At 62.2% G+C, this 113565-nt stretch carries 105 protein-coding genes (2 of these 105 running past the window's edge); 58 read left to right on the top strand and 47 right to left on the bottom strand.

What is annotated here, in order from left to right; all coding sequences use genetic code 11:
- Positions 1–924 carry the beginning of a hypothetical protein gene (locus CWE01_RS12915; RefSeq protein ID WP_100940899.1) on the bottom strand. Its footprint begins 1014 nt before the window's first position, so only the first 924 of its 1938 coding nucleotides appear in the window; the start codon lies at positions 922–924; its stop codon lies off the left edge, out of view.
- Positions 925–1212: 288 nt separating this feature from the next.
- On the opposite strand from CWE01_RS12915, the gene CWE01_RS12910 reads away from it, so the two are divergent.
- Together CWE01_RS12910 and CWE01_RS12905 are read left to right on the top strand one after the other, a co-directional pair.
- Complete coding sequence (locus tag CWE01_RS12910) at positions 1213–5988, top strand: hypothetical protein (protein ID WP_100940898.1); 4776 nt, start codon at positions 1213–1215, stop codon at positions 5986–5988.
- Positions 5989–6255: 267 nt separating this feature from the next.
- Entirely contained in the window at positions 6256–7665 is a 1410-nt protein-coding gene (locus tag CWE01_RS12905) for an alginate lyase family protein (RefSeq protein WP_100940897.1), read from the top strand.
- Between the two features lie 109 nt (positions 7666–7774).
- Here the strand turns inward: CWE01_RS12905 and CWE01_RS12900 are convergent, their stop codons facing one another.
- The 6 genes from CWE01_RS12900 to CWE01_RS12870 all read right to left on the bottom strand — a co-directional run bounded on the left by CWE01_RS12900 (position 7775) and on the right by CWE01_RS12870 (position 13164).
- Entirely contained in the window at positions 7775–8428 is a 654-nt protein-coding gene (locus tag CWE01_RS12900; protein WP_100940896.1) for an HAD family phosphatase, read from the bottom strand.
- Positions 8429–8462: 34 nt separating this feature from the next.
- On the bottom strand, positions 8463–9452 hold the full coding sequence (locus tag CWE01_RS12895) for an ABC transporter ATP-binding protein (RefSeq protein ID WP_100940895.1): 990 nt from the start codon (positions 9450–9452) through the stop codon (positions 8463–8465).
- A complete protein-coding gene (locus CWE01_RS12890; RefSeq protein WP_100940894.1) occupies positions 9449–10249 on the bottom strand; it encodes an ABC transporter permease in 801 nt (266 codons plus the stop codon). The genes CWE01_RS12895 and CWE01_RS12890 overlap by 4 nt, the downstream gene beginning before the upstream one ends.
- Entirely contained in the window at positions 10236–11099 is an 864-nt protein-coding gene (locus CWE01_RS12885) for an ABC transporter permease subunit (protein ID WP_177144250.1), read from the bottom strand. Before CWE01_RS12885 ends, CWE01_RS12890 begins: the two co-directional genes overlap by 14 nt.
- Positions 11078–11884 (bottom strand): alkaline phosphatase family protein, encoded by an 807-nt coding sequence (locus CWE01_RS12880; protein ID WP_100940892.1) that lies wholly within the window; start codon positions 11882–11884, stop codon positions 11078–11080. The genes CWE01_RS12885 and CWE01_RS12880 overlap by 22 nt, the downstream gene beginning before the upstream one ends.
- 212 nt (positions 11885–12096) lie before the next feature.
- The gene (locus tag CWE01_RS12870; RefSeq protein WP_100940891.1) at positions 12097–13164 is read right to left on the bottom strand and encodes an ABC transporter substrate-binding protein; all 1068 of its coding nucleotides are present in this window, start codon (positions 13162–13164) and stop codon (positions 12097–12099) included.
- Between the two features lie 372 nt (positions 13165–13536).
- On the opposite strand from CWE01_RS12870, the gene CWE01_RS12865 reads away from it, so the two are divergent.
- Positions 13537–14250: a UTRA domain-containing protein gene (locus CWE01_RS12865; protein WP_100940890.1), complete on the top strand. Its 714-nt coding sequence runs from the start codon at positions 13537–13539 to the stop codon at positions 14248–14250.
- Positions 14251–14255: 5 nt separating this feature from the next.
- Here the strand turns inward: CWE01_RS12865 and CWE01_RS12860 are convergent, their stop codons facing one another.
- From CWE01_RS12860 to minC, 7 genes are all read right to left on the bottom strand, one after another.
- A complete protein-coding gene (locus CWE01_RS12860; RefSeq protein ID WP_100940889.1) occupies positions 14256–16427 on the bottom strand; it encodes a mechanosensitive ion channel family protein in 2172 nt (723 codons plus the stop codon).
- Positions 16428–16490: 63 nt separating this feature from the next.
- Positions 16491–16667 (bottom strand): hypothetical protein, encoded by a 177-nt coding sequence (locus tag CWE01_RS33565; RefSeq protein ID WP_177144249.1) that lies wholly within the window; start codon positions 16665–16667, stop codon positions 16491–16493.
- A 197-nt stretch (positions 16668–16864) separates the two neighbouring features.
- The gene (locus CWE01_RS12855; protein ID WP_100940888.1) at positions 16865–18154 is read right to left on the bottom strand and encodes a M18 family aminopeptidase; all 1290 of its coding nucleotides are present in this window, start codon (positions 18152–18154) and stop codon (positions 16865–16867) included.
- 59 nt (positions 18155–18213) lie between these two features.
- Complete coding sequence (locus CWE01_RS12850) at positions 18214–18849, bottom strand: RluA family pseudouridine synthase (protein WP_100940887.1); 636 nt, start codon at positions 18847–18849, stop codon at positions 18214–18216.
- Positions 18850–18939: 90 nt separating this feature from the next.
- The gene (minE, locus tag CWE01_RS12845) at positions 18940–19194 is read right to left on the bottom strand and encodes a cell division topological specificity factor MinE (RefSeq protein WP_007898843.1); all 255 of its coding nucleotides are present in this window, start codon (positions 19192–19194) and stop codon (positions 18940–18942) included.
- Positions 19195–19197: 3 nt separating this feature from the next.
- Entirely contained in the window at positions 19198–20010 is an 813-nt protein-coding gene (gene minD, locus CWE01_RS12840; RefSeq protein WP_100940886.1) for a septum site-determining protein MinD, read from the bottom strand.
- 203 nt (positions 20011–20213) lie between these two features.
- Entirely contained in the window at positions 20214–20951 is a 738-nt protein-coding gene (gene minC / locus CWE01_RS12835; protein WP_100940885.1) for a septum site-determining protein MinC, read from the bottom strand.
- 121 nt (positions 20952–21072) lie between these two features.
- On the opposite strand from minC, the gene CWE01_RS12830 reads away from it, so the two are divergent.
- A complete protein-coding gene (locus CWE01_RS12830; protein WP_100940884.1) occupies positions 21073–22005 on the top strand; it encodes a lipid A biosynthesis lauroyl acyltransferase in 933 nt (310 codons plus the stop codon).
- A 70-nt stretch (positions 22006–22075) separates the two neighbouring features.
- A complete protein-coding gene (locus tag CWE01_RS12825; RefSeq protein WP_100940883.1) occupies positions 22076–23254 on the top strand; it encodes a patatin-like phospholipase family protein in 1179 nt (392 codons plus the stop codon).
- Between the two features lie 156 nt (positions 23255–23410).
- Here the strand turns inward: CWE01_RS12825 and CWE01_RS12820 are convergent, their stop codons facing one another.
- The 3 genes from CWE01_RS12820 to CWE01_RS12810 form a co-directional block, all read right to left on the bottom strand.
- The gene (locus tag CWE01_RS12820; RefSeq protein WP_100940882.1) at positions 23411–24220 is read right to left on the bottom strand and encodes a Cof-type HAD-IIB family hydrolase; all 810 of its coding nucleotides are present in this window, start codon (positions 24218–24220) and stop codon (positions 23411–23413) included.
- A 63-nt stretch (positions 24221–24283) separates the two neighbouring features.
- The gene (locus CWE01_RS12815; protein WP_100940881.1) at positions 24284–25072 is read right to left on the bottom strand and encodes a VacJ family lipoprotein; all 789 of its coding nucleotides are present in this window, start codon (positions 25070–25072) and stop codon (positions 24284–24286) included.
- Positions 25065–26363 (bottom strand): serine/threonine protein kinase, encoded by a 1299-nt coding sequence (locus CWE01_RS12810; protein WP_100940880.1) that lies wholly within the window; start codon positions 26361–26363, stop codon positions 25065–25067. Before CWE01_RS12810 ends, CWE01_RS12815 begins: the two co-directional genes overlap by 8 nt.
- A gap of 236 nt (positions 26364–26599) precedes the next feature.
- Here CWE01_RS12810 and CWE01_RS12805 point away from each other — a divergent pair, with 236 nt between their 5' ends.
- Entirely contained in the window at positions 26600–26959 is a 360-nt protein-coding gene (locus CWE01_RS12805) for a hypothetical protein (protein WP_100940879.1), read from the top strand.
- 167 nt (positions 26960–27126) lie between these two features.
- Here CWE01_RS12805 and CWE01_RS12800 read toward each other — a convergent pair whose 3' ends face one another.
- Positions 27127–28677: a beta (1-6) glucans synthase gene (locus tag CWE01_RS12800; RefSeq protein ID WP_100940878.1), complete on the bottom strand. Its 1551-nt coding sequence runs from the start codon at positions 28675–28677 to the stop codon at positions 27127–27129.
- 329 nt (positions 28678–29006) lie between these two features.
- Between CWE01_RS12800 and CWE01_RS12795 the strand changes: the two genes are divergently transcribed.
- The 3 genes from CWE01_RS12795 to CWE01_RS12785 all read left to right on the top strand — a co-directional run bounded on the left by CWE01_RS12795 (position 29007) and on the right by CWE01_RS12785 (position 32048).
- Positions 29007–29855 carry a glycine betaine ABC transporter substrate-binding protein gene (locus CWE01_RS12795; protein WP_100940877.1) on the top strand — a complete coding sequence of 283 codons (849 nt, stop codon included), beginning with the start codon at positions 29007–29009 and terminating at the stop codon, positions 29853–29855.
- 226 nt (positions 29856–30081) lie between these two features.
- A complete protein-coding gene (locus CWE01_RS12790) occupies positions 30082–30393 on the top strand; it encodes a DUF485 domain-containing protein (protein WP_100940876.1) in 312 nt (103 codons plus the stop codon).
- The gene (locus CWE01_RS12785) at positions 30390–32048 is read left to right on the top strand and encodes a cation acetate symporter (RefSeq protein WP_100940875.1); all 1659 of its coding nucleotides are present in this window, start codon (positions 30390–30392) and stop codon (positions 32046–32048) included. Before CWE01_RS12790 ends, CWE01_RS12785 begins: the two co-directional genes overlap by 4 nt.
- Before the next feature lie 300 nt (positions 32049–32348).
- Here CWE01_RS12785 and gltA read toward each other — a convergent pair whose 3' ends face one another.
- Positions 32349–33638: a citrate synthase gene (gene gltA, locus CWE01_RS12780; protein ID WP_100940874.1), complete on the bottom strand. Its 1290-nt coding sequence runs from the start codon at positions 33636–33638 to the stop codon at positions 32349–32351.
- A 363-nt stretch (positions 33639–34001) separates the two neighbouring features.
- Here gltA and sdhC point away from each other — a divergent pair, with 363 nt between their 5' ends.
- The 10 genes from sdhC to brnQ all read left to right on the top strand — a co-directional run bounded on the left by sdhC (position 34002) and on the right by brnQ (position 47006).
- Positions 34002–34376, top strand: coding sequence for a succinate dehydrogenase, cytochrome b556 subunit (gene sdhC, locus CWE01_RS12775; protein WP_040065285.1), 375 nt, complete (start codon positions 34002–34004; stop codon positions 34374–34376).
- A complete protein-coding gene (gene sdhD, locus CWE01_RS12770) occupies positions 34370–34738 on the top strand; it encodes a succinate dehydrogenase, hydrophobic membrane anchor protein (protein WP_100940873.1) in 369 nt (122 codons plus the stop codon). The genes sdhC and sdhD overlap by 7 nt, the downstream gene beginning before the upstream one ends.
- A gap of 3 nt (positions 34739–34741) precedes the next feature.
- Complete coding sequence (gene sdhA / locus CWE01_RS12765) at positions 34742–36514, top strand: succinate dehydrogenase flavoprotein subunit (RefSeq protein WP_100940872.1); 1773 nt, start codon at positions 34742–34744, stop codon at positions 36512–36514.
- A 12-nt stretch (positions 36515–36526) separates the two neighbouring features.
- Positions 36527–37231 carry a succinate dehydrogenase iron-sulfur subunit gene (locus CWE01_RS12760; RefSeq protein WP_100940979.1) on the top strand — a complete coding sequence of 235 codons (705 nt, stop codon included), beginning with the start codon at positions 36527–36529 and terminating at the stop codon, positions 37229–37231.
- Positions 37232–37509: 278 nt separating this feature from the next.
- On the top strand, positions 37510–40341 hold the full coding sequence (locus CWE01_RS12755) for a 2-oxoglutarate dehydrogenase E1 component (protein ID WP_100940871.1): 2832 nt from the start codon (positions 37510–37512) through the stop codon (positions 40339–40341).
- Positions 40342–40383: 42 nt separating this feature from the next.
- Positions 40384–41607, top strand: a complete 1224-nt coding sequence (gene odhB / locus CWE01_RS12750; RefSeq protein ID WP_100940870.1) for a 2-oxoglutarate dehydrogenase complex dihydrolipoyllysine-residue succinyltransferase — start codon at positions 40384–40386, stop codon at positions 41605–41607.
- Between the two features lie 110 nt (positions 41608–41717).
- On the top strand, positions 41718–43157 hold the full coding sequence (gene lpdA, locus CWE01_RS12745) for a dihydrolipoyl dehydrogenase (protein WP_100940869.1): 1440 nt from the start codon (positions 41718–41720) through the stop codon (positions 43155–43157).
- 197 nt (positions 43158–43354) lie between these two features.
- On the top strand, positions 43355–44521 hold the full coding sequence (sucC, locus tag CWE01_RS12740; RefSeq protein WP_100940868.1) for an ADP-forming succinate--CoA ligase subunit beta: 1167 nt from the start codon (positions 43355–43357) through the stop codon (positions 44519–44521).
- Positions 44521–45402 carry a succinate--CoA ligase subunit alpha gene (sucD, locus tag CWE01_RS12735; protein ID WP_019692317.1) on the top strand — a complete coding sequence of 294 codons (882 nt, stop codon included), beginning with the start codon at positions 44521–44523 and terminating at the stop codon, positions 45400–45402. Before sucC ends, sucD begins: the two co-directional genes overlap by 1 nt.
- A 290-nt stretch (positions 45403–45692) precedes the next feature.
- Positions 45693–47006, top strand: coding sequence for a branched-chain amino acid transport system II carrier protein (gene brnQ / locus CWE01_RS12730; RefSeq protein WP_100940867.1), 1314 nt, complete (start codon positions 45693–45695; stop codon positions 47004–47006).
- Between the two features lie 103 nt (positions 47007–47109).
- On the opposite strand, the gene CWE01_RS12725 is transcribed toward brnQ, so the two are convergent.
- The gene (locus tag CWE01_RS12725) at positions 47110–47343 is read right to left on the bottom strand and encodes a hypothetical protein (RefSeq protein ID WP_100940866.1); all 234 of its coding nucleotides are present in this window, start codon (positions 47341–47343) and stop codon (positions 47110–47112) included.
- Positions 47344–47510: 167 nt separating this feature from the next.
- Here CWE01_RS12725 and CWE01_RS12720 point away from each other — a divergent pair, with 167 nt between their 5' ends.
- The 4 genes from CWE01_RS12720 (at position 47511) to CWE01_RS12705 (ending at position 51228) form a co-directional block, all read left to right on the top strand.
- Positions 47511–47987, top strand: coding sequence for a PaaI family thioesterase (locus CWE01_RS12720; protein ID WP_100940978.1), 477 nt, complete (start codon positions 47511–47513; stop codon positions 47985–47987).
- Positions 47984–48439 (top strand): PaaI family thioesterase, encoded by a 456-nt coding sequence (locus CWE01_RS12715; protein WP_100940865.1) that lies wholly within the window; start codon positions 47984–47986, stop codon positions 48437–48439. Before CWE01_RS12720 ends, CWE01_RS12715 begins: the two co-directional genes overlap by 4 nt.
- A gap of 89 nt (positions 48440–48528) precedes the next feature.
- Positions 48529–50433, top strand: a complete 1905-nt coding sequence (htpG, locus tag CWE01_RS12710) for a molecular chaperone HtpG (protein WP_100940977.1) — start codon at positions 48529–48531, stop codon at positions 50431–50433.
- A 66-nt stretch (positions 50434–50499) separates the two neighbouring features.
- Complete coding sequence (locus tag CWE01_RS12705; protein ID WP_100940864.1) at positions 50500–51228, top strand: dienelactone hydrolase family protein; 729 nt, start codon at positions 50500–50502, stop codon at positions 51226–51228.
- A gap of 172 nt (positions 51229–51400) precedes the next feature.
- On the opposite strand, the gene CWE01_RS12700 is transcribed toward CWE01_RS12705, so the two are convergent.
- From CWE01_RS12700 to CWE01_RS12665, 8 genes are all read right to left on the bottom strand, one after another.
- Positions 51401–52285, bottom strand: a complete 885-nt coding sequence (locus CWE01_RS12700; RefSeq protein WP_100940863.1) for a pirin family protein — start codon at positions 52283–52285, stop codon at positions 51401–51403.
- A gap of 60 nt (positions 52286–52345) precedes the next feature.
- Positions 52346–52762 (bottom strand): OsmC family protein, encoded by a 417-nt coding sequence (locus CWE01_RS12695; RefSeq protein WP_100940862.1) that lies wholly within the window; start codon positions 52760–52762, stop codon positions 52346–52348.
- Between the two features lie 110 nt (positions 52763–52872).
- Entirely contained in the window at positions 52873–53301 is a 429-nt protein-coding gene (locus tag CWE01_RS34275) for a YXWGXW repeat-containing protein (protein ID WP_100940861.1), read from the bottom strand.
- A 162-nt stretch (positions 53302–53463) separates the two neighbouring features.
- The gene (gene fabB, locus CWE01_RS12685; RefSeq protein ID WP_100940860.1) at positions 53464–54684 is read right to left on the bottom strand and encodes a beta-ketoacyl-ACP synthase I; all 1221 of its coding nucleotides are present in this window, start codon (positions 54682–54684) and stop codon (positions 53464–53466) included.
- Between the two features lie 11 nt (positions 54685–54695).
- Positions 54696–55211 (bottom strand): 3-hydroxyacyl-[acyl-carrier-protein] dehydratase FabA, encoded by a 516-nt coding sequence (gene fabA, locus CWE01_RS12680; RefSeq protein WP_100940859.1) that lies wholly within the window; start codon positions 55209–55211, stop codon positions 54696–54698.
- A 236-nt stretch (positions 55212–55447) separates the two neighbouring features.
- Positions 55448–57343: an ATP-binding protein gene (locus CWE01_RS12675; RefSeq protein ID WP_100940858.1), complete on the bottom strand. Its 1896-nt coding sequence runs from the start codon at positions 57341–57343 to the stop codon at positions 55448–55450.
- Complete coding sequence (locus CWE01_RS12670) at positions 57340–58251, bottom strand: ABC transporter substrate-binding protein (protein WP_157815211.1); 912 nt, start codon at positions 58249–58251, stop codon at positions 57340–57342. The genes CWE01_RS12675 and CWE01_RS12670 overlap by 4 nt, the downstream gene beginning before the upstream one ends.
- A gap of 23 nt (positions 58252–58274) precedes the next feature.
- A complete protein-coding gene (locus CWE01_RS12665) occupies positions 58275–60353 on the bottom strand; it encodes a TonB-dependent siderophore receptor (protein ID WP_177144304.1) in 2079 nt (692 codons plus the stop codon).
- Between the two features lie 317 nt (positions 60354–60670).
- On the opposite strand from CWE01_RS12665, the gene CWE01_RS12660 reads away from it, so the two are divergent.
- The 3 genes from CWE01_RS12660 to sixA are packed head-to-tail and all read left to right on the top strand — an operon-like array spanning position 60671 to position 62502.
- A complete protein-coding gene (locus CWE01_RS12660) occupies positions 60671–61696 on the top strand; it encodes an NAD(P)H-dependent glycerol-3-phosphate dehydrogenase (protein ID WP_100940856.1) in 1026 nt (341 codons plus the stop codon).
- 24 nt (positions 61697–61720) lie between these two features.
- The gene (locus CWE01_RS12655; protein ID WP_100940855.1) at positions 61721–62056 is read left to right on the top strand and encodes a DUF4389 domain-containing protein; all 336 of its coding nucleotides are present in this window, start codon (positions 61721–61723) and stop codon (positions 62054–62056) included.
- Positions 62053–62502 carry a phosphohistidine phosphatase SixA gene (sixA, locus tag CWE01_RS12650; RefSeq protein WP_100940854.1) on the top strand — a complete coding sequence of 150 codons (450 nt, stop codon included), beginning with the start codon at positions 62053–62055 and terminating at the stop codon, positions 62500–62502. Before CWE01_RS12655 ends, sixA begins: the two co-directional genes overlap by 4 nt.
- Positions 62503–62508: 6 nt before the next feature.
- Here the strand turns inward: sixA and CWE01_RS12645 are convergent, their stop codons facing one another.
- On the bottom strand, positions 62509–63321 hold the full coding sequence (locus CWE01_RS12645; RefSeq protein WP_256346829.1) for a pentapeptide repeat-containing protein: 813 nt from the start codon (positions 63319–63321) through the stop codon (positions 62509–62511).
- Between the two features lie 268 nt (positions 63322–63589).
- Here CWE01_RS12645 and CWE01_RS12640 point away from each other — a divergent pair, with 268 nt between their 5' ends.
- The 5 genes from CWE01_RS12640 (at position 63590) to CWE01_RS12620 (ending at position 67951) form a co-directional block, all read left to right on the top strand.
- Complete coding sequence (locus tag CWE01_RS12640) at positions 63590–64033, top strand: hotdog fold thioesterase (protein ID WP_100940853.1); 444 nt, start codon at positions 63590–63592, stop codon at positions 64031–64033.
- A gap of 111 nt (positions 64034–64144) precedes the next feature.
- On the top strand, positions 64145–64954 hold the full coding sequence (locus tag CWE01_RS12635; RefSeq protein ID WP_100940852.1) for an alpha/beta fold hydrolase: 810 nt from the start codon (positions 64145–64147) through the stop codon (positions 64952–64954).
- A complete protein-coding gene (locus CWE01_RS12630; RefSeq protein WP_100940851.1) occupies positions 64951–65805 on the top strand; it encodes an alpha/beta hydrolase in 855 nt (284 codons plus the stop codon). Before CWE01_RS12635 ends, CWE01_RS12630 begins: the two co-directional genes overlap by 4 nt.
- A 147-nt stretch (positions 65806–65952) precedes the next feature.
- A complete protein-coding gene (locus CWE01_RS12625) occupies positions 65953–66771 on the top strand; it encodes a DUF4892 domain-containing protein (RefSeq protein ID WP_100940974.1) in 819 nt (272 codons plus the stop codon).
- Positions 66772–66898: 127 nt separating this feature from the next.
- Entirely contained in the window at positions 66899–67951 is a 1053-nt protein-coding gene (locus tag CWE01_RS12620; protein ID WP_100940850.1) for an AI-2E family transporter, read from the top strand.
- A gap of 135 nt (positions 67952–68086) precedes the next feature.
- On the opposite strand, the gene xopAW is transcribed toward CWE01_RS12620, so the two are convergent.
- The 3 genes from xopAW to CWE01_RS12605 all read right to left on the bottom strand — a co-directional run bounded on the left by xopAW (position 68087) and on the right by CWE01_RS12605 (position 70896).
- Positions 68087–68974: an EF-hand domain-containing protein gene (xopAW, locus tag CWE01_RS12615; protein ID WP_100940849.1), complete on the bottom strand. Its 888-nt coding sequence runs from the start codon at positions 68972–68974 to the stop codon at positions 68087–68089.
- 114 nt (positions 68975–69088) lie between these two features.
- Complete coding sequence (locus CWE01_RS12610) at positions 69089–70132, bottom strand: ATP-binding protein (RefSeq protein ID WP_100940848.1); 1044 nt, start codon at positions 70130–70132, stop codon at positions 69089–69091.
- A complete protein-coding gene (locus CWE01_RS12605; RefSeq protein WP_040065506.1) occupies positions 70132–70896 on the bottom strand; it encodes a response regulator in 765 nt (254 codons plus the stop codon). The genes CWE01_RS12610 and CWE01_RS12605 overlap by 1 nt, the downstream gene beginning before the upstream one ends.
- A gap of 354 nt (positions 70897–71250) precedes the next feature.
- Between CWE01_RS12605 and kdpF the strand changes: the two genes are divergently transcribed.
- From kdpF to CWE01_RS12575, 6 genes are all read left to right on the top strand, one after another.
- Entirely contained in the window at positions 71251–71340 is a 90-nt protein-coding gene (gene kdpF / locus CWE01_RS12600; protein ID WP_017128001.1) for a K(+)-transporting ATPase subunit F, read from the top strand.
- 11 nt (positions 71341–71351) lie between these two features.
- Positions 71352–73046: a potassium-transporting ATPase subunit KdpA gene (gene kdpA / locus CWE01_RS12595; RefSeq protein ID WP_100940847.1), complete on the top strand. Its 1695-nt coding sequence runs from the start codon at positions 71352–71354 to the stop codon at positions 73044–73046.
- Positions 73047–73062: 16 nt separating this feature from the next.
- The gene (kdpB, locus tag CWE01_RS12590) at positions 73063–75111 is read left to right on the top strand and encodes a potassium-transporting ATPase subunit KdpB (protein WP_371315533.1); all 2049 of its coding nucleotides are present in this window, start codon (positions 73063–73065) and stop codon (positions 75109–75111) included.
- Positions 75112–75181: 70 nt separating this feature from the next.
- The gene (gene kdpC / locus CWE01_RS12585; RefSeq protein WP_100940845.1) at positions 75182–75733 is read left to right on the top strand and encodes a potassium-transporting ATPase subunit KdpC; all 552 of its coding nucleotides are present in this window, start codon (positions 75182–75184) and stop codon (positions 75731–75733) included.
- A 141-nt stretch (positions 75734–75874) separates the two neighbouring features.
- Positions 75875–78526 carry a sensor histidine kinase KdpD gene (locus CWE01_RS12580; RefSeq protein ID WP_100940844.1) on the top strand — a complete coding sequence of 884 codons (2652 nt, stop codon included), beginning with the start codon at positions 75875–75877 and terminating at the stop codon, positions 78524–78526.
- A gap of 36 nt (positions 78527–78562) precedes the next feature.
- Complete coding sequence (locus CWE01_RS12575) at positions 78563–79252, top strand: response regulator (RefSeq protein WP_100940843.1); 690 nt, start codon at positions 78563–78565, stop codon at positions 79250–79252.
- Here the strand turns inward: CWE01_RS12575 and CWE01_RS12570 are convergent.
- On the bottom strand, positions 79249–80295 hold the full coding sequence (locus CWE01_RS12570) for a patatin-like phospholipase family protein (protein WP_100940842.1): 1047 nt from the start codon (positions 80293–80295) through the stop codon (positions 79249–79251). The genes CWE01_RS12575 and CWE01_RS12570 overlap by 4 nt on opposite strands.
- A gap of 209 nt (positions 80296–80504) precedes the next feature.
- On the opposite strand from CWE01_RS12570, the gene CWE01_RS12565 reads away from it, so the two are divergent.
- The 6 genes from CWE01_RS12565 (at position 80505) to CWE01_RS12535 (ending at position 86502) form a co-directional block, all read left to right on the top strand.
- Positions 80505–80783 (top strand): hypothetical protein, encoded by a 279-nt coding sequence (locus tag CWE01_RS12565; protein ID WP_100940841.1) that lies wholly within the window; start codon positions 80505–80507, stop codon positions 80781–80783.
- A 212-nt stretch (positions 80784–80995) separates the two neighbouring features.
- A complete protein-coding gene (locus CWE01_RS12555; protein WP_100940839.1) occupies positions 80996–81913 on the top strand; it encodes a MoxR family ATPase in 918 nt (305 codons plus the stop codon).
- Entirely contained in the window at positions 81883–82866 is a 984-nt protein-coding gene (locus CWE01_RS12550) for a DUF58 domain-containing protein (protein WP_177144237.1), read from the top strand. The genes CWE01_RS12555 and CWE01_RS12550 overlap by 31 nt, the downstream gene beginning before the upstream one ends.
- Positions 82863–84833, top strand: a complete 1971-nt coding sequence (locus tag CWE01_RS12545; protein WP_100940837.1) for a DUF3488 and transglutaminase-like domain-containing protein — start codon at positions 82863–82865, stop codon at positions 84831–84833. The genes CWE01_RS12550 and CWE01_RS12545 overlap by 4 nt, the downstream gene beginning before the upstream one ends.
- Positions 84834–84840: 7 nt before the next feature.
- Positions 84841–85605: a CHAD domain-containing protein gene (locus tag CWE01_RS12540; protein ID WP_100940836.1), complete on the top strand. Its 765-nt coding sequence runs from the start codon at positions 84841–84843 to the stop codon at positions 85603–85605.
- Between the two features lie 99 nt (positions 85606–85704).
- Positions 85705–86502, top strand: a complete 798-nt coding sequence (locus CWE01_RS12535) for an acyl-CoA thioesterase II (RefSeq protein WP_100940835.1) — start codon at positions 85705–85707, stop codon at positions 86500–86502.
- A gap of 36 nt (positions 86503–86538) precedes the next feature.
- Here CWE01_RS12535 and CWE01_RS12530 read toward each other — a convergent pair whose 3' ends face one another.
- The 3 genes from CWE01_RS12530 to CWE01_RS12520 form a co-directional block, all read right to left on the bottom strand.
- Complete coding sequence (locus tag CWE01_RS12530) at positions 86539–86778, bottom strand: terminase (protein ID WP_100940834.1); 240 nt, start codon at positions 86776–86778, stop codon at positions 86539–86541.
- Between the two features lie 83 nt (positions 86779–86861).
- Complete coding sequence (locus CWE01_RS12525; RefSeq protein ID WP_100940833.1) at positions 86862–88340, bottom strand: methyl-accepting chemotaxis protein; 1479 nt, start codon at positions 88338–88340, stop codon at positions 86862–86864.
- A gap of 97 nt (positions 88341–88437) precedes the next feature.
- Positions 88438–89244, bottom strand: a complete 807-nt coding sequence (locus CWE01_RS12520; RefSeq protein ID WP_100940832.1) for a TatD family hydrolase — start codon at positions 89242–89244, stop codon at positions 88438–88440.
- Between the two features lie 236 nt (positions 89245–89480).
- On the opposite strand from CWE01_RS12520, the gene CWE01_RS12515 reads away from it, so the two are divergent.
- The 3 genes from CWE01_RS12515 to CWE01_RS12505 all read left to right on the top strand — a co-directional run bounded on the left by CWE01_RS12515 (position 89481) and on the right by CWE01_RS12505 (position 92007).
- Positions 89481–90905, top strand: coding sequence for a transglycosylase SLT domain-containing protein (locus CWE01_RS12515; RefSeq protein WP_100940831.1), 1425 nt, complete (start codon positions 89481–89483; stop codon positions 90903–90905).
- Between the two features lie 100 nt (positions 90906–91005).
- On the top strand, positions 91006–91443 hold the full coding sequence (locus tag CWE01_RS12510) for a DoxX family protein (protein WP_100940830.1): 438 nt from the start codon (positions 91006–91008) through the stop codon (positions 91441–91443).
- Positions 91444–91698: 255 nt separating this feature from the next.
- Positions 91699–92007 carry a class I SAM-dependent methyltransferase gene (locus CWE01_RS12505; protein WP_100940829.1) on the top strand — a complete coding sequence of 103 codons (309 nt, stop codon included), beginning with the start codon at positions 91699–91701 and terminating at the stop codon, positions 92005–92007.
- 30 nt (positions 92008–92037) lie between these two features.
- Here the strand turns inward: CWE01_RS12505 and greB are convergent, their stop codons facing one another.
- Genes greB through CWE01_RS12490 form a run of 3 tightly spaced genes read right to left on the bottom strand, consistent with a single transcriptional unit; the run spans position 92038 to position 95757 of the window.
- Entirely contained in the window at positions 92038–92535 is a 498-nt protein-coding gene (gene greB / locus CWE01_RS12500; RefSeq protein WP_100940973.1) for a transcription elongation factor GreB, read from the bottom strand.
- A 34-nt stretch (positions 92536–92569) separates the two neighbouring features.
- Positions 92570–95074, bottom strand: coding sequence for an ABC transporter permease (locus tag CWE01_RS12495; protein WP_100940828.1), 2505 nt, complete (start codon positions 95072–95074; stop codon positions 92570–92572).
- On the bottom strand, positions 95074–95757 hold the full coding sequence (locus CWE01_RS12490) for an ABC transporter ATP-binding protein (protein ID WP_100940827.1): 684 nt from the start codon (positions 95755–95757) through the stop codon (positions 95074–95076). Before CWE01_RS12490 ends, CWE01_RS12495 begins: the two co-directional genes overlap by 1 nt.
- Positions 95758–95767: 10 nt before the next feature.
- Here CWE01_RS12490 and CWE01_RS12485 point away from each other — a divergent pair, with 10 nt between their 5' ends.
- From CWE01_RS12485 to CWE01_RS12475, 3 genes are all read left to right on the top strand, one after another.
- Positions 95768–96373 carry an arylesterase gene (locus CWE01_RS12485; RefSeq protein WP_100940826.1) on the top strand — a complete coding sequence of 202 codons (606 nt, stop codon included), beginning with the start codon at positions 95768–95770 and terminating at the stop codon, positions 96371–96373.
- A gap of 54 nt (positions 96374–96427) precedes the next feature.
- Positions 96428–96721, top strand: coding sequence for a hypothetical protein (locus CWE01_RS12480; protein ID WP_100940825.1), 294 nt, complete (start codon positions 96428–96430; stop codon positions 96719–96721).
- A gap of 129 nt (positions 96722–96850) precedes the next feature.
- Positions 96851–97816 (top strand): L,D-transpeptidase family protein, encoded by a 966-nt coding sequence (locus CWE01_RS12475; RefSeq protein WP_100940824.1) that lies wholly within the window; start codon positions 96851–96853, stop codon positions 97814–97816.
- 134 nt (positions 97817–97950) lie between these two features.
- Here the strand turns inward: CWE01_RS12475 and oprI are convergent, their stop codons facing one another.
- Positions 97951–98202, bottom strand: coding sequence for an outer membrane lipoprotei OprI (gene oprI / locus CWE01_RS12470; RefSeq protein ID WP_100940823.1), 252 nt, complete (start codon positions 98200–98202; stop codon positions 97951–97953).
- A gap of 684 nt (positions 98203–98886) precedes the next feature.
- On the opposite strand from oprI, the gene CWE01_RS12465 reads away from it, so the two are divergent.
- A complete protein-coding gene (locus CWE01_RS12465) occupies positions 98887–99168 on the top strand; it encodes a GNAT family N-acetyltransferase (RefSeq protein ID WP_100940822.1) in 282 nt (93 codons plus the stop codon).
- Positions 99169–99229: 61 nt separating this feature from the next.
- Here the strand turns inward: CWE01_RS12465 and CWE01_RS12460 are convergent, their stop codons facing one another.
- Positions 99230–100306 (bottom strand): 3-deoxy-7-phosphoheptulonate synthase, encoded by a 1077-nt coding sequence (locus CWE01_RS12460; protein WP_100940821.1) that lies wholly within the window; start codon positions 100304–100306, stop codon positions 99230–99232.
- Positions 100307–100435: 129 nt separating this feature from the next.
- Positions 100436–100882 (bottom strand): PilZ domain-containing protein, encoded by a 447-nt coding sequence (locus tag CWE01_RS12455; RefSeq protein ID WP_100940820.1) that lies wholly within the window; start codon positions 100880–100882, stop codon positions 100436–100438.
- Here CWE01_RS12455 and CWE01_RS12450 point away from each other — a divergent pair.
- The 4 genes from CWE01_RS12450 (at position 100881) to cysB (ending at position 104065) form a co-directional block, all read left to right on the top strand.
- A complete protein-coding gene (locus CWE01_RS12450) occupies positions 100881–101267 on the top strand; it encodes a co-chaperone YbbN (RefSeq protein ID WP_100940819.1) in 387 nt (128 codons plus the stop codon). The two genes, CWE01_RS12455 and CWE01_RS12450, sit on opposite strands and share 2 nt — an antisense overlap.
- Positions 101264–102229 carry a putative 2-dehydropantoate 2-reductase gene (locus CWE01_RS12445; protein WP_100940818.1) on the top strand — a complete coding sequence of 322 codons (966 nt, stop codon included), beginning with the start codon at positions 101264–101266 and terminating at the stop codon, positions 102227–102229. Before CWE01_RS12450 ends, CWE01_RS12445 begins: the two co-directional genes overlap by 4 nt.
- A 249-nt stretch (positions 102230–102478) precedes the next feature.
- Positions 102479–102979: a universal stress protein gene (locus CWE01_RS12440; RefSeq protein ID WP_100940817.1), complete on the top strand. Its 501-nt coding sequence runs from the start codon at positions 102479–102481 to the stop codon at positions 102977–102979.
- 111 nt (positions 102980–103090) lie between these two features.
- On the top strand, positions 103091–104065 hold the full coding sequence (gene cysB, locus CWE01_RS12435) for an HTH-type transcriptional regulator CysB (protein WP_040065465.1): 975 nt from the start codon (positions 103091–103093) through the stop codon (positions 104063–104065).
- A gap of 174 nt (positions 104066–104239) precedes the next feature.
- Here cysB and CWE01_RS12430 read toward each other — a convergent pair whose 3' ends face one another.
- The 5 genes from CWE01_RS12430 to CWE01_RS12410 form a co-directional block, all read right to left on the bottom strand.
- A complete protein-coding gene (locus CWE01_RS12430; protein ID WP_100940816.1) occupies positions 104240–104974 on the bottom strand; it encodes a phosphoadenylyl-sulfate reductase in 735 nt (244 codons plus the stop codon).
- Between the two features lie 109 nt (positions 104975–105083).
- Positions 105084–106427, bottom strand: coding sequence for an aminodeoxychorismate synthase component I (gene pabB, locus CWE01_RS12425; protein WP_100940972.1), 1344 nt, complete (start codon positions 106425–106427; stop codon positions 105084–105086).
- A 117-nt stretch (positions 106428–106544) separates the two neighbouring features.
- Positions 106545–107531: an alpha-L-glutamate ligase-like protein gene (locus CWE01_RS12420; protein WP_100940815.1), complete on the bottom strand. Its 987-nt coding sequence runs from the start codon at positions 107529–107531 to the stop codon at positions 106545–106547.
- Entirely contained in the window at positions 107531–109063 is a 1533-nt protein-coding gene (locus tag CWE01_RS12415) for an inactive transglutaminase family protein (RefSeq protein WP_100940814.1), read from the bottom strand. The genes CWE01_RS12420 and CWE01_RS12415 overlap by 1 nt, the downstream gene beginning before the upstream one ends.
- A gap of 5 nt (positions 109064–109068) precedes the next feature.
- Positions 109069–109608 carry an ATP-dependent zinc protease gene (locus CWE01_RS12410; RefSeq protein WP_100940813.1) on the bottom strand — a complete coding sequence of 180 codons (540 nt, stop codon included), beginning with the start codon at positions 109606–109608 and terminating at the stop codon, positions 109069–109071.
- Between the two features lie 304 nt (positions 109609–109912).
- Between CWE01_RS12410 and CWE01_RS12405 the strand changes: the two genes are divergently transcribed.
- The 4 genes from CWE01_RS12405 to acnD all read left to right on the top strand — a co-directional run.
- Positions 109913–110635, top strand: coding sequence for a GntR family transcriptional regulator (locus tag CWE01_RS12405; RefSeq protein ID WP_100940812.1), 723 nt, complete (start codon positions 109913–109915; stop codon positions 110633–110635).
- The gene (gene prpB / locus CWE01_RS12400) at positions 110632–111531 is read left to right on the top strand and encodes a methylisocitrate lyase (protein WP_100940811.1); all 900 of its coding nucleotides are present in this window, start codon (positions 110632–110634) and stop codon (positions 111529–111531) included. Before CWE01_RS12405 ends, prpB begins: the two co-directional genes overlap by 4 nt.
- 56 nt (positions 111532–111587) lie before the next feature.
- Entirely contained in the window at positions 111588–112715 is a 1128-nt protein-coding gene (gene prpC, locus CWE01_RS12395) for a 2-methylcitrate synthase (RefSeq protein ID WP_100940810.1), read from the top strand.
- A gap of 208 nt (positions 112716–112923) precedes the next feature.
- Positions 112924–113565, top strand: the 5' portion of a protein-coding gene (acnD, locus tag CWE01_RS12390; protein ID WP_100940809.1) for a Fe/S-dependent 2-methylisocitrate dehydratase AcnD. The gene runs 1953 nt beyond the window's last position; 642 of the gene's 2595 nt are visible here — the first part of the coding sequence; it begins with the start codon at positions 112924–112926; its stop codon lies off the right edge, out of view.

The raw sequence follows: 113565 nt of genomic DNA, 5'->3' as shown, positions 1-113565 counted from the left end.
GGTGTCGTTCAAGGCGAAGTCTGGCGCTTGCACGACGACTTGTACCGTGACGTTTTGCTTGCCCAAGGTCACCAGATCGATAATGCCGCCGCTGGCCTCCTTGATGACGGGAGGAGGCAAACGCGCAGCCCCGGCGTCGACCGCCAGGTAGGTTCTCAGGGAATATTTTTCGGCATAGTTCCAGACCTCGTCGAACACCATGTAATGCACCAGCAAGTTCGCAGCGTCGCCACCAGCGAGAATTGTTTGCTGATCGATCCGGATGAAAATCGAGTCGGTGGTGGCCGCTTCAGCCGGGGTGACCGTCCGGTAAACAAAGGCACTGCCCCAGGCCAGTTGTATCGTGTCGTGGGGCGCACGGTTCGGATAATCTTTGATCTCGACGTCGAAGCCTCGCTGGGCCGACCCGGCGTCCACTCCGTCGCGGATGATGTCCGCCGGGGGCAGCGGGGCCTTGAGTTCCGAGTGCCCAGGGTTGTTGGGCTCCCTGTCCTTGTTACCCGGGCGGTCGAGCTTGATGCGCAAGCGAACGGGCGACGACTCATCGTCGGGTTGGGACGAGCCCACACGGGTCAGCTTGAAATGAAAGTCCTCACCCCAGTCGGGGCTGATCCTGTCATGGGGTAGCGACAGAAAAAGACGCTGGTTTTCTTCTCCGGCGAGAATATCCGCTTCCGTGATTTTATTGCCGTCCAGGTAAACATCAACATGATCGCCCTCCTTCTGGTTACTCCAGGGATCAATGATGCAGAGTGCGTCCTTGGGTAACTCATTCGGAAGGTGGGTGAACACGATAGCGCGATTGATCCCGTAATCGGCATCGGCGACGGGACTGACCCAACCCGCAATAAAAAGCCCCCGCAGGACAAGCGTTCCGGTGGTGTCGTCGATGGGTGGAAGTAACAGGGGCATGAACCGGGTCATGGGAAACTCCATATCAACGTGAGCATTGGCGTTAATTGGATGCTTAAGTCATGGCTTTGCCTACTGTCAGAAATGACAGGTCGCAGGCAATAAGGGGGGCCATCCGTCGGATAACCAGGGAGGATTACCGTGTGTCATTCGCTTGACCAGACATCAACATCCCCCTCTGCATGATCCGACCAACGGCCCCCCTTTCTCCCCCCGAACTGTCATTTCTGACAGTAGGCAACCCCCGTTTTCAGGCATTGAATAAGGACCAGCCAACTCATTCCTGACTGGAGTCCTGCCATGTCCCCCCAGAAACCCCGTTCCGGCAATAAACCCCTCGTCCTCGATGAGTTGCAGATTCCCGGTGCCGCCCTGGCACACCCGCCGGTCGCGGCCGACACCTGGGGCATCAACATCGCCGCTGCACGGCTCAATTTCCCCCATGACGGGTTAAAGCTGATCATCCCGCCCTGGACGCCCAACATGGGCGTAGGCGATAGCTACCGCATCAAGATCAACAACTTTCCCGTGGTACTGGGCAGTATTGAACAGCCTGAGGAAGTGGATAAGGATGTGATGCGTTACATCGCCCCTGGAGGCCTGGTCGATGGGGCATTTGATCTTTCTTACGATGTCACCCGGGTCGGCGGTACGCCCGAAACTTCGCTGACCACCAAAATCTACGTCAAGATCGACGCCGCCCCGCCCGGCGGCCGGGATCAGGACGGCGATGTACCCGGCCACTCCGAACTGCACCTGAGCATTCCCGCTCAGTTTCTTCCGCCGGGCGCCGTGGACAAGGACGATGCCGCTGCCGGCATCCCGGTCACCATCCTGCCCTATCCGAACCTGTTCGACGGCGACCGGATCAAGCTGTCCTGGGGTGGCGAGATCGTCTGGCATCGCGTGACCGACCTGGAGGCGACAGACCCTGACAACCACCCCATTGTGATCACCGTCGATGAGGACACCATCCGGGATGCCGACGATACGGACAGTAGCGGCCTGGTCGTGGCGTTTGAAGTCTACGACGTGGTCGACAACCAGTCCGACGGTTGGAGTGCCGAAGTCCGGGTGGTGGTCGACACCGGAAGCTCACGCCTTATTGCGCCGTTTATCAAGGAAGTGCGCGACATGAAGCTGGACATGGATGAACTGGGGGACGCCGATCTGACTTTCCAGGTCGTTGCGCTTACGGCTGATTTTGCGCCGGGCGACCAGATCGAAATGCGCTTGTCGGGCACCACCGTGAACGGTGACAAGGTGGATAAACCCTACCCGCCAGAACTGATCACCAACGCCCCGAGCATCGTCGAATTCACCCGCCCCAGTGCCGATGTCCGAGCGCTGATCGGGGGGGTGCACACGGCGTTTTCCTATCGCCTGATCAAGGCCGACGGCAGCCCGGACCTGTTCTCCAAGACCTTTTCACCGCGGGTCATTGGCCTGAGCACGCTGCTGGCCGCCCCGATCGCCCTGGATGAAATCGCCGGCACCCTCGACCCGGACTTGCCACGCACCCAGGTCGACATTCCCTGGAACGACATCATGGTGCCAGGCAATGTCATCATGCTGGTCTGGGAGGGCACGACCGCCAGTGGCGCGTCTTACGAGCCTGATTTACCGCTGTATCCGATCAGCGACGATGAGGCCGGAAACACCCTTGAGATCAGCGTCGAGGGAGAACACTTGAAAGCCATCGAGAACGGCACGCTCGATCTGTGTTACTGGTTATTGAGCGATGCAATCACCCGGGCGGCCGTCGGACACAAGTCTCTTTATGCCGAACAACTGCGCCTGGGCCAGCCCCAGGTCGAATTGCCCGAGCCGGAGGTCGAAGGCGAGAACGGCGGTGTCCTGGATCCGGCCGATGTGCCGGCAACGGGCACACGCCTGATCGTACGCCAATATGCCGGGCAAATCGAAGAGGACGTGGTGCACATCCTCTGGTGGGGCTCGGTCACCGGGCGTTATCGGAATCAGATCAAACTCAATTCGATCACGGATAAAATCGATGTGCCGTTCACCATCCGCAAGGCACTGGTCGATGACAACCGCAACGGCACCGTGCAGGCGATGTACTGGGTCAAGCGAGCCAATGGCCGGACCAGCGCGTCGGCGGTTTTGTGGATGAGCATTGGCGCGGCCATGGACCTGTTGGCGCCCAGCGTCAAGCAGGCCACCGGCAACGCGCCCAGCCAACAACTCAATCCGGTGGCGGCCCAGGATGCCCTGACCGTGGTCATTCCGGAGTACGGTATCCGACCCGGCGATCAGGTCAGCGTGACCTGGACAGGTACTGCGGGAGAGGGTTCCTACGTCACCCCCGCGCAAGAGCTCCCCCCCAACCGCGAGATCGATCTCCCGGTCGAGGTGATCGCCTTTAACCTGGGCCGGCTGGTGACGGTCACTTATACGGTGATCCATAACGACAACGAATCGCCGCCCTCTGCCCCACTCAACCTGACGGTACAGCCCCTCGCCGAAGATGATCTGCAGGTATCCAAACCGAGGATCACGCAAGCCGCCAACAGTGGCGAGGGACCTGATCTGGACGTGAGCAGCTTGACCGGCAACGCCACGGTACGTATCGACGGCTGGCCGCATATCGCGGTGAACCAGTACGTGTGGCTGCGTCTGAAAGGACGCAAGGCCGATAACTCGGTGCATGACAGGACCCTCTGGGAGGCGCCATCACGGGTCACGCAGAACGAATACGATCGCAATTACCTGCAGGCCACTGTGCCGTACGATTACCTGCAAGAGCTGGGCGACGGCAGTACGCTGACGGTGGAATTCAAGGTGGCCCTCGGTCAGAGCCTTGAGGAAGATCAGGCCACTCTCTTCCCATTGCGCACCTATATCATTCGCGCGGCCTTGGACCTGCCCGCCCCCAGCGTCAAACAGGCCACCGGCACTACACCCACCCAACAACTCAATCCGGTGTCGGCCCAGGATGCCCTGACCGTGGAAATTCCGAATTACAACATCCAACCCGGCGATCAGGTTCGCGTCACCTGGGCTGGCGCACCCGGTGACGGTTCGCACACCACCCCGCTGCAAATACTGCTACCTGAGCGCGAAATCCCCCTTCCGATTTCGCTCACCGCCTACAACCTGGGCCGGTCGGTGACGGTCACCTACACCGTGACCCCACGCGGCGGCAGCGAATCCGAGCCGTCCGGTGCATTGACGCTGAACGTGCAGGCGATACCCGACATCAGTCTGCCCATGCCGCTGATTCCCCAGGCCGCGCAAGGCGGCATTGGCAGCGAACTGGATCTGACAACCTTTGTCGGCAATACGCGGGTCACCGTGGCGCCGTGGCCGCTGATCGCCGCCGGGCAGCGTGTCTGGCTGCGCGTCGAGGGTACGGCGCTCGACAACTCGTCCTATACCATCACCCTCTACACGGCTTCCGAAGTCGTTCCCTCGGAGGTGACGCCCGGGTTATCCAAGGCGCTGTTACGTAGCGAACTGGAGAAATTGCGCGATGGTTCGGCACTGAACGTCGTGCTGCAGGTGACCTTCGATCGCAGCTCGACCCAAGCCAACGCGGTCGATTTTCCGCTGCGCACCTATACCCTCAAGGCCGTTGCGCTGGTGGCACCGACCCTCACCGATATCCGCGACTCCAAGAGCTCTGTTGTCGGCGGGACCACTGTCGAGACCAGCGTCACCGTCTCCGGCACGGGCAGCAGCGGTCAACAAATTCAACTCATGAACGTAGACGGCCCCATTGGCAGCCCGGTCAGGATTCCTGACGACAGCACGATCTGGAACACCATCCTCACGGGTCTGGCTCAGACCGTCTACAACATCAGGGCCCGAGCACTGTACGGCACTGGCCTACCCGATTCGGCGGCCAAATACTTCACGGTCACCGCCGTCGTCAACCCGACCATCACCGATATCCGTGACACCAAGGGCTCTGTTGTCGGCAAGACTACTGTCGAGACCAGCGTGACCGTCACCGGCACCGGCAGTAGCGGTCAACAGATTCAACTCATGAACGGATCGGCCAATATTGGCAACCCGTTTACTATTCCCGAGACCGGCACAACCTGGAGCATTCCCCTCACGGGCCTGGCACCCAATACCTACAGCATCAAGGTCAAAGCGCTGTATGGCACAGGCGTACCTGATTCGGCGGCAAAAGGCTTCACCGTGACGGAGCTGCTGAAACCGGCGATCACAAATGTAAGAACCTCCTCGGGCGCGGAAGTACCTGAGGGCAGCGTAACCGACCAGGTCAACGTCACCCTGTTCGGCACTGCCTCGAAAGCCCAGAGCGTCGAGATCTTCGATGTCAACACCTCCAAGGGCACCACCGACGTCAACGGCAGCGGCAACTGGAGCATGCACCAGAACGGAATGGAGCAAGGCTTCCACAGCTTCACCGCCAAAGGGCTCTATGGCAACAATCCAGTGTCGGACGCCCGCACCTTTACCGTGCAGATCGAACAGCCGTTCTCTGTCGGACCGAGGAGCATAAGCATAAGCGGTAATGGGGACTATCACGTATTTCTGCATCCTGGATGGGAGCACGTCGGACAACTTCTAGCCCACCACATCTACCAAGTTCCTGTCACAGGGGGGAGGCCGCCCTATTACTACCAGGTCGTTGCATCCAACCCGGAGAGGGTGGCTAACGTGAATGAATACGGGCAAATCTATCCGGGGCGCAGCGCAGGCACTGCGACCGTCAGAGCATCGGACTCAGTAGGCAACTATGCAGATATCACCGTTTCGATCACATGGGTCAGGCAGTGGGAGCAGGCCGCCTGGAGTGTGACAAAAACGCAGGCAGACAGTTATGTGCGTCAAAAAGGTCTCACGATGCCCAGCCGAGCCGACCTGCAGGGCTTCTATAACGCGTTCTCAATATATGGAGCGAATGTGTGTGATGTGGTCGGAATCACCAATTACGGTCCTTCGAACCCAACGTGCTGGTTCTGGGAAGAGGCAATTCATAGCAATGGCAAGTGGTGGTACCGAAACCTCGGAAATGGTAGCGAAGATGGGATCGGGCTCGCGTCTATGATCAACAGCATCGGTTGGAGGCGATCGGGATAATGAAGCTCAGCCAATGAGACCGGCATAGGGGACGGTCTTCGTGAAGAAAAGGGGGCTGATTTATGTAGACCACAAAGGGGGAGCGCTGCTCCCCGTTCATTTCAGCATGCGCCACTGGTCGGATAGCCTACCCGACCTGTCATTTCTGACAGTAGTCAACCTCCCGTTTGCAGCGCCCAATAAACTCCAGCCTTAACCCTGGCTGAAGTAGTGGGCATTTTCCAGGGTGGAGCGTTATCGAGATAGACACTGCGGGAGTTCACGACCATGTCTATTGATATTCGAAGGGGCATTCGCCTTTCTTTGGCGCTTGCCTGGTTACTCTTCAGCGGTCTGGCCCAGGCGATTACGCACGTGGAAACGGCACAGTTGCTCAACCACCGTCATCAGGATGCCGGCGCTGCTTGCTTGGATAACAGCCCGAGGGAATTGGGTTGTGCCTCCCCTGATAACAGAGGCCTATCGAGAGATCTCTCTACGTCCCGGCCGCGCCTGCTGCAAGTCGCGAGTAACGGCACTGGCGCCATGTTGGTCCCTGTGCAAAGCGATACGGTTAAGCAAAAGGACTTTGTTCATCCCGGCATTTTAGTCACCGTTGCGCAGATTGAATATGTTCGCAATCATCTTGAGCTCGCTCCCTGGAAGGAAGCGTTTTATGACGCGGTAGTCAGCCAGTATGCCGATCTTTCTTATCAGCCCCATCCTTGGGAGGAGGTGGAATGTGGCTCTTATTCCAATCCAGACAAGGGTTGCAGCGACGAAGTGGGTGACGCACAGGCCGCTTATACCCAGGCATTGTTATGGCTGTACACCAAAGACAAACGTTACGCCGCCAACACAGTGGCGATTATCAACGCGTGGGCCACAACGCTGAAAAGAGGGCATGTCAACTCGAATGCGGCGCTGCAAGCTTCATGGGCGGCGGAGCTCTTTACGCGCGCCGCGGAGTTGGTCAAATATACTTACAGCGAATGGCCTCAGCCAGAGAAGGATAAGGTCACCAGGATGTTCAGGGAACAATATCAGCCTGATATCGAAAGGGTGTTCACTCAAAGTGGTTATAATTGCTATACCCAGAACTGGCAGGCCAGTGCCACAGAGGCGTTGCTTAATATTTCTGTTTTCAATAAAGATACTCTGCTGTTCGATGAAGCCGTTTCCCGGTGGCGTGGACTGATACCGGCTTATATTTATATTGCCTCCGATGGCCCGTTACCCAAGCGTGCTCCCTGGTGTTCGGTGAGTGATCAGCAGATTGTCGATCATTGGAATCATCCTAAAGCGTTTGTCGAGGGATTGACGCGAGAAACTTGTCGTGACCTTGAACATACGGCTTATGGCTTGGCAGCATTGATCAATGCTGCGGAAACAGCAAGAGTTCAAGGGGTCGATTTATATGATGATCCTGCCAGCAAAAGTAAGGAAAGGCTGACCAAAGCCATGGAACTCCATTCACTGTACCAAAATGGTGGCTCTGATCTGGCAAGTTTATGTGAGCAGCCCCTCACGCTGTCGACCAGTGGTACGTTTGAGATTGGCTACAATCACTATGCTATTAGGCTCGCTGCTGTTCTTCCACACACTGAAGTTTTTTTGAATAAAACCAGACCCACCCGTGTCCGCTTTCACTACATGTGGGAAACGCTAACCCATGGTTTGATTGGCGATCCGCATTAGCGTTCCGTATCGCTTCATGCGCGGCCAGAAACAGGTGGCCAGGGGGTTGATCTGACTCAGGACGGGACCCGATGCCGTGCATCGGGCTTGCGTTTGAGCAGGCTCTTGTTTATTTCCAGTGAAGAACCGGCCAGCCGGCCTTTTCCGCCTGCGTCCGCAGCACCGGGTCGGGGTTGACCACATGGGGGTGATCCACCTTGAGCAACAACGGTAGATCATTACGTGAATCCGAATAGAAACTCGCGCCTTCCAGGTTCTCGCCTTCGGCATCCAGCCATTCCATCAAGCGCACGATCTTGCCTTCGCGGTAGGTGAGGGTGCCGACGGTGTGGCCGGTGTAGACGCCGTGCAGGATGTCGAGGTCAATGCCCAGCACTTCGTCGATGCCGACGCGTTCGGCAATCGCCTTGACCAGGTGAATGCCCGACGCCGAGATCACCAGGATCCGGTCACCCGCCGCGCGGTGGGCGGCAATCGCCTTGCAGGCGTCGCTGTAGATCAGCGGCTCGATCACGTCTTCGACCCAGGGCTCGACCAGGTGGGCGATTTCTTCCGGGGTGCGCCCGGCCATCGGCTCCAGGCTGAACAGCATGTAGTCTTCCATGGCCAGTTCACCGCGGCCGTAGGCGTCCATCAGCTCGTTGTTGCGCTGCATGAAGGTCTCCGGGTCGACCCAACCCAGGCGAACCATCTGCTCACTCCAGAGCGTGGCGCAGTCGCCGTGGATCAGGGTGTCGTCCAGATCAAAAATTGCCAGGGCCATCAGTACTGCTCTCTCTTCAAACGCGCTAAGGACATCAGGCTACCTCACATAGGGCACTCGGATCGATAGACAGCGACAAACGCCGGCCTTCGGGGTGCAGGTCGGCGGCCGAGCGGTTGAGCACGTCCACCACCAGTTCCACGCCCCGGGCCTCGACCCGATAACGAATGACGTTGCCGAGCAAGCTGTGACCGCGGATCAGCGCGTCCAGTTCACCCTCGGCACGCAGTTCGATGGCTTCCGGGCGAATGGCGATGCGACTGTTGATCGGCCGCTGCAACAGGCGGCTGGCGGCGTCGGCGTCGAGCAGGTTGTAGTTGCCGATAAACCCGGCGGCAAACACGTCCACCGGCGCGGTGTAGAGGGATTCGGCGTCGCCGCTCTGGACGATCTTGCCCTGGTTCATCAGGAAGATCCGGTCACTCATGGTCAGGGCTTCTTCCTGGTCGTGGGTGACGAAAATCGTGGTCAGGCCCAGTTCGCGCTGGATCGCCCGGATCTGCTCGCGCAGGTGCTTGCGAATCCGCGCATCCAGGGCCGACAGCGGCTCATCGAGCAACAGCAGGCGTGGACGGGTGACCAGGGAGCGGGCCAGGGCCACGCGCTGGCATTGGCCACCGGACAACTGATGCGGGTAGCGCGCGGCGAAGTCGTGCAGTTCCACCAGCTTGAGGGCTTCCATGACGCGCTTGTGGCTGTCGTCGGCATTGACCTTCTGCATCTTCAGGCCGAAGGCGACGTTCTGTTCCACGGTCATGTTGGGGAACAGCGCGTAGCTCTGGAACACCATGCCGATCGCGCGTTTCTGCGGGCTCAGCGGAACGATGTCCTGGCCGTCGAGGAGGATCTTGCCGCTGTCCACCGGGGTCAGGCCGGCGATGCAGCGCAGCAGGGTCGACTTGCCACAACCGGACGGGCCGAGCAGGGTGACGAATTCACCCTTGGCGATTTCGCAGTTGATGTCGCTGAACACCGTGGTGCCGGCGTAGGTTTTTTTCAGGTTCTGGACACTGATGAAGCTCATTGGCTTTTGTCCTTGTTCAGGCGGTTGGCGACCCAGGTGAGCACCAGCACGAAGAGGAAATAAGAGATGACCAGGGCGCTGGTGAAGTGGCCGCTGCTGTTGCGCATGTTGTTCAGGTACACCTGCAGGGTTTCATAGCGGGTACCGACCAGGATGTTGGCGAACACGAACTCGCCGAACAGGAAGGAGAACGACAGCAGCAGCGCGACCATCAGGCCCTTGCGCAGGTTCGGCAGCACCACCAGGAACGCCGCCTGCCAGGTGCTGGCACCGAGCAGGTGGGCGGCGTCCATCAGGTCGCGCAGGTTGATCGCCTGCAGGTTGTTGGTGATCGCCCGGTACATGAACGGCAAGGCCACGGTGAAGTAGCAACCGATCAGGATCCAGGGTGTGCCGACCATGGCGAACGGTCCGGAACCGTACAGCTGCAACAGGCCGACCGAGGACACCACCGGCGGCACCGCGAAGGGCAGCAGGATGAGGATGTTCATCAGCGCGTCGAGCCTGGGGAAGTGGTAGTGCACCACGAACAGCAGCGGCAGGATCAGCACCACCGACAACACCAGCGAGCCGACGCAGACGATCAGCGACTGGCCGAAGGCATTGAGGAAACGCGGGTCGCTCCACAGTTGCAGGTACCACTTGAAGGTGAAACCGGCGGGCAGGATGGTCGCCGACCAGCTGCTGGCCAGGGAGTAGACCAGGGTGCCGGCGAGCGGCAGCAGCAGGATCAGGAACAGCAGGTAGACCACCACGCGGTGGTACAGGGCGGCGGAGCCGGGTTCAGCGCGCGACATGGTAGCTCCTTTTCAACAGCCACTGATGGATCACGGTCACGAAGGTCATCAGGCCCACCAGCACCACCGCCAGCGCGCTGGCCATGTTCGGGTCGAGGCTGATGTCGCCGGAAACCATGGCGGCAATACGGATCGGCAAGACGTTGAAGTTGCCGGTGGTCAGGGCGTACACCGTGGCGTAGGCACCGAGGGCGTTGGCCAGCAGGATGACGAAGGTGCCCAGCAGCGCCGGGGTCAGCACCGGCAGGCCGATATGCCGCCAGAATTGCCAGCCGTCGGCGCCGAGCAGCGCGGCGGACTCACGCCAGTCTTCGCGCAGGGCGTCGAAGGCCGGGTAGAGCAGCAGCACGCCGAGGGGAATCTGGAAGTAGGTGTAGAGAATGATCAGGCCGGTTTTCGAGTACAGGTTGAAATCCTGAATGATCCCGGCCTGTTTCAGCATGATGGTGATGGTGCCGTTGAAGCCCAGCAGGATGATGAACGCGAAGGCCAGGGGCACGCCGGCGAAGTTGCTGGTCATGTTGGCGAAGGCGTTGACGAAGTCCCGCAGGCGCGAGTCGACCCGGCGCAGGGAATAGGCCCCGAGCACGGCGATCAGCATGCCGAACACGCTGGACCAGAAGCTGATCTCCAGGCTGTACTGGATCGCCTGCAGGTAGAACTTCGAGCTGAAGATCTTGCTGAAGTTGGCCAGGCCCCAGCCGTCGTCTTCCGATTGCAGGCTGTTGATCAGCACCCACACCAGCGGCGCGATCTCGAACACGATAAAGAACAGGGCAAAAGGCACCAGGCAGAGCACGGCGAGCCATTTGCCACGGGTGAGTGAATTCACTTCAACAACTCCCGGCATACAGGTTTGTCATGGGGGACGCCCAGCAGTTCGCAGATCGTGCCGCAGAGCTGCGTCTGCAGGGGCGTGGCGTCGGGATTGAAACTGAAGGCATCGCCGAGGACGAACAGCGGCACTTCGCGTTCTTCGGCCAGCAGGCCGTTGTGCGAGCGATCGTTGTTCATGCCGTGGTCGGCGGTCACCAGCACCTGGTAGCCGGCGTCGAGCCAGCCTTGCAGGTAGTCGGCCAGGATGATGTCGGCCGACCGCGCGCTGTTGCGGTATTGCGCGGTGTCGAGGCCGTGTTTGTGACCGGCGTCGTCGATGTTCATCGGGTGCACCAGCAGGAAGTTCGGCGCGTGTTGCAGGCGCAGGCTTTCGGCATCGGCGAACAGATGGGAATCGGGGTAGTGATCGACCCAGTAGAAATGGCCGTGCTGGATCGCCAGGTTTTCATCCCGGGTGTGACGGTCACGGGCCGCGACGAAGGGCGTGCGGTTGTACAGCTCACTGACCCAGTGATAGGCCGCCGCCGCGGTGGTCAGGCCAGCGTCGCGGGCGTAATGGAACACGCTGCGCTGGTTGGACAGGCGCGAGACGTGGTTGTGCACGATGCCGCTCCGGATCGGAGCCACACCGGTCAGAATACATTCGTAGAGCGGTCTTGAGAGCGAGGGCAACTCGCATTCCAGTTTGTACAGCGCCGCGCGTCCTGCGCCTGCGTAAGCCTGGAGATGGCCCATGGCATGGCGGGCGACCTCGTAGTTCAGGCCATCGAGCACGACCAGGATAACGTTGTGCTGCATAAGCCGGGTCTCCATGTTGGGGAATGAACAAAACCTGTAAAAACTGCCTCGGCCCGTAATGCGTAACAACGCTCAACGCGGTCGTGTAGGAGCCGGCTTGCTGGCGATGGGGGCCTTGAGGTTTGCATCGCCCTTTCGGTCCTCATCGCCAGCAAGCCGGCTCCTACAGCCGCGTTGACCCGAGTGACGCGCACCGGGTCAAGCCAGTCGGGTTATTGCATGTTGACGATGACTTCTTCGTTCCACTTCTGCGGCAGTGCCTTGGAAGTTTTTTCCCATGCATCGGCATCTTTGATCGGCGTGACTTTCTTGTACTGCTCGTTAGGCAGCAGCTTGGCCTTCACGTCTTCCGGCAGGGTCAGGTGCTCGGCACGGATCGGACGGGCGTTGCCGCGTGCCAGGTTGATCTGGCCGGCGTCGCTGAAGATGTACTCACGCGCCAGCTTGGCCGCGTTCGGGTGCTTGGCGTATTTGTTGATGATGGTGGTGTAGCCGGAGATCACCGAACCGTCCGATGGAATCAGCACCACGTAGTCATCCGGGTTGGCCATCTTGGCCTTGTAGCTCAGGCCGTTGAAGTCCCAGACCACACCGACTTCGACTTCACCCTTTTCCATGGTGGCGATGGTCGGGTTGGCGAGCGACAGGCGACCTTGCTTGGCGATCTCGGCAAACATCAGCAGCGCGGGCTGGATGTTCTTCTCGTCACCACCGTTGGCCAGGGCAGCGGCCAGTACGCCGTTGGCGGCCTGGGCCGCGGTGCTCACGTCACCGATGGAAACCTTGTATTTACCGGTCTTGAGGTCAGCCCAGCTTTTCGGCGCTTCGGAGCCGTGCAGCAGCTTCTTGTTGACGATGAACGCGATGGTGCCGGTGTAGGCCAGTGCCCAGTTGCCGTCCTTGTCCTTCGCCCAGGCCGGAACCTGTTCCCAGGTGCTTGGCTTGTACGGTTGGGTCACACCCTGCTTGACCGCGATCGGGCCGAAGGCGGCACCGACGTCGCCGATGTCGGCGCTGGCGTTGTCTTTCTCGGCAGCGAACTTGGCGACTTCCTGGGCCGAGCTCATGTCGGTGTCGATGTGCTTGAGGCCGTACTTGTCGCTCAGGTCTTTCCAGGTGCCGGCCCAGTTCGCCCAGTCATCGGGCATGCCGACGCTGTTCACGGCGCCTTCTTGCTTGGCGGCGGTTTCCAGTGCTTTCAAATCGGTGCCAGCAGCCATGGCCGAGGTGCACAAGGCAATGGTCGAGCCTAACAGTGATGCCAGGAAAAGCTGTTTCATCCGAAGCTCCTTTGGGCGTTTTCAACGCGGCGATTTTTATAAAAAGTAGTGCGGTGGTTTGGATCGTTTGGTCTAGGTCAGCAATACCTGAGCCAATTTAAGCTTGCTGGATGACACTTTGATGTCGGCATCAGTCCTGCAAGGTTTTTTATCGGTGGTATTCATGACCATCGCGTTAAGCGTAGACCATAGTTAACTAACTGATATTAAAGGGGTTGATCATTATGGAACGACCGTCCATGTGCACCGTTTCGTCGCTTTGTCACATATCAGTCATCTGCATTGCCTAGGCTGAGCGTTACAAGTGGAGACCGCGATCCTGCGCGGTTGTGCCCTCAAACAGTGCTGGTCTAGTCCAGATAGGTAACGTTGATGCGCGAAGAGGCACCCAAGGCGGTGACAGCTATCGGTCAGGCTCTGCATGAGCAGATTGGACACGGCCTGCTGCCACCGGGTAGCAAATTGCCCGCCGAGCGCAAACTCAGTGAGTTGTTCGGTACCACCCGGATCACCGTGCGTGAGGCCTTGTTGCAGCTGGAGGCCCAGGGGTTGATCTATCGCGAGGAGCGTCGGGGCTGGTTTATCTCGCCGCCGCGCCTGGCCTATAACCTGATGCAGCGTAGCCACTTTCACGCGATGGTCAGTGCCCAGGGTCGGGTGCCGTCGACCCAGGTGATCTCGGCGCGCCTGCAGCCGGCGTCGGCGGCGGTGTGTGACTGGTTGCAGTTGCCGGCGTTGTCCAGCGTGATCCAGATCTGCCGGGCGCGGCGGATCGACGAGCGGCTGGTGCTGTATGTCGAGCACTACCTGAATCCGCAGTATTTCCCGGGGATCCTGGCGTTCGACCTGAACCAGTCGATCACCGAGCTGTATGCCCGGCATTACGACCTGCATTACGGGCGGGTCAGGTTCGAGATCGTGCCGACCTCATTGCAGGTCGACGCGGCAGCGGCGTTGCGGGTGTCGGTGGGGAGCCCGGGCTTGCGCATTGCCCGGGTCAACTACGACCAGCACGAACGGCTGATCGACTGCGATCTGGAGTTCTGGCGACATGATGCGATTCATGTCGGGGTGGATGTGGTGTGAGCTGTTCAGGAGGTCGGTGCGGATTCCGTTTCCGCGCCGCCGCCGGCGGTCACCACCTGCACACTCAAGCGCGGCGTCGCCAGATCCAGCCCGGCCTCGTCCATGGTGCGCTTGAGCGCCAGGTTGAAGGCCCGTGAAACCTCCCACTGCTTGATCGGTGCGGTCTTGAATCGCGCGCGCAGGATCGCGCTGCCGGACTCGAAACTCTCCACCCCCTGGATCTCCAGCGGCGACCAGATATTGCGCCGTTGCAGCGGGTCGGTACGCATCTTCTGGCCGACATCGCGCATCAGCTTGATTGCGTTATCGATCGGCATGTTGAACGGAATCGCCACCCGGAAGATCGCGTAGCCGAACTCCCGCGAGTAGTTCTTGATGCTCTTGATCTCGCTGAACGGAATGGTGTGGACGATCCCGTCGATGTCCCGCAAGCGCACCGTGCGGATGGTCAAGCCTTCCACCGTGCCGAGGTGGCCGCCGACGTCTACGTAATCGTCGATGGCCAGGGAGTCTTCGATAATGATGAACAGGCCGGTGATCAGGTCCGCCACCAGCGACTGCGCACCAAAGCCGATCGCCAGGCCGATTACACCGGCACCGGCCAGCAGGGGCGTGACGTTCATGCCCATGTTCGCCAGGGCGACGATCAGCGCAATGATGAAGATCGCCACGAACAGCACGTTGCGGATCAGCGGCATCATGGTCTGCGCCCGGGCATTCGCCAGGCCTTTGCGCGAACGGGTCAGGGCGTGGTGCACGGCGGTGTCGCTGAGAATCCACACCAGCCAGGCGAAGATCAGCGTGCCGCCGAGGCTGAACAGCCTGACACTCACCTCATGCCCCTCGCCTTCGGTGAAGCGGATCAGCGACATGCCCCAGACCCGCAGGCCCAGCTCGATAAACACCAGCCACACCGCCAGGTGCACCAGGGTGTAGCCGAAGTTGGTCAAGCGCTCGGAGTACAGCGCGTGGCGCTTGTGGCCGCGATGGGGCTTGAGGGCGTGACGACGCACCAGCCCGTTGATCACCATGCATAACACCACCAGCACGGTGCAGATCAGCGATTGGCGCAGGGCGGTGCTGGTATCGCCGGCGGAGACGAAGGTGGCGAACAGCGAGATCGCCACCAGGATCAGCGCCGGAACGAACCAGAAGGTGCCGAGGATTGCCAGGGTGTCGTTCAGGGCGCGGCGGTTCAGGCGCCGGGACAGCGGCTGGTTGCGGATCAGGTGGGCAATGGGCCGGCGGAAGCGGATGATGAACAGTCCGGTGGACAGTGCGGCCATGACGTTGGCGAAGGTCGCGGCGGTATGGGCCAGGTGGCCGCCGAGGCTGGCGATCATCCGTGGGTCGCTGAGGGCCTCGCCAAAGGCGGCGAAGCTGCCGATCAGCCATAGCGGTCGGAACGCCCGACGGCGAAGGATGTACAGGGCCTGATGACGATGCTGGCCGTCAAGCACGGAGAAGGCGATCACGCAGATGGCCGAGAAGCAGGTGCCGATCACCAGGGCGTAGGCCAGTACCATCGCCAGGTTCTTGCCCAGGGACGAGGGCAGGGCGTAGCTCATGTACACGGTGATGATCAGGGCGATCAGCCAGGGCCCGAGCTTGCGCAGGGCAAAACGCAGCAGGTCGACGGTGCGTGGGTGTTGCGGCAGTTCTTCGCTGAGGCCGAAGCGCAGGCGCACCTGGCGCCCGAGCCAGATCATGGCACAGGCGAGGAAACTCCAGAGCGCGAGGATCAGGGCGAAGGCGAAGACCATCGGCAGCCATTCGCTGGCCGGCAGCATCAGGTCCATCAGTTCGCCCTTGGCCAGGTCGAATTCCTCCGACCAGCGATTGACCGGGCTGTCGTCACCGGAAAACTGCTTTTCGAAGCCGGCGAGGGTGCTGCCGATCAGCCCCAGCACGCCTTCTTCGGCGGCCGGCTGGGCTTTCCTGGTGCTGTCGCGCAGGCGCTTCAGGTCGGTCAGCAGCTTGGTGCGCTGCTGGTCGTTCTCCAGGCTCTTGATCACTTCATCGAGGGATTGCGCCAGGGGTTCGCTGGGGACCGGCTGGGTTTTTTCCGCGCTGGCCAGCAGGCTCGGCAGGCCCGCCGCGTCGGCGCTGACCAATGGCAGGAGGCTCAGCAGGCAGATGAATAGAACGGCGGGCAAGGCGAGGAGGCGGGCAAACACAGGGCAGTCAACCATGGACGATACGGGTCGACGAAGTGTACGTCAGGCGTGGGGCCAATGCATTCAATCGGTCAACTGGGCGAGGATCTTGTAGACCACGGTGGCGAGGATGAACAGCATGCCGAGCCAGATCAGCAGGACTCCGGCGTTGCGCTCGCGAAAGTTGAAACCGACGGCCAACATCAGCATGCCGCCCAGGATGGGAATGAGCATGGTGTGGAAAGCGAAGGGCGTGATCACGGCGGCAACCTCCTCGAGGGGATACCTTGAGTCTAGGTCGGTTTGGCGGGTGTGTATCAGACCTGGAGGATAACGCTGAACTGTAGGAGCAGGGCTTGCCCGCGAATCGCAAGGACGCCGCGGTGTATCAGGGTAACCGCGTTATCGTTCTTCGCGGGCAAGCCCAGCGCCTACAGGTTTTGTGTCGTTTTCAAGTGCTATGGCAACTCGCGGCTGGCGTAGAACGCGCTCAAGACTTTCACCAGGTGCGCCAGGTCATGGCTGCCGGCCAGCTCACGGATCGAGTGCATGGCGAAGGTCGGCAGGCCGATGTCCACGGTCCGCACCCCCAGGTGACTGGCGGTGATCGGGCCGATGGTCGAGCCGCAACCCATGTCGCTGCGCACCACGAAGCTTTGCACCGGCACTTCCTCGGCCATGCACAGGTGGCGGAAGAACCCGGCGGTTTCGCTGTTGGTGGCGTAGCGCTGGTTGCTGTTGACCTTGATCACCGGCCCGGCATTGAGTTTCGGCCCGTGGTTGGCATCGTGCTTGTCGGCATAGTTGGGGTGCACGCCGTGGGCGTTGTCCGCCGAGACCAGCAGGGATTTCTGGATGGTCCGCACGAACTCGTCACCTTCGGGCAACAGGCGGCGCAGGGTCTGTTCCAGCATCGGGCCGTCGGCACCGCAGGCGGAGCAGGAACCGACTTCCTCATGGTCGTTGCAGACCAGCACGCAGGTTTCCTCGCTGTCGGCGGTGAGCAACGCTTGCAGGCCGGCGTAGCAGGACAGCAGGTTGTCCAGGCGCGCACCGGCGATAAAGTCACCGTTCAGGCCGATGACCGCGGCGGCCTGGGTGTCGTAGAAGCTCAGCTCGTAATCGAGCACCACATCGGCATTGAGGCCGTGCTCGCGGGCCAGTTGCTCGGTGAGCACGGCGCGGAAGTCCACTCGCTCGTCACCGGCGAACTGGGCGAGGATCGGCGGCAGCTCGTTCTGCGCGTTGATCGCCCAGCCCTGGTTGGCCTCGCGGTTGAGGTGGATCGCCAGGTTGGGAATGATGGCGATGGGCAGCTTGAAGTCGATCAGCTGGCTTTCGACCTTGCCGTCGCGGCGGAAGGTCACGCGTCCGGCCAGCGACAGGTCGCGGTCGAACCAGGGGGCGAGCAGGGCACCGCCGTAGACTTCCACTCCCAGTTGCCAGAAACCCTGGCGTTGCAGTTCCGGTTGCGGCTTGACCCGCAGGCACGGGCTGTCGGTGTGGGCGCCGACCAGGCGGATGCCGCCCAGCAGCGGCGAGGCACGGCCGAGCTTGATGGCGACAATCGAAGAGTCATTGCGGGTGACGTAGTAGCGACCGTTGGCTTCGGTGTGCCAGGTCTCGCGCTCGTCGAGACGCTGGTAACCCGCCGCTTCCAGGCGCTGAACCAGGCTGGAAGTGGCATGGAACGGGGTAGGGGAGGCCTTGAGGAAGTCGATCAGGCCTTGGTTCAACTCTTCGCGCATAAGTAGCTCCAGACAGCAGTGTCAGGAGTTTACCGTATTTGCGGAGGGTTCCCACACACTCAGAAGGGGGCCGGGCACTCGAAACGCAGGCGTTCGCCGCTTTGCGGGTGGGTGAAGCTCAGCATGCTGGCGTGCAGGCACAGCCGTGGCCAGGCGGCCAGGGCCTGTGGATGGGCGTACAAACCGTCGCCCAGCAACGGGTGACCGATGGACAGCATATGCACCCGCAACTGGTGCGAGCGCCCGGTGATCGGGGTCAGTTCCACCCGGCACCAGTCGCCGCAACGCTCCAGGACTTTCCAGAAGGTCAGCGCGTGTTTGCCGAACTCGTGGTCGACCACGTGGCGCGGCTTGGTCGGCGGGTCGTAGCGCAAGGGCAGGTCGATGCTGCCGCTGTCCAGTTCCGGCTGGCCCCAGCAGAGTGCGGTGTAGGCTTTTTCGGTTTCCCGGTCGTGGAACTGCCGCGACAGTTCGCGATGGCTGTCCGGGTCGCGGGCCAGCAGGATGATCCCGGAGGTTTCCCAGTCCAGTCGGTGGACGATACGGGCTTCGGGGTAGCCGTTTTCCTGCAGGCGGGTAATCAGGCAGTCCTTGTTGTCATCGGCCCGCCCGGGGACGGAGAGCAGCAGGGTCGGCTTGTTCACCACCAGTACGGCGGCATCCTGATGGAGGATATGGATATTGGACAGCGGCATTAAAACAGTCTCGTAACAAACGCCAACGGCGGCTCAATCGCCTTCACACCGGTGAAGGCAATTGAGCCGCCGTGGCTCCGACCGGATCGATCAACGATCGGGCAGGGTGATATTGAGTTCCAGGATCGAGCAGCTGCCCTGGTTTTCCAGCGCCACGTGCACGTCGTCGGACCCGATATTGACGTACTTGCGGATGACTTCCACCAGTTCCTTCTGCAAGGCCGGCAGGTAATCCGGGGTGCTGCGTTGGCCGCGTTCGTGCGCCACGATGATCTGCAGACGCTCTTTCGCGACCGACGCGGTGCTTACTTTTTTGCTGGCACGAAAGAAGTCAAAAAGGTTCATTGCTTAGTTGCCTCCAAACAGGCGCTCGAAGAGTCCTTTCTTCTTCACATCGAGGAAGCGATGTTCCACGGTCTTGCCCAGCAGGCGGTCGACCGCGTCGCTGTAGGCCTGGCCCGCATCGCTCTGGTCGTCGAGAATCACCGGCACGCCCTGGTTGGAGGCCTTGAGCACCGCCTGGGATTCGGGGATCACGCCCAGCAGGGTCACCGCGAGGATGTCCTTGACGTCTTCGACGCCGAGCATCTCGCCGTTGCTGACGCGCTCGGGGTTGTAGCGGGTCAGCAGCAGGTGTTCCTTGATCGGCTCTTCGTTGTTCTCGGCGCGGCGCGATTTGCTCGCCAGCAGGCCGAGCATACGGTCGGAGTCACGCACCGAGGACACTTCGGGGTTGGTCACGACGATGGCTTCGTCGGCGAAGTACATGGCCAGGTGGGCACCGGTCTCGATACCGGCCGGGGAGTCGCAGACGACGAACTCGAAATCTTCCTTGAGGGCCATCAGGACCTTTTCCACGCCTTCCTTGGTCAGCGCGTCCTTGTCCCGGGTCTGGCTGGCGGCCAGCACGTAGAGGTTTTCCAGGCGCTTGTCCTTGATCAGGGCTTGCTGCAGGTTGGCTTCGCCCTGGACGACGTTGACGAAGTCATACACCACGCGACGCTCGCAGCCCATGATCAGGTCGAGGTTACGCAGGCCGACGTCGAAGTCGACGATCACTGTCTTGTGGCCCCGCAGCGCGAGGCCGGTACCGATGGCGGCGCTGGTGGTGGTCTTACCCACACCACCCTTGCCGGATGTAACCACGAGAATCTTGGCCAAGGTGTATCACCCCTAAAGGAAAAAAGGACTTTCAGCCCCTGAAGAACGTCACTAAAAAATAACTGTAGTCGTGTAGCGTCGGTTGGAAATCGAGGAAAAGTCTGAAGTGCCTCGGGTTATTCTTACCTTTCGCGATTTCCCACGTCATTCGAGCTGTTTTCGCTGCGAGAAGGCGACATTTTGGAAATGGCGGCAAGTATCCGTTAAAGCCGGATGATGTTCAACACGTCGCCGGACAAGCTGACTTGAACACCGGCGCCCCACAAGGGATCGCGGCGCAAATCTTCGGAAACCTTGTACTGGCCGGCGATCGAGACCAGTTCCGCGCTCAGCTGCTGGCAGAAAATCCGTGCCTTGGTATCCCCCTTGATGCCGGCCAGGGCGCGACCGCGCATGGGGCCATAAACATGGATGTTGCCATCGGCGAGAAGTTCCGCGCCGGGGCTGACGGAAGCGATGACCACCAGGTCGCCGCCCTGGGCATAGACCTGTTGGCCGCCGCGTACCGGCGAGGTGATGATCTTCGTCGGTTTGATAGTAGGCTCTGGTGGTTTTTCCGGTTTTTTCTTTTCCAGGCCTTCGGTCGGGTCGACCGGCCGTTCGCGGGCGCCGGACGGTGGCAGCACCGGCAGGTCGATGGCAATCGCGGCGGCAATGTCTTCGATGCGGTTGGCGCGGATCGCCAGGGTACGCAGGCCGTGCTGGCGGCAGACGCGCATCAGTCCGGGCAGGTCGATGGGGCCCTGGCCGTCCGGCAGTTTGTCCAGTGCCAGCACCAGCGGGGTGTTGCTGAAGAAGTTCGGGGCCTGGGCGACTTTGGCCGCCAGTTGCCGATCGAGGGCGTCGAGGTTGTTCTGCGCCAGCTCCAGCACCGTGATGGCGAGCATGCTGCCCTTCAGCTGGAACACGGGATCCTGGTCTAGCAGTTCGGTTTGGCTCATGGTCGGGATAACGCAGCTTGTCACTAAAAGTGCCGAGACTTATAACGAGAACGCCCTCGGGCCGCAAGCCGCCGCGAACCGTTGTAGAATGCGCGGCCTTGTTGTCTGTCCGGAATCACCCATGGATCGCCCGCGTTTTCGAGCTGCTTTTCTTCATCCCCGTTACTGGCTGCTATGGCTGGGGTTGGGCTTGCTGTGGCTGATTGTCCAGTTGCCCTATGGCTTCCTGCTGCTGCTGGGGCGTTTTCTGGGCGCGGTGATGTATCGGGTGTCCGCCGACCGACGGACGATTGCCGCGCGTAATCTGCAATTGTGTTTTCCGGCGTTGTCCGACGCTGACCGCGACCAATTGCTGCGGAAAAACCTGGCGTCCACCGGGATCGCCTTCTTCGAAATGGCCATGAGCTGGTGGTGGTCCAAGCCGCGCCTGGCAAAGCTGGCCCATATCGAAGGCCTCGAACATCTGCAGAACGCCCAGCGCGAAGGCAAGGGCGTGATCCTGATGGCCCTGCATTTCACCACCCTGGAAATCGGCGCGGCCCTGCTCGGTCAGCGCCATACCATCGACGGCATGTACCGCGAGCACAGCAATGCGCTGTTCGATTTTATCCAGCGCCGTGGCCGTGAACGGCACAACCTCGATTCCCTGGCGGTCGAGCGTGACGATGTACGCGGCATGCTCAAGTTGCTGCGCGCCGGTCGGGCGATCTGGTACGCGCCGGACCAGGACTACGGGATCAAGCAGAGTGTGTTCGTGCCCCTGTTCGGTATCCAGGCGGCCACTGTCACCGCCACCAGCAAGTTTGCCCGCCTGGGCAGGGCGCTGGTGGTGCCCTTCACCCAGGAGCGCCTGGCCGACGGCAGTGGCTATCGGCTGGTGATTCATCCGCCGCTGACGGACTTCCCGGGGGAGACCGAAGAGGCCGACTGCCTGCGGATCAATCAATGGGTCGAGGTGGCGCTGCGCGAATGCCCGGAGCAGTACCTCTGGGCCCATCGCCGTTTCAAGAGCCGGCCGCCGGGTGAGCCCAAACTCTATCCAAAGCGCGGATAAAACCATCCGGGTGTTGCGGCGGGGGGCAGGCGTGGTGTATCAGGATGTTACTGATTAATGGAGTGTCGCGATGAGCCCAGCTGAACCGGTCACCGGCCTGATTCTCTCTGGAGGGGGCGCGCGCGCGGCCTATCAGGTGGGTGTGCTGGCGGCGATCGCCGAGCTGTTGCCCGAGGGGGCTCCCAACCCCTTTCCGGTGATCGTCGGTACTTCGGCGGGGGCGATCAATGCGGTCAGCCTGGCCAGCGGGGCAGTGGACTTCACGGCGGCCATCGAGCGCCTGACCGCGTTCTGGCAGGGCTTTCGCAGCCATCTGGTGTTGCGTAGCGACTGGCCGGGGGTGATGCGCCAGGCCGGCCGTTTCTTTGGTCACAGCCTGCTGGGCATGGGTTCACAGGTGCCGGTGGCGCTGCTCGACAGTTCGCCCTTGCGTGACCTGCTCAATGAAAAACTGCACCTGCCGGGTATCGACCACGCCATCGAGCAACAGCAGTTGCACGCCGTGGCGGTGACCGCGTTTGGTTATGAGTCGGGCCAGGCGGTGACCTTTTATCAGGGCAAGGGTGCTATCGATTCCTGGTTGCGCCATCGGCGGGTCGGCGTGCCGACCCGGCTGACGGTGGAGCACTTGCTGGCCAGTTCGGCGATCCCGCTGTTGTTTGCCCCGGTCAAACTGGACCAGGAGTATTTCGGTGACGGTGCGGTGCGTCAGTCGGCGCCCATCAGTCCGGCCTTGCATCTGGGGGCGACCCGGGTGCTGGTGGTGGGGGTCAGTGGCAACCCTCGGGGTGTCGACACTGCCACCGAGCGGACCTATAGCGGGCAGCAGCCGAGCCTGGCGCAGATCGGCGGGCATATGCTCAACAGCACTTTTATTGACAGCCTGGAAAGCGATATCGAGCTGTTGCAGCGCTTGAATCAGTTCAGTCGGATGTTGCCGCCACAACCGCGTAGCCTGGGCCTGGCGCCGGTGGATGTGCTGGTGATTGCGCCGAGTCAGCCGATCGATGAAATCGCCGCGCGTCATCGCCATGAGTTGCCGGCGGCGCTGCGCTTTTTCCTGCGCGGGCCGGGGGCGACCCGGACCAGTGGTGCCGGGGTGTTGAGTTACCTGTTGTTCGAGGCGTCCTATTGCAGCGAATTGATCGAGCTGGGGCGTCGTGATGCGATGGCCAAGCGCGAGGAGCTGTGTCGGTTCCTCGGCTTGCCGCAGGTTTCGCTGGTGGCGCAGACGGCGTCGGCGCTCTAGGCCCCGGACCTGCTTCGAGGCCAGTCAGTCTTATATCGATCTTGAAAGCACCGTGGAATTTGTAGGAGCAGGGCTTGCCCGCGAAGGGGCCCGTAAGACCGCCAAAAGCTTCGCTGGCAAGCCATGCTCCTACAGGGACCGTGTTCAGTCTGTTGATTACGCTGTCAGCAGGTTCGCCGCCAGATAACGCGCGACCGACTCCTCGCTGCAACTGCCCAGGGTTTCGTGCCCGGGCAGAGCCTGGAAGACCTTGGCGTGAGCCGTGCCCATCACCAGTCCCTTGCCGATGCTCGAGAGCATCTCGACATCGTTCATCCCATCGCCGAACGCGATGCACTGGCTCAGTGGCACTTGCAGGAAGTCCGCGAGTTTCTTCAGGGCGCTGCCCTTGGATACGCCGCTGGCCATCATTTCCAGGCAGAAAGGCGAGGAAAAGGTGCTGTGCACCTGATCGCCCACCCGGCGCTTGAGCTGTTCATCCAGAACCGCCAGGGCCTCATGGTCCTTGTCCTTGTGGATAAAGAAAACTTTCTCCACCGCTTCAAGGGGGAACTCATCGCTGGTCACTACCGTGGGCGGGAAGCCTTCGTTCTGCATGAATCTCTTCAGCAGCTGGCTATCGGCATTGGTGAACCAGCGGGACTGGCAATACAGGTTGGTCACCAGGTTCGGGTCGTACCGGGTGGCGTCCAGCAGGGCTTGCACTGCTTGCGGCGGCAGATGCTCGCTGGCCTCCAGGGTCTTGCAGGCACTGCTGACCCGCGCGCCGTTGGCGGTGATCAGATGAACCTGCAGGTTGTAGGGCCGCAGGATCGCCTCGACATCGGGCTGGCTGCGCCCGGTGGCGATGACCACATGCTTGCCGGCCTCCTGCAGGCGCTTGAGCACCCCGTGGGAATACTCGCCGATGCGATCATCCGGTAGCAGCAGGGTGCCGTCGAGGTCGGTAGCAATCAGGTGGTACATGCTTATGTCCTGGTCAGGCCTGTTGGTCTTTAATATCCCGGACAGGCCCTGCAAGGTCCGGGTTTATTCAGCAATCTGCAACTTGCGCGCCTCGGTGTACACGTAGCGGACTTTCTCGTATTCGAATGGTGAGTTCAACTGGCCATAACGGAAGCTGGTGGTGTAGCGCTTGTCGATGGCCTCCAGCAGATAGATCTCCGGATGGTCGGAACTGACCTGCGAAACGTTGAGGAAGTTGATCTGCGCTTCGGCGGCGAAGTCGAACACCAGGCCACCGGTATCGCGCAGGTTCGACGGTCCGAAGAACGGCAGCACCAGGTACGCCCCGCCCGGTACACCGTAGAAGCCCAGGGTCTGGCCGAAGTCTTCGGTCTGCCGTGGCAGGCCCATCTTGGTCGCCGGGTCCCACAGGCCGGCGACGCCGATGGTGGTGTTGAGCAGCAGGCGTCCGGTGGTTTCCAGTGCGCGCTTGCCCTTGAACTGGAACAGGCTGTTGAGCAGGTTGGAGACATCTCCCAGGTTACTGAAGAAGTGGCTCACACCCTCGCGCAGGAAGGTCGGCGTGACGTAGCGGTAGCCATCGACCGCCGGCAGGAACACCCACTCGTCGAAGCGGTAGTTGAAGTGGTAGACCCGGCGGTTCCAGGACTCCAGCGGATCGTAGACGCTCAGGGCGTTGAGGGTCGAACGCTCGAATTCGCGCTGGTCCAGGCCCGGGTTGAACTTGAGCTTGGTCAACGGCTCGGTGAAGCCGTCCGCGTCATGCACCACCGGGGTATGCGCCTTGCTGTTGTCGGCCAGGGCAGGGGTTGCGCAGAGCAGGGCTGCGATCAACAAAAGAGATTTAGCCACGGAAGAACTCCAGCATGGCGTCGGCGTTGACGCGGTAATTGAGGTTGCCGCAGTGGCCGCCATGGGGGTAGACCGTCAGGCGATCGCCAAAGGTGCTGCGCAGGAAACCGAGGTCTCCAGGGCCGAGGATCACGTCGTCGGCGTTGTGCATCACGGCGATTTTCGGGCTGTCGTGCAGGTAGTCCTTGAGGGCGTAGAGGCTGACCTGGTCAATCAGTTGCAGCAGGCTGCCGCCGTCGCTGCGGGCGCGCCACATCGGGATCACCTGTTCGGTCAGGTAGCAGTCGAAGTCGCATTGCAGGGCGCGCTTGAACATCGGCGTGAGGCTGGTGCCTTCGCTGATCGGGTATTTCGGCGGGGTGATCAGGCCGCGGCGGTTGATCAGGTCCGAGGTAAAGGCGATGTCCGCCGCCGAAAAACGGAAGGTCGTGCCGATCAGCATGGCCATCTGTTCATTGGTCAGGTGTTGCTTGGACTGCTGGAAGTCGTAGAGCAGGGCGTCGTTGAGGTCGATATAGCCCTTCTGCTGGAAGTAGCGGGTCAGCTTGCCCAGCACCAGTTCATAGAAGGTGGTGCTGTTGTTGATGCCCTTGACCTCGGTCTGCACCAGCTTGTCGAGGTTGGTGACCGAGGTGTAGAGGTTGACCGGCGGGTTGAGCAGCAGGACTTTCTTGAAGTTGAAGCTGCGTCGGGTTTCATCCAGCTTGCTGACGAAGGCCGCGTCCAGGGCGCCGAGGCTGTAGCCGGTGAGGTAGTACTCGGTCACCGGCAGTTTCGGTTGCTGGGCGCGTACCGCCTGCATGACCCGGTACATGTCCTCGGCGTCTTCCTGGCTGATGCCGGGGGTGGCGAAGCGCGAGGCGGCGCTCATGAAGTCGAAGCTGGTGGGCGATGACAACTGCACGACGTGGTAGCCGGCCTGGTAGTAGAGCTTTTTCAGGTATTCGTTGATGGCGCTGTCATAACGTGCGCCGGTGCCGGAGATCAGGAAGATCAGTGGCGCCGGGTGATCCTGCTGGGCCAGGCGGTAGGTGAGTTTCTTCACTGCCCAGAAATTGTCCGGGAGGATGAAGTCGCGCTCGGGGCGCAGCTTGAGGCTGTAGTCGGCCTGGTGGATCTTGTCGTCGTCGGGCAGCTTCGGCCGCAGCGCCGGGGGCGTGGTGGCGATGGTCGCTTCGAACGGGTTGGTCAGCGGGTAGCCATAACTGGCGGCGTCGACATCGACTGCCAGGGCGGACGCACTCAAGATGAGACCGCCGATAAAGGCAGCGAGGCGCAGAGAAAGGAGCATGACTACATCCCTTTGAAGGAAAGCACTGAATGAGGTTCGCAGGCTATGACCACCGGGGTACTGCCGAAGTGCCATGTCCCGACGCTAAAAAAGCATTTTAGACGGGGTTGCGACGGGTAATTGCCTGGCCACGATACACTTTGCCGCAGTTTGCCGAACAGTTATGTGTGGCGAGCGCTTGCATAGGCGCCTCTGGCGATTATGCTGGGCGCCGTTTTCGCTTATCGGAGTTGTCCATGTCTCGCCGCTTGCCGCTGGTTCTGCTGCTTATTGTCCTGCCGTTGTGGCTGGCTGCCAGTTATGGCGTGCGTTACGGATTGATGGAGGACGGGCAGTGGGTCGGGCTGTGCCTGGATGAGGCGTCGCGCTGGCAGTGCCAGGCACGCTCCAACCTGGGGTGGTTGATCCACTTCAAGACGTTGGGCTGGACGGCGTTGGTTGCGGCGGTATTGGCTTTTGTCGCACCGGGACGTCCGGGCCGGGCTTTGGCGGTACTGGCGCTGCTGGCCGGATTTCCGGCGCTGGCGTTGTACAACACCAGCCTGGCGGTGTTTGCGTTGGTGATTGCGGGGTTGCGGTTGGTGCGTTCGGCCTGACTGAGTCGTTGAACGCACACCGAACCTGTAGGAGCAGGGCTTGTCGGATCGCCGCACCGCCGCGAAGCTTTTAGCGTTCTCAGGGGCCTCTTCGCTGGCAAGCCAGGCTCCTACAGGACGGTGTTTCAGCGCGCAATAGCGTCGAGCCCTGAAGTCGGGTTTGTCTGTTATTTGCCAATCCGCACACTGCGCCACAACGCGACCACCATCAGCACGCTGACCAGCGCCCAACCCCAGGCCTGCTGGTTGGCCAAACCCTCGCGGTACAGTTGCGGAGCAATACCGGCGCCGATGATCAACGCCAGCAAACCTATCTCCCGACGCGGGCCGCGCACCGGACGCACCAGGAACACCAGCGCCGGCAACAGCAAGGCCGCGCTCGGGAAGCTGCGGTAGCGTGGATCGAACACCAACTCCAGCATCATCACCGCCGCGGCAAAGCCCGCACCTGCCAGCAGCCAGCCGGCGCGTTGCTCCAGCGCTTTGAACAGACCGGCGCGCCAACCGGCCTGGCTACCCAGGGCCAGTGCCGCATACGCCAGCACCAGCAGGTTCAACAGCACCAGCAAGCCGGCCCAGACCCACTCGCTGGTAAACCGGCTGGTGACCCACGCCAGCTCGCCCCAGGCGCCGATGGAACAGCCTGCCAGCGCCCCCAGCAGCGGCAACAGCAGTGCCGCCCGCGTGCTGCGCACTCGCCCGGCCAGCAGCAAGGTACCGAGGAAAATCACCCCGCCGAACCCCAGCCACAGAGGCCATTGCGGCAGGTTCGAGACGGGACCCGCCAACACGCCCTTGTCCTGGCGATCGGCATCGAACAGCCCCCAGTAACCGCCGACCGCCCCTTCGCTGCCGCGCTTCCACGGCTGGTCGAAGGCCTCGATCAGGTTGTAGTGCCAGCCGTTCTGCTCGGCCAGGGTGACAAAGCCGCGAATGAACCTGGCTTCGTTGACCCGGCTCGGCAGGGCGGTTTCACGCTGGCGGCCTTCGCTCGGCCAGCCGGTTTCACCGATCAGGATGTCCTTGGGCGCGAACCGCTTGCCGAACACCTCGCGTACCTGGGCGACGTGCTCGAGCGCGCGGTCGATACCGGCAGGTTCATCTTCCCAATACGGCAACAGGTGAATGGTCAGGAAGTCCACGGCGGGGGCGACCTGCGGATGCTGGAGCCAGAACTCCCAGACATCGGCATAGGTGACCGGTTGCTTCACGTTGGCCTTGACCTTGTGGATCAGCTTGACCAGTTGGTCGCCGGTGACTTCCTTGCGCAGCAGGGTTTCGTTGCCGACGATCACCGCGCTGACCACATCGGCGTTGGCGTTGGCCGAGGCGATCAGGGCGTCGACCTCCTTCTCGGTGTCCACCGGATTGCTGTTGACCCAGGCGCCGATCATCATTTTCAGGCCATGTTTGCGCGCCAGGTCCGGCAAGGCTTCTAGGCCGGTCATGGAATAGGTGCGAATGCACTCGAAGCGCGATGCCAGCAGCGCCAGGTCGGCATCCATGCGCTCAAGACGAGGCTTGAACGGCTGGTCGAAGGGCGATTGGTCCTTGGCGAACGGGGTATAGGACGCGCATTGCAGCTTGTGGGTCGGGGTTGCCGCATCGGGCAGGATCACCGGCTGGCCGAGGCCATACCAGAAGCCGCAGAGTGCAAGAAGCCCGAACAGGCAGGCGAACAAAAAGGGGCGGAGCGGGAAGCGGGCAGTGGCGGACATGGTCGGGCCGTATGGGAACAAAGCCGCGCATGTTACCCGGATTTCCCCCGGCCTTGGGCCTGTGCAGTATTTTGTCATGCAAAGTTCGAGCGCAATAGATGAGGGGATTTCTCAAGCCCCCGACTGCTGGCGTTCTGATGTCGTTTCTCGTTGCCTTGAGGTCGCTGTCAGAGCAGGTCGATGGGCGAGGCGGGTTGATGATCAGGGCGTCAGTACTCCGCTGATGATCGAACGGTTTGGCGGTGAGGCGTGATGGGGGCGCCGTGCACCATAACAATACGTTGACGTCGCCCGGCAGTCGTCGGGTGCAGCATTTCGGGGAAGTAACGATGAAGATGCGACGACTCTTAGGCGCCGGTGCTGTTCTGGCGCTGGCGATCAGCTCCACCCTGGTAAGTGCCGCTGGCAAGGAAATCACCATCGGTTATGTCGATGGCTGGTCCGACAGCGTGGCCACCACCAACGTGGCGGCGGAGGTGATCAAGCAGAAGTTGGGTTACGACGTGAAGCTGCAGGCCGTGGCGACCGGGATCATGTGGCAGGGCGTTGCCACCGGCAAGCTCGATGCCATGCTCTCCGCCTGGCTGCCGGTGACCCACGGTGAATACTGGGCCAAGAACAAGGACAAGGTGGTCGACTACGGCCCCAACTTCAAGGACGCCAAGATCGGCCTGATCGTGCCGGAGTACGTCACGGCCAAATCCATCGCCGACCTGAAGGATGACACCACCTACAAGAACAAGATTGTCGGCATCGACGCCGGTTCAGGCGTGATGCTCAAGACTGACCAGGCCATCAAGGACTACGGTCTGGACTACAAGCTGCAAGCCAGCTCGGGCGCGGCGATGATCGCCGAATTGACCCGTGCCGAAGAGAAGCACGAATCCATTGCCGTGACCGGTTGGGTGCCGCACTGGATGTTCGCCAAGTGGAAACTGCGCTTCCTCGACGACCCGAAAGGCGTCTATGGCGCGGCCGAGACCGTCAACAGCATCGGCAGCAAGGGCCTGGAAGCCAAGGCGCCGGAAGTGGCGGCGTTCCTGAAGAAATTCCAGTGGGCCTCCAAGGATGAGATCGGCGAAGTCATGCTGGCCGTCCAGGACGGCGCCAAGCCGGACGTCGCGGCCAAGGATTGGGTCGCCAAGCACCCGGACCGCGTAGCCGAGTGGATCAAGTAACTCTCTCGCTGACGTAATAACCCCGAAAAGGCCGCATGACATTCCGTCATGCGGCCTTTTTGCGTCTGGGACCCCTTATCACCGCCTACACTGAGGTAGAGCGCCTTCGGCCTGAAAACTGGCGAAACCGTAATGTCGTTCTAATACTAAGGTCGTCTGGTTTCGCTTCCCCAGCCGCCTAAAGTGAAAAATGTTTCATCTCATCTGTGCTGCGAGGATAAAAACAATGAACGACAGCATTTACCTCTCGATTCAAAACAGCCCGCGCTTCAAGGAGCTGGTCAGGAAACGGGAACGCTTCGCCTGGATACTTTCGGCGATCATGCTTGGGCTTTACTCGGCTTTCATTCTGTTGATCGCCTATGGGCCGCAGATTCTGGGCGCCAAGCTCAGTCCCGGCTCTTCCATCACCTGGGGCATCCCGTTGGGTGTCGGACTGATCCTTTCGGCATTCGTCCTGACGGCCATCTATGTGCGTCGCGCCAATGGCGAGTTCGACGACCTGAACAACGCGATTCTCAAGGAGGCCCAACAATGATCCGGCGTCTATTGGCAGTATTGGCCGGCTCGGCCTTCGCGCCCCTGGTCCTGGCGGCTGACGCCCTGACCGGCGAAGTGCACAAGCAACCTCTCAATGTGGCGGCTATCGCGATGTTCGTGGTGTTCGTCGGCGCCACCCTGTGCATCACCTACTGGGCGTCCAAGCGCAACAAGTCGGCCGCCGACTACTACGCGGCGGGCGGCAAGATCACCGGTTTGCAGAACGGCCTGGCGATTGCCGGCGACTACATGTCGGCGGCGTCCTTCCTGGGGATTTCCGCGCTGGTCTATGCCTCGGGCTACGACGGCCTGATCTACTCCATCGGCTTCCTGGTGGGCTGGCCGATCATTCTGTTCCTGATCGCCGAGCGCCTGCGCAACCTGGGCAAGTACACCTTTGCCGACGTGGCCTCCTATCGCCTCGGGCAAACCCAGATCCGCTCGCTGTCGGCCTGCGGCTCGCTGGTGGTGGTGGCGTTCTACCTGATCGCCCAGATGGTCGGTGCCGGCAAGCTGATCCAGCTGCTGTTCGGCCTCGACTACTACGTGGCGGTGATCCTGGTGGGCATCCTGATGTGCCTCTATGTGCTGTTCGGCGGCATGCTGGCGACCACCTGGGTGCAGATCATCAAGGCGGTGCTGTTGCTGTCCGGTGCCTCGTTCATGGCGCTGATGGTGATGAAGCACGTCAACTTCGACTTCAACATGCTGTTTGCCGAAGCGATCAAGGTTCACCCCAAGGGTGAAGCGATCATGAGCCCGGGCGGCCTGGTGAAGGATCCGGTCTCGGCCTTCTCGCTGGGTCTGGCGCTGATGTTCGGTACCGCCGGCCTGCCGCATATCCTGATGCGTTTCTTCACCGTGAGCGACGCCAAGGAAGCGCGCAAGAGCGTGCTGTACGCCACTGGCTTCATCGGCTACTTCTATATCCTGACCTTTATCATCGGTTTTGGCGCGATCCTGCTGGTGAGCACCAATCCGGCGTTCAAGGATGCGGCCGGCGCGTTGCTCGGCGGCAACAACATGGCGGCGGTGCACCTGGCCGACGCGGTGGGGGGGAGCGTGTTCCTCGGCTTTATCTCGGCCGTGGCCTTTGCCACCATTCTCGCGGTGGTGGCCGGTCTGACCCTGGCCGGTGCCTCGGCGGTGTCCCATGACCTGTATGCCAGCGTGATCAAGAAGGGCAAGGCCAACGAGAAGGATGAGATCCGCGTCTCGAAGATCACCACCATCGCCCTCGGCGTGCTGGCGATCGGCCTGGGTATCCTGTTCGAAAGCCAGAACATTGCGTTCATGGTCGGCCTGGCGTTCTCGATTGCCGCCAGTTGCAACTTCCCGGTGCTGCTGCTTTCCATGTACTGGCAGAAGCTGACCACCCGTGGCGCGATGATCGGCGGCTGGATGGGCCTGATCAGCGCGGTAGGGCTGATGATCCTCGGCCCGACCATCTGGGTGCAGATCTTGCATCATGAGAAGGCGATCTTCCCGTATGAGTACCCGGCGCTGTTCTCGATGATCATTGCGTTTGTCGGGATCTGGTTCTTCTCCATCACCGACAAGTCGGCGGCGGCGGAGAAGGAGCGGGCGCTGTTCTTCCCGCAGTTCGTACGTTCGCAGACCGGACTTGGGGCGAGTGGGGCGGTTTCTCACTAAGGTTGTACAGGCTTCTATAGATAAGCTGCGCCATAACGAAAATGCCCCGGTCGAGAGACCGGGGCATTTTTATTGGGCGCTCGCAGACAATACGGACCTGTAGGAGTCGGCTTGCTGGCGATGAACGATAACGCGGTGCGTCTGATACACCGCGGCGCTCCTATCGCCAGCAAGCCGGCTCCTACAGGTTTGTGTCGTATGCAAAGCCTGTGATCGGCGCGGGCAGGGCGCCACAAACAGAAACGGCCTCTATCAAGAGGCCGTTTCCGGTGCAGCCAAGGTCTTGCCCTGGGGTAAACCTTACTTGCGGTCTTCCAGCTTGGTGATGTCACGCGACTCGTAGCCGGTGTACAGCTGGCGTGGACGGCCAATCTTGTACGGGCTGGAGAGCATTTCCTTCCAGTGGGAGATCCAGCCCACGGTCCGCGCCAGGGCGAAGATCACGGTGAACATGCTGGTTGGAATGCCGATCGCCTTGAGGATGATCCCCGAGTAGAAGTCGACGTTCGGGTAGAGCGAACGTTCGATGAAGTACGGGTCGGTCAGGGCGATCTCTTCGAGACGCATGGCCAGTTCCAGCTGCGGATCGTTGTTGATGCCCAGCTCTTTCAGTACTTCGTCGCAGGTCTGCTTCATCACGGTGGCGCGTGGGTCGCGGTTCTTGTAGACCCGGTGACCGAAGCCCATCAGCTTGAACGGATCGTTCTTGTCCTTGGCCTTGGCGATGAACTTGTCGATGTTCGAGACATCGCCGATTTCATCGAGCATGGTCAGGACCGCTTCGTTCGCGCCGCCGTGGGCAGGGCCCCAGAGCGCGGCGATACCGGCGGCGATACAGGCGAACGGGTTGGCACCCGAAGAGCCCGCCAGGCGCACGGTGGAGGTCGAAGCGTTCTGCTCGTGGTCGGCGTGGAGGATGAAGATCCGGTCCATGGCCTTGGCGAGCACCGGGCTGATCGGTTTGATCTCGCACGGGGTGTTGAACATCATGTGCAGGAAATTTTCCGCGTACGACAGGTCGTTGCGCGGGTACATCATGGGTTGACCCATGGAGTACTTGTAAACCATCGCTGCCAGGGTCGGCATCTTGGCCACCAGGCGGACCGCGGAGATTTCGCGGTGCTGGGGGTTATTGATGTCCAGGGAGTCGTGGTAGAAGGCCGACAGGGCGCCAACCACGCCGCACATCACGGCCATCGGGTGGGCGTCGCGGCGGAAGCCGTTGAAGAAGGTCTTCAACTGCTCGTGCACCATGGTGTGGTTCTTCACGGTGCTGACGAACTGGGCTTTCTGCTCGACCGTCGGCAATTCGCCGTTGAGCAGCAGGTAGCAGGTTTCCAGGTAGTCGGATTTCTCGGCGAGTTGCTCGATCGGGTAGCCGCGGTGCAGCAGGATGCCGTTATCGCCGTCGATATAGGTGATCTTCGACTCGCAGGAAGCGGTCGACATGAAGCCAGGGTCGAATGTGAACCGGCCCGTGGCCGTCAGGCCCCGCACGTCGATTACATCGGGACCAACGGTGCCGGTTAAAATGGGCAGCTCGACGGGGGCTGCGCCCTCGATGATCAACTGCGCTTTTTTGTCAGCCATGTGGCCTCCTATTTATGCTTGAAATCATCAGACAGGCCCCCCACGCAGGGCCCGCACCACTATAGTGAGATAAATTCGAATGTCAATTTGCCAAAAGTCTTGTCGTAGGCGGCTTTGGGCAGGGCTTTTCCTCGAAATTGACGGCTATTTACGCCTTTTATCCGGCTAACGCAATGCGCTATTAGGGGTAGTCCTTTGCGTTGTCATTAGTAGCCTAACTGTCTATACTCGGCAGCCGACCGCCAGAGGCTTTTGGGCCTGTTTTATTGGGGGTCGTCACTCCCTGGGTGGTGGGTACCTGACCAGTGCACTTGCCCAACAACTTTGCCCTGATCGTTAGGGCTCATCAGTGAAAAAAAAGCCGTGAAAAGCCAACGACCTGTAAACCTCGACCTAAGGACCATCAAACTCCCAGTCACTGCTTACACGTCCATTCTTCACCGTATTTCCGGTGTCATCCTCTTTGTCAGCCTGGCCATCATGCTTTACGCATTGGACAAGTCGCTGAGCTCCGAGGAAGGCTTCGGTCAGGTGAAAGCGTGTTTGACCAGTCCGCTAGCCAAGCTAGTGATTTGGGGCATCCTGTCCGCCTTGCTGTATCACCTGGTTGCCGGTGTGCGCCATCTGATCATGGACATGGGCATCGGTGAAACGCTGGAAGGCGGCAAGCTGGGCTCGAAAATCGTTATCGCCGTTTCCGTGGTGATCATCGTGCTGGCAGGAGTCTGGATATGGTAACCAACGTCACAAACCTCTCGCGCTCGGGCCTCTATGACTGGATGGCACAGCGCGTGTCGGCGGTCGTTCTCGCGGCTTACTTCATTTTCCTGATCGGATACGTCATTGCGAACCCGGGCCTGGGCTACGCCCAATGGCACGGCCTGTTCTCTCACAGCGGGATGCGCATCTTCAGTCTGTTGGCCCTGGTGGCCCTGGGCGCTCACGCCTGGGTCGGCATGTGGACCATCGCGACCGACTACCTGACGCCGATGGCGTTCGGCAAGTCCGCGACTGTCGTGCGTTTCCTTTTCCAGGTGGTATGCGGCGTTGCGATGTTCGCGTACTTCGTCTGGGGTGTGCAGATTCTCTGGGGTATCTGATTCATGGCTAACATTCCAACGATTTCTTTCGACGCCATCATCATTGGCGGCGGCGGCGCGGGCATGCGTGCCGCACTGCAACTGGCCCAGGGCGGTCACAAGACGGCCGTGATCACCAAGGTGTTCCCGACCCGTTCGCACACCGTATCCGCCCAGGGTGGCATCACCTGCGCCATCGCGTCCGCCGATCCGAACGATGACTGGCGCTGGCACATGTACGATACCGTCAAGGGTTCCGACTATATCGGTGACCAGGACGCTATCGAATACATGTGTCAGGAAGGCCCGGCTGCCGTTTACGAGCTGGACCACATGGGTATGCCGTTCTCGCGTACCGAGCAGGGTCGTATCTACCAGCGTCCATTCGGCGGTCAGTCGAAGGATTACGGTAAGGGCGGTCAGGCTGCACGTACCTGTGCCGCTTCCGACCGTACCGGTCACGCGCTGCTGCACACCCTTTATCAGGGCAACCTGAAAGCCGGGACCGTGTTCCTGAACGAGTACTACGCGGTCGATCTGGTGAAGAACCAGGACGGCGCGTTCGTCGGTGTGATCGCCATCTGCATCGAAACCGGCGAAACCAGCTACATCCGCGCCAAGGCCACTGTCCTGGCCACCGGCGGTGCCGGTCGTATCTACTCGTCCACCACCAATGCCCTGATCAACACCGGTGACGGCGTCGGCATGGCCCTGCGTGCTGGCGTGCCGGTACAAGACATCGAAATGTGGCAGTTCCACCCGACCGGCATCGCCGGCGCCGGTGTACTGGTCACCGAAGGTTGCCGCGGTGAAGGCGGTTACCTGATCAACAAGCACGGCGAGCGTTTCATGGAGCGTTATGCTCCGAACGCGAAAGACCTGGCCGGTCGTGACGTGGTAGCACGTTCGATGGTCAAGGAAATCATCGCCGGCAACGGCTGTGGTCCGAACGGCGACCACGTGCTGCTCAAGCTCGACCACCTCGGCGAGGAAGTGCTGCACAGCCGCCTGCCAGGTATCTGTGAGCTGTCCAAGACCTTTGCCCACGTCGACCCGGTCGTCGCGCCGGTTCCGGTCGTTCCAACCTGCCACTACATGATGGGCGGCGTTGCCACCAACATCCATGGCCAGGCGATCACCCAGGACGCCGAAGGCGTCGACACCATCATCCCTGGCCTGTTCGCGGTCGGTGAAGTGGCGTGTGTATCGGTTCACGGCGCCAACCGCCTGGGCGGCAACTCGTTGCTCGACCTGGTGGTCTTCGGCCGTGCAGCTGGCCTGCACCTGGAAAAAGCCCTGACCGACGGTATCGACTACGACGACGCCACCGACGCCAACATCACGGCGGCACTGGCTCGTCTGTCCGCTCTGAACGAGCGTACCGACGGCGAAGACGTGGCTACCCTGCGTCGCGAGCTGCAAAGCTGCATGCAGAACTACTTCGGTGTATTCCGTACCGGCGAATACATGCAGAAGGGTATTGCCCAGTTGGCTGACCTGCGCACTCGTATTGCCAACGTCAAGATCAACGACAAGTCCCAGGCCTTCAACACCGCGCGTATTGAGGCCCTCGAGCTGCAAAACCTGCTGGAAGTGGCCGAAGCCACGGCGATTGCCGCTGAGCATCGCAAAGAGTCCCGCGGCGCCCACGCCCGTGAAGACTTTGAAGAGCGCGACGACGAAAACTGGCTGTGCCATACCCTGTTCTTCCCGGGTGAGAAGCGTGTGACCAAGCGTGCCGTTAACTTCTCGCCGAAGACCGTTCCGACTTTCGAACCAAAAGTCCGGACTTACTAAAGGGTGATCGATATGTTGCAAGTCGAAGTTTATCGTTACAACCCGGACACCGACGCCGCGCCGAAAACCCAGGTTTTCCAGGTCGACACCGGTGGCAAGGACTTGATGGTGCTGGACGTGCTGGCCCTGATCAAGGAACAGGACGAAGGTTTCTCCTATCGTCGCTCGTGCCGTGAAGGCGTGTGCGGTTCCGACGGCATGAATATCAACGGCAAGAACGGCCTGGCGTGCATCACGCCGCTGTCCGCCGTGGTCAAGGGCAACAAGCTGGTGGTGCGTCCACTGCCTGGTTTGCCAGTGATCCGTGACTTGGTCGTCGATATGAGCATCTTCTACAAGCAGTACGAGAAGGTGAAGCCATTCCTGCAGAACGACACGCCGGCTCCGGCCATCGAACGTCTGCAGACACCGGAAGAGCGCGAGAAGCTGGACGGTCTGTACGAGTGCATCCTGTGCGCTTGCTGCTCGACTTCCTGCCCGTCCTTCTGGTGGAACCCCGACAAGTTCCTGGGCCCGGCCGCCCTGCTGCAAGCGTATCGCTTCCTGGCAGACAGCCGCGACACCAAGACCACCGAGCGTCTGGCCTCGCTGGATGACCCGTTCAGCGTATTCCGCTGCCGCGGGATCATGAACTGCGTCAACGTATGTCCGAAGGGCCTGAATCCGACCAAGGCCATCGGTCACATCCGTAACATGCTGCTGCAAAGCGGCGTGTGATTCAGCGGCTGTAACCTGGCTGTTGTAAAAGTAGCACCGCTGTAACCGTAGAAAGGCCAGGGCACGGGCTTCAACCCGCGCCCCGGCTATAACCAGAGCAACGGCTCATAAAGCTGTGGCTCTTATTTTTGAAGAAATGAGACCAGCAGGGGCATCCGGGCTGGTACCCGGACTATCAGCGTGATCCCAAGTGGCTTGTTTTGGTCGCTGCATTCGGACTTTTGCAAGCGTGCGTGGTGTTTTCGCCGGTGGTGTCCCCTAACCGAGGGTGACCAAGCATGCAAGAAAGCGTGATGCAGCGCATGTGGAACAGCGGCTATCTTTCAGGTGGTAACGCTGCCTATGTGGAAGAGCTCTACGAGCTCTACCTGCACGACCCTAACGCTGTGCCAGAAGAGTGGCGCACCAAATTTCAGACGTTGCCCGCTGACGGCAACGCTGCCACCGATGTTTCGCACTCGACAATCCGCGACCATTTCGTCTTGCTGGCAAAGAACCAGCGCCGCGCCCAACCGGTTTCCGCCGGCAGCGTGAGCAGTGAGCACGAGAAGAAGCAGGTTGAAGTGCTGCGATTGATCCAGGCCTACAGGATGCGTGGCCACCAAGCAGCCCAGCTCGACCCGCTGGGACTGTGGCAGCGTCCTGCACCCGCAGACCTGTCGATCAATCATTACGGCTTGACCAATGCCGATCTTGATACGACCTTCCGTGCCGGCGACCTGTTCATCGGCAAAGAGGAAGCGAGCCTACGCGAAATTCACGAAGCGTTGCAGCAGACATATTGCCGCACCATTGGCGCTGAATTCACGCACATCGTCGATACCGAGCAACGCCACTGGTTCCAGCAGCGTCTGGAAAGCGTGCGCGGCCGTCCGACCTTCTCCGCGGAAATCAAGAGCCACCTGCTCGAGCGCGTCACCGCCGCCGAAGGCCTGGAAAAGTACCTGGGCACCAAGTACCCGGGCACCAAGCGTTTCGGTCTGGAAGGCGGCGAGAGCCTGATTCCGATGCTCGACGAGCTGATCCAGCGTTCCGGTTCCTACGGCACCAAGGAAATCGTCATCGGCATGGCCCACCGTGGCCGTCTGAACGTACTGGTCAACACCTTCGGCAAGAACCCGCGCGATCTGTTCGACGAGTTCGAAGGCAAGAAGAAGGTCGAGCTGGGTTCCGGTGACGTGAAATACCACCAGGGCTTCTCGTCCAACGTGATGACCACCGGCGGTGAAGTTCACCTGGCCATGGCGTTCAACCCGTCCCACCTGGAAATCGTTTCCCCGGTGGTCGAAGGTTCGGTTCGCGCCCGTCAGGACCGTCGTAACGATGCGGCCGGTGACAAGGTTCTGCCGATTTCCCTCCACGGTGACGCGGCGTTCGCCGGTCAAGGCGTGGTCATGGAAACCTTCCAGATGTCGCAGACCCGCGGTTTCAAGACCGGCGGCACCGTGCACATCGTCATCAACAACCAGGTCGGTTTCACCATCAGCAACCCGCTGGACTCGCGTTCCACCGAGTACGCCACCGACGTTGCGAAGATGATCCAGGCGCCGATTCTCCATGTGAATGGCGATGATCCGGAAGCCGTCCTGTTCGTGACCCAGCTGGCCATCGACTACCGCATGCAGTACAAGCGTGACGTGGTGATCGACCTGGTCTGCTACCGTCGTCGTGGTCACAACGAAGCGGATGAGCCTAGCGGCACCCAGCCGTTGATGTATCAGCAGATCACCAAGCAGCGCACTACCCGTGAGCTGTACGCCGAGCGCCTGGTTCAGGCCAAGGTGCTGGATGAAGAGCGCGTCCAGGCGAAGATCGACGAATACCGCAACGCCCTGGACAACGGTCTGCACGTGGTAAAAAGCCTGGTCAAGGAACCGAACAAGGAGTTGTTCGTCGACTGGCGCCCGTACCTGGGTCACGCGTGGACGGCACGTCACGACACCCGCTTCGATCTGAAGACCCTGCAGGAACTGTCCGCCAAGCTGCTGGAAATCCCGGAAGGCTTCGTGGTCCAGCGCCAGGTCGCGAAGATCTACGAAGACCGTCAGAAGATGCAAGCCGGCGGCCTGCCGATCAACTGGGGTTACGCCGAAACCATGGCGTACGCGACCCTGGCGTTCGAAGGTCACCCGATCCGCATGACCGGCCAGGACATCGGCCGCGGTACGTTCTCGCACCGTCATGCCGTGCTGCACAACCAGAAAGACGCGGGCACCTACATTCCGCTGCAGAACCTGTACGAAGGTCAGCCACGCTTCGACCTGTACGACTCGTTCCTGTCGGAAGAAGCCGTGCTGGCGTTCGAATACGGTTACTCGACCACCACGCCCGAGGCGCTGGTGATCTGGGAAGCCCAGTTCGGCGACTTCGCCAACGGTGCCCAGGTGGTTGTCGACCAGTTCATCACCAGTGGCGAGCACAAGTGGGGCCGTCTGTGCGGTCTGACCATGCTGCTGCCGCACGGTTATGAAGGTCAGGGTCCGGAGCACTCCTCGGCCCGTCTGGAACGCTACCTGCAGCTGTGCGCCGAGCACAACGTCCAGGTTTGCGTGCCGACCACCCCGGCGCAGATCTACCACCTGCTGCGTCGTCAGGTCATCCGTCCGCTGCGCAAGCCGCTGATCGTGCTGACGCCCAAGTCGCTGCTGCGTCACAAGCTGGCAATCTCCACGCTGGAAGATCTGGCCGAAGGTTCGTTCCAGACCGTTATCCCGGAAATCGACGCCCTGGACCCGAAAAAGGTCAGCCGTCTGATTCTGTGCAGCGGCAAGGTCTACTACGACCTGCTGGAAAAACGTCGTGCCGAAGGCCGTGACGACATCGCTGTCGTGCGTATCGAGCAACTGTATCCGTTCCCGGAAGACGATCTGATCGAAATCCTGGGCCCGTACAAGAACCTCAAGCACATCGTCTGGTGTCAGGAAGAGCCGATGAACCAGGGCGCCTGGTACAGCAGTCAGCATCACATGCGTCGCATCGTTGGCGGGCACAACAAGTCGCTGGTACTTGAGTACGCCGGCCGTGACGCCTCTGCTGCACCGGCTTGTGGTTATGCATCGATGCACGCTGAGCAGCAGGAAAAACTGCTGCAAGATGCCTTTACTGTTTAACGCCTTCGCGCACCTGAAACCGAATTTAAGGAACCACAGATAATGGCTATCGAGATCAAAGCCCCCACTTTCCCGGAATCGGTTGCCGATGGCACCGTTGCCACCTGGCACAAAAAACCGGGCGAAGCTGTCAAGCGTGACGACCTGATCGTCGACATCGAAACCGACAAAGTGGTCCTGGAAGTACTGGCTACCGCTGACGGCGTGCTGGGCGCTATCGTCAAGAACGAAGGCGACACCGTTCTGTCCGACGAAGTCCTGGGCTCCATCGTTGAAGGCGGCGCTGCCGCTGCCGCTCCTGCCGCCGCCGCTGCTCCTGCTGCTGCCCAGGCTGCTGCTCCGGCCGCTGCTGGCGAAGACGATCCTGTGGCGGCACCGGCTGCTCGCAAGCTGGCTGAAGAAAATGGCATCAACATCGCTTCCGTTGCCGGCACCGGCAAAGGCGGTCGTGTGACCAAGGAAGACGTGGTGGCTGCTGTTGCCGCCAAGAAAGCCGCACCTGCCGCCGCTCCAGCCAAGGCTGCTGCTCCAGCTGCCGCCGCTCCGGTGTTCGCTGCCGGCGACCGCGTCGAGAAGCGTGTGCCGATGACCCGCGTTCGTGCCACCGTGGCCAAGCGCCTGGTTGAAGCACAGTCGAACATGGCGATGCTGACCACTTTCAACGAAGTGAACATGAAGCCAATCATGGACCTGCGTTCGAAGTACAAGGACCTGTTCGAGAAGACCCACAACGGCGTGCGCCTGGGCTTCATGTCGTTCTTCGTGAAAGCGGCCACCGAAGCGCTGAAACGCTTCCCGGCAGTCAACGCTTCCATCGACGGCGCCGACATCGTCTACCACGGCTACTCCGACGTGGGTGTCGCGGTGTCCAGCGATCGTGGCCTGGTGGTCCCGGTCCTGCGCAACGCCGAACTGATGAGCCTGGCTGAAATCGAAAACGGCATCGCCACCTACGGCAAGAAAGCCCGTGACGGCAAGCTGTCCATCGACGAAATGACCGGTGGTACGTTCACCATCACCAACGGTGGTACATTCGGTTCCCTGCTGTCGACGCCGATCGTCAACCCGCCACAAGCCGCCATCCTGGGCATGCACAACATCAATGAGCGCCCGATGGCGGTCAAAGGTGAAGTGGTGATCCTGCCGATGATGTACCTGGCGCTGTCCTACGATCACCGCCTGATCGACGGTAAGGAAGCGGTGTCTTTCCTGGTGACCATCAAGAACCTGCTGGAAGACCCGGCTCGTCTGCTGCTGGATATCTGATTGCGCCCAGGCGGGCAGGGCACGGGTGCCTTGCCCGCTTGAACGATCAGCTTCGTCCCACGACGGTCCCCACGCGGGGCCGTCCGGTTTGATTCGATAAGGAATGACACATGACCCAGAAATTCGACGTGGTAGTGATTGGCGCGGGCCCTGGCGGCTATGTAGCCGCCATCAAGGCAGCGCAACTTGGTCTCAAGACTGCCTGCATCGAGAAGTACCAGGATAAAGAGGGCAAGCTGGCCCTCGGCGGTACTTGCCTGAACGTTGGCTGCATTCCGTCCAAGGCGCTGCTGGACAGCTCCTGGAAGTACCATGAAGCCAAGGATGGGTTCGCCATCCACGGTATCTCCACCGGCGCCGTGAAAATGGACGTCGCCGCGATGGTTGGCCGCAAGGCCGGTATCGTGAAGAACCTGACCGGCGGCGTGGCCATGCTGTTCAAGGCCAACGGCGTGACTTCGATCGAAGGCCACGGCAAGCTGCTGGCTGGCAAGAAAGTCGAAGTGACCAAGCCTGATGGCACGGTTGAAGTGATCGAAGCCGAGAACGTGATCCTGGCGCCAGGTTCGCGTCCGATCGACATTCCACCGGCTCCGGTTGACCAGAACGTGATCGTCGATTCGACCGGCGCCCTGGAATTCCAAGCCGTACCGAAGCGCCTCGGCGTGATCGGCGCAGGCGTGATCGGTCTGGAACTGGGTTCCGTCTGGTCCCGTCTGGGCTCTGAAGTGACTGTGCTGGAAGCCCTGGATACTTTCCTGATGGCTGCCGACACCGCCATCTCCAAGGAAGCACTGAAAACCCTGACCAAACAAGGCCTGGACATCAAGCTGGGTGCTCGCGTGACCGGTTCCAAGGTCAACAAGGGCAAGGAAGTGGTTGTTACCTACACCAACTCCGACGGCGAACAGACCATCACTTTCGACAAACTGATCGTGGCCGTTGGCCGTCGCCCAGTGACCACCGACCTGCTGTCGGCTGATTGCGGCGTGGTCCTGGACGAGCGCGGTTTCGTGCACGTCGACGACCATTGCGCGACCGCTGTACCGGGCGTCTACGCCATCGGTGACGTGGTTCGCGGCATGATGCTGGCACACAAGGCCTCGGAAGAGGGCATCATGGTTGTCGAGCGCATCAAGGGCCACAAAGCCCAGATGAACTACGACCTGATCCCATCGGTTATCTACACCCACCCGGAAATTGCATGGGTCGGTAAAACCGAACAGGCTTTGAAAGCCGAAGGCGTTGAAGTTAACATCGGCACCTTCCCGTTCGCCGCCAGTGGCCGTGCCATGGCAGCCAACGATACCGGCGGTTTCGTCAAGGTCATCGCTGATGCCAAGACCGACCGTGTCCTGGGCGTCCACGTGATTGGCCCAAGCGCTGCCGAGCTGGTACAGCAAGGCGCGATCGGTATGGAATTCGGCACCAGCGCCGAAGACATCGGCATGATGGTTTTCTCCCATCCGACCCTGTCCGAAGCGTTGCACGAAGCGGCGTTGGCAGTGAATGGCGGCGCCATCCACATTGCCAACAAGAAAAAACGCTAAGTAGATAATAAGAAACCACGGCGGCCCGCCCGTCGTGAGCCTTGCGCGCAAGACTCACCGCGGAACGTCCGCTGGACGCAGTCTTGCGTCGTTGCGCCGGGCAACCGGAAAACGACGCAAGCAGCAGTCACAGGTGGTGCGGCACTGCAATCAGTGCAGCACCGAATGCGCAGTACCTAACGAAGACGGTAAAAAGCATGAATCTTCACGAGTATCAGGGTAAGCAGCTGTTCGCTGAGTACGGCCTGCCAGTATCCCAGGGTTACGCGGTAGACACCCCGGAAGCAGCAGCAGAAGCTTGCGACAAGATCGGTGGCACCGAGTGGGTTGTCAAAGCCCAGGTCCACGCTGGTGGTCGCGGTAAAGCGGGCGGCGTTAAGCTGGTTCGCAGCAAAGAAGACGCTAAAGCCTTTGCACAGCAGTGGCTGGGCAAGCGTCTGGTGACCTATCAGACTGATGCCAATGGCCAGCCTGTCACCAAGATCCTGGTTGAATCGTGCACTGATATCGCTAAAGAGCTGTACCTGGGCGCTGTCGTTGACCGTTCGAGCCGTCGCATCGTGTTCATGGCTTCCACCGAAGGTGGCGTGGACATCGAGAAAATCGCTCACGACACCCCTGAGAAAATCCTCAAGGCCACTATCGATCCACTGGTTGGCGCTCAGCCATTCCAGGGTCGCGAGCTGGCATTCCAGCTGGGTCTGGAAGGCAAGCAAGTGACTCAGTTCGCCAAGATCTTCGTAGGTCTGGCCAAACTGTTCAAGGATCACGACCTGGCCCTGCTGGAAGTGAACCCGCTGGTGATCAAGGCCGACGGCGATCTGCATTGCCTCGATGCCAAGATCAACATCGACGCCAACGCCATGTACCGTCAGCCTAAGCTGAAAACCTTCCACGATCCGTCCCAGGACGATCCGCGCGAAGCGCACGCTGCCAAGTTCGAACTGAACTACGTAGCCCTGGAAGGCAACATCGGTTGCATGGTCAACGGTGCTGGCCTGGCCATGGGTACCATGGACATCGTCAACCTGCATGGCGGCAAACCAGCCAACTTCCTCGACGTGGGCGGTGGTGCAACCAAGGAACGCGTGACTGAAGCGTTCAAGATCATTCTGTCCGACACCAACGTCGCGGCCGTACTGGTCAACATCTTCGGCGGCATCGTTCGCTGCGACATGATTGCCGAAGGCATCATCGGCGCTGTGAAAGAAGTCGGCGTGAAAATCCCGGTTGTTGTTCGCCTTGAAGGCAACAACGCTGAGCTGGGCGCTAAAGTACTGGCAGAAAGCGGTTTGAACATCATCGCTGCTACCAGCCTGACCGACGCTGCTCAACAAGTTGTCAAAGCTGCGGAGGGCAAATAATGAGCGTCCTGATCAATAAAGACACCAAGGTTATCTGCCAGGGCATCACCGGTTCGCAGGGTAGCTTCCACACCCAGCAAGCCATTGAATACGGCACCAAGATGGTTGGTGGCGTAACTCCGGGCAAAGGCGGCACCGAGCACCTGGGTCTGCCAGTGTTCAACACCGTGAAAGACGCTGTAGCCGCTACTGGCGCCACCGCCAGCGTGATCTACGTTCCAGCTCCTTTCTGCAAGGACTCGATCCTGGAAGCAGCGTTCGGCGGCATCAAGCTGATCGTCTGCATCACCGAAGGCATTCCTACCCTGGACATGCTGGACGCCAAGGTCAAGTGCGACGAGCTGGGCGTGATCCTGATCGGCCCTAACTGCCCAGGCGTGATCACTCCTGGCGAATGCAAGATCGGCATCATGCCAGGTCACATTCACTTGCCAGGCAAGGTCGGTATCGTTTCCCGTTCCGGCACCCTGACCTACGAAGCTGTTAAGCAGACCACTGACGCCGGTTTCGGTCAGTCGACTTGCGTCGGCATCGGCGGTGACCCGATCCCGGGCTCGAACTTCATCGACATCCTGAAGCTGTTCCAGGAAGACCCGAAGACCGAAGCGATCGTCATGATCGGTGAGATCGGCGGTTCGGCTGAAGAAGAAGCGGCTGCCTACATCAAGGCACACGTGACCAAGCCGGTTGTTTCCTACATCGCTGGTGTGACTGCCCCTGCGGGCAAGCGCATGGGCCATGCGGGCGCAATCATCTCCGGCGGCAAGGGCACTGCGGACGAGAAGTTCGCTGCCCTGCAAGACGCAGGCGTGAAAACCGTGCGTTCGCTGGCAGACATCGGCAAGGCCCTGGCCGAGCTGACCGGTTGGGCTGTCAAGTAAGCCTCGCGCTTAACTGACGCTCCACCAGCAAAGGCCACCTTCGGGTGGCCTTTGTGCTTTCTGGGTTTCATATGAAAACGCGACTCGAAAATGTCGCTTGTAGGACATGATCGCCCTCAAATAGTGCGCCTTACACCTGAGTTTGTTAGGATGGCCGCCTCTTTTGCGTCCGCTGCCCACAAGGCCGCCGCGCGCTAAACGGGTCAACCCCATACGGGTCGACAGCATTTCCCTCACCCCACGGGAAATCCCTCTCTAAATTCCGATTCAGCAGTGTGGTATTTCCTGAAATGAAAGTGTTGAAAGGCCAGGACATCCTGGCACTTGGCTTTATGACCTTTGCCCTGTTCGTCGGGGCCGGCAACATCATCTTCCCCCCGATCGTCGGTTTGCAGTCCGGACCCCATGTCTGGATGGCGGCGTTGGGCTTCCTGATCACCGCGGTCGGCCTGCCGGTCATCACCGTGGTCGCCCTGGCCAAGGTCGGCGGTGCCATGGATGCCCTGAGCAGCCCCATCGGCAAGGTTGCCGGCGGTTTGTTGGCCGCGGCCTGCTACCTGGCGGTCGGCCCGCTGTTCGCCACCCCGCGCACGGCCACCGTTTCCTTCGAAGTCGGCCTGGCGCCGTTGACCGGTGAAAGCCCGCTGGCGCTGCTGCTCTACAGCTCGGTGTACTTCCTGCTGGTGTTCTTCATCTCCCTGTACCCCGGGCGCTTGCTGGACACCGTCGGGCGTTTCCTCGCGCCGCTGAAGATCATTGCCCTGGCAGCCCTGGGGATCGCGGCGTTTGCCTTGCCGGCCGGCGATATCGGCACGGCCACCCCCGAGTACGTCGCGGCTCCGTTCTCCCAGGGCTTTATCAATGGCTACCTGACCATGGATACCCTCGGCGCCCTGGTGTTCGGTATCGTCATCGTCAACGCCATCCGCTCCCGTGGCGTCGAGTCGCCCCGGCTGATCACCCGCTACGCGATCATTGCCGGGTTGATTGCCGGGCTCGGCCTGGCCCTGGTGTACATCAGCCTGTTCCGCCTGGGTTCGGGCAGCCATGAAATAGCGGCCGGTGCCAGCAATGGCGCGGCGGTGCTGCACGCCTATGTGCAACATACCTTCGGCTCCCTCGGCAGCGGTTTCCTCGCGGTGCTGATCTCCCTGGCGTGCCTGGTGACGGCGGTGGGCCTGACCTGCGCCTGCGCCGAGTACTTCAGCCGCGTCCTGCCGCTGTCCTACAAGAGCCTGGTGATCATCCTGGCGGCGTTCTCGCTGCTGGTGTCGAACCTGGGGCTGACCAAGCTGATTGCCTTCTCGATCCCGGTCCTGACCGCGATCTACCCGCCGTGCATCGCCCTGGTGGCCCTGAGCTTCTGCCAGTCGTTCTGGAATGCCCAGGGGCGTATCGTCGGGCCGGTGATGCTGGTGTCGTTGCTGTTCGGCATGATCGACGCCCTCAAGGGGGCCGGGATGGCGGACTGGATGCCGGCGCAGCTTTCCCACTTGCCGCTGAGCGAGCAGGGCCTGGCGTGGCTGGTGCCGTCGGTGGTGATGCTGGCGATTGCGGTGGTGATCGACCGCGTGCTCGGCAAGCCTGACGAAGTCCTGGCTTGACTGCTGACCGGTAAAACGCAGAAAAAATAAAACCCGCACTTGGCGGGTTTTATTTTGCGTGAAGGTTTTTGCCGTCAGGGACTGGCAAGAACCTCCAGGGCAATCAGGAGCCGGTGGCTTCCTTTTGAGCCGCTTCGTTGGATTCAGCCTGAGCTTTGGCAGCTTCGGCGTTTTCCTTGGCGGCATCATTCACCTTATCCTGAGCCTCGTTCATGCTCTTCTGAGCGTCCTGGGCGTGTTGGTTGGCGTCTTGAGCTTTGTCCTCGGATTTTTTATCGCAGGCGGCGAGACCGAGGGTAGCGGTCAACATCAAGGCAATAGCTAAAGTCTTACGCATGGGGGTGTTGCTCCTTTGTGGATATCACTGACTACTGGCCTTTCAGAACACACCCCCAAGGGTTAAGTTCCTTGATTTTAAAAGATATATAACTATCGACCGAGCGGAACTTTTTCTCGATGTTTCGTTTTTATGGACGTTTTTCTCCGGATGAGAGCTATCAGTTCATGAACCAGAACCCGATTTTCGAGCGCGCCACACGCTTTCTCAGCGCCATCCGCCACTGCCAGGTACTCGGGCTGCGTTTGCACAGCGCCGATGCCACGGGGTTGACCGTGATCCTGCCGTACAGCGCCGAGATCGTCGGCGACCCGAACTCCGGAGTGATCCATGGCGGGGTACTGACGACCCTGATGGACACCGCCTGTGGCATGTCCACCCTGTGTGTGCTGCCCGAGTTCGAGGTCTGCCCGACCCTGGACCTGCGTATCGACTACATGCACCCGGCGGCACCGCATCAGGATGTCTATGGTTTCGCCGAATGCTACCGGGTGACCCGTGACATCATCTTCGCCCGCGGCTTTGCCTATCAGGATGATCCCGGGCAACCCATCGCCCATGTGGTCGGCACCTTCATGCGCATGGGCAAGGGGATCAAGGGCGCCCATAGCTTCAGCGGTTCGCTCAACGGCGGTGCGGCATGAGCAACGACTTCAAGGCCTTGCTGCAACAGGCCCACCAGCAGGGCGACTATGGGCAATTGCTGGAGCTCATCCCCTACGCCAAGCTGATCGGTATCCAGTGCTCACGCCAGGGTGACGAGCTGTTGTTCTGCCTGCCGGCGAACAAGGACAATATCGGCAATCCTTTGCTGCCGGCGATTCACGGCGGGGTGATCGCAGGATTCATGGAACTGGCTGCTGCCCTGCACCTGCTGGTGTTTACCGGTTCGCCGGGCGTACCCAAGGTCATCGACTTTTCCGTCGACTACCTGCGCGCCGGGCAATATCGCGACACCTACGCCCGATGCGAGCTCTGTCGCCAGGGGCGGCGGGTGGCGAACGTCGCCATCACGGCCTGGCAAAGCAGCGAGGCCGAACCGATTGCCACTGCCCGGGCTCACTTCAAGATCGAGGAAACACTTCCGGGCACTTGAAATCCCCGTCATAGCCCCCAACTTTGATGACAACCCGCCGCCAACCCTTTCGGGGGCGGCCACTGCCATCCAATTGGAGTTTGATGACCATGAGTGTGGAAACTCAAAAGGAAACCCTGGGCTTCCAGACCGAGGTGAAGCAACTGCTGCACCTCATGATCCATTCGCTGTATTCCAACAAGGAAATTTTCCTTCGCGAATTGATCTCCAACGCCTCCGACGCTGTCGACAAATTACGTTTCGAAGCCCTGTCCAAGCCTGAGTTGCTGGAAGGTGGCGCGGAACTGAAAATCCGTGTGAGCTTCGACAAGGACGCCAACACCGTCACCCTCGAAGACAACGGTATCGGCATGAGCCGTGACGATGTGATCACCCACCTGGGGACCATCGCCAAATCCGGCACCGCCGATTTCATGAAGAACCTCTCGGGCGACCAGAAGAAGGACTCGCACCTGATCGGTCAGTTCGGCGTGGGCTTCTACTCGGCCTTTATCGTCGCCGACCAGGTTGAAGTGTTCAGCCGTCGCGCCGGTCTTTCCGCCAGCGAAGGCGTGCACTGGTCGTCCAAGGGCGAGGGCGAGTTCGAAGTCGCCACCGTCGAGAAAGCCGACCGCGGTACGCGCATCGTCCTGCACCTGAAGTCGGCTGAAAACGAATTCGCCGATGGCTGGCGCCTGCGCAACATCATCAAGAAGTACTCCGACCATATCGCCCTGCCGATCGAGCTGCCGAAAGAAGTGGCTGCGGTCGAAGGCGAAGAGAAGCCGGCGCTGGAGTGGGAAACCGTCAACCGCGCCAGTGCCCTGTGGACCCGTCCGCGCACTGAAGTTACGGATGCGGAATACCAGGAATTCTACAAGCACATCGCCCATGACTACGAGAACCCGCTGAGCTGGAGCCACAACAAGGTCGAAGGCAAGCTGGAATACAGCTCGTTGCTCTACGTACCGGCCCGTGCGCCGTTCGACCTGTACCAGCGTGAAGCACCGAAGGGCCTCAAGCTCTATGTGCAGCGCGTGTTCGTCATGGACCAGGCCGAGTCCTTCCTGCCGTTGTACCTGCGCTTCATCAAGGGTGTGGTCGACTCCAACGACCTGTCCCTGAACGTGTCGCGGGAAATCCTGCAGAAAGACCCGATCATCGACTCGATGAAGTCGGCGCTGACCAAGCGTGTCCTCGACATGCTGGAAAAACTGGCGAAGAACGAGCCCGAGCAATACAAGGGCTTCTGGAAAAACTTCGGCCAGGTCATGAAGGAAGGCCCGGCTGAAGATTTCGCCAACAAGGAAAAAATCGCCGGCCTGCTGCGCTTCGCCTCTACCCTGGGTGATGACGGTGAGCAAGTGGTGTCCCTGGCCGAGTACCTGGCCCGCGCCAAGGAAGGTCAGGACAAGATCTACTTCCTGACCGGCGAAACCTACGCCCAGGTCAAGAACAGCCCGCACCTGGAAGTCTTCCGCAAGAAAGGCATCGAAGTGCTGCTGCTGACCGACCGTATCGACGAGTGGCTGATGAGCTACCTCAACGAGTTCGACGGCAAGAGCTTTGTCGACGTGGCGCGTGGTGACCTGGACCTGGGCAACCTGGACTCGGAAGAGGACAAGAAGGCTGCCGAGGAAGTCGCCAAGACCAAGGAAGGCCTGGTTGAGCGGATCAAGACCGCCCTGGGCGACGCTGTCAGCGAAGTGCGGGTTTCCCACCGCCTGACCGACTCCCCGGCGATCCTGGCCATCGGTGAGCAGGACCTGGGCCTGCAGATGCGCCAGATCCTCGAAGCGAGCGGGCAGAAGGTGCCGGACTCCAAGCCGATCTTCGAATTCAACCCGGCGCACCCGCTGATCGAGAAGCTCGATGGCGAGCCGGATGAAGACCGCTTTGGCGATCTGTCGCACATCCTCCTCGACCAGGCGGCCCTGGCGGCCGGTGACAGCCTGAAGGATCCGGCGGCGTATGTCCGCCGCCTGAACAAGCTGTTGGTGGAACTGTCAGCTTAAATACGTTGCACGAAAACCCGCTTCGGCGGGTTTTTTTATCCTTGGATGTTTTTATCGGAGTCCGAAATGAGCCAAGTTACCGTGAGTTCGTTGGTTTATCAGATCGATGGGCAGTCTTACGAGAGTCGTCTGGCTTTTGACGCCGGCCACAAGGGGCCACGTCCGGGCCTGTTGATGGCACCGAACTGGATGGGCGTCAGCGCCGGTGCCGAGAAGATCGCCCAGGCGGTCGCGGCCAAGGGTTATGTGGTGTTGATTGCCGACCTGTACGGTCAGTCGGTTCGTCCGAGCAATGGCGATGAAGCCGGTGCGGCGATGATGCCGTTGAAAAATGACCGTGCCCTGTTGCGCAAGCGCATGCAGGCGGCGTTCGAGGCGCTGCAAAGCCAGGGCCTGGCCGTGGTGGATCCGGCGCAGTTGGGGACCTTCGGTTTCTGCTTTGGCGGTTGCTGCTCGCTGGAACTGGCTCGCACTGGCGCGCCGTTGAAAGCAACCGTGTCGTTCCATGGCACGCTGGATACGCCGAACCCGGCGGATGCGCAGAACATCAAGGGCTCGGTCCTGGTGCTGCATGGCGCGGCAGACCCGTTGGTGCCGAAAGAGCAGTTGCCGGCGTTCGAAGAAGAAATGAATGCGGCGGGTGTCGATTGGCAGCTGCTGAGCTATGGCGGCGCGTTTCATTCCTTCACCGACCCGCATGCCAATGTGCCGGGCATGATGATGTATGACGCGAAGACGGCGGGCCGTGCGTTCGTGTCGATGCACAATCTGCTGGAAGAAGTGTTCAAGGGTTAATTCTTCTGGCGTTCTTGAAGGCCTCTTCGCGGGCAAGCCCTGCTCCTACGGTTTTTCGTCGTTCACAAGATTTGTGCACGCCACCAACCTGTAGGAGCAGGGCTTGCCCGCGAAAGCCCTCAAGGGCGCTAAACCCCATGCCGCTAAACCCCACTCGCAAGGTTCATCTACTTCAGGTTTTTTCCGCGGCAGGCTTGCGCGGCAACTCGATCCGTTCGTTTTCCCCCGGTACCTTCGGCCAATCCCCGGCCGCCCAGCGCTGACGGGCGCTATTGATCAATGCCGGATCGCTGGCCACAAAATTCCAGTTCATCCGCCGTGGCCCATCCAGCGGCGCACCGCCGATCACCACCAGATGACACTCCCCCTCGGCGAACAGCGTGAAGCTTTCCCCGGTCGGCAGCACTACCAGGCTGCGCGGCTCCAGCGCTTCACCTTCCAGCTGCGCCTCACCGTCCAGCACATACACCGCACGCTCCGCATACTCATCGGCAATCAGCAGGGTGGTCCCGCTTTCCATGTGGATATCGGCATACAGCGTGGGCGACAGTACCGGCACCGGTGACGTCAGGCAAAAGCCGCTGCCGGCGACCAGGCGGATCCGCACTCCCAGGTTGTCACTGACGGGCAGGCTGGCGGCCGGGTGATGGCTGTAATGGCCGGGCCCCTGTTCCAGCGCCTTGGGCGACGCCAGCCAGATCTGCAACCCATGCAGGCTGGAGCCACTGGCGACGAGTTCGGCCGGGGTCCGTTCGACATGGGCGATGGCGCTGCCGGCGGTCATCCAGCTGACATCGCCGGGTTTGACGTGTTGCTCGGAGCCGAGACTGTCCTTGTGCACGATCTCGCCGTCGAACAGGTAGGTCAGGGTCGACAGGCCGATATGCGGGTGCTGCCGCACATTCATCCCGTGCCCCGGCGCATAGCGGGTTTCCAGCATATGGTCGAAAAACACGAAGGGCCCGATGCTGCGGCACTGGGCCGAGGGCAGGGGCCGCAGGATCGGTTGGCCTTCGACATCCTCGGCGCGAGGACGGATCACCAGTGGTGTGTTCATGGGGGCTTCCTGGCTCAGCGGGCGATGCGCAGAGCATAACCCGCTTTTTCGCCGCTGCCCTTACTGGCTGAAAGCGCCTTCGGCCAGCAGGGTTTCGATGCTGACTTCGGTGGTGGTCATCAACTTGTGGATCGGGCAGCGATCCGCGACTTTGTGCAGTTCTTCGCGCTGGGCATCGCTGAGCACGCCCTTGAGGGTCAGTTTGACCAGCAGGCCGTACTTGCCTTTCTGTTCCTGGCTGTTGTCGCGCTTGACCTCGACGGTGACCCCGGTCAGCGGAATGCCTTTCTTCTGGGCGTAGAGCTTGAGGGTCAGGGCCTTGCAGGTCCCCAGGGCCGTGTCGAAGTAGTCGTGGGGTTCCGGTGCCGAGCCTTCGCCACCCGCGCTCTTGGGGACATCGGCGAACAGCTGGTGATCATCGATCTGCACACTGTGACGAAAACCGTCGCTGGATTCGGTGTTGATGGTGATGGTCATGACAAACCTCATGGAGAGTGGCGGGAAAAGACCCTGAACTTTATAGATCACTACGCCCGAGTGATGTTCAGCTTTTTTCGCGTTCCCGCCCCAGGTCCTTTACGTCGGGGTCAATGACGAGGTCCTCCACCAGGTCCGCCACCGCCTGTTGGCGGCTTGTGAGGAGGCTTGTGATGGGGCGGCTTATGAGGTGGCTTATGATGTTGAGGCGGCCTGTGATGAGGGGGTGGCCGATGGTGACTCCAGCCTGGTTTTTGAAAATGCCAACCGTGGGGGCCGTGAACCCAGCGTGCGGGGGTGTAGGCATACCCCGGTCGAGCCGGTACCCAGAAGCCGTTGACCCATACACGGCGACCGCCGACGAGATTCCAGTACCCGGGTGCCCAGATATATCCCGGGCGCGCTGGCGGAACGACATAACTTGGCGGGGGAGGTGCACCCAGGTTGATATGTATACCCACTTGGGCATTTGCAAGGGAAGGCAGGCCACTTACTGCGCAGATGACAAGGAAGGCGAGGGAGCAGAGAAAACGTTTCATGATTGCTCCTTTTCAGGAGATTTGCTCACAGTGAGTATAGAGCAACGGCATTGTTTGCAAGCATCTGACAGGGTCTGCTGCAGAACTTGCGCAAAACCGTGTTCACTTTCAGAAGGTAAAAAAAAGCCCCGAACCAGTCGGGGCTTTCTGTGGCGAGCGGGCTTACTTGCCCTGCCAGCGCTTCAGGACCAGGGTGGCGTTGGTGCCGCCGAAGCCGAAGCTGTTGCTCATCACGTTGTTCAGCTCAACGTTTTCGCGGGTCTTGGTCAGTACCGGCATGTCAGCGACTTCCGGGTCCAGCTCTTCGATGTTGGCGGAACCGGCAATGAACTTGCCTTCCATCATCAGCAGGCAGTAGATCGCTTCGTGAACGCCGGCGGCGCCCAGGGAGTGACCGGACAGGCTCTTGGTCGAACTGATGACCGGGGCCTTGTCGCCGAAGACTTCACGCACACCTTTCATTTCCGCGACGTCGCCGACCGGAGTCGAGGTGCCGTGGGTGTTCAGGTAGTCGATCGGGCCGTCGACAGTGGCCATGGCCATCTGCATGCAGCGGACCGCGCCTTCGCCGCTTGGCGCAACCATGTCGTAGCCGTCGGAGGTTGCCCCGTAGCCGACGATTTCCGCGTAGATCTTCGCGCCACGGGCCAGAGCGTGTTCCAGCTCCTCGACCACCACCATGCCGCCACCGCCGGCGATGACAAAACCGTCACGCTTGGCGTCGTAGGCGCGGGAGGCCTTTTCCGGGGTTTCGTTGTACTGGGTGGACAGCGCGCCCATGGCGTCGAACAGGAACGACTGGCTCCAATGTTCTTCTTCACCGCCACCGGCGAAGACGATGTCCTGCTTGCCCATCTGGATCTGCTCCAGGGCGGTACCGATGCAGTGAGCACTGGTGGCGCAGGCGGAGGAGATCGAGTAGTTCAGGCCCTTGATCTTGAACGGCGTGGCCAGGCACGCGGAAACAGTGCTGCCCATGGTGCGGGTCACGCGGTATGGACCGACGCGCTTGACGCCCTTCTCGCGCAGGATATCCAGCGCTTCCATCTGGTTCAGGGTCGAGGCGCCGCCCGAGCCGGCCACCAGGCCGGTACGCGGGTTGGACACCTGATCTTCGCTCAGACCGGAGTCGGCGATGGCGTCTTTCATGGCCAGGTAGGCGTAAGCCGCCGCGTGGCCGACGAAGCGATAGATCTTGCGATCGATCAGCTCTTCGAGATTGAGGTCAATGGAGCCGGAAACCTGGCTACGCAGACCCATTTCGGCATATTCCGGGTTGAAGCGGATGCCAGGGCGGCTTGCACGCAGGTTAGCGGAGACGGTCTCTTTGTCATTGCCCAGGCACGAAACGATGCCCAGACCAGTGATAACGACGCGGCGCATGCGAATAACCCTTAGAAGTTGTCAGTGGAGGTGAAGACGCCGACCCGCAGGCCTTCGGCGGTGTAGATCTCGCGACCGTCGACCGTGACCGAACCGTCGGCAATGGCCAGGTTCAGCTTGCCTTTGAGGACGCGCTTGATATGAATGTTGTAGGTGACTTTCTTGGCGGTCGGCAGGACCTGGCCGAAGAATTTCACTTCGCCCGAACCCAGCGCACGGCCACGGCCCGGCAGACCCTGCCAGCCGAGGAAGAAACCGACCAGCTGCCACATGGCATCGAGGCCCAGGCAGCCTGGCATCACCGGATCGCCCTCGAAGTGGCAAGCGAAGAACCACAGGTCCGGGGTGATATCCAGTTCGGCGACCAATTCACCTTTGCCGTACTTGCCGCCTTCTTCGCTGATATGGGTGATGCGATCCACCATCAGCATGTTGGGGGCGGGCAGTTGCGCGTTACCTGGGCCGAACAGCTCGCCGCGACTGCAGCGCAGCAGATCTTCCCGGGTAAAGGCGTTTTGTTTGGTCATGCGAGCTCCTCAATAGTCCCATGCGGCAGGTGGGGCAAATCTTCCCGGCCGATCGAAGCGTTCATGCCTCGAAGCGACAGCCTACTCATAGACTATTGCGTTGTGGTGAAAGTCACAGCACCAAGGACATGAATGTACACTTGTGCACTGAAATTTTTATTCAAGCCGGTTTTCCAGCTCATTCGGGTGCCTAAGACTGCCGCACTTTCGTCTTTCACGCCAGTCGCACATCGTATTCAAGGCAGCCACTGCTGGAGAATCTGCTGTAGATCCATGCGTTTGAAGGGCTTGGACAGGTAGTCGTTCATGCCCGCGCGCAGGCAGCTTTCGCGGTCGCCCTGCAAGGCGTTGGCGGTCAGGGCGATGATCGGTACCTGAGCGTACTCGGGCAGTTGGCGGATTTGCCGGGTGGCTTCGTAGCCGTCGACGATCGGTAGCCGGCAGTCCATCAGGATCGCCGCGAACAGGCCGTTGCGGGCGCAGTCGATGGCCTGGGCACCGTCGGTGGCCAGGCTGACGTCGAAGCCCAGGCCGCGCAGCATGGCGTCGATGACGGTCTGGTTGACCGGGTTGTCCTCCACCAGCAGCACCTTGCGTCCTTCGCCATGGCCGCTGGGCGGGGGCGCCAGGACGGCGGCTTGGGTCGGGTGGTGCAGGGCCAGGGGGATTTCCAGGGTGAATACCGAGCCCCGGCCCTCTTCGCTACGGGCGTGCAGGGTGCCGCCCATGCGTTCGGCCAGGGTCCGCGCGATCGGCAGGCCCAGGCCGGTGCCGCCGTAGCGCCGGGAAATCGAGCTGTCGGCCTGCTGGAAGGCGTCGAACATCAGTTCCAGGCGTTCGCTGGAAATACCGATGCCGCTGTCGCGCACGGTGCAGGTGAACCACAGCACATCGTCGTCCAGCGCCTGCCAGTGCGGCTCGATGCCGACGCTGCCCTGCTCGGTGAACTTCAGCGCATTGCCGATCAGGTTGACCAGGATCTGGCGGATCCGTGTCGGGTCGCCCTTGACCTGCAAGGCCTGCATGTCCGCGGGGATCTGCAGGTCCAGGCGCAGGCCGCGCTGGCTCGCGTTGTGCTGGAAAGCCTGGGCGCAACTGCCGATCAGCTCGGCGAGGTTGAATGCAATATGCTCCAGCTCCAGGGCCGAGCGTTCGATCCGCGAGAAGTCGAGGATGTCGTTGATCACCTTGAGCAGGTGTTCGGTGGACTCCGAGGCCAGGGCCGCGTATTCCGTCTGTTCCTCGGTCATCTCGGTGGTTTCGAGCAGTTGCAGCATGCCCAGGACACCGTTCATCGGCGTGCGCAGTTCGTGGCTCATCATGGCCAGGAAGTCCGACTTGGCATTGTTCGCCCGTTCCGCTTCTTCACGGGTCTGGATCAACTGGGCGATGGCCTGGTGCTGTTCGCGACTGGCCTGTTCGAGGGCGCCGGCGAGGTTGTTGATATGCCGCGCCAGGGCGCCGAGCTCGGCGTCGTCGACCACCGGCAACTGGGTCTTGTAGTCGCCCTGTTGAATCGCCTTGACCGCAACGCCCATGGCGCTGATCGGTTGCGCCAGGCTGGCGGCCAGTCGCCGTGCCAGGAGAAAGGTGAAGACCAGGGCGAACAGCGCGAGGATCCCGGCCTTGAGGAGGATTTCCTGTTGCCGTTGGCTGAAGGCGTCGTTGGACATGCCGACAATCACCCGCCCCAGATAGTCCTCGCTCTGGGTCACGCCGGGTGAGCTGTCTTCCTGCAGGAAGTCGTTGTCCAGTTGAATGCGTTGCAGGCGTACCGGCGCCTGGAACAGTTTCACCGACTGCAGCCGGGCATGTTCCTGGGAGGGCTGCTCGACATACACGAGAATATTGTTGCTGCGGTCCTGGACCTCGAGAAAACGCACGTGGGGCGTGGCCAGGGTCGCCCGCATCAGGCTTTCGAGGACTTCATTGTTGCCGGAAATCACCCCGTATTCGGTGGCCGGCGCCAACTGGTTGGCAATCAGTTGGCCGGTGTGGTCGAGTTCCTGGCGCAGGTCCTGGATCCGCACGAAGGTGAAGAAACTGATCAGCAGCAACGTCAGCAACAGCGCGGGGCCGAGGCTGATCATCTGGGTCCGGGCGCTGATGCCCCAGTACCGTCGCAGGGTCATGGGCGGGTCTCTCTTTCGGCCAGCCGGGTGGCGAGCGAGGCTTCGTCGATCGGTTCGATACCCAGGGAGCGGGCGACTTGCGGGTTGCTCAGGACCTTGAAGCGTTGCGGGTACAGACTGCCCGGCCATCCGGACGGAGCGCGGTCGAGCAACTCGTCGAGGATCGCCAGCCAGTCGGTCTGGTCGCTGTAGGTACTGGCCAGGCTGCCGGCCTTGACGAAGCCGGCGTTGGGGCCGATCAGCGCCAGTTGCCGGGCGTAGCTGCTGAGCAGCAGGTTCTTCGCGGTCCCGGGGTTGTACAAGGTCGGATCGTCCAGCCCGAGCAGTACGTCGCTGCTCTTGAGCAGGGTTTGCAGGGGCCGGCTGTCGCGGGTGTCGTCCCAGCGCTGGGGGACGATCTCCAGTCCCAGGGGCTTGGCCGCCTGGTTCAGTTCGGCCAGCAGGAATTCGCTGCCCTGGGTATAGAGCACGCCGATCCGCCGCGCCTGGGGCATCACTTCGCGGATCAGGCGCAACTGACGTGAAAGTGGTGGGTCGCTCCAGAGCAGGCTGAGGTTGGCGATCGGTCCGCTTCCCAGGCGCTGCATCGCTTGCAGGCGGCTGATGCGCAGGACCAGGGTCGCCGGCCCCTGTTTATCCTTCAGTCGCCAGTCAAGGCTGGCCGGGTCCAGCAGGATCAGGCGGGTGGCGGGGGGCAGGCGACTGGGTTCGGGCATCTGCGCCAGGGGCACGAAGCGTATCTGATCGTTCGGGCGCTGTTGTGCCAGGGCGGCGGTAAAGGCCTGGACCCCGGGGCTGTCTTCGGTGCCGGTCAGCAACACCTCGGCCGAGCGCGCCGGGACGCTCGCCAACAGCACGAGCAGGGCCAGGCCCAGTCGCCTCAGGCGCCAGCCCCATGCCGATGTCATCCTTGACCCCAGGCGGCTCATGTTCAGAACTCCAGTTCTGCGCTGAAGTACAGGACACTGCGCTGGTTGTAGTTGTTGTCGGCCCAGGTGATGGGCTGGTCGTCGAGACGTTCTTGCAGCATCCCGGCCAGTTCCAGGCTGGCCCTGCGAAAGGGAATCCGCTTGGCCAGGCGCAGGTCGACCCGTTCGAAGCGGTACTGGTTGATGGCGTCGTCGCCATAATAGAAGACCGAACTCGACCAGCCGCCGCCCCAGTCGCGCATCCAGCCGGCCGAGCCGCTGTTGCGGGCGGTGAATTGTTCGTCGACCGGATTGCTGGCCTGGACATCGACGTAGGCATAGGTCAGGCGCAGGCGGTCGGCGCTGCCCAGGCGCCAGTCGAACTGGGCTTCGCTGCCGGTGAAGCGGGAGCTGTTGGCGTTGCTGGCGATAAACTGGTTGTTGCGCAGCGGGGTGCTGATCATGTCGCTGATTTCGTCATAGAACAGCTTCACGTCCAGGCTCAGGCCGATCTCGGCGAAGAAACCGTTATAGCCCAGTTCCCGCGAGCGCATCCGTTCCTTGTCCAGGTTTCCCGGGCCACGGGTCTGGACGAAATACTGGCCGCTGTTCTGGCCGTAGGTGGGCGAGCTCAGGTTGGTGACCTTGTAGCTCCAGTTGACGTTGTTCTCGAACATGTCCGGCGAGCGGATCGCTTCGGAATAGACCGCGCGCAAGCCGTGCCGGGGATTGATCAGGTAGTTGACCGCGAAGCGCGGGGTCAGGGAGGCGCCGGTCAATTGTGCGTCTTCGTACATGGCACCGCCCTGCACCAGCCAGTGTTCGCTGGCGCGCCATTCGAGCTGGCCGAACAGGCGCCAGGTACTGTCGTCGATGGTGCCGTTGAAGTAGGTCTCGGAGTCGGCCTTGTCATAACGATAGTTCATGCCGCTGACCAGGCGCAGGCTGTCCGACAGGCTCAGGGTGTCCTGCAGTTCGAGATCGTAGCGGGTCTCGCGGGTGCTTTGGTCGATATTGCCGCAGACCGTCTGGCTGGCACCTTGATTGAACCATTGGTCCAGAACCTGATTGGCCAGTGCCTGTTCCGGGGCGCCACCCGGAGGGGGCCTGCCGACAGCGTACTGGGTCATGTTACGGGCCAGGTTTTCCGCATAGTTGGGATTCAACTGCCACAGCCGGGTCAGTTCCGGGCTGAACGACACCTTGGCATCGCAGGCTTGCCAGACCTGCTGGCGATCCCAGTGCTGGGCCGAACCCTGGATATACAGGCTGTGCTGGGGATTGATATCGAGGTTCCAGCGCAGCGAGCCGGCGTAGTCCTTGGCCAGCACATCGGAGTTGTCGCCAGCCGCGGTGATCCCGGGAAATACTGCCTGGTAGGTATAGGGCCGCTGGTTGGTGCCGTCCTTGACGTTCAGTTGCCAGTCGATGCTCTGCTGTTCGTTGAGTGTCTGGCTGACCGAGAGACCGACCCGGGTGACACGCCGGCCGTCGCGGTAGTCATTGCCCAGGTGGTCGCTCTGGAAGCCCTCGTCCTCCTCGCCCGACATCGACAGGCGCAGGTCGCCGGTGCCCCAGCCCGTGCCCTGGCTGGCGTACCAGTCATTGATGCCGCGTTCGCCGCGGGTGATCTTCAGGGTCGAGCCGTGGGTACTGCCCGGTGACTTGGTGAGGATATTGACCACCGCCATCAGCGCATTGGCGCCGTAGCTGACGGTGTTCGGGCCGCGAAACACCTCGATGCGCTCGATATCCTCGAGGGCCACCGGGATATCGCTCCAGTCCACGGTCGCCAGGCCCGCGCGATACACCGAGCGACCATCGATCAGCACCTGCATGCGCCGGGCGTTGCTGGCATCGGTGCCGTGGTAGTTGATGCTGGCCTGGTTGCCGTTGGTGTAGCCGACCATCATGCCCGGCACCAGGCGCAGCAGTTCGCTGATATCCCGGGCGCCACTGGCCTTGATCAGTTCGTTGTCGATGACCGTCATGCTGCCGGGTACCGCCGCCGGCGACTGTTTCAGGCGCGTGGCCGTCAACACCTCGGGCAGGGGCTGGTTTTCCATAAACAGGTCGTCAGCCAGCAATGGGCCGCTGAACATCAGGGCCAGGACGACGGAGGAGCGCGTGGTGGGAGGGCCAAAAGACACGGCACAGCCTTGAAAAAAATAATAGCCGTGCATGTTAACCGAGCTTGGCGGGTTTGCCATGGCGTATGGCCGTCATTGTATAGGCTGAATCGGTCAAGCTTGCGCCAACCTGTGGGAGCTTGCTTGCCGGCGATGGCGGCCTCATGGGTGGCACAAGACTCAAGGGCCACCCTGTCCTTTCTTGCAACCAGGCATCCTTGGGGCTGGCTGCCGGTGGCTTGCTCCGTATAATGCAGCCATCGCCATTGGTAGGGATAGACGGGTTACATATGACTGAACAGTACCCAATCGCGGTTCTGGGTGGCGGAAGTTTCGGCACCGCCATCGCCAATCTGCTGGCCGAGAACGGTCACCGGGTGCGCCAATGGATGCGCGACCCCGAGCAGGCCGAGTCCATTCGCGTCAATCGCGAGAATCCGCGTTACCTCAAGGGCATCAAGGTGCATCCGGCGGTCGAGCCGGTCACCGACCTGGTCGCGACCCTCGACGACTGCGAACTGTTTTTTGTCGCCTTGCCCTCCAGCGCCCTGCGCAGTGTGCTGGCGCCCCATGCCGAGCGCCTGGACGGCAAGCTGCTGGTGAGCCTGACCAAGGGCATCGAGGCGCAGACCTTCAAGCTGATGAGCGAGATCCTCGAAGATATCGCCCCGCAAGCCCGGATCGGTGTGTTGTCCGGGCCGAACCTGGCCCGCGAAGTGGCCGAGCACGCCTTGACCGCCACGGTGGTCGCCAGCGAGGACGAAGAGCTGTGCAGTCGCGTCCAGGCCGCGCTGCATGGGCGGACCTTCCGCGTCTATGCCAGCGCCGACCGCTTTGGCGTCGAGCTGGGCGGGGCGTTGAAGAACGTCTACGCGATCATTGCCGGCATGGCGGTGGCGCTGGGCATGGGCGAGAACACCAAGAGCATGCTGATCACCCGGGCCCTGGCGGAAATGACCCGCTTTGCCGTCAGCCAGGGGGCCAACCCCATGACCTTCCTCGGCCTGGCCGGGGTCGGCGATCTGATCGTCACCTGTTCTTCACCCAAGAGCCGCAACTATCAGGTCGGCTTTGCCCTCGGCCAGGGCCTGAGCCTGGAAGAGGCGGTGACCCGCCTGGGCGAGGTCGCCGAAGGGGTCAATACCCTCAAGGTGCTGAAGGTCAAGGCGCAGGAAGTCGGGGTCTATATGCCCCTGGTGGCCGGTTTGCATGCCATTCTGTTCGAAGGGCGGACCTTGAACCAGGTGATCGAGCTGTTGATGCGCGGCGAGCCGAAAACCGATGTCGATTTCATTTCCACCAGCGGTTTCAACTGAACTTCAGCGCCACGGGAGCGAGTCATGAACGAGTCCAAGTACGAATCCATTGTGTTGCGCATTGTCTGGATGCTGGTGTTCCTGCTGGTCTGGCAGGTCGCCCAGTTCATCCTCGGCGGGGTGGTGCTGGTGCAACTGGGTTACAGGTTGTTCTACGGTGCACCAAGCGCCAACCTGATGAACTTCGGCGACAGCCTGAGCCAGTTCCTGGCCCAGATCGGTCGCTTCGGCAGTTTCCACACTGAGCAGAAGCCTTGGCCGTTCGCCGATTGGCCGACCCCCCGGGCGCCAGAGGGCGAAGCCCCGCATGTGGTGCCGCCGGCGCCGCATCCGGCCCGTGACGAGGAACCCAAGCTATGAAAGTCTGGGTTCTGCGTCATGGCGAAGCCGAACCCCAGGCCCGCAGCGACGCCGAACGGGCGTTGACCGCCCATGGCCGCGAACAGGTCCTGCGCAGTGCCGCCCACCTCATCGGCCAACCGTTGCAGGCGATCTACGCCAGTCCTTACCTGAGGGCGCAACAAACTGCGCAGCTGGTGCGTGGGGCGCTGGGCTTCGACGCCGAGATCATCACCGTGCCCTGGTTGACCCCCGAGAGCAATCCGCGGGATGTCAGTCTGCGGCTCGACACGGGTGAGAACCTGTTGCTGGTCAGCCATCAGCCGCTGGTGGGCAATCTGCTCAGCGTGTTGCAGCACGGCCATGTGCGCCAGCCCGAGCCCATGGGCACGGCCAGCCTGGCCGAGCTGGAAGGGGAGTTGCCGCTGGACGGGGCGATGACGCTGTTGAGCGTCAGGCACCCCTGAGGTTCACTAGCTCAACACCGCGCCGAGCAGATCGGTGCGGGTGTTTTTCAAGGTCGCGGCATTGACCTTGGCGCCCTTGAACAGACAGGCTTCAAAGTGACCTGAGAGCACCGTATTCCTCAGGTCGCAATGGCTGAAGTCGTTGTTTTTGAAACCACTCGAGAGCAGCGCGCCGTTGAGGTTGGCGGCCCTGAAGTCGGCCTCCTGGTATTGCCCGAAAAACCTCACCCCGCGTAAATCGCCACCGCTCAGGTCAACGCCGATCATATTGACGTTGGTCACCTGCAGCGTCCGTAACGCCTGGCAGATGGAGGCCTTGCTCCAGTACTTGAAGGCACGACGGGTTTCATCGTCCTGGAACGGCAGGCACGCGACGGCCTGATGATCCTTGGCGGCGATGTTCAGGGCGCAGCGCTTCAGGGCATTGGTCAGTTGCGGTGACAGCGAGGGCGGCACCCGCAAGTCGAAGAGTTTCTTCTGCACATGCAGGGACACCCGGCCGCCACCGTCCAGGTGAACACCGTCCCAACTGTTGAGAATACCGGTAAAGCGCGCGGCGGCGGCCACCATCAGTTCCAGGAGGTCGGCCAACGGATACTGGTGCAGGGACGGCGCACAGCCGAGAAATACCCGTGCCTGGGCCAGCGAGTCCTTCAAGCCCAGCAGGGTCAGGTCCCGTTCGATCTGCGAGAAATCGCCTGGCATCAGCTCGCGCACCGTGCGGCTATGCAGCTCGCCTGGGCTGGCGGTTGAGAGAGCGGGGACCTGGGCATTACCCGAGGGCATGAAGCGACGAAGAAGACGGCCTATCGTTGCCATGGAGATCTCTTGCAAGGGCTGGAAGGCGGAAATTCGACGCGATATGCCCCTCGGCAACTATCAGATTCCGCCCGGCTTTCCTGGCGCAGCCTGTTGCCTCCTGCGCGCCATAGGGTCTTTTTCAGCTTGCGAGCTTCTGTTCTTCCGTGAAATAGTCGACCGAGCGTCTGCTTGGTCGGTCGGGCCGTAACGGTGTGGCACCTGGGGCGAACATGGGCCGAACGGATGGCCGCAGGCATGACAAATAACCACGACAGAGGAATCAATAATGGCTTTGTGGCGCACCGCACCGAATCTCGAACAACTCAATGCCTTGCAGAAAAACACCATCGGCGAACTGCTGGACATTCGCTTCGAGGCCTTCGATGAGGCGTCGCTGACCGCCAGCATGGTCATCGATCATCGCACCCATCAACCCTACGGCCTGCTGCACGGCGGTGCCTCGGTAGTACTGGCCGAAACCGTCGGCTCGACGGCCAGCTTCCTGTGCATCGACACCAGCAAATTCTATTGCGTGGGCCTGGAAATCAACGCCAACCACCTGCGTGGCCTGCGCAGCGGCCGGGTCACCGCGGTGGCCAAGGCCATCCATATCGGTCGCACCACCCACGTCTGGGATATCCGCCTGAGCAGTGACGAGGGCAAGGCCAGTTGCGTGTCGCGCCTGACCATGGCCGTTGTGCCGCTGGGGCAAACACCGCCGGCGCGCTGAGTCAGATCATAGCCATGGCCGGACTGTCATCATTCCTGGCAGTTACGGTCATTGCTGTAGGACCCGCGCGTGCCGACAATGAACCCCTGTCTTTTTCGAGATGCATCCGGTATGTCGCAGCCCGTGTTCTTTGCCCACGCCAACGGTTTCCCCTCGGGGACCTACGGCAAGTTGTTCGCCGCTCTGGCCCCGGAATATCAGGTGGCGCATCTGCAACAGCATGCCCACGACCCGCGTTTCCCGGCGGACGATAACTGGCACAACCTGGTCGACGAACTGATCCACCACCTGGAGCAACAACCTGAACCGGTCTGGGGCGTCGGCCACTCCCTGGGCGGTGTCCTGCATTTGCATGCGGCCCTGCGTCGCCCGCAGCTCTACAAGGGCGTGGTGATGCTCGACTCGCCGGTGCTGACCCGCGCCGACCAGTGGGTGATCCGTGCGGCCAAGCGCCTGGGTTTTATTGATCGGCTGACGCCGGCCGGGCGTACCCTGGGACGGCGCGAAGAATTCGCCGACCTCGCCGCCGCGCGCGATTACTTTGCCGGCAAGACCCTGTTCCGCGGCTTCGATCCGGAGTGCTTCGACGCGTACCTGCAACACGGTCTGCGCCAGGACGGTGGGCGCCTGCGCCTGAGCTTCGATCCGGCCACGGAAATCAGCATCTATCGTGGTGTCCCGCACACCAGCCCGGGCCTGGCCCGGCATTTGAAGGTGCCGCTGGCGGTGGTCCGCGGCCAGCAGAGCCGGGTGGTCATGCCCCATCACACCCGCAGTGTCGGCCGCCTGCCCCATGGCGAGTCCCTGAGCATGCCCGGCGGTCACATGTTTCCCCTGGAGCGTCCGCAGGACACCGCGCGCCTGCTCAAGGATATTTTCAGCCGCTGGGAACGCCAGGCCGGGCAGGAGCGTTGCGCATGAGCCATCCGGTCGAAGAGGTGCGCCTGAGCCTGCCGCATATCGAGTTGGCGGCCCATCTGTTCGGCCCCGAGGACGGCCAGCCAGTGATTGCCCTGCACGGCTGGCTGGACAACGCCAACAGCTTCGCGCGCCTGGCGCCGAAGCTCCACGGCCTGCGTATCGTCGCCCTGGACATGGCCGGGCACGGGCATTCCGGGCATCGACCGGTGGGCGCCGGATATGCGTTGTGGGACTACGTCTACGATGTCCTGCAGGTGGCCGAGCAACTGGGCTGGAAGCGCTTCAGCCTGCTGGGGCATTCGTTGGGCGCGATTGTCTCGATCGTGCTGGCCGGTGCCTTGCCGGAACGGGTGACACGCCTGGCGCTGATCGATGGCGTCATTCCGCCCACCAGCAGTGGCGAAAACGCCGCCGAGCGCCTGGGCATGGCCTTGCAGGCGCAACTGGCGTTGCAGGACAAGCGCAAGTCGGTGCATGCGACCCTGGATCAGGCCATCGAGGCGCGGATGAAGGGCATGGTGGCGGTCAGTCGTGAAGCCGCTGAATTGCTGGCCCAGCGCGGGCTGATGCCGGTCTCCGGCGGCTACACCTGGCGCAGCGACAACCGCCTGACCCTGCCGTCGCCGTTGCGCCTGACCGAGGAGCAAGCCATGGCCTTTATTCGCCGTATCACCTGCCCGGCGCAACTGGTGGTGGCCGAGCAAGGCATACTGGCCCAGCACAAGGACTTGCTTGATCGTCTACCCTTTAGCCTGGAGCGCCTGCCGGGCGGGCACCATCTGCACTTGAACGACGAGGCCGGCGCCATCCTTGTCGCAGACTGTTTCAATCGCTTTTTCTCCACGCCTTGACTTGTCGCCTGCAACTGTCGAGGCTTGGCGGGTTGAAAGGGAGACAACCATGCCAGACCTCGACCTCCACACGACTTTGAGTCGTCCTGTTCCGGCACGTCCTGTTCCGGTTATCGCGCTTACCGTTCAGGCCTTGTCTATCCGATGATGAAGTTATCCACAGCCCTGGCCTGCGCCATGGGGATGGCCTGTTGCAGCTCGCCGCTGTTCGCCGCCGATGTGCCGGGCAGCCACGATCTGGCGCTGGTGCCGCGTCTGGCCGATGCGCAGATCGTCGACTATCGGGCGCCAGCCGACCTGGAGCGGATTTATCCACAGAGCGCGATCCGCAAGATCAGCAATCGCCTGCGCACCGATGCCCAGGTCAGCGCACGTGGGCAGATGACCTCGGTGACCTACGAGTTGCCGCCCGAGCACGGCGCCGATGAGGCCTTCACCGCGGCGCGCGAAGCCTTGCAGAAGGAGGGCGCGCAGTTGCTGTTCTGGTGCCAGGCCCGCGATTGCGGGGAAAACAGCCTGTGGGCCAATGAAGTGTTCGGCAACTCCACGTTGTCCGGTGCCGACGATCAGCAGGCCTACCTGCTGTTGCGGCTGGCGGCCCCGGCGGACAATTCGCTGGTGGCCTTGTACAGCATCACCCGGGGCAACCGCCGCGCCTACCTGCATGTCGAGCAGTTCGCCTCGGCTTCGCCGCTGGGTGAGTTGCTGCCCACTTCCGCGACCTTGCTGCGGGAACTGCGTGATACCGGCAAGCTCGACTTTCCGAAGTTGGCCGGTGCGCCCCAGGACACCTGGGTCACTTTGATTTCCCGAGGCCTGAACCTGGACGCTACTTCGCGGGTCAGCCTTTCTGGAGCCTCCGCCGAGGCCTGGCGCCAGGCGCTGATGGCCCAGGGCGTGAGGGCCGCACGCCTGGAGGTGGGCAGTGTCGCCTCCAGCGGTTTGCATATCGAATTGCTGCGTTAGAGGCTGTACGAAAGAGCACCGAGAGACGATCATGCGCGTTTTGCGGTTGAACCCGGATCGTCTGTCGCTAAACGCCTGACCCTGGCTTGGCCTACGCTTTCATTGCCGTCTCTTGTCTGGAAAGACCATGCCCAATAATGATCGTCTGCTGGTGCAGATACTGCTCCTGGTATTGTTCGGTGCCACCTTGTGGGTGCTGGCACCGTTCTGGTCGGCGCTGTTCTGGGGCGCCGTGCTGGCGTTTGCCAGTTGGCCGCTGATGCGCCTGTTGACGCGTGCGCTCGGCAATCGCGAGTCCCTGGCAGCCGGGCTGCTGACCCTGGGCTGGATGCTGCTGGTGGCCGGTCCCCTGGTCTGGCTGGGGCTCAACCTGGCGGACCATGTGCGCGATGCGGTGACCTTTATCAAGGATGTCCAGGTCGATGGATTACCCGCGGCACCGGCCTGGTTGGGCAACTTGCCGATCGTCGGTGAACGCCTGGTGGGTGCCTGGAACACCATCGACCAGCAGGGCGCGGCCTTGCTGGTAGCGATCAAGCCTTATCTGGGGCAGGTCGGCAACTGGCTGCTGGCGCGCAGTGCGCAGATCGGTGGCGGGATTCTCGAGCTGACCCTGAGCGTGGTCTTCGTGTTCTTTTTCTATCGCGATGGTCCGCGGCTGGCGACTTTTATCCACGGCTTGCTGGAGCGACTGATCGGCGAGCGTGCCGATTACTACCAGGAACTGGTGGCGGGCACGGTGCAGCGGGTGGTCAATGGGGTGATCGGCACGGCGGCGGCCCAGGCCGTACTGGCGCTGATCGGTTTCCTGATCGCCGGGATTCCCGGTGCCCTGGTGCTGGGTATCGCGACCTTCCTGCTCAGCCTGATTCCCATGGGGCCGCCGCTGGTCTGGATTCCCGCCACGGCCTGGTTGGCCTGGAAAGGCGAGTACGGGATGGCGGTGTTTCTCGGGATCTGGGGCACCTTCATCATCAGCGGCGTGGACAACGTGCTCAAGCCGTACCTGATCAGCCGTGGTGGCAACCTGCCGTTGGTGATTGTGTTGCTGGGAGTGTTCGGCGGCTTGATCGCCTTCGGCTTTATCGGCCTGTTTATCGGCCCGACCTTGCTGGCGGTGGCCTACAGCCTGCTGATCGACTGGAGCGCGAGCCAGTCGCGGCGCGAAGAGAAGTCCTGATCTTCGTTCGGTCTTGAAAGCAGCACCGAACCTGTAGGAGCGTGGCTTGCCCGCGAAGCTTTTAGCGGTCTCAAGGGCCTCTTCGCGGGCAAGCCACGCTCCTACAAGGTTACGGGGGGGCTTACAATCGCTGGATCAGGCTGCCGCGGCGGTGACGCTACTGTTTTGTGTCGCGTTCTGGCTGTTGAGGCCGACCATCAAGCGGCTCAACGCCTCTTTGATGTTCTCCTGGGCGGTCTGGCTGTGGGTGCCCGAACCTGTACCCGAGCCACTACCGGTGTTGCTGCTGCCGCTCGCATTGGCCAGGGCCTGGAGCAGGAACGTGGTGGCGTTGAAGCTGGAACTGCTTGTACTGCTGGTGCTGGTCGTGTCGCTGGTCGAACTGGTCGAACCGGTGCTCGAGGTGCCCTGCAAGGCGCTGGTCAACTCGGCCTGGCTGATGCTGCCGTCGCCATTGGTGTCCAGTTCGCTGAACAGGTCAGTGGCGGACACGGTTTGTGGCGGTGGTGGTGGCGGTTGGATCCCGGACAGGGCCGAAGCCAGTTCGCTGCTGCTGATGCTGCCGCTGTTGTCGGTGTCCAGGGCGCTGAACAGCGAGGAGCTGTCGGCGGTGCTGCCAGCGTTGGTCAGGCCGGCGGCCAGTTCGCTGCTGCTGACGGAACCGTCACCATTGGTGTCGAGGGACTGGAGCAGCTCATCGGCCAATTGGGTATCGGGCTTGCCGCCGCCATGACCGCCATGGCCGTGGGGCTTCATCGCCGACAGTTCGGTGGCGCTGATGGTGCCGCTGCCGTCGGTGTCCAGGGTGCTGAAATTCTGACTCAGGTCATTGAGCACTTTGCTGCCGCTGTTCTGCGACAGGGCGGCGTTCAGTTCGTCCTTGCTGATGGAGCCGTCGCCATTGGTGTCGAGCTTGGCGAGCAGCTGCTTCTGGAACTGTTGCTGGCGTTGTGTCGCCGTCGTGCTGTTGGTGTTGTAACCGGTATAGCTCGAGTAGTTGCTGACGCTACTGATCGTGCTCATAAGTGCACACTCCCTAAGTGTTGGCAAAACCGATAACAGTGCATCGGCTTGTGCAGACTCCAAGTCTCAGGTGTCGAGGGTGTGTGGGCTTTGTACCGGTTATTACACAGAGCGTCAGGCCCGGGGTAGACGGACCACGGCGGTCAGGCCGCCGCCCGGGGTTTCTTCCAGGGTCAGTTCGCCGCCCAGGCGCTGGGCCGCTTCCCGGGCAATGGTCATGCCCAGGCCGACGCCGCCGGAATTGCGGTTGCGCGAGCCTTCCAGGCGATAGAAGGGTTCGAACACGGCCTCGCGTTTCTCCATGGCAATCCCCGGACCATGGTCGATGACCCGGATCAGCAGTTGCCGACGGCTGTCTTCCAGGGTGATCAGGGCGTCGCCGGCGTAACGCAGGGCATTGTCCAGCAGGTTGTTCAGGCACGAACGCAGCGCCATGGGCTGCACCAGCAACGGCGCGCAATGGCCGCTGGCCTGGACCTGCGAGCCCTGGTCCTGGGCGTTTTCGCAGAGGGATTCGACCAGTGCCTGGACGTCCATCCATTGCATCTCCTCGCTGGTGCGCTGCTCATGCAGGTAGCTGAGGGTGGCGTCGAGCATGCCGATCATGTCGTCCAGGTCCTGGCGCATCTGACCCTGGAGTTTCATGTTGTCGACCTGTTCGAGCCGCAGCTTGAGGCGTGACAGCGGCGTGCGCAGGTCGTGGGACACCGCGCCGAGCATGCGCCCGCGTTGCTGCACCTGTTCACGGATGCGTTGCTGCATCAGGTTGAAGGTATTGGCCGCCAGCCGTGCTTCGCGGGGGCCGGTCTCATCCAGTGGTGGGCTGTTGAGGTCTTCGCTGAGGCGTTCGGCGGCGTCGCTGAGGCGCTGGATTGGCCGGGACAGCAGCTTGGCGCCATACCAGGCGACAATCACCAGGGAAATGATCTGCAGCGTCAGCGGCACTAGCGGTCCGCCAAACCAGGGGCGCGGCGGGTGGCGATAGGGCGGCGGATGCTCGGGGTCGAAACGCTCCATCATGCCGGGAGAAGGCGGCGGCGGCGGTGGCGGGCCACCGTAATGATGAAACCAGAGAAAGCCCAGCAAGTGGGCGAGGATGATCGCCACCAGCGACACGCCAAACAGGCGACCGAACAGCGTGTCGAGGCGTGCGCGCATCAGCCGATTTCTCTCGCGTCGAACAGGTAGCCTTCACCGCGCACGGTCTTGATCAGTTGTGGCGATTTCGGGTCGTCACCGAGCTTCTGGCGCAGGCGCGAGACCAGCAGGTCGATGCTGCGGTCGAAGGCCTCGATGGAGCGACCCCGGGCGGCGTCGAGCAACTGCTCGCGGCTGAGGACCCGGCGCGGGCGTTCGATAAACACCCAGAGCAGGCGGAACTCGGCGTTGGACAGCGGCACCACCAGCCCGTCGTCGGCGATCAGCTGGCGCAGCACACTGTTCAGGCGCCAGTTGTCGAAGCGGATATTGGCCCGTTGTTCGGTGCGGTCGTCGCGCACCCGACGCAGGATGGTCTGGATCCGGGCCACCAGTTCACGGGGCTCGAAGGGCTTGGCCATATAGTCGTCGGCGCCCAGTTCCAGGCCGATGATCCGGTCGGTGGGTTCGCAACGGGCGGTCAGCATCAGGATCGGGATGTCCGATTCGGTGCGCAGCCAGCGGCACAGCGACAGGCCGTCTTCACCCGGAAGCATCAGGTCGAGGACCACCACGTCGAAGGTTTCCAGCTGCAAGGCCTGGCGCATGCCGGCACCGTCGGTGACACCGGTGGCCTGGATGCTGAAGCGTGCCAGGTAGTCGATCAGCAGTTCGCGGATGGGAATATCGTCGTCGACGATCAGCGCGCGGACATTCCAGCGCTTGTCATCGCCCGGCGAGAGCGGTTTGTTGACATCAGCCAGAGGAGCGGGAGTGTTCTGCATGCGGGCGATTATCTACCGGTAAGCGGCCAGCCACGAAAAAGAGGGGCCGCGAATTGTTGCAGGATAGGTACCCGGTCCGAAGGCCGGAATCCCTTTCAAGTGTAGCTGTGCACGAAGCTACAGGGGGTGGATGTTGGCCGCTTGTCGGTTTTGTATCGAGGCTGACACAAATAACCCTCGGCAAACCGCTCATCTCCCTGGAACTCCTACGGATTCTAGGGTGTAACTCCTACGTAAAGTCACTCTTTACGCCTTCTTTACGCATCACCCCCGGTGTCGCCCTCGTTCCTTTACGGCCTCCCTCACGACAATAAGCCCCACACACGGCCGTTGCCGTACCAAGGGGAAAATTCCATGAGCATTCTGGACGGGGTGTCACTGCTGCTGGCTGTGGCGCTGTTCATTTATCTACTGGTTGCGCTGTTGCGCGCGGACCGGAACTAGGAGCGGCAGGTATGCACAGTTATGACTATTTGCTGATCCTGGCGTTTCTCGTGCTGGTGCTTGCGCCGGCACCGGCATTGGGGCGCTTCTACTACAACGTGATGGAAGGCAAGCGGACCTGGCTGACGCCGGTGTTCGGGCCGCTGGAACGGGCCTGTTATCGCCTGTCCGGGGTCGATGCCAGCAGCGAACAGAGCTGGCAGAAATATGCCCTGGCCTTGCTCGCCTTCAACCTCGCGGGCTTCCTGGTGTTGTTCGCGATCCTGCTGTTCCAGCAGTACCTGCCGCTCAACCCGCAGAATCTGCCGGGTCTGGAGTGGACCCTGTCGTTCAACACCGCCATCAGTTTCATGACCAACACCAACTGGCAGAACTACAGCGGTGAAGCGTCCCTGAGCTACCTGAGCCAGATGGCCGGCCTCACGGTGCAGAACTTTGCCAGTGCCGCCACCGGCCTGGCCGTGCTGGTCGCCCTGTGCCGCGGCATCAGCCGACGTTCAACGGCGACCCTGGGCAACTTCTGGGTCGACATGACCCGTGCCATTCTCTATGGCCTGCTGCCGATGTGCCTGATCATGGCACTGTTCCTGGTCTGGCAGGGTGTTCCGCAGACCTTCGCCCACTATGTCAATGCCGTGACCCTGCAGGGCGCCGACCAGGTCATTCCCCTGGGCCCGGCAGCCAGCCAGATCGCGATCAAGCAATTGGGTACCAACGGCGGCGGTTTCTTCGGTGTCAACTCGGCCCATCCGTTCGAAAACCCGACCGCCCTGAGCGACCTGATCGAACTGGTGTCGATCATCCTGATTCCGGCGGCGCTGGTGTTCACCTTCGGGCATTACGTCAAGGACCTGCGCCAGAGTCGGGCCATCATGGCCTGCATGCTGTCCCTGTTGTTGATCGGCGGCGCGGTGTCGCTGTATGCCGAATATCAGCCGAACCCGGCGTTGCACAATCCGCTGGTGGAGCAGACCGCTCCGTTGGAAGGCAAGGAAACCCGCTTCGGTACTACCGCCAGCGTGGTGTGGGCGGTGACCACCACCGCCGCGTCGAACGGTTCGGTCAACGCCATGCATGACAGCCTCAACCCCCTGAGCGGGATGGTGGCGCTGGTCAACATGATGGTCGGTGAGGTGATCTTCGGCGGCGTCGGCGCGGGCCTCTACGGCATGCTGCTGAACGTGCTGATCGCGGTGTTCCTCGCCGGCCTGATGATCGGTCGCACCCCGGAATACCTGGGCAAGAAGCTCCAGGCCAAGGAAGTGCAACTGCTGGTGGTGACGCTGCTGGTGATGCCGGTGGGCACCCTGGTGCTCGGCGCGATTGCCGCCAGCCTGCCAGGCCCTGCCGCCGCGGTGAGCAACCCCGGACCGCATGGTTTCAGTCAGTTGCTCTACGCCTACACCTCGGCCACGGCGAATAACGGTTCCGCGTTCGGTGGTTTCAGCGCCAACACCGCGTTCCACAACCTGATGATGAGCTTGAGCATGTTGCTCGGCCGCTTCGGCTACATCTTCCCGGTACTGGCCCTGGCCGGCAGCCTGGCGATGAAGAAGACCGCGCCGATCGGCCAGAACAGCTTCCCGACCCATGGCCCGCTGTTCGTCACGCTGTTGACGGTGACCATCCTGCTGGTGGGGGGCTTGACCTTCCTGCCGACGCTGGCGCTGGGACCGATTGCCGAACAACTGAGCATGGGCTTCTGAGGATCTGATGATGAATATGCCTCTACCCGCAACAAAACCGGCTGTCGTCGAACAGCCCAAGACCGCGATGTCCGCCCTGTGGCGTCCGGCCCTGGTCCAAGCCTTCGTCAAGCTCGACCCGCGTCAGTTGCAACGTGCGCCGGTCATGCTGGTGGTCGAACTGACGGCGGTGTTGACCACGGTCCTGTGCTTTGTGCCGGACCCCGCCGTTTCGACCTTTATCTCCGCCCAGATCGCCCTCTGGCTGTGGTTCACCGTGTTGTTCGCCAACTTTGCCGAGGCCCTGGCCGAAGGTCGCGGCAAGGCCCGCGCCGACAGCCTGAAGGCTGGCAGCGAAGGCCTGGTGGCCCATCGTCGCAAGGCCAATGGCAGCTACGAATCGGTGCCGGCCGCCAACCTGAGCAAAGGTGACGTGGTACGGGTGGTCGCCGGGGAAATGATTCCTGGCGACGGCGAGGTGATCGAAGGGATCGCCGCCGTCAACGAAGCGGCGATTACCGGTGAATCCGCACCGGTGATCCGCGAGTCCGGCGGCGACCGTTCGGCGGTCACCGGCAATACCCGTCTGGTGTCCGACTGGCTGGTGGTGCGCATCACCGCCAACCCCGGCGAGTCGACCCTGGATCGCATGATCGCCCTGGTGGAAGGCGCCAAGCGCCAGAAGACCCCCAACGAAGTGGCGCTGGACATCCTGCTGATCGGCCTGACCCTGATCTTCCTGCTGGTGGTGGTGACCCTGCAGCCGTTCGCCCACTTCTCCGGCGGAAGCCTGCCGCTGGTGTTCCTGGTGGCGCTGCTGGTGACCCTGATTCCGACCACCATCGGCGGCCTGCTCTCGGCCATCGGTATCGCCGGGATGGACCGTCTGGTACGCCTGAATGTGATTGCCAAGTCCGGCCGTGCGGTGGAAGCGGCGGGTGACGTGCATGTGCTGCTGCTGGACAAGACCGGCACCATCACCTTCGGCAACCGTCGCTGCACGGCGGTCTATGCCACCCCAGGCGTCAGCGCCAAGGAACTGGCTGAAGGCGCCTTGCTGGCTTCGCTGGCGGACGACACCGCCGAAGGTAAATCGATTGTCGAGTACCTGCGTGAACTGCATCCGCAGCAGGAACCGGCGGCGGCCGAACTGACCGCCGTGCCGTTCAGCGCCGAAACGCGCCTGTCGGGTGTCGACTACCAGGGCCGGGTGTATCGCAAGGGCGCGGTGGATTCACTGCTGGCCTTTGTCGGCCAGAAGCGCAGCGACCTGTCGCCGGTATTGTCCCGGGAAGTCGACCGGATCGCCCAGAGCGGTGGTACGCCGTTGCTGGTCTGTGCCGATGGTCGCCTGTTGGGGGCCATTCACCTGAAGGACGTGGTCAAGCCAGGCATTCGTGATCGCTTCGCCGAATTGCGCAAGCTGGGTATCCGCACCGTGATGGTGACCGGCGACAACCCCCTGACCGCGGCTGCGATTGCGGCAGAGGCGGGGGTCGACGATGTGCTGGCCGAAGCCACCCCGGAGAAGAAACTGGCGCGCATTCGCCTGGAGCAGAACGACGGTCGTCTGGTGGCGATGTGCGGTGACGGTGCCAACGACGCCCCTGCACTGGCCCAGGCCGACGTCGGCATGGCGATGAACGACGGCACCCAGGCTGCACGCGAAGCGGCGAACATGGTCGACCTCGACAGCGATCCGACCAAGCTGCTGGACGTGGTGCAGATCGGCAAGGAATTGCTGGTTACCCGGGGGGCGCTGACCACCTTCTCGATTGCCAACGACGTGGCCAAGTACTTCGCCATCCTGCCGGCGCTGTTCGCCTCGATTTATCCACAGCTGGGCGTGCTCAACGTCATGCACCTGACCAGCCCGCAGAGCGCGATCCTCTCGGCGATCGTGTTCAACGCCCTGATCATCGTCGTGCTGATCCCGCTGGCCCTGCGTGGCGTGCGGGTGCAGGCGGCGAGTGCCGCGCACCTGTTGCGGCGCAACCTGCTGATCTACGGACTGGGCGGGATCGTGGCGCCGTTCGTGGGGATCAAGGCCATCGACATGCTGCTGACGGCGCTGCACCTGGTGTGACGCGTTTTTCTGTAGGGGCCGGCAAGCCGGCTCCTGCAGGTTGTGTACCCCTGAATTTGAGGAATTGAACATGTCCAGCGTAGTACGTCCGGCCTTGAGCCTGTTGGTCCTGATGACCCTGATTACCGGCGTCGCCTATCCCCTGGTGGTCACCGGCGTGGCCCAGGTGGTCTTCCCGCAACAAGCCAATGGCAGCCTGGTGCGCGACGCCGACGGCAAGGTCCGTGGCTCGTCCCTGATTGCCCAGGATTTCACCGGTGACACCTGGTTCCATCCGCGGCCTTCGGCGGGGGCCTTCGCCACCGTGTCGAGTTCGTCCAGTAACCTGAGCCCGAGCAACCCGGCCCTGGCCACGCGGATCTTTGACGATGCGGCCAAGCAGGCGGTGCCCGGCCAGGGCCCGGTGCCTCTGTCGATGCTGACCACGTCGGCCAGCGGTCTCGATCCGCACTTGCCTCCCGAGGCGATTCGCTATCAACTGGCGCGGGTAGCGCAGGCGCGCAACCTGCCGGCGGCCGATGTCGAACGCCTGGTTGAAGAACATATCGAGCAACCCTTGATTGGCCCTCCGGTGATCAATGTGCTTGCCTTGAATGCGGCCCTGGCCGAAGTTTCGAAATAAACGCTGTAACCCTGTAGGAGCCGGCTTGCTGGCGATGCGATCTGGTAGCCGGCATCGTTGTCGCCTGGATAACCGCTATCGCCAGCAAGCCGGCTCCTGCAAGGGACGGTGGTATCAGCTTCATAAGTGAGAACCGACGACATGAGTGATTCCGGTCGCGCCGACGCGCTCCTAGCAGAACTGCCCCGCGACGGTCGTGGCCGGCTCAAGGTCTTTCTCGGCGCCTCGCCCGGTGTCGGCAAGACCTACGCCATGTTGCAGGCCGCCCACACTCAACTGCGCCAGGGCGTGAAACTCCTCGCCGGGGTGGTGGAGACCCACGGCCGCGCGGAAACCGAGGCGCTGCTCAGCGGTTTGCCGCAGCAGCCGCTGGTGCGCTCCGAGTATCGCGGGGTCCTGCTTGAAGAAATGGACCTCGATGGCCTGCTCAAGGCCAAGCCCAAGCTCGTGCTGGTCGATGAACTGGCCCACAGCAACGCGCCCAACAGCCGTCACGTCAAACGTTGGCAGGATGTCCAGGAGTTGCTGGCCGCCGGTATCGACGTGTTCACCACGGTCAACGTCCAGCACCTGGAAAGTCTCAATGACCAGGTGCGCGGGATTACCGGCGTGCAGGTTCGTGAAACCTTGCCGGACTGGGTCCTGCAGGAGGCCGATGAGCTACTGCTGATCGACCTGCCGCCCCGTGAACTGCTGGAGCGTTTGCGCGACGGCAAGGTCTATGTGCCGGAGCAGGCCCGCGCCGCCATCGACGCGTTTTTTACCCAGACCAACCTCACTGCCCTGCGCGAGCTGGCCATGCAGACGGCGGCGGCCCAGGTCGACAACGACCTGGCCCTGGGTTACCGGACCCTCGGCCAGTCGGCGCCGGCCCTGCGCGGGCGCTTGCTGGTGGGGGTGGACGGTGACGCCCAGGCCGAGCGCCTGGTGCGCCATGCCAGTCGGGTTGCCCAGCGTCGGCACCTGCCCTGGAGCCTGGTGCATGTGGACAACGGCAGCGTGCGCGACGAGCAGTCGCGCCTGCGCCTGCAAAGCGCCCAGCAACTGGCCGAGCGCCTCGGCGGCGAAGTGGTGCTGCTGCGCGCCGGGGAAGTGGCCAAGACCCTGATTCAGCACGCCGCCGAACGCCGCGCCAGCCTGGTGCTGGTCGGACAGTCGCGGAAGAACTGGCGGCGCCGACTGTTGGGTGGCGGCCTGGCGGCGCGTTTGTTACGCAGTGCCCACGGCCTGGAAATCAACGTGCTGGACCGTGACGAAGAGCAGCAGGTGACGCGTACCCGCGCCCCGCAAGCGGTGGTCTGGTTCGACTACGCGATGGCGCTGGTGGCGACGATCCTGGCCACTGCCCTGGCCTGGGGTGTGGCCAGTGTCCTGCCGTTGCCGAATATCTCCCTGGTGTTCCTCGCCGCCGTCTTGCTGGTGGCGGTGCGCAGCAGCCTGGGGCCGTCGCTGGCCTGTGCGGTGCTGTCGTTCCTGAGTTACGACTTCCTGTTCATCCCACCGAAATTCTCCTTCGCCATCCAGCGTGAAGAGGATGTCCTGACGCTGCTGTTTTTCCTCTTGATGGCGGCGCTCACCGGTAACCTCGCGGCCCGTCAGCGGCGGCAACTGGAGGCCCTGCGCGACACCCAGGAAGAAACCAGCGAACTGCTCGACCTGTCGCGCAAGCTGACGGCGGCCACTGATCGCCAGGCGGTGATCAGCGCCGCTTCGCAGCACCTCAGTGGTTGGGAGGAGCTGCAAATCTGCCTGCTCAACCGTGACGGCCAGGGTGGCTGGAAAGTCGAGACCGGCGGCCCGCAGACCTTCTCCGAATCCGAGCGGGCCGCCGCCGATTGGGCCTGGCAGCACGACCAGCCGGCGGGCATGGGCACCGGGACGCTGCCGTTCGGGCGTTGGTGGTGGTGGCCGTTGTCGGCGGAAGAGGGGCCGTTGGCTCTCCTGGGCGTCTGCCCCAAGGAGGGCCAGACCCTGAGCGGGCAGCGTCGGCGCCTGTTGACCGCCCTCAGCCAGCCGCTGGCCCAGGCGCTGGCCCGGGCGCAGTTGGCCGACGACCTCGAGGCCGCGCGCCTGCACGGCGAAACCGAACAACTGCGCAGTGCCTTGCTGGCCTCGGTGTCCCATGACCTGCGCACGCCGTTGACCTCCATGCGCGGCAGCATCGACAGCCTGTTGGCGCTGGGCGAGGCGATCCCCCTGGAAGATCGCCGGGAACTGCTGGAAGGCACCCGCGACGAAGCCGAGCGCCTGGACCGTTATATCCAGAACCTGCTGGACATGACCCGGCTGGGCCACGGGGCGCTGAAGCTGGCCCGCGACTGGGTCGCGCCGGCGGATATCATCGGCAGCGCGCTGAACCGGCTGCGGGCGGTGTTGGCACCATTGCAGGTCAGTACCGAGCTGCCGGCGGATTTGCCGCTACTCTATGTGCACGCGGCGCTGATCGAACAGGCGCTGATCAACGTGATGGAAAACGCCGCGCGCTTTTCACCGCCCCAGGGGCGCCTGCAACTGCGTGCCGGCACCACCGACAAGGAGCTGTTTTTTTCCGTCAGTGACGAAGGACCGGGGATTCCGCAAGATGAGCGGCACAAGATTTTCGACATGTTCTACACCGCCGCCCGTGGCGATCGCGGCGGGCAGGGCACGGGCCTGGGCCTGGCGATCTGCCAGGGGATGGTCGGTGCACACGGCGGACATATTGCCGTGGATGATGGCATTGACGGCCATGGCACCTGTATCACCCTGTTCCTCCCTTTGCAGGAGCAACCGGGCATTGAAAGTGAAGCCTGATATGCTTTGGCCACCGATTGCCATGATGTTAAGACCATGACCCAAACTGCGACCATCCTGGTCATCGACGATGAACCGCAGATTCGCAAGTTCCTGCGCATCAGCCTGGTGTCCCAGGGCTATAAGGTGCTGGAGGCCGGCACCGGCGCCGAGGGCCTGGCCCATGCCGCCCTGAACAAGCCGGACCTGCTGGTACTCGACCTCGGCTTGCCGGACATGGACGGCCAGCAGGTGCTGCGTGAGTTTCGCGAATGGTCCACGGCGCCGGTGCTGGTGCTCTCGGTGCGGGCCGGCGAGGGGCAGAAGGTCGAGGCGCTGGATGGCGGGGCCAATGACTATGTGACCAAGCCGTTCGGTATCCAGGAGTTTCTCGCGCGGATTCGCGCCCTGTTGCGCCAGGCGCCCAGCGGCGAGGCCCAGGAGGCGGCGTTGACTTTCGGTCCGCTGACCATCGACCTGGCCTACCGGCGGGTGCTGCTCGACGGCACGGAAGTGGCGCTGACCCGCAAGGAGTACGCGGTGCTGGCGCAATTGGCGCGGCATCCGGGGCGGGTGATCACCCAGCAGCAGTTGCTCAAGGATATCTGGGGCCCGACCCATACCGAAGACAGTCACTACCTGCGGATCGTGGTCGGGCATCTGCGCCAGAAGCTGGCGGATGATCCGACCGCGCCACGGTTTATCGTGACCGAGGCGGGGGTCGGTTATCGGTTGCTCGATAACTAGCCCTGGCGCCCTTCTTCCTCATAGCGATCCAGCGTATCGCTGGCAATCAACCGGCCCAGGGCGATCAGCTCCGGCGCCTTGTAGAACTCGAAGAAGCGGCACACCCGCTTGGGCACGTTGATCAGGATATCCGGCGGGTAGCCGGCGATCTTGTATTGCGCCAGCGAGGTCTGCATCACCTCGAAACTCTGGTTGATCAGATCCAGCAGCGAGGCCGGCCCCACATTGTCGATGATGAACGAGCCGGTGGCGGACTTCGGTGCGCCATCGCCTTGCGGCGCGGCGGCCGGTTGCTGGGCCTGGGGTTCCGGGCCGTCGAGCCAGGGATTGCCGACCTGGGCGGCATCGCTGGCGAGGCTCTGCTGTTCCAGGCGCAATAGTTCTTCGGCCTGTCTACGTCGAAACGGCAGGCGCGACCCCATGGAACTGAGCAGGTTGTTGAAGCGGCTCTTGAACGCCGGAGGCCGTTGGATCACCGGTAGCTGGTACTGCTTCTGATTGGTGGCGTTGAGGTTGACGGCGATGATCAGGTCACAGTGGCTGGAGACCACCGGCACGATCGGCAGGGGATTGAGAATGCCGCCATCCACCAGCATGCGATTGCCCTGCATCACCGGGGTGAACAGGCTGGGAATCGCCGCCGAGGCGCGCATCGCCTGGTGCAGGCAACCTTCCTGGAACCAGATTTCCTGCTGGTTGGTCAGGTCGGTGGCGACGGCGGTATAGGGAATGCGCAGGTCTTCGATATTGACCTCGCCGACGATCTTGCGGATCTGCCCGAAGACCTTTTCACCGCGAATGGCGCCCAGGCGAAAGCTCACGTCCACCAGGCGCAGCACATCCAGATAGTCCAGGCTTTCGATCCAGCGGCGATACTCGTCGAGTTTGCCCGCCGCATAGATGCCGCCGACCACCGCGCCCATGGAGCAACCGGCGATGCAGGCGATGTCGTAACCGCGTCTTTCGATTTCCTCGATCACCCCGATATGGGCATACCCGCGAGCCCCACCCGAGCCCAGCACCAGCGCAACACGTTTTTTCATGAGTCAGTCCTTGAGCAAGCTGTTGCTAACAATGCACCTCCAGCGAGGCGGGTACAATCGTCGCATCGGCTGTTCTTTGCCGTCGAATTGTCGCCACTGCACCCATCGTCATCTCGATTGGTTAATCTTGAGTGAAAGGCCAAGGCACTTTTTGCCTGGCGCGCCGTCATAATCTGCACAAGTGTTTATTTTTTCCTGAGGTGTCATCGATGAAAGCCTGGATCTGTGTGCCATTGATTGCGTTGGCGTTGGCCGGTTGCGCGGGCAAGACTGCCTACCGAGACAGCTGTGGTACCGAGTTGGATGCCGCCTGGCATGAGCTGGACCTGGCCAAGGCCGAAGGCTTTGCCGGGACCGTGAGCTACTCCAAGGCGCTGTCGCTGCTGACCGGGGCCAAGACCCAGCAGCAGTTCGAAGCCTATGAGGGCTGTACCAACAAGGCCGAGAAAGCGCGCTTCTACATCCGTGAGTCCCGCGCCGGGCGTTGAGCCCCGCCCCTGTAGGAGCCGGCTTGCCGGCGATGAACGATGATGCGGTGCAACTGATACAGCGCGTCGCGTCCATCGCCAGCAATCGAGCGTCGACCAGCCGCTCCTACAGGTTCGATGTTGTTGTAGAAAACAGGGGTATTTCACACACCTGCATTGCATTGGAAACACGCTAATATCCCCGGCTTCTCCCCACGTTTGGATGTCTGCCTATGCGCAGTAAACTGGAAGCCTGCCTGCAGGCCGTGAACCAGGTGGTGTTGGGCAAGGATGCGCAGGTTCGCCTGGCCCTGACCTGCCTGCTGGCCAACGGTCATCTGCTCATCGAAGACCTGCCCGGCATGGGCAAGACCACCCTCAGCCACACCCTGGCCAAGGTCCTCGGCCTGAGTTTCCAGCGTATCCAGTTCACCTCCGACCTGTTACCCAGCGATATCCTCGGCACCTCGGTGTTCGACAAGGACAGTGGGCTGTTCGTGTTCCACCCGGGGCCGATCTTCGCCGAGCTGGTGCTGGCCGACGAAATCAACCGGGCCACGCCCAAGAGCCAGAGCGCCTTGCTCGAAGCCATGGAAGAAGGCCAGGTGACCATCGAAGGCGCCACCCGGCCCTTGCCGTCGCCGTTCTTCGTGATTGCCACGCAAAACCCCAGCAGCCAGGGCGGCACCTTCGCCCTGCCGGAGTCGCAGCTCGATCGTTTCCTGATGCGGGTGTCCCTCGGTTATCCGGCCCGGGCCGCGGAAAAGGCCTTGCTGCAAGGCGTGTCGCGCCGCGACCTGCTGCCGACGTTGCAGCCGATCCTCAACCATGCCGAACTCTCGGCGTTGCAACAGCAGGTCAAGCAGGTGCGCACCAGCGATCCGTTGGTGGACTATGTGCTGCGTCTTGTTGGCGCGACCCGCGACCAGCCGCAATTCGCCTGGGGCCTGTCACCACGCGCGAGCCTGGCGATCCTCGCCGCCGCCCGGGCCTGGGCGCTGTTGGCCGGGCGTGACTATGTGGTGCCGGAAGATGTCCAGGCGGTCTTGCCCTCGGTGGTCAGCCATCGTCTGCGCGAGCGTGCCGATCCGGCCGGGCAGGGCGGCGGTGCCCTGGTGCAGTGGCTGCTGCGCGAGGTGCCGGCGCTTTGATCCGGCGCCTGCGCGGGGCCTGGCAGGCCTGGATGGTGCGGCGCCTGCCGCCCTCGGCGCGGATTCAACTGAGCCAACGGCAGATCTTCATCATGCCCAATCGCGCCGGCGGGGTATTTGCCGCGTTGCTGGTGCTGATCCTGATGGTCGCGATCAACTACCAGAGCAGCCTGGCCTACGCCCTGTGCTTCCTGCTGCTGTCGGTGTTCGTGGTGGCGATCCTGCATACCTGGCGCAATCTGCAGGGGCTGGTGCTCAGTGCCGGTACCGGGCCGGCAGTGTTTGTCGGCGAGCAGGCGCGCTTTCTGGTGCGCCTGGAAAGTGCCGGCAAAGCCCATCAGTCCATTGGACTGGGCTGGTCGACGCAGGCCGTGCACAGCGTCGATGTGCCGCCTGCGGGCTTCTGCGAACTGGAATTGAATCGGCCGACCCTGGTGCGCGGCTGGCTGCACGCACCGCGTATCGGCGTCGAGAGCAGTTTTCCGCTGGGGATCCTGCGGACCTGGAGCCGGCTCGACCTGGGCCAGAAGGTGTTGGTTTATCCACAGCCCCTGGAAGGCGAGCTGCCGACCCTGGCCAGTCTGCTCACCGATGACCGCGAAGAGGGCATGCGTGCCCACGGCCAGGGTGTCGACGACTATCAGGGCTTGAAGGTCTATCAGCCCGGCGACTCCTGGCGGCGCCTGCACTGGAAAGCCTACTCCCGGGGCCAGGGCCTGCTGATCAAGGAATTCGCCCGGCTTGACGGCCGTGAGCTGTGCCTGGACTTCCTGGCCCTGGGCGGGGATGTCGAGCAGCGCCTGTCACGCCTGTGTTACTGGGTGCTGGAATTGTCCCGCCGCGAGACGAGCTTCTCCTTGCGTCTGCCTGACCAGGTGCTGGACAGCGACAGCGGTGCGGCCCATTGCGAGGCGTGCCTGCGGGCCCTTGCGCTGTTCGGGAAAAGCCCATGAGCGCCGCGCCGCTGATTTCCCGCGCCAGTCTGGTCTGGCTGCTGGTGGCCCAGACCCTGGTGATGCTGCCGTTCTGGTTCCATGTGCCGCCGTGGATGGTCGGGCTGTGGCTCGGCTGCACGGTCTGGCGGATCCAGGTGTACCGCATGCGCGCGCGTTTTCCCGGGCGCCTGATGGAGCTGCTTCTGCTGCTGGTCACCATCGGCGGCATCTGGCTCTCGCGCAGCAGCCTGATCGGACTGGACGCCGGGGCGGTGCTGCTGGTGGCGATGTTCATCCTCAAGCTGGTGGAAACCCGCACCCGTCGCGATGCCCTGGTGCTGATTTTCCTCGGGCTGTTCTGTGTCGCGGTGGCCTATCTGTTCGAGGATAGCTTGCCCTGGGCGTTCTACAGCTTGGCGCCGGTGGGGGCGCTGCTGGCGGCCCTGGTCGGTTTGCAGCAAGGCTCGACGACCCGGCCGCTGAGGACCTTGCGACTGTCCATGACCTTGCTGTTGCAAGCCTTGCCGCTGATGCTCCTGCTGTTCCTGTTTTTCCCCCGTATCGCGCCGCTCTGGTCATTGCCGTTGGCCATCGACAAGGTGCAGAGCGGGTTGTCCGAGAGCATGTCGCCAGGGGATGTGGCCGAGCTTGGACGCTCCGCGGAGCTGGCTTTTCGCGCCAGCTTCGACGGCCCCATGCCGCCGCGTCGTGACCTGTACTGGCGGGCGCTGACCCTTGAGCAATTCGACGGCCGGCGCTGGAGCCAGGCGCCATCGGTCAACTACAGCCCGGCGCCGAAATGGCAGGCCATCGGCGAGTCCTGGCGCTACAACATCATCCTCCAGGCCAGCGGCAAACCCTGGTTGCCGGCGCTGGATGTGGCGCGCACCGATCAGGTTGATGTGCACCAGTTGGCGGACTATCGGGTACAGCGCCTGCGGCCGGTGCAGCAGGTATTCCTCTACCGGGCCGAGTCCTGGCCGCAGGTGGTGCGCGATCCGCAACTCAATGAGCGGGCCCGGCGCCAGGCCTTGCAGTTGCCGGCCCAGGGCGATCCGCGCAGCCGGCAGTGGGCGGCTCAGTTGCGACAAACTTATCCACAGCCCCAGGCACTGGTGGCGGCCGTGCTCAAGCATTTTCACGACGAGCCGTATTACTACACCCTCAAGCCGCCGACCCTGGGCACCGACAGTATCGACGGTTTCCTGTTCGACAGCCGCCAGGGCTTCTGTGCGCATTACGCCGGGGCCATGGTCTACGTGTTGCGGGCGGCGGGAATTCCGGCACGGATGGTGGCCGGCTATCAAGGGGGGGAGTTGAATCCGGCGGGTAACTTCCTCACGGTGCGCCAGTACGATGCCCATGCCTGGGTCGAATACTGGCAGGACGGGCAGGGCTGGCGTAGTGTCGATCCGACCTATGCGGTGGCTCCGCAACGTATCGATCAAGGACTGGAACAGGCCCTGGCGGCCGACGAGGACATGCTCGGCGCTTCGCCCCTCTCACCGCTGCGTTACCAGCACCTGACCTGGCTCAATGACCTGCGTCAGGGCTGGGATAATCTCAATTATGGTTGGCAGCGCTGGGTCCTGGGTTATCAGGGCGACCAGCAACTGCAACTGCTCGGGCGCTGGTTCGGCGACCTGACCGCCTGGGTCCTGCCGGTCGGTCTGGTGTTGATCCTGGGGCTGCTTTCGCTGTTGTTGCTGCGGCCCTGGCGCAACACCTCGGATCCGTCGTTGCGGGTGTTCGCCGCCTTTGAAAAGTTGCTGCGTAGACGCGGACTGGTGCGCGAGCCGGGTGAGGGGCCACAGGCATTTGGCGAGCGGGCGGCGCGGGAGTTGCCGCGCCAGGCGGAAAATATCAATGCATTTGTCCAGAGCTTCGTGGCCCAGCGCTATGCTGAACAGACCCCGTCGATGGATGCATTGCAACAGCGCTTGCGGTCATTGCGTCGTAGTCTTGGAAGTTCGATTTGGGAGTAAGTGTCGAATGTCTGCCCTGGTGGATAGATTGGTGGTTGAGGTCGTGGGCCTGGAAGTGCGTTTGTTGGCCTGTCACGCGCGGGTGGATGCGCTGACCGACGAGGAGGGCCTGCATGACTTGCGTACCACGGTACGGCGCCTGCGCAGCCTGTTGCGGCCGTTGCGGGGTTTGCCGGGTGTCGAACAGGTCGAGCAGGCGGCGCGGCAGGTCGGCAGTCTGACCACGCCGATCCGCGACCGCGAAGTACTGGCTGCCTACCTGCATCGGCAGGGGCATCATGTGGCGGCGGCGCGGCGTACGGAACAGTTGTCCGATGATTACTGGGCGGTGGCGCGCAGTGCCGAACTGAAACAGCTGTTCAGTGTGCTCGATGCCTTTCCGCGTTTTCTCCGGGCTTCGCAGCACCAGGGCCTGTTGAAGGGCCTGCACAAGCGCATCGACAAGCGCCTGGAAAAACAATGGGCGGCGCTGGATGAAGCCTTGCATGATCCGCTGCATGACCGGCATCGGTTGCGGCTGTTGATCAAGCGTGTTCGTTACGCTGCCGAAGCTTATCCACACCTGAGTCGCTTGCCGGCACGGGCCTTGAAATCCCTGAAGTCGGCCCAGGAAGCGCTGGGTGACTGGCACGATTGCTGGCAGTGGCTGCTGCGGGCGGAACAGGAACCGGACCTGCAATCCTGTGTCACGGGTTGGCGCAGGACCATGGCCCTGGCCGAAAACAAGGCCGACCGGGTACTGGATCGGTTGAGCGAGACCTGTTTCAGCTGAGTGGCGGCCTGTTTGACGGCTGCTTTGGCCGGTATGAGTGCTGTGTGGTGCGGATGAGCTGGTTACTATTCCGTAGGACTTTTTCCAGCTGAGGTCAGCATGCGTTTTTCAGATTTGCTCGATGCGGTTCGCCGCGAGCCCAAGGGGCTTTCCATTCCCGCCGAGTGGGCGCAGGGGCGGGCCACGTTTGGCGGCCTGATGGTGGCGCTGCAATACGAAGCGATGCGGGCGCGAGTACCGGCCGAGCGGCCGGTGCGTTCGCTGGCAATCACCTTTGTCGGGCCGGCTGAGCCTGGGGTGCCCATCGATTTTGAAGTCGAGGTGTTGCGCGAGGGCAAGGCCGTCAGCCAGGTGCTGGGCCGGGCCGTGCAAAATGGCCAGGTGGTGACGCTGGTGCAGGGCAGCTTCGGTGCTTCCAGGGAGTCGGTGGTGGAAGTGGCGGCTGAGCCGGCGCCAACGTTCAAGCACTGGGACGAATGCCCGGAGGCGCCTTATATCCCGGGGGTGATGCCGGAGTTCATGCGCAATCTGTCGATGCGCTGGGGCGTTGGGGGCATGCCTTTTACCAGTAACAAATCCCGTGAGATGGGCGGTTGGGTACAACTGCGCGGGGATGTCCGGCAAGAGCCGTTGACCGAGGCCCATCTGCTGGCACTGGTGGACGCGTGGCCGCCGGCGGTGTTGCCGCATCTGGGCAAACCGGCGGCCGGCAGCACCCTGACCTGGACAGTCGAGTTCGTCCAGCCGTTGCTGGAACTCGATACCCTGGACTGGTGCAAATACCGCGCGGTGATCGAGCATGCCCGCGACGGCTACGGCCATGTGGCCGCGGCTTTGTGGAGTGCGGATGGACGGCTGATTGCGTTGAGCCGGCAGACCGTTACCGTGTTTGCCTGAGGCCGGCAAGCCGGCCTTCAGGGGAACGGCGCCGGCTCAGGCTTCCAGCGCCAGGCTCTGGCCTTTGCTGCGCAGGCTGACTGCGGCCGCCAGGCCCAGTACGCCAACGGCGAAGTCGGTCGGGTTGCGGGCAAACACGCCGGAACTCACCAGCAGGAAGGACAGTGCGAACAGGATCAGCGCCAGCAGTTGCATGCCTTCGCGAGTGCCATCGTTCGAAGCTTGGGGTGCAACCCGCCATTGCCAGGCGGGGAAGTTGGGGTGACGTTGGCCCATGATCGTGTCCTCTGTTCGTGTAGTCGGTGAACAAAGAGTAAGCCGGGCCAACTGCCCGGGCGAATCAACTCTTCCTATCGGCCTTATAGTTTGAGCTGGCCAATCGCCTTGCTCAGCTCTCCCGCCAGCTTGGCCAGATCGTTGCTGGTGGTGGCCGAGTCCACGGTCTGTTGCACGGTGTTCTCGGTCACGTCGCGGATGCTCACCACCGCCCGATTCATTTCCTCCGCCACCTGGCTCTGCTGCTCGGCGGCCACGGCGATCTGGGTGTTGCTTTCGCGCATCTGGGCCACCGCGCTGGTGATCTGCTCCAGCGCCTCGCCGGCTTCCCGGGCCTGCTGCACGCAGTCATCGGCCTTGAACGAACTTTCCTGCATAAAGTCCACGGCGTCGCGGGTGCCGGCCTGCAAGGCGGACACCATGGTGGTGATTTCGTCGGTGGAACTCTGCACGCGCTTGGCCAGGTTGCGCACTTCATCGGCGACCACCGCGAAACCGCGACCCATTTCCCCGGCCCGGGCCGCTTCGATGGCGGCGTTGAGTGCCAGCAGGTTGGTCTGTTCGGCGATGCTGTGAATGACGCTGACCACGCCATTGATCTTCTGGCTGTCCTCGGCCAGTTGCTGGATCATCACGGCGGTCTGCTGCACGCCGCTGGACAGCCCGGTGATCGACTGCTGGACCCGGCTGACCACGGCATGCCCGCTGCCGGCCAGGTCGTCGGCGGTTTTCGACAGGTCACGGGTGGCGCCGGCGTGCTGGGCGATGTGATAGACCGTGGCCGACATCTCGTTGATCGCCGTGGCGGCCTGGTCGGTTTCGCTCTGCTGGCCGAGCATGCCGTGGCGCACGTCGTTCATGCTCGAGGCCAGGCGCGCGGCGCCGACATCCAGTTGCGCCGCGGTGCGCGCCACCGTACCGACCACCCGCTGATAGCCGGCCTGCATGGCATTGAAGGCGCTGGCCATTTGTCCGACTTCATCCTTGCAGGCCAATGGCACACGGGCCGAGAGATCGCCGGTTTTCTCCACGTGGAGCATCACGTCCTTGAGGGTATTGAGTTGGCTGAGCAGGAAGCGGATCAGCAACTGCGAGGCGCCGAGCATCGCCAGCATCAGGATAAACACCGCCACCGCATAGTTGGCGACACGTTCGCTGAACACCTGGGCCAGGCTGGGGGCATAGGCGAGTACGGCGACCTGTTGCTCGCCACGGCTGAGCACCTGCGCGCCGAGCAGCGGGTTGTCGCCGAACAGCGGCATATAGTCATAAGCGACCCAACCGTTGGCGTCCTTGAGGCGCGGCAGCATCTGGCCCTTGAAGGTCGGTGTTTCACCGGTCTTGAATGGCAGCAGGTTATCGCCCTCGGGCCAGGCCTTGCCTTCGGGCCACGCGCCGAGCAGGTGAGCCTGGGCCTGGACCGCGGCGCGGGAGGCGTCGGTGCGGGCCTGTTGCTCCAACTGCACGGCGTACAGCACCAGAAACAGGGTGGTGATAAAAGCGACCGCGTTCACGGCCCAGAACTTGTACTTCAGCGAGATGTTGCTAAGCCAGGCACCCATGGAAGGTCTTCTCTGATTGAGCGGAAACAGTTTTGGCAAGGTGCCATTATTGTGCCGCTACCGAATCAGACGATTGTTGATATGGGTCAATGCCGCTTCAGTCGAGGCCCGGCAAATTAAAGAACACTCGGGCGCAGGCGGTGGTGTGGGCGGCCAGGTCTTCCTGGCTTTCGCCGCGGTGCAGGGCCACTTCACGCAGCACTTCGCCCAGGTACGCCGGTTCGTTGCGACCGTTCTTCGGCTTGGGCCGCAGGCTGCGCGGCAGCAGGTAGGGCGCGTCGCTTTCGAGCATCAGGCGGCCGCGGGGAATGTCCCGCACCAGCGGGTGCAGGTGGGTGCCACGGCGCTCGTCGCAGATCCAGCCGGTGATGCCTATATGCAGGTCCAGGTCGAGGTAGCTGAACAGTGCCTTCTGCTCGCCGGTGAAACAGTGCACCACGGCGGCGGGCAGGCGGTCGCGGTAGTCCCGCAGGATTTCCAGCAGGCGGGTGCTGGCGTCGCGCTCGTGGAGGAACACCGGGCGCTGTAACTCCACGGCCAGGGCCAGGTGTTCCTCGAGGACTTTTTCCTGCTGCGGGCGCGGGGAGAAATCACGGTTGAAATCCAGCCCGCATTCACCGACCGCGCAGACGTTCGGTTCCATCAGCAGGGCTTTCAGACGAGCGGCACTGTCGGTCGTCCAGTCACTGGCGGAATGGGGGTGGATACCGGCACTGGCGAACAGCCGCTGACCGCTCTGATCCAGCTCCCGGCACAGCTCCAGCGCCTGTTCGCTGCCCTCCAGACTGGTGCCTGTCACAATCAGCTGGCAGACTCCGGCGGCATAGGCACGCTCGAGTATTTCCTGCTGTTTGCCGGCAAAACCGGGGTTGGTCAGGTTGACGCCGATATCGATGAGTTGCATGGTGCTACCTCAGGCCAGAGGCCGAAAAGCATACCAGAGCTGTAGATTTATAATAAAAATCAAGAACTACAACGAGTTATGACTGTCTCTTAAAGCCGGAAGAAAACATCGGTTGGCACGACCCCGATGCCGTACCCAGTCTTCCGCACTTTTCGCGTTCAAAAAACGCTCGATTTCAGTTGTTCGACCTCAGGCCACCCTGTCTGAGGCTGGGCAGTATTCTTTCCGGAGAACGGATGAAGAAGCGACCCTCGCTGTTGCTCCTGCTGTGCCTGTCCCTGCTGCTGCCGTTGCCGGCGGTTGCGCGGTTGGCCGGGCCGTTGGAAATCGCCCAGCCGGGCAAGGTCCGCGACCTCGCGGAGATCCGTAGCAGCCGGGTCCTGCGGGTGCTGGTCAACCAGAGTCGCAACAGCAGCGGCGAAGTCCAGGGCGAGGTCATTGGTCTCGAATACCATCGCTTGCGCGCCTTTGAACAGTTCCTCAACAGCCAGGCCCGCGACAATCAGGAGATCACCCTCAAGATCATTCCCAAGGCCAAGGACCAACTGCTCGGCGCCTTGCAGCGCGGGGAGGGCGATCTGGTGGCCCCGGGGGAATTGCTCGAGGCCCAGCCGGGTCACGCGGTGATCGCCAGCGATCCACTCGGCAATACGGTGCCGTTGCTGCTGGTGGGACTCAAGGGCGAGAAGCGCTTTACCCGTTTTGAACAACTTTCCGGCCGGACCCTGGCCCTGACCCCCGGCAGCGCCGCGGGCGAGGCGGTCAACCAGATCAACCAGAAACTGGCGTTGCGCAAGTTGCCGCCGGTCAAGGTCGAATGGGTCGATCCGAGCCTGGCGGTGGAAGATGTGCTGGAGATGGTCCAGGGCGGGATCTTTCACCTGACCGTCGTCGAGCAGCCGATAGCCGAGCGCTGGGCGCGGATCATGCCCAAGCTGCGTTTCGACAAGCAGGTACTGGTCAGCGAACCGGGGCAGATGCACTGGTTCGTGCGCGACAATGCCTCGATGCTGCGGGCGAGCATCGACCGCTTCCTCAAGACCTACAAGACCCCTTCGGACCAGGACGCGGCGTTTCTGCGGATCTACCGACGCCTGTACCAGGTGCATTACCCGCTGAGCCGCAGTGATCGGGCGAAGCTGGAAAAACTCCGTCCGGTGTTGCAACGGCATGCCCAGGCCCAGGGTATCGACTGGCTGAACCTGGCGGCGCTGGCTTTCAAGGAATCGGCCCTGGATCCCGGTGCCCGGGGGGCCAGCGGCGCGACCGGATTGCTGCAGATCACCCCTTCGGCGGCGCAGCGGGTCGGCGTCAGCAATATCCAGAATGTCGATAACAATGTGCAGGCCGGGGCCAAGTACCTGGCGATGATCCGGCGCAAGTTCTTTGCCAGCCCCAAGCTCAACGAGCGCGAGCGCATGGCCTTTGTCCTGGCGGCCTACAACATGGGCCCGGAACGGGTCCAGGGCATGCGTGCCGAGGCCCGTCGCCGTGGCTTGAATCCCAACCAGTGGTTCTTCCAGGTCGAGCGCATCGCCATGGAGCAGGTGGGAATGAACGCGGTGAACTATGTGAACAGCGTGAACAAGTACTACCTGGCGTTTGATCGGGAGCGTGACTCCCTGGAGCCGAATGCCCGGAAGATTGCTTCACGAAAATAATCGATTAAATCGATTATTTTGCCAGGATTTTTGCGCTTTTTACATTTTAAAAATTGATTAATATGAGGCCCATCAACCCTATATTGAAAAGGATTCACCCATGAGCACCTTGATCAACCGCGTTCTGAGCACCCGTGCCGGCTATGGCCTGACTGTCCTGCGGATTTTCGTCGGGATCATCTTCGCCGCCCACGGTTCTCAGAAGCTCTTCGGCCTGTTCGGCGGCTACGGCCTGGCCGGGACGGCGCAATGGATGGAGAGCATCGGCCTGGCACCGGGTCACCTGATGGCCCTGCTGGCGGGCGGTACCGAGTTCTTCGGCGGACTGGCCCTGATCATCGGCCTGTTGGCCCGTCCGGCTGCCCTGGGCCTGACCTTCACCTTGCTGGTGGCGATCTTCTCGGTGCATATCCACAACGGTCTGTTCATGGCCAACAACGGTTATGAGTTCGCCCTGGCCCTGTTAGGCGGGACACTCGCGGTACTGATCGAAGGGGCCGGCAAACTCTCGGCGGATGCGGCCATCGCCCGTTCGTAGGGCCGGAACGCGTTACGCAGAATCAGACAAGCCCGCATTTTTGCGGGCTTTTTCGTTATGGGAGATTCTTGACAGCTTGCTACCGGCTTCTCTAGGATAAATACATGCGCCGATTTAAACAGCTACTTGCGGGGCGCCAGGCGGGTCGAAAGACCGCCGACAGAAGCTTGAGAGAAGCTTCGAAATACCGCTAAAGCGCTGGTTCGGTGTTGCCTCACACCTGCCCGGCAGATCGTTGAGGTGGAGACACGCACTTTGAACAACCCACGCCCCGTTGTACGTCTTACGCCGATCACGGCGAGCCTGCCTTTTCGCAACCCTAAAATCCTTCTCGGCGGTACACATCAGCCCACGCTGTTGCGTTATCTCGACGGCTGGCCGCGGCGCAAGGGTCGTGCTTCGGCCTTCCTGATCCAGTTCGTCGAGGACGGTGACGCCCTGACCCGCTTTGCCGACGACAGCTTCGACCTGGCGGTGATCCAGGCACCGGATGCCGAGCACGCCGAAGCCGTGATCCGCCAACTGACCCGCGTGGCGCGGCAGGGTTTGATCACACGGCGCTGAGGTGGTCTGGAGGCATGACCGCCGGCAGGCTCAGGGATAGTCGATGGCGGTGATGTATACCAGTTGTTCGCCAGTGGGCGCCATAACCCGAATTTCCGCATCCAGCGCCTTGCCGATCAGGGCCCGGGCCAGTGGCGAGTCGATGCTGATCAGGTTCTGCTTGAGGTCCAGTTCGTCCGGGCCGACGATGCGATAGCGCGATTCCTTGCCGTCTTCGTCCTCGATGGTGACCCAGGCGCCGAAATACACCTTGTTCAGGTCGCTGGGCCTTTCGCCGACTACCTTCAGGCTTTCCAGGCGCTTGGTCAGGAAGCGCACGCGGCTGTCGATCTCGCGCAGCATCTTCTTGCCGTAGGTGTATTCGGCATTCTCCGAGCGATCGCCCTGGGCCGCCGCCTCGCTCACCGACTGGGTGACCTGGGGGCGGCGCACATGCCACAGCTCGTGCAACTCGGCGCGCATGCGGGCCTCGCCCTCGGGGGTGATCAGGGCGGTGCCGGCAGTACGGGGTGGGCGATAACGACTCATCTGCATCCCTTGGTGAATCAAGGCCTTGAGTCTATCAGCCCTCGCGCAGCACTGTCAGTGGGCTGACATTGAGCGCCCGGCGGGTGCCGAACACACCGGCGCCGCCAACCATCACCGCGCCGATCAATGGCAGCAGCAACAGCCACGGATGCAGGTGCCACGGCAGGTCGAAGGCGAACCGGTAAAGTACCCAGCTCACCAGTTCCGTACCGAGGGCCGCCAGCAGGCCGCTGGCCGCGCCGAGCAGGCCGAACTCGATCCGCCGGGCCTTGACCAGCAGCTTGCGCTCGGCGCCCAGTGCCCGCAGCAGCGCGCCTTGGCGGATGCGTTCGTCGAGGGTCGCCTGCAAGCCGGAGAACAGCACGGCCATGCCTGCCGCGAGGACGAACAGCAGCACGTACTCCACGGCAATGGTCACCTGCGCGAGGATGCTGCGCAGCTGCTCCAGCAGCGCCTCCACCTGCAGGATGGTCACCGCCGGGAAGGCCCGGGACAGTTCGACGACGTCCTTGTCGTGCCCCGGTGCCAGGTAGAAGCTGGTCAGGTAGGTCGCCGGCAGGTCCTGCAGGGTGCCGGGCTGGAAGATCATGAAGAAGTTCGGCTGGAAGTTGTCCCAGTTGATGGTCCGCAGGCTGGTGACCAGCGCCTCGCGGTTGGCCCCGCCGACGCTGAACACCAGGTGATCGCCGAGCTTGAGCTTCAGGCTCAGGGCGACCTTGGTTTCCACCGAGACGCCAGGAATGTCCCCGCTGGGTTTGTCCGGCCACCAGCTGCCTTCGGTCAGGGTGTTGCCCGGCGGCAGGTCGGCGGCCCAGGTCAGGCTCAGGTCGCGCTGGGTGGCGCGATCGCCGCCGGAATCCTTGCTGACGATTTCCTGTACCGGGGTGCCGTTGATGCTGATCAACCGGCCGGGCACCACCGGATAGATCGGCGCCGACTTGGCCGCGAGCTGGATCAGGTGGTCGCGGAAACCGTCTTTGTCCGCTGGCAGGATGTTCAGGGCGAAATAGTTCGGCGCATTTTTCGGCAACTGGTTCTGCCAGGTATCGAGCAATTCGCCGCGCAGCAGGGCGATCAGCGCCATAGACAGCAGGATCAGGCCGAAGGCCAGGGATTGCCCGGCCGCCGCCAGCGGATGGCGCAGCAACTGGCCCAGGCCCAGGCGCCAGGGCAACGAGGCCCTGGCCAGCAGTCGACGCAGGCTTTGCAGTACGAGCAGCAACAGGCCGCCGAGCACCAGCGCGGCGATCACCCCGCCACCGAGCAGGGCGAAGGTCAGCAGCAGGTCCAGGCTCAGGCGCCACATGATCAGGCCCAGTGCGAACAAGGCCGCGCCGTAGACCAGCCAGGTGCTGGCCGGGATCGGTAGCAGGTCGCGGCGCAGTACCCGCAGCGGTGGCACCCGGCCGAGGGCGGCCAGGGGCGGCAGGGCGAACCCGGCCAGCGCCACCAGCCCGGTACCGATACCCGCGAGCGCCGGCCTCAGCCCACCCGGCGGTACGTCGGCGGGCAGCAGGTCATGCAGCAGGGCGAACAGGCCCAGTTGAGCCAGCCAGCCGAGCAGGGCGCCACAGACACTGGCCAGCACGCCGAGCATCGCCAGTTGCAGGCTGAACAGGGTCATGGTTTCCCGGCGCGACAGGCCCAGGCAACGCAGCAGCGCACTGGCGTCGAAGCGCCGGGCGGCAAAACGGCTGGCGCTGAGGGCCACGGCGACGCCGGAGAGCAGCACCGCCACCAGGCTGGCCATGTTCAGGTAACGCTCGGCCTTGCCCAGGGCGCCGCCGATCTGCCGGTTGCCGTCGCGGGCATCGAGCAGACGCTGGTTCGCTGCCAGGCCAGGGGTGATGGATTCGCGATAGGCCGCCAGGGCGTTCGCCGAGCCGCGCCACAATTCGCGGTAGTCGACCCGGCTGCCGGGCTGGACCACGCCGGTGGCGTCGAGGTCGGCAAGGTTGATCAGCACCCGTGGGGTCAGGCTGTAGAAGTTGACGGAGCGATCCGGCTCATAGGTCAGGACCCGGGCCAGGCGCACGGTTTTCATCCCGACATCGATGCTGTCGCCGATCTTCAGGTCCAGCGCGGTCAACAGTCGCGCTTCGACCCAGGCCTCGCCGGGCGCCGGTCCACCGCCGGCGGTTTCGGCGCCGAACGGTTCGGCGGCGCTCTTGAGTGCGCCGCGCAGCGGGTAGTGTTCGTCCGCGGCCTTGATGCTCGACAGCTGAATAGCGTTGTCGGTGGCGATCACGCTGGAGAACTCGACCGCCCGGGCATGTTCAAGGCCCAGGTCGCGACCGGACTGGACCTGCTCCGGACGGGCGCCGGAGGTGCCGTCGAGCACCAGGTCGGCGGCGAGGAATTCGGTGGCCCGCAGCAGCATCGCGCCGTTCAGGCGCGCGCCGAAGTAGCCGATGGCGGTGCTCGCCGCGACTGCTACCAGCAAGGCGAAGAACAGCACCCGCAGCTCACCGGCACGGGCGTCGCGCAGGAGCTGGCGGGTGGCAAGGCTGAACAGGCGCAACAGCGGCAGGCGTGCCATCAAGGCTCCAGGGGGCCGACCAGATGGCCGGCATCAAGACGGATCAGGCGCCGGCAGCGATGGGCCAGGCGTTCGTCGTGGGTCACCAGCACCAGGGTGGTGCCGCGTTCCTGGTTCAGTTCGAAGAGCAGGTCACTGATGCGCTCGCCGGTATGGCTGTCGAGGTTGCCGGTGGGTTCGTCGGCGAACAGCACGTCCGGTTCGGCGGCGAAGGCCCGGGCGATCGCCACCCGTTGCTGCTCGCCGCCGGACAGCTGGCGTGGCGAGTGCGTCAGGCGCTGGCCCAGGCCGACCCGTTCGAGCAGGTCGCGGGCGCGTTCGCGGGCATCGCTTCGGCCGTCCAGCTCCAGGGGCAGCATGACGTTTTCCAGGGCGTTGAGGCTGTCCAGCAGTTGAAAGCTCTGGAACACGAAGCCGACATGCTCGGCGCGAACCCGCGCGCGCTGGTCTTCGTCCAGGGTGCTCAGGGCGCGTCCGGCCAGGGTGACTTCGCCGGCGCTGGGCAGGTCGAGGCCGGCGAGCAGGCCCAGCAGGGTCGATTTACCCGACCCCGAGGCACCGACGATGGCCAGGCTGTCGCCCTTGTTCAATGTCAGGCTCAAAGGGTGCAGGATGGTCAGTTCACCTTCCGTGCTGGGGACCACTTTGCTAAGGTTCTGCGCGGTGAGAATACTTTCGCCCATGGAGAATCCGATGCGAGTGTGGTTTTTGAGTGCCGGCCTGGCCTTGATGTGCATGGCCCAGAACGCGGCGGCGGCTACAGTGCTGATCGTGGGCGATAGTATCAGCGCAGGTTTCGGCCTGGATACCCGTGTGGGATGGGTCGCCCTGCTGGAAAAGCGCCTGAAGGCCGAAGGTTTTGCCGATCAGGTGGTCAATGCGTCCATCAGTGGCGACACCAGTGCCGGTGGCCAGGCGCGACTGCCGGCGCTGCTTGCAGAGCACAAGCCGCAGGTGGTGGTGCTCGAATTGGGCGGCAACGATGGCCTGCGCGGGCAGTTGCCGACGCAATTGAAACAAAATCTTGCATCGATGATCGACAAGTCCCAGGCCACGGGGGCAAAAGTCCTGCTGCTGGGGATGCAGATTCCACCCAATTATGGGGCGCGCTATACCCAGGCCTTTGCCAAGGTCTACGGTGAACTGGCCGAGGAAAAACACATCGCCCTGGTGCCGTTTTTCCTCGAAGGCATCGGCGGGCACCCCGAGCTGATGCAGGCCGACGGGATTCACCCGGCGCCCGCTGGTCAGGGGATGTTGCTCGATAACGTCTGGCCGAGGCTGAAACCGCTGCTTTGAGCTTTTCTAGCGGCCGGCTTTGGGCTAAGGTGGCGCCCCGATTTGGAGCCCCCGATGCAGCGTCCCGCCTGGTCCTTGTTTGCCTACCAACTGATCGAACCCGACGAGCAGCTCGATCTGTTCGCCTGTCAGGAAGTACGCGTGCACCTGGTCACCCGGCAGCTGGAACTCGGCGGCTCGGCCGATCGGACGCTGTGCGGCACGCTGTTGCCGGCCCAGCCGCGCTGGTCGGGGGTGGACCGCTCGATTTTCCAGGACCAGCGCCTGTGTCCCCTGTGTCGGGCGATTCTCGAATCGCAGAAGCGCGGCACGCCGCCGATCTGGCCGGAATTGCGCTTCGAGCTCTGAGCCCCGGCAACCTGTACCGTACCTGTCTCGTTACGATTGTCCCGGCGCGCCGTCTCCCTTGCCGGCGCGGTGTCGGTGTACAATCGCTGTTTATTCACTGATACGTCGATCATGCGAAGGATGTCCCGGATGTTGTCGCGCTTTCCTGCCGTTGCCCGTTGCCTGTCTGTAGCCGCCCTCTGTGTGGCGGGTCCCGTCTCGGCGCTGGAATTTCCGTTGCCGCCGCCGGGCGAGGATATCGTCGGCCAGGTCCAGGTACTCAAGGCCAAGTACGAAGACACCTTCGCGGACCTGGGGACCACCTACGACCTGGGCTATTCGGAAATGGTCGCGGCCAACCCGGGTGTCGATGCCTGGTTGCCGGGGGCGGGGACCGATATCGTCCTGCCGACCCGCTTCATCCTGCCGCCGGGTCCGCGCGAAGGCATCGTGATCAACCTGGCCGAGTATCGCCTGTACTACTTCCCGAAAGGCCGGAATGTGGTCTACACCTTCCCGCTGGGGATCGGTCGCGAAGGCTGGGGCTCGCCAGTGGCCCACACCACCATTACCGCCAAGATCCCCAATCCGACCTGGACCCCGCCGGCCTCGATCAAGGCCGAGCACGCCGCCGAGGGTGATCCGCTGCCCAACGTGGTGCCGGCCGGTCCCGATAACCCGCTGGGCCCGTTCAAGTTCGCCCTGGGCACGCCGGGTTATCTGATCCACGGTTCGAACATGAAGTTCGGCATCGGTACCCGTACCAGCCACGGTTGCTTCCGCATGTACAACAACAACGTGCTGGAAATGGCCGATATGGTGCCGGTGGGCACTTCGGTGCGGATTATCAACGAGGCCTACAAGTTCGGCGTGAGCGGTGGCAAGGTGTTCCTCGAAGCCCATACGCCGCTGGACGACAATGGCAACCCTTCGGTGGTCGACAAGCACACCGCGGTGATCAATGCCCTGCTCAAGCGTGAAGACCTGGCGAACAACCTGCGGGTCAACTGGGACCAGGTGCGTGACGTGGTAGCGGCCGAAGATGGCCTGCCGACGGAAATCGCCATTCCAGGAGCGCCGTCGATGGTCTCCAACGCGCCCGATCTGCAGCAGTAAGGGCGTTGTAAACGACCCGCCCGGGCCTTGAGGTCCGGGCGGGTTTTTTTATGCCTGGGAACCGGCAACTTTCTGCCAGGCCAAAAAAAGCCGATCCAGCAATGGATCGGCTTGATAACAATCCCGAGGGATTATTACTTCTTGCTTGCTTTTTCGAGCATGCGCAGAGCGCGCTCGTTAGCTTCGTCAGCAGTCTGTTGTGCTTTTTGAGCAGCAGCCAGAGCTTCATCAGCTTTGCGGTAAGCTTCGTCAGCACGAGCCTGGGCACGAGCAGAAGCGTCTTCAGTAGCAGTCAGACGAGCTTCGGTTTCTTTGGATGCGCTGCTGCAACCAGTGGCCAGAACGGCGGCCAGGGCCAGAGCAGAGAATTTCAGAACGTTGTTCATCGTGTTCCCCTTCAAGGACTTTCTATTAATAACCATCTCCCCAGAGTGGGGATATAGTCGGCATACATACTACCCATTACTTGTAGTAAGTAAACTGACGTAACGCAAGAAGCAAAAAAAATTTTTGGACGAGAATATTTTCAGCTAACTTTTCATCATCCTGTATGAAAAATGTGCAGCAACCGGGCGCGGGTCGGGCGCTTTGGGCAAGTCCAATCTGCACTAGTGTGCCAGTCACAGGGACTGTCCACTGCTCATACAAGCGTCGCGCTAGTCGCGGCGAATGACTCTTTTCTTCTACCGTCGGCAGGACGGGGAGGCATCTTTGCCAATTGAAAAGTGACTTTAAGAAGCACTGTTCGTCTTACAACATAACATTCCGGCAATCTTCAGCCGCTGTTCAGGTTTTCCAGCGAAAGGGCCGGTGCGGCCGGGCTACCATGAGCCGGTCGGACCATATGACGAGCGTGTCTTGAGCAGGGCGGGCAGGACGCCTACTATCTGTCAGGTGCCCACTTGTTCGGGAGCTGTCGGCTCTTCTCGTTGTCCAACCAGGCACGGGGCGGCGTAGGATATTTGTGATGATTTGGCTGCTGTAGCGATTTTTCGCAGGATGCCAGATGGTCCCTTCGCCGGAAAAACATGTAAGGTAGGGTCAGAACCCAAGACCCGCGAGGAGTAGTGATGAGCGAGGCGTTGTCCATCCACCATGACCAGGCAGGTCATCAATTCGAGACCAATGTGGACGGTCATCGTGCCTACCTGACCTATATGGACCTGGGTAAGCAGACCCTGGATATCTACCGCACCTTCGTGCCCAACGCCTTGCGCGGCCGTGGCATTGCGGCGGCGCTGACCGAACACGCACTGGCCTATGCCGACCAGATGGGCTACACGGTGATTCCATCCTGCTCCTATGTCGAGCGTTACATGGAACGTCATCAGCGGCACGCCGCGAAGATCTGAGTCCACGACGCATACAAAAACGCCGGGCAATGCCCGGCGTTTTTGCGTCTGCCTGTCGCGATCAGCTGCGCTGGCGTTTGGGCAGGACGTCCTTGAGCTTGGCATGCATGCTGCGCAGGGTTTTTTCGGTGGCGCTCCAGTCGATGCAGGCATCGGTGATCGACACGCCGTATTGCAGGTCGGCGAGGTCTTTCGGAATCGCCTGGCAACCCCAGTTCAGGTGGCTCTCGACCATCAGGCCGATGATCGACTGGTTGCCTTCGAGGATCTGGTTGGCGACGTTCTCCATCACCAGCGGTTGCAGGGCCGGGTCCTTGTTGGAATTGGCGTGGCTGCAATCGACCATGATGTTGGCCTTGATCTTGGCCTTGGCCAGCGCCTGTTCACAGACCGCGACACTGACCGAGTCATAGTTGGGCTTGCCGTTGCCGCCGCGCAGGACCACGTGACCGTAGGCATTGCCCTTGGTGGTGACGATGGACACGCCGCCTTCCTGGTTGATACCGAGGAAGCGATGGGGGCTGGACACCGACTGCAGGGCGTTGATCGCCACGGTCAGGCCGCCGTCGGTCCCGTTCTTGAAGCCCACGGCCGAGGACAGGCCCGAGGCCATTTCGCGGTGGGTCTGGGATTCGGTGGTGCGCGCGCCGATGGCCGACCAGCTGATCAGGTCCTGCAGGTACTGCGGCGAGATCGGGTCGAGGGCTTCGGTGGCGGTGGGCAGGCCCATTTCCGCCAGGTCCAGCAGCAGTTGGCGACCGATGTGCAGGCCGTCCTGGATCTTGAAGGAGTCATCCAGGTACGGGTCGTTGATCAGGCCCTTCCAGCCGACGGTGGTGCGCGGCTTCTCGAAATACACGCGCATCACCAGGTACAGGCTGTCGGACACTTCGGCGGCCAGGACTTTCAGGCGCTCGGCGTATTCGTGGGCAGCCTTGATGTCGTGGATCGAGCAAGGCCCGATCACGACAAACAGGCGATGGTCCGTACCATCGAGAATATTGCGGATCACCTCGCGACCTTTGGTCACGGTGCGCAGGGCGCTCTCGCTCAGGGGAATATCACGCTTGAGCTGATCGGGAGTGATCAGCGTCTCGTTGGAGGCGACGTTAAGGTCGTTGATCGGTAAATCAGCCATCGTGTTACTCGTCAGGTCACGGGTGCCGGCCGCCAGCGATCCCCGCGCGGCGGAGCACAGCAGATTTAAGCGCGTCGGGGAGCCGAACCTTAGCGCGTTAGGCGGGGCGCGGGCAATGGCCTGACCGGTTTAATCGAGTAAAGCCCGCACATAAGGACGTTCCAGGCTGGCCTGGGAGAAGTCGCTGGCGTGTTCGCGAACCCATTCCTGGGCGATGACTTCGATGTTTTGCCGATCTTCGCTTTGTTGCTCGCGTGTTCGCTGGTAGCGTTCGATCTGGCAGACCTGTTCACCCATGCGGGCGCCGAACAGGGTTTGCTCGTCGACAAAGGCAATGCCCACCCGGTAACCGTGCTTGCGTTTCAGGCACCAGGCCACGTAGCCCGGATAACAGGCGCTGGCGCCGAGGCTGGGAATGCACATTTGCAACGCCGAGCCTTTGCGCCAGCCGCGTGGTGACTGGCAGGAGACACCGCCCAGGCTGATGCGGTCGAGTTGCTGGCGTGAAATGCAGGAATGCTCAAGCAGAACCAATGTGACGGGAACGTCGTCGGGATGAGGAAGAAAGCGCACCATGAACAACGACTCCCTGCGTCGATCAGTGGAAAAACTTTCCAACAGTATAGTGAAGAGCCTGGAGTTGACGGATTTTGATATCGACCGGAATCTATTGGACCTGCCAGGTGTTTCATTACTGATATTCACCAGTGTCGGCTGCGCCTCCTGCCGCTTCGCCCGGGAGGTCTTGCCGACCCTGGCCTTGCCGGTCGAGCGCCTGTGCTGGATCGATGCGGGTGACAACGGCGGGGCGGTGCAGCGTTACGGGGTGTTTCATCTACCGGCGCTGTTTGTGGTCAAGGACGGTGGTTTTCATGGAGCTGTGCAGTCACGCCTGGCCGTGAACGAGCTTGCCGACGCGGTTCGGCAGGCCTTGAGTCTTGTACCAGAGGAGTTGCCATGACGGGTTCAGTGAGCAGGCCGCGTATCGGCATTATCGGCACCGGTGCGATCGGTGGGTATTACGGTGTGATGCTGGCGCGGGCCGGCTTTGACGTGCATTTCCTGCTGCGCAGCGAATTTTCGGCGGTGGCCGGGAACGGCTTGCGGATCGACAGTGCGGTGCACGGTCCGCTGCATTTGAACAATGTGCAGGCCTATGCCCAGGCCGCCGACATGCCGCCCTGCGACTGGTTGCTGGTGGGGGCCAAGACCACCAGCAACGCCAGTCTCGCGCCGCTGATTGCCCAGGCCGCCGCGCCGGGGGCCAAGGTGCTGGTGCTGCAGAACGGCCTCGACGTGGAGGATGAGTTGCGTGCGCTGCTGCCCGAGTCGCTGCACCTGTTGGGCGGCCTGTGCTTTATCTGCGTGCACCGTGCCGGCCCCGGGGCCATCGTGCATCAGGCCCTGGGTGCGGTGAACATCGGTTATCACAGTGGTCCGTTGCGCGATGATGCGACAGCTCGCCAGGTCCTGGTCGAAGAGGGCGCCAGTCTGTTCCATGGGGCGGGCATCGAGTCCCAGGCCATGGCCAACCTGCAGCAGGCGCGCTGGCAGAAGCTGGTGTGGAACGTGCCTTACAACGGTCTGTCGGTGTTGCTGCGGGCCAGTACCACGCCGCTGATGAGCGACGACAGCAGCCGTGAACTGGTCCAGGGGCTGATGGCCGAGGTGGTCCGGGGTGCCCAGGCCTGCGGTCATGAGTTGCCGGCCGGTTATGCCGAGCACCTGTTCAAGGTGACGGAAAAAATGCCGGACTACTGGCCGAGCATGTACCACGATTTTGTCCACAAGCGGGCGCTGGAGCTGGACGCCGTCTATGTACGTCCACTGGCCGCGGCGAGTGCCGCCGGTTGCGAGTTGCCGAAGATCCGGGCCCTGTACCAGGCCCTGGCATTTATCGACGCGAACAATCGCCAGGGTTGAATACGGTCATGCAGGAGCGACCGGTCGACGCTTGATTGCTGGCGATTGCGATCTGACAGCCGACATTATTCGTCGCTTGGTAAACCGCTATCGCCAGCAAGCCGGCTCCTACAGGTTTTGTGGTGTTTTCAAGATCGGGTTTCTTCAGGGATGAGCAGCGGGGCCGGCCCGACCAGCCGCGCCCCGTGGTCTTCGGGGCGCTGCTAAGCTCAACTGAATCTCCGCCATTCTGGCAATCGAGGAGGCCCCATGATCCGTTCGATGCTGTACGCCACCGACCTCGGTCTGTATGCGCCTTATGTCATGCAGCATGCCCTGGAGTTGGCGCGGACGTTCAAGGCCGATTTGTATGTGGTGCACGCGGTCGAGCCGATGGGGTTGTTCGCCGAGTCGGTGTTGCAGAGCTACCTGGACGAGCAGGCATTGAACGAATTTCACAGCCAGGGTCTTAACACCGTGATGGCGACCATCGAGCAGCGGGTGCTCGACAGCTTTCGCGAGGAGTGCGCCGACGGGCTGCAGGACCTGAGCATGATCCAGTCGATCAAGGTGCTCCAGGGCGACCCTTCGCAGGTCATTCTCGAACAGGCCCGGGTCCTCTCGGTGGACCTGTTGATCGTCGGCAGCCACAGCCACGGCACCGGTGGCGAGGCGCATTTGGGGCGCACCGCCGCGCGGGTCCTGCAGCTGTCCCAGGTGCCGGTTTACCTGGTGCCGCTGCTGCAACGCCGTCGCTATGGCGATATCTGAGTCGGAAAGTCAGCGTTTTGATAAAAAAGTTCTAGATTTATTCTTCAAACCATTCATATAGTTATATATCGCCGCTGTTACTGTGGCGTTTACCTGCTTTGAGGGATACATATGAAGCTTCAACAACTGCGCTACATCTGGGAAGTGGCGCACCACGACCTCAACGTTTCCGCCACCGCCCAAAGCCTTTACACCTCTCAGCCGGGTATCAGCAAACAAATCCGCCTGCTCGAAGACGAGCTGGGCGTCGAAGTCTTCGCCCGCAGCGGCAAGCACCTGACCCGCGTCACGCCAGCCGGTGAACGTATCATCACCACGGCCGGCGAGATCCTGCGCAAGGTCGAGAGCATCAAGCAGATCGCCCAGGAATTCTCCAACGAGAAGAAAGGCACCCTGTCGATTGCCACCACCCACACCCAGGCGCGTTATGCCTTGCCGCCGGTGATCAGCAGCTTTATCAAGCAATACCCGGACGTGGCCCTGCACATGCACCAGGGCTCGCCGATGCAGATCGCCGAGATGGCCGCTGACGGTACCGTGGATTTCGCCATTGCCACCGAAGCCCTGGAACTGTTCGGCGACCTGGTGATGATGCCGTGCTATCGCTGGAACCGTTGCGTGGTCGTGCCTCAAGGCCACCCGTTGACCAAGCTGCCGAAGCTGACCCTGGAAACCCTGGCCGAATACCCGATCGTCACCTACGTGTTCGGTTTCACCGGGCGTTCCAAGCTGGATGAAGCCTTCAGTCATCGCGGCCTGACCCCCAAGGTGGTGTTCACCGCGGCCGACGCCGACGTGATCAAGACCTATGTGCGCCTGGGCCTGGGTGTCGGTATCGTCGCCAAGATGGCGGTGGACCCGGTGCTCGACAAGGACCTGGTGGTGCTCGATGCCAGCGAGTTGTTCGAGTCCAGCGTGACCAAGATCGGTTTCCGCCGCGGCACCTTCCTGCGCGGTTTCATGTGCGACTTCATCGAGAAGTTCGCGCCGCACCTGACCCGTGAAGTCATGGCCAAGGCCATCCAGTGCCACAACAAGCAGGAACTGGAAGAACTGTTCGACGGTGTCGAGCTGCCGGTGCACTGAGTTCCCCGAACATGAAAAAGCCCCGACTGGTTCGGGGCTTTTTTGTGGGTGTTGGAACGCAATCTTGAAGGCCACACGTCACCTGTAGGAGCAGGGCTTGCCCGCGAAGCTTTTAGCGTTCTCGCTGGCCTCTTCGCTGGCAAGCCAGGCTCCTACAAGGACCGTGTCCGGCCTTCAGATCTTCGCAATCAGGTTACCGGAGTGCAGGCCGCATTCCTTCTGCGTGGCTTCTTCCCACCACCAGCGGCCTTCGCGTTCGTGCTGGTTCGGCAGCACCGGACGGGTGCAGGGCTCGCAGCCGATGCTGATAAAGCCGCGTTCGTGCAGGCTGTTGTAGGGCAGTTCGAGCATGCGGATATAACCCCAGATCTCTTCGCTGCTCATTTGCGCCAGCGGGTTGAACTTGTACAGGGTGCGTTCCGGGGTGGAGAAGGCGCTGTCGATTTCCAGTGCCGCCACCTGGCTGCGGGTGCCCGGGCTCTGGTCGCGACGCTGGCCGGTGGCCCAGGCGCTGACGCCGGACAACTTGCGGCGCAGCGGCGCGATCTTGCGGATGCCGCAGCATTCGCCGTGGTTGTCCTTGTAGAAGCTGAACAGACCCTTGGCCTTGACGAAGGGCTCGAGCTCATTGTGATCCGGGGAGATCAGCTCGATGTCGATCTTGTAGTGCTCGCGCACCTGATCGATGAAACGGTAGGTCTCCGGGTGCAGGCGCCCGGTGTCGAGGCTGAAGACCTTGACGTTCTTGTTCAGTTTCCAGGCCATGTCCACCAGCACCACGTCTTCCGCGCCGCTGAAAGATATCCACAGGTCATCGCCAAACTGGGAAAAGGCCAGCTTGAGGATGTCCTGGGCGGACTTGTTGGCATATGTCGCGGCGAGTTCAGCGACGTCGAACGGTTGGCTCATCAGGCGGTTCCTACAGTCAGTGGCGCTTTGCGCTCGAATAGGCGAATAGTAACAAAATCCGTCGGCGCCGGCCCCATGCTCAAGCACGCTCCCTTGCAGGCGCGGGCTTTCAGAGGCTTTGCAGGGTGTCGAGCAAGACCTTCACCTTGGTGATGGACTCCTGGTATTCCGCCTGCCAGTCGGAATCGGCGACGATGCCGCCACCGCCCCAGCAACTGACCTGCCCATCCTTGACCAGCAGGCTGCGGATGGCGATGGAGCTGTCCATTTCGCCGCGCACATCCAGGTACAGCAGCGAGCCGCAATACAGCGCCCGTCGGGTCGGTTCCAGCTCGTCGATGATCTGCATGGCGCGGATCTTCGGCGCACCGGTGATCGAGCCGCCGGGGAAGCTGCCGGCAATCAGGTCGAGGGCGTCGCGGTCTTCGGCCAGGGTCCCGGTCACGCTGCTCACCAGATGGTGCACGTTGGGGTAGCTCTCCAGGCTGAACAGCTCCGGGACCCGCACCGAACCGATACGGCAGGTGCGCCCGAGGTCGTTGCGCAACAGGTCGACAATCATCAGGTTCTCCGCACGGTCCTTGCTGCTGGCCAGCAGTTCGGCGGCGTTGGCGGCGTCCTCGGCTGCGTCGCGGCCACGGGGGCGGGTGCCCTTGATCGGGCGTGTCTCGACCTGGCCCTGGCTGACCTTGACGAAGCGCTCCGGCGACAGGCTCAGCACCGCCCCCTGGTCGGGCAGGCTCTGGAAGCCGGAGAAGGGCGTCGGGCAGGCGGCGCGCAAGGCGCAATAGGCGACCCACGGATCGCCCTGGCAGTCGGCCCGGAAGCGCTGGGCGAAGTTGACCTGATAGCAGTCGCCGGCCTGGATATAGTGCTGGATGCGTTCGAAAGCCCGGCGGTAGGCCTCGGCCGTGAGGTCCGCGGTCATCGGACCCTTGAGCTGGAATTCGCGGCTGTCCTGGCCGGCCGGCTGGCTGAACAGCTGGATCAGCCGTTCCCGTTCGGCGGCTTCGACGCTGGGATGGAAGACCAATTGGCTGCTGCCTTGCTGATGGTCGCTGATCAGCGCCCAGGCATACAGGCCGAAACGCGCATCGGGCAGTTGCAGGTCGTCCCGCGCCTGATGGGGCAGGTTTTCCAGGTGACGGCCGAAGTCGTAGCTCAGATAGCCGATCAGGCCGCCGGCAAACGGCAGTTCAAACCCTGCGGGGAGTTGCGCTTCGCCCAGGCGCGCCAGGTTGTCCCGCAGGCGTTGCAGGAACGCCGCGCCGCGTTCGTCCGGCCAGACCGCCAGTTGCTCCAGCGGCCAGGCGCTGAGCAGGTCGTAACGCCCGCGTTCGGCCTCGGGACGACCACTGTCGAGCAAGACGGCACCAGGCGCATGGCGAATCGCCGCGAAGTAATGGGCGGGATTGGCGTGGTAGGGCAGCGGGTGTACGGAGCAGGTCAACATGGGGGGCGGGTCAGCCATGGGAGCGCGGTGCGCGATTGTAGTCTCCTGTAGGCGTTGCTCCTAGGGGCATGTCGCTGGATGGAGATTGCCTTGTAGGATCTGTCGTTCTGCAGTGGATCAATCGTTGAGCGCCGGCACATGGCCGAACAGTTCCTGGACAAAACGCACCCGTGCCTGCGGTGTCTCGGTGATGCCCTCGGCGGCCAGTTCCGCCAGATGGGCCTCCACGGCATGGGTCCGGTGGGTCAGGCCGCAGTCGTTGGCGATCTGGATATTCAGGCCGGGACGGGCGTTGAGTTCGAGGATCAGCGGGCCCTTGTCCTGGTCCAGGACCATGTCCACGCCGATATAACCCAGGCCGCAGAGCTCATGGCAACCGGCCGCCAGTTGCATGAAACCGTCCCAGTTCGGCAACTGTACGCCGTCCACCGGGTGCGTGGTGTCCGGGTGCTTGCGGATGATGTTGTTCAGCCAGGTGCCGCGCAGGGTGATCCCGGTCGCCAGGTCCACGCCGACACCAATGGCACCCTGGTGCAGGTTGGCCTTGCCGTGGGACTGGCGGGTCGGCAGGCGCAGCATGGCCATGACCGGATAGCCCATCAGCACGATGACGCGGATGTCCGGCACGCCTTCGTAGCTGATGCTCTTGAAGATCGGGTCGGGGGTGACCCGGTATTCGATCAGCGCGCGGTCGCGGTGTCCGCCCAGGGAATACAGGCCGGTGAGGATGCTGGAAATCTGGTGCTCGATTTCCCCGTGGCTGATAAGGCGTCCGGAGATCGAGCGATAATGGCCCTCGAAGCGGTCGGCGATCACCAGGATGCCGTCGCCGCCCGCGCCCTGGGCCGGCTTGATAACGAAATCACGGCGCCCGTCGATGATCGCTTCCAGCCGGTCGATTTCCTTTTCCGTGGAGATCACCCCGTACATTTCCGGCACATGGATGCCGGCGGCGATGGCCCGTTCCTTGGTGATGATCTTGTCATCGACGATGGGGTAGAGGCTGCGCTTGTTGTACTTGAGCACATAGTCCGCGTTACGCCGGTTGATCCCCATGATGCCCCGGGCTTCCAGGGCCTTCCAGGTTTTCCACAGGCCGAACATCAGGCGTTTTCCTTGAGGAACGCCTTGAAGCGCACCAGTTCGGTCAGGCGGTAACCGCGATAGCGACCCATGGCCAGCATGAAGCCCACCAGGATCAGCAGGATCGCCGGGAAGGTGAAGACGAAGTAGATCAGCTCCGGCACGGTCATGATCAGGTGCGCCAGGGACGCCGCGAACAGCGTGCCGATGGCAACTTTCAGGGCATGGTTGGCGCCGCGCTCTTCCCAGGTGATGGAGAGGCGCTCGATGGTCATGGTCAGGATCACCATCGGGAACAGCGCCACCGACAGGCCCCGCTCCAGGCCCAGCTTGTGGCTGAACAGGCTGATGGCGGCGATCAGCACCACGACGAAGGTCAGTACCACCGACAGCCGTGGCAGCATCTGCAGCTTCAGGTGTTCAAGGTAGGAACGTAGCGACAGCCCGAGGGCGGTAATGATGGTGAACAGCACGATGCCGAAGCCCAGCTGGGTTTCGCGGAAGGCCAGGGCAATCAGCACCGGGGTAAAGGTGCCGAGGGTCTGCAGGCCGATCAGGTTGCGCAGGATCAGGATCACCAGCACGCCGATGGGGATCATCACCATGATCATGAAGGTCTGCTGGGTTTGCAGTGGCAGGCCGTAGAGCGAATATTCGAGGAAGTTGGCGTCGGAATTCTCGTCGGTCAGCTTGGCCAGGCGGATCGCGTTCATCTCGCTGTTGTTCAGGCTGAAGGTGACGCCGGCTTTCTTGCCGCCCTCGACGCTGATCAGGTTGTCGGCGCCGGTCCACCAGAGCAGGCGGTCGGACGGCAGGCCCTGTTCACCGGTGTCCGGGTTGAAGTACAGCCAGTCCGTGCCATTGAAGCTGCGCAGCCAGAGCTCCGGGGTCTGCGGTTGATCGGCCACCAGGCGCAGGGTGTGGGCGCGTTCCATCGGCACGTGGGCGATGGACAGCAGCAGCTCGATGATCTGCGCCTTGTGCGGGGTCGAGGGATCGCCGGCCAGCAGCAGCTTGACGTTGTCATCGCCGAGGTTGTTGACCCGTTTGATGGTTTCGCCGATGAAGGTCTCGACGTCCGCCGAGTGCTGGCGGATCGGCGCGAGCAAGGCGTCCGCGGCGATTTTCTCCGGCCCTTCGATCGCCATGCTGTCGCGGAAGGTCGGGCCTTTGACCTTGGGTTTCTCACCGGTGTAGCGCTTGGTCAGCACCAGGCGGTAATACAGCGTCTGCTTGCCGCTGACCTTGCGTGCCGACCAGGTCACCTTGCGGTTGCCGTCGGCGCGGTTGACGCTGACCCCGTAGTTGTTGGAGATGAAGCTCTCGTTGAGGCTGACGTAGTCGCGGCTCAGGGGCGGGACGAACATCTGGATCTTCACCGGTTCCTTGGTGCTGGCGACGAACTCGACCTTGGCGTCGATGTTCCACAAGTCGTCCGTGGCATCCTCGGTGACGGGAATACCCAGCACGAAAATCTGATAGGCCGTGACCGAAGCACCCAGCAACACCAGTACGGTGATGAGGATTTTCAGGTGGAGGGTGAGAGAACGCATTCGGATTACTCGGCGGTTTGAGCGTCGTTGGTGCAGGCGGGTTTGCCGGCAGCGTATTTAAGACTGGGGTCGACCAGCGCATCGAAGCGCTTGAGGGCTTCGGAGCCGATCAGCAGCGGGTATTGGAAGCTGCTGCGGTCGGTCAAGTTCACTTCTATGCTGCGCAAGGCGCTGCCCATGCAGATTTCCAGGCTGATCACCGGGCGTGCGGTATAGGCGTTGCCCTCGTCCGGGTCATAGTCGCCGGCGCGGCGCTTGATCTTGCTGACGCGGGCCAGGGGCAGTTCGATCGGGTGTGAATGGGCGGCGTCGATCGCCAGGTAGAAGCGCACCCAGCTTTCGCCGTTGCGTTTGAACCGGTGGATGTCGCGAGCACTGAGGGAGGCGGTCTTGGCGCCGGTGTCGAGCTTGGCCGGCACTTGCAGGTCGATCCCGGCCAGTTGCGCGTACTCGTTCAGGCCGTACACCGTCTTCTCGGTCGCGAGGCTGATGCCAGGCAGACAAAACAGGCAGAGAAGCAGTAGGGGGAAAGGCTTGAGTCTCATAAATCCTGGCGCGTATCGGGCAATCTTGATTCAAGGGGACTGGCAATGATCGCGCAAGCATCCTCGTACGTCTGTCAGAAAAATATGACAGGCAGCGCATCGGCGGATGCGCGCGGCATTCTAGCATGCCGGACCTGTCGCGCCAGCGCCGGGCGCCTCCCTTGTCGGATAGGCCGGGGTTGTCCCTTGCCGTGTGCAGTGCAGGGCGCTTCTTAGACTATTGTTGACAATACCAATTAATTCTTTGACTGATTTGTTGATATTGGCTAGTTTTAGCGCCATTGAAGGATAAGGTGTCGACAATATGCTGCATGAGCTGGAGCCGCCCGCGATTGCCCAGGACGATTCGGAAACCTTGTCCGAGAACGTCTTCCGGCGCATTCAAGCGGCGATCGTCAAGGGTGAAATCGCCCCCGGCAGCAAGATTTCCGAGCCGGAACTGGCACGCACCTACGGCATCAGCCGCGGCCCGCTGCGCGAGGCCATTCACCGTCTGGAGGGCCAGCGACTGCTGGTGCGCGTGCCCCATGTCGGTGCGCGGGTGGTGTCCCTCAGCCAGGCCGAACTGATCGAACTCTACGAAATTCGCGAGTCCCTCGAAGGCATGGCCTGTCGCCTGGCGGCCGAGCGCATGACCGCCGAGGAAATCGAGGAGTTGAGAGAGGTTCTCAATACTCATGAGCGCGACGCGGCGTTCCAGGCCGGGGTCGGTTATTACCAGCAGGAAGGCGATTTCGACTTCCACTACCGGATCATCCAGGGCGCCGGCAACCGCACCCTGACCCAGATGCTCTGCGGCGAGCTGTACCAGTTGGTGCGCATGTACCGCATCCAGTTTTCCGTCACCCCCAACCGGCCACGCCAGGCGTTCGCCGAGCACCACCGGATTCTCGACGCCATCGCCGAACGCGATGGCGAATTGGCCGAACTGTTGATGCGCCGCCATATCGGCGCGTCGAAACGCAATATCGCGCGTCACTACCAGGACGCCGTCAAACCGACAGCTACGAAGCGAGGTGAGTCATGAGTCAGGGTTCCAACAAGAGCACGCCCGGTCAGCGTTTCCGCGATGCGGTCGCCAGCGAACAGCCCTTGCAGGTGGTCGGCGCGATCAACGCCAACCACGCCTTGCTGGCCAAGCGCGCCGGCTTCAAGGCCATCTACCTGTCCGGCGGCGGTGTCGCGGCCGGCTCCCTCGGGGTGCCGGACCTGGGCATCACCGGCCTGGATGACGTGCTCACCGACGTGCGGCGGATCACCGATGTCTGCGACCTGCCGCTGCTGGTGGATGTCGACACCGGTTTCGGTGCCTCGGCGTTCAACGTGGCGCGCACGGTCAAGTCGATGATCAAGTTCGGCGCGGCGGCGATCCATATCGAGGACCAGGTCGGCGCCAAGCGTTGCGGCCACCGTCCGAACAAGGAAATCGTCACCCTGCAGGAAATGGTCGACCGCATCAAGGCGGCGGTGGATGCCCGCACCGACGACAGTTTCGTGATCATGGCCCGCACCGACGCCCTGGCCGTGGAAGGCCTGGAGTCGGCCCTGGAACGGGCCGCCGCGTGCATCGAGGCCGGCGCCGACATGGTCTTTCCGGAAGCCATCACCGAACTTGAAATGTACAAGCTGTTCGCCAGCCGCGTGAAGGCACCGATCCTGGCCAACATCACCGAGTTCGGCTCGACGCCGCTGTTCACCACCGAACAGCTGAAGTCCGCCGACGTGTCCCTGGTGCTGTACCCGCTGTCGGCGTTCCGCGCGATGAACAAGGCGGCGGAAAACGTCTACACCGCGATTCGCCGGGATGGCACCCAGCAGAACGTCATCGACACCATGCAGACCCGCATGGAGCTTTACGATCGTATCGACTACCACACCTTCGAGCAGAAGCTCGATGCGCTGTTTGCCCAGAAGAAGGGCTGAGACCTGACTACCCTGACTTGCCGGGTCCCTGATAAATTCAAGAATTGGAGAGAGCAATGGCTGAAGCAAAAGTACTGAGCGGTGCCGGCCTGCGTGGCCAGGTCGCCGGGCAAACCGCCTTGTCCACCGTCGGCCAGGCCGGTGCCGGCCTGACTTACCGTGGCTACGACGTGCGTGAACTGGCCGCCGACGCGCGTTTCGAAGAAGTTGCCTACCTGCTGCTCTACGGCGATCTGCCGAATGCCACCGAACTGGCGGCCTACATGGGCAAGCTGAAGACCTTGCGGGATCTGCCCCAGGCGCTGAAGGAAGTCCTCGAGCGGATTCCCGCCGACGCCCATCCGATGGACGTGATGCGCACCGGCTGTTCCTTCCTTGGCAATATCGAACCCGAAGGCGACTTCGCCCGCCAGCATGAAGCCACCGACCGGCTGCTGGCCGCGTTCCCGGCGATCATGTGCTACTGGTATCGCTTCAGCCACGAAGGCAAGCGCATCGACTGCGTGACCGACGAGGCTTCCATCGGCGGCCACTTCCTGCACCTGCTGCATGGCAAGGCGCCGAGCGAGCTGCATCGCAAGGTGATGGACGTGTCGCTGATCCTCTACGCGGAGCACGAGTTCAACGCCTCGACCTTTACCGCGCGGGTCTGTGCCTCGACCCTGTCCGACCTGTTCTCCTGCATCACCGCGGCCATCGGTTCCCTGCGCGGTCCGCTGCATGGCGGTGCCAACGAGGCGGCGATGGAAATGATCGAGCGTTTCAGCTCGCCCCAGGAAGCCGTCGAAGGCACCCTCGGCATGCTGGCGCGCAAGGACAAGATCATGGGCTTCGGCCACGCGATCTACAAAGACAACGATCCGCGCAATGAAGTGATCAAGGGCTGGTCGAAGAAACTCGCCGATGAAGTCGGTGACACCGTGCTGTTCCCGGTCTCCGAAGCCATCGACAAGACCATGTGGGAACAGAAGAAACTCTTCCCCAACGCCGACTTCTACCATGCCTCGGCGTACCACTTCATGGGCATCCCGACCAAGCTGTTCACGCCGATCTTCGTCTGCTCGCGCCTGACCGGCTGGGCCGCGCATGTGTTCGAGCAGCGTGGCAACAACCGCATTATCCGTCCGAGCGCCGAGTACATCGGCGTCGAACAGCGCAAGTTCGTGCCAATCGAGCGTCGCTGACTGGAGGAAGTGGATCGTTACAGGTTGGAGTCCAGCTCAAGAACACCGCCGACCTGTAGGAGCCAGGCTTGCCTGCGAAGGGGCCCTTGAAGCCGCCAAAAGCTTCGCGGGCAAGCCCTGCTCCTACAAGGACGGTGTTCAGGTTTGAGAGCCGGTTCCGGCAGGTTCCGCGTCCACTCTTGACCTTACCGTGATCGAGTCCCAGACCATGAATAGCCAATACCGTAAATCGCTGCCCGGCAGCCACCTGGATTTCTTCGACGCCCGTGCGGCAGTCGAGGCCATCCAGCCCGGGGCCTACGCGACCCTGCCTTACACCTCGCGGGTACTCGCCGAGAACCTGGTCCGGCGCTGCGACCCGGCGACCCTCACCGATTCCTTGAAACAACTGATCGAGCGCAAGCGCGACCTCGACTTCCCCTGGTTCCCGGCCCGGGTGGTCTGTCATGACATTCTCGGCCAGACCGCCCTGGTCGACCTGGCCGGCCTGCGCGATGCCATCGCTTCCCAGGGCGGCGACCCGGCCCAGGTCAACCCGGTGGTGCCGACCCAGCTGATCGTCGACCACTCCCTGGCTGTGGAATGCGGCGGTTTCGATCCGGATGCCTTCACCAAGAACCGCGCCATCGAAGACCGGCGCAACGAAGACCGTTTCCATTTCATCGACTGGACCAGGAAGGCCTTCAAGAACGTCGATGTGATCCCGCCCGGCAACGGCATCATGCACCAGATCAACCTGGAGAAAATGTCGCCGGTGATCCAGGCGCGGGACGGCGTGGCTTTCCCTGACACCTGTGTCGGCACCGACAGCCACACCCCCCACGTCGATGCCCTGGGGGTGATCGCCATC

The organism is Pseudomonas sp. QS1027, assembly GCF_002814235.1.
Lineage (GTDB): Bacteria > Pseudomonadota > Gammaproteobacteria > Pseudomonadales > Pseudomonadaceae > Aquipseudomonas.
This window is presented reverse-complemented; position numbering and strand designations above follow the sequence as displayed.

Bases quoted from the DNA above. Each gene is read 5' to 3' on its own strand.
- CWE01_RS12910 (WP_100940898.1), top strand. From the start codon at position 1,213: ATGTCCCCCCAGAAACCCCGTTCCGGCAATAAACCCCTCGTCCTCGAT.
- CWE01_RS12905 (WP_100940897.1), top strand. From the start codon at position 6,256: ATGTCTATTGATATTCGAAGGGGCATTCGCCTTTCTTTGGCGCTTGCC.
- CWE01_RS12900 (WP_100940896.1), bottom strand. From the start codon at position 8,428: ATGGCCCTGGCAATTTTTGATCTGGACGACACCCTGATCCACGGCGAC.
- CWE01_RS12895 (WP_100940895.1), bottom strand. From the start codon at position 9,452: ATGAGCTTCATCAGTGTCCAGAACCTGAAAAAAACCTACGCCGGCACC.
- CWE01_RS12890 (WP_100940894.1), bottom strand. From the start codon at position 10,249: ATGTCGCGCGCTGAACCCGGCTCCGCCGCCCTGTACCACCGCGTGGTG.
- CWE01_RS12885 (WP_177144250.1), bottom strand. From the start codon at position 11,099: ATGCCGGGAGTTGTTGAAGTGAATTCACTCACCCGTGGCAAATGGCTC.
- CWE01_RS12880 (WP_100940892.1), bottom strand. From the start codon at position 11,884: ATGCAGCACAACGTTATCCTGGTCGTGCTCGATGGCCTGAACTACGAG.
- CWE01_RS12870 (WP_100940891.1), bottom strand. From the start codon at position 13,164: ATGAAACAGCTTTTCCTGGCATCACTGTTAGGCTCGACCATTGCCTTG.
- CWE01_RS12865 (WP_100940890.1), top strand. From the start codon at position 13,537: ATGCGCGAAGAGGCACCCAAGGCGGTGACAGCTATCGGTCAGGCTCTG.
- CWE01_RS12855 (WP_100940888.1), bottom strand. From the start codon at position 18,154: ATGCGCGAAGAGTTGAACCAAGGCCTGATCGACTTCCTCAAGGCCTCC.
- CWE01_RS12850 (WP_100940887.1), bottom strand. From the start codon at position 18,849: ATGCCGCTGTCCAATATCCATATCCTCCATCAGGATGCCGCCGTACTG.
- minE (WP_007898843.1), bottom strand. From the start codon at position 19,194: ATGAACCTTTTTGACTTCTTTCGTGCCAGCAAAAAAGTAAGCACCGCG.
- minC (WP_100940885.1), bottom strand. From the start codon at position 20,951: ATGAGCCAAACCGAACTGCTAGACCAGGATCCCGTGTTCCAGCTGAAG.
- CWE01_RS12830 (WP_100940884.1), top strand. From the start codon at position 21,073: ATGGATCGCCCGCGTTTTCGAGCTGCTTTTCTTCATCCCCGTTACTGG.
- CWE01_RS12825 (WP_100940883.1), top strand. From the start codon at position 22,076: ATGAGCCCAGCTGAACCGGTCACCGGCCTGATTCTCTCTGGAGGGGGC.
- CWE01_RS12820 (WP_100940882.1), bottom strand. From the start codon at position 24,220: ATGTACCACCTGATTGCTACCGACCTCGACGGCACCCTGCTGCTACCG.
- CWE01_RS12810 (WP_100940880.1), bottom strand. From the start codon at position 26,363: ATGCTCCTTTCTCTGCGCCTCGCTGCCTTTATCGGCGGTCTCATCTTG.
- CWE01_RS12805 (WP_100940879.1), top strand. From the start codon at position 26,600: ATGTCTCGCCGCTTGCCGCTGGTTCTGCTGCTTATTGTCCTGCCGTTG.
- CWE01_RS12800 (WP_100940878.1), bottom strand. From the start codon at position 28,677: ATGTCCGCCACTGCCCGCTTCCCGCTCCGCCCCTTTTTGTTCGCCTGC.
- CWE01_RS12795 (WP_100940877.1), top strand. From the start codon at position 29,007: ATGAAGATGCGACGACTCTTAGGCGCCGGTGCTGTTCTGGCGCTGGCG.
- CWE01_RS12790 (WP_100940876.1), top strand. From the start codon at position 30,082: ATGAACGACAGCATTTACCTCTCGATTCAAAACAGCCCGCGCTTCAAG.
- CWE01_RS12785 (WP_100940875.1), top strand. From the start codon at position 30,390: ATGATCCGGCGTCTATTGGCAGTATTGGCCGGCTCGGCCTTCGCGCCC.
- gltA (WP_100940874.1), bottom strand. From the start codon at position 33,638: ATGGCTGACAAAAAAGCGCAGTTGATCATCGAGGGCGCAGCCCCCGTC.
- sdhD (WP_100940873.1), top strand. From the start codon at position 34,370: ATGGTAACCAACGTCACAAACCTCTCGCGCTCGGGCCTCTATGACTGG.
- sdhA (WP_100940872.1), top strand. From the start codon at position 34,742: ATGGCTAACATTCCAACGATTTCTTTCGACGCCATCATCATTGGCGGC.
- CWE01_RS12760 (WP_100940979.1), top strand. From the start codon at position 36,527: ATGTTGCAAGTCGAAGTTTATCGTTACAACCCGGACACCGACGCCGCG.
- CWE01_RS12755 (WP_100940871.1), top strand. From the start codon at position 37,510: ATGCAAGAAAGCGTGATGCAGCGCATGTGGAACAGCGGCTATCTTTCA.
- odhB (WP_100940870.1), top strand. From the start codon at position 40,384: ATGGCTATCGAGATCAAAGCCCCCACTTTCCCGGAATCGGTTGCCGAT.
- lpdA (WP_100940869.1), top strand. From the start codon at position 41,718: ATGACCCAGAAATTCGACGTGGTAGTGATTGGCGCGGGCCCTGGCGGC.
- sucC (WP_100940868.1), top strand. From the start codon at position 43,355: ATGAATCTTCACGAGTATCAGGGTAAGCAGCTGTTCGCTGAGTACGGC.
- sucD (WP_019692317.1), top strand. From the start codon at position 44,521: ATGAGCGTCCTGATCAATAAAGACACCAAGGTTATCTGCCAGGGCATC.
- brnQ (WP_100940867.1), top strand. From the start codon at position 45,693: ATGAAAGTGTTGAAAGGCCAGGACATCCTGGCACTTGGCTTTATGACC.
- CWE01_RS12725 (WP_100940866.1), bottom strand. From the start codon at position 47,343: ATGCGTAAGACTTTAGCTATTGCCTTGATGTTGACCGCTACCCTCGGT.
- CWE01_RS12720 (WP_100940978.1), top strand. From the start codon at position 47,511: ATGAACCAGAACCCGATTTTCGAGCGCGCCACACGCTTTCTCAGCGCC.
- CWE01_RS12715 (WP_100940865.1), top strand. From the start codon at position 47,984: ATGAGCAACGACTTCAAGGCCTTGCTGCAACAGGCCCACCAGCAGGGC.
- htpG (WP_100940977.1), top strand. From the start codon at position 48,529: ATGAGTGTGGAAACTCAAAAGGAAACCCTGGGCTTCCAGACCGAGGTG.
- CWE01_RS12705 (WP_100940864.1), top strand. From the start codon at position 50,500: ATGAGCCAAGTTACCGTGAGTTCGTTGGTTTATCAGATCGATGGGCAG.
- CWE01_RS12700 (WP_100940863.1), bottom strand. From the start codon at position 52,285: ATGAACACACCACTGGTGATCCGTCCTCGCGCCGAGGATGTCGAAGGC.
- CWE01_RS12695 (WP_100940862.1), bottom strand. From the start codon at position 52,762: ATGACCATCACCATCAACACCGAATCCAGCGACGGTTTTCGTCACAGT.
- CWE01_RS34275 (WP_100940861.1), bottom strand. From the start codon at position 53,301: ATGAAACGTTTTCTCTGCTCCCTCGCCTTCCTTGTCATCTGCGCAGTA.
- fabB (WP_100940860.1), bottom strand. From the start codon at position 54,684: ATGCGCCGCGTCGTTATCACTGGTCTGGGCATCGTTTCGTGCCTGGGC.
- fabA (WP_100940859.1), bottom strand. From the start codon at position 55,211: ATGACCAAACAAAACGCCTTTACCCGGGAAGATCTGCTGCGCTGCAGT.
- CWE01_RS12675 (WP_100940858.1), bottom strand. From the start codon at position 57,343: ATGACCCTGCGACGGTACTGGGGCATCAGCGCCCGGACCCAGATGATC.
- CWE01_RS12670 (WP_157815211.1), bottom strand. From the start codon at position 58,251: ATGACATCGGCATGGGGCTGGCGCCTGAGGCGACTGGGCCTGGCCCTG.
- CWE01_RS12665 (WP_177144304.1), bottom strand. From the start codon at position 60,353: ATGTTCAGCGGCCCATTGCTGGCTGACGACCTGTTTATGGAAAACCAG.
- CWE01_RS12660 (WP_100940856.1), top strand. From the start codon at position 60,671: ATGACTGAACAGTACCCAATCGCGGTTCTGGGTGGCGGAAGTTTCGGC.
- CWE01_RS12655 (WP_100940855.1), top strand. From the start codon at position 61,721: ATGAACGAGTCCAAGTACGAATCCATTGTGTTGCGCATTGTCTGGATG.
- sixA (WP_100940854.1), top strand. From the start codon at position 62,053: ATGAAAGTCTGGGTTCTGCGTCATGGCGAAGCCGAACCCCAGGCCCGC.
- CWE01_RS12645 (WP_256346829.1), bottom strand. From the start codon at position 63,321: ATGGCAACGATAGGCCGTCTTCTTCGTCGCTTCATGCCCTCGGGTAAT.
- CWE01_RS12640 (WP_100940853.1), top strand. From the start codon at position 63,590: ATGGCTTTGTGGCGCACCGCACCGAATCTCGAACAACTCAATGCCTTG.
- CWE01_RS12635 (WP_100940852.1), top strand. From the start codon at position 64,145: ATGTCGCAGCCCGTGTTCTTTGCCCACGCCAACGGTTTCCCCTCGGGG.
- CWE01_RS12630 (WP_100940851.1), top strand. From the start codon at position 64,951: ATGAGCCATCCGGTCGAAGAGGTGCGCCTGAGCCTGCCGCATATCGAG.
- CWE01_RS12625 (WP_100940974.1), top strand. From the start codon at position 65,953: ATGAAGTTATCCACAGCCCTGGCCTGCGCCATGGGGATGGCCTGTTGC.
- CWE01_RS12620 (WP_100940850.1), top strand. From the start codon at position 66,899: ATGCCCAATAATGATCGTCTGCTGGTGCAGATACTGCTCCTGGTATTG.
- xopAW (WP_100940849.1), bottom strand. From the start codon at position 68,974: ATGAGCACGATCAGTAGCGTCAGCAACTACTCGAGCTATACCGGTTAC.
- CWE01_RS12610 (WP_100940848.1), bottom strand. From the start codon at position 70,132: ATGCGCGCACGCCTCGACACGCTGTTCGGTCGCCTGTTTGGCGTGTCG.
- CWE01_RS12605 (WP_040065506.1), bottom strand. From the start codon at position 70,896: ATGCAGAACACTCCCGCTCCTCTGGCTGATGTCAACAAACCGCTCTCG.
- kdpF (WP_017128001.1), top strand. From the start codon at position 71,251: ATGAGCATTCTGGACGGGGTGTCACTGCTGCTGGCTGTGGCGCTGTTC.
- kdpA (WP_100940847.1), top strand. From the start codon at position 71,352: ATGCACAGTTATGACTATTTGCTGATCCTGGCGTTTCTCGTGCTGGTG.
- kdpB (WP_371315533.1), top strand. From the start codon at position 73,063: ATGCCTCTACCCGCAACAAAACCGGCTGTCGTCGAACAGCCCAAGACC.
- kdpC (WP_100940845.1), top strand. From the start codon at position 75,182: ATGTCCAGCGTAGTACGTCCGGCCTTGAGCCTGTTGGTCCTGATGACC.
- CWE01_RS12580 (WP_100940844.1), top strand. From the start codon at position 75,875: ATGAGTGATTCCGGTCGCGCCGACGCGCTCCTAGCAGAACTGCCCCGC.
- CWE01_RS12575 (WP_100940843.1), top strand. From the start codon at position 78,563: ATGACCCAAACTGCGACCATCCTGGTCATCGACGATGAACCGCAGATT.
- CWE01_RS12570 (WP_100940842.1), bottom strand. From the start codon at position 80,295: ATGAAAAAACGTGTTGCGCTGGTGCTGGGCTCGGGTGGGGCTCGCGGG.
- CWE01_RS12565 (WP_100940841.1), top strand. From the start codon at position 80,505: ATGAAAGCCTGGATCTGTGTGCCATTGATTGCGTTGGCGTTGGCCGGT.
- CWE01_RS12555 (WP_100940839.1), top strand. From the start codon at position 80,996: ATGCGCAGTAAACTGGAAGCCTGCCTGCAGGCCGTGAACCAGGTGGTG.
- CWE01_RS12545 (WP_100940837.1), top strand. From the start codon at position 82,863: ATGAGCGCCGCGCCGCTGATTTCCCGCGCCAGTCTGGTCTGGCTGCTG.
- CWE01_RS12540 (WP_100940836.1), top strand. From the start codon at position 84,841: ATGTCTGCCCTGGTGGATAGATTGGTGGTTGAGGTCGTGGGCCTGGAA.
- CWE01_RS12535 (WP_100940835.1), top strand. From the start codon at position 85,705: ATGCGTTTTTCAGATTTGCTCGATGCGGTTCGCCGCGAGCCCAAGGGG.
- CWE01_RS12530 (WP_100940834.1), bottom strand. From the start codon at position 86,778: ATGGGCCAACGTCACCCCAACTTCCCCGCCTGGCAATGGCGGGTTGCA.
- CWE01_RS12525 (WP_100940833.1), bottom strand. From the start codon at position 88,340: ATGGGTGCCTGGCTTAGCAACATCTCGCTGAAGTACAAGTTCTGGGCC.
- CWE01_RS12520 (WP_100940832.1), bottom strand. From the start codon at position 89,244: ATGCAACTCATCGATATCGGCGTCAACCTGACCAACCCCGGTTTTGCC.
- CWE01_RS12515 (WP_100940831.1), top strand. From the start codon at position 89,481: ATGAAGAAGCGACCCTCGCTGTTGCTCCTGCTGTGCCTGTCCCTGCTG.
- CWE01_RS12510 (WP_100940830.1), top strand. From the start codon at position 91,006: ATGAGCACCTTGATCAACCGCGTTCTGAGCACCCGTGCCGGCTATGGC.
- greB (WP_100940973.1), bottom strand. From the start codon at position 92,535: ATGAGTCGTTATCGCCCACCCCGTACTGCCGGCACCGCCCTGATCACC.
- CWE01_RS12495 (WP_100940828.1), bottom strand. From the start codon at position 95,074: ATGGCACGCCTGCCGCTGTTGCGCCTGTTCAGCCTTGCCACCCGCCAG.
- CWE01_RS12490 (WP_100940827.1), bottom strand. From the start codon at position 95,757: ATGGGCGAAAGTATTCTCACCGCGCAGAACCTTAGCAAAGTGGTCCCC.
- CWE01_RS12485 (WP_100940826.1), top strand. From the start codon at position 95,768: ATGCGAGTGTGGTTTTTGAGTGCCGGCCTGGCCTTGATGTGCATGGCC.
- CWE01_RS12480 (WP_100940825.1), top strand. From the start codon at position 96,428: ATGCAGCGTCCCGCCTGGTCCTTGTTTGCCTACCAACTGATCGAACCC.
- CWE01_RS12475 (WP_100940824.1), top strand. From the start codon at position 96,851: ATGTTGTCGCGCTTTCCTGCCGTTGCCCGTTGCCTGTCTGTAGCCGCC.
- oprI (WP_100940823.1), bottom strand. From the start codon at position 98,202: ATGAACAACGTTCTGAAATTCTCTGCTCTGGCCCTGGCCGCCGTTCTG.
- CWE01_RS12465 (WP_100940822.1), top strand. From the start codon at position 98,887: ATGAGCGAGGCGTTGTCCATCCACCATGACCAGGCAGGTCATCAATTC.
- CWE01_RS12460 (WP_100940821.1), bottom strand. From the start codon at position 100,306: ATGGCTGATTTACCGATCAACGACCTTAACGTCGCCTCCAACGAGACG.
- CWE01_RS12450 (WP_100940819.1), top strand. From the start codon at position 100,881: ATGAACAACGACTCCCTGCGTCGATCAGTGGAAAAACTTTCCAACAGT.
- CWE01_RS12455 (WP_100940820.1), bottom strand. From the start codon at position 100,882: ATGGTGCGCTTTCTTCCTCATCCCGACGACGTTCCCGTCACATTGGTT.
- CWE01_RS12445 (WP_100940818.1), top strand. From the start codon at position 101,264: ATGACGGGTTCAGTGAGCAGGCCGCGTATCGGCATTATCGGCACCGGT.
- CWE01_RS12440 (WP_100940817.1), top strand. From the start codon at position 102,479: ATGATCCGTTCGATGCTGTACGCCACCGACCTCGGTCTGTATGCGCCT.
- cysB (WP_040065465.1), top strand. From the start codon at position 103,091: ATGAAGCTTCAACAACTGCGCTACATCTGGGAAGTGGCGCACCACGAC.
- CWE01_RS12430 (WP_100940816.1), bottom strand. From the start codon at position 104,974: ATGAGCCAACCGTTCGACGTCGCTGAACTCGCCGCGACATATGCCAAC.
- pabB (WP_100940972.1), bottom strand. From the start codon at position 106,427: ATGTTGACCTGCTCCGTACACCCGCTGCCCTACCACGCCAATCCCGCC.
- CWE01_RS12420 (WP_100940815.1), bottom strand. From the start codon at position 107,531: ATGTTCGGCCTGTGGAAAACCTGGAAGGCCCTGGAAGCCCGGGGCATC.
- CWE01_RS12415 (WP_100940814.1), bottom strand. From the start codon at position 109,063: ATGCGTTCTCTCACCCTCCACCTGAAAATCCTCATCACCGTACTGGTG.
- CWE01_RS12410 (WP_100940813.1), bottom strand. From the start codon at position 109,608: ATGAGACTCAAGCCTTTCCCCCTACTGCTTCTCTGCCTGTTTTGTCTG.
- CWE01_RS12405 (WP_100940812.1), top strand. From the start codon at position 109,913: ATGCTGCATGAGCTGGAGCCGCCCGCGATTGCCCAGGACGATTCGGAA.
- prpB (WP_100940811.1), top strand. From the start codon at position 110,632: ATGAGTCAGGGTTCCAACAAGAGCACGCCCGGTCAGCGTTTCCGCGAT.
- prpC (WP_100940810.1), top strand. From the start codon at position 111,588: ATGGCTGAAGCAAAAGTACTGAGCGGTGCCGGCCTGCGTGGCCAGGTC.